Source organism: Actinoallomurus liliacearum, from assembly GCF_039542035.1.
GTDB lineage: Bacteria > Actinomycetota > Actinomycetes > Streptosporangiales > Streptosporangiaceae > Actinoallomurus > Actinoallomurus liliacearum.
Map to the genome: position 1 here is coordinate 341,664 of NZ_BAABHJ010000027.1, position 88,682 is coordinate 430,345.

General features: G+C 71.6%; 79 protein-coding genes and 1 tRNA gene (1 of these 80 only partly in view). 33 read left to right on the forward strand and 47 right to left on the reverse strand.

What is annotated here, in order from left to right:
- A protein-coding gene (locus ABD978_RS33125; protein WP_345363553.1) for a helix-turn-helix transcriptional regulator crosses the window boundary here: on the forward strand, nucleotides 1-183 show its end. The gene continues 651 nt to the left of window position 1, outside the view; 183 of the gene's 834 nt are visible here — the last part of the coding sequence; its start codon lies beyond the left edge, outside the window; its stop codon occupies nucleotides 181-183.
- A gap of 74 nt (nucleotides 184-257) precedes the next feature.
- Nucleotides 258-938 carry a hypothetical protein gene (locus ABD978_RS33130; RefSeq protein ID WP_345363555.1) on the forward strand — a complete coding sequence of 227 codons (681 nt, stop codon included), beginning with the start codon at nucleotides 258-260 and terminating at the stop codon, nucleotides 936-938.
- Here ABD978_RS33130 and ABD978_RS33135 read toward each other — a convergent pair.
- The 7 genes from ABD978_RS33135 to ABD978_RS33165 are packed head-to-tail and all read right to left on the reverse strand — an operon-like array spanning nucleotide 924 to nucleotide 11,281.
- Nucleotides 924-2,924: a beta-galactosidase gene (locus ABD978_RS33135; RefSeq protein WP_345363557.1), complete on the reverse strand. Its 2,001-nt coding sequence runs from the start codon at nucleotides 2,922-2,924 to the stop codon at nucleotides 924-926. The two genes, ABD978_RS33130 and ABD978_RS33135, sit on opposite strands and share 15 nt — an antisense overlap.
- Nucleotides 2,921-4,738 carry an exo-alpha-sialidase gene (locus ABD978_RS33140; protein ID WP_345363559.1) on the reverse strand — a complete coding sequence of 606 codons (1,818 nt, stop codon included), beginning with the start codon at nucleotides 4,736-4,738 and terminating at the stop codon, nucleotides 2,921-2,923. The genes ABD978_RS33135 and ABD978_RS33140 overlap by 4 nt, the downstream gene beginning before the upstream one ends.
- A 17-nt stretch (nucleotides 4,739-4,755) precedes the next feature.
- A complete protein-coding gene (locus tag ABD978_RS33145; protein WP_345363561.1) occupies nucleotides 4,756-5,685 on the reverse strand; it encodes a dihydrodipicolinate synthase family protein in 930 nt (309 codons plus the stop codon).
- Nucleotides 5,682-6,692, reverse strand: coding sequence for an ABC transporter ATP-binding protein (locus tag ABD978_RS33150; protein ID WP_345363563.1), 1,011 nt, complete (start codon nucleotides 6,690-6,692; stop codon nucleotides 5,682-5,684). Before ABD978_RS33150 ends, ABD978_RS33145 begins: the two co-directional genes overlap by 4 nt.
- Nucleotides 6,692-8,671, reverse strand: coding sequence for a dipeptide/oligopeptide/nickel ABC transporter permease/ATP-binding protein (locus tag ABD978_RS33155; protein WP_345363565.1), 1,980 nt, complete (start codon nucleotides 8,669-8,671; stop codon nucleotides 6,692-6,694). The genes ABD978_RS33150 and ABD978_RS33155 overlap by 1 nt, the downstream gene beginning before the upstream one ends.
- Nucleotides 8,671-9,630, reverse strand: coding sequence for an ABC transporter permease (locus ABD978_RS33160; protein WP_345363567.1), 960 nt, complete (start codon nucleotides 9,628-9,630; stop codon nucleotides 8,671-8,673). Before ABD978_RS33160 ends, ABD978_RS33155 begins: the two co-directional genes overlap by 1 nt.
- Before the next feature lie 43 nt (nucleotides 9,631-9,673).
- A complete protein-coding gene (locus ABD978_RS33165) occupies nucleotides 9,674-11,281 on the reverse strand; it encodes an ABC transporter substrate-binding protein (protein WP_345363569.1) in 1,608 nt (535 codons plus the stop codon).
- Nucleotides 11,282-11,424: 143 nt separating this feature from the next.
- Between ABD978_RS33165 and ABD978_RS33170 the strand changes: the two genes are divergently transcribed.
- Complete coding sequence (locus ABD978_RS33170; RefSeq protein WP_345363571.1) at nucleotides 11,425-12,189, forward strand: FadR/GntR family transcriptional regulator; 765 nt, start codon at nucleotides 11,425-11,427, stop codon at nucleotides 12,187-12,189.
- Between the two features lie 15 nt (nucleotides 12,190-12,204).
- Here the strand turns inward: ABD978_RS33170 and ABD978_RS33175 are convergent, their stop codons facing one another.
- A complete protein-coding gene (locus tag ABD978_RS33175) occupies nucleotides 12,205-12,372 on the reverse strand; it encodes a hypothetical protein (RefSeq protein WP_345363573.1) in 168 nt (55 codons plus the stop codon).
- 452 nt (nucleotides 12,373-12,824) lie between these two features.
- Between ABD978_RS33175 and ABD978_RS33180 the strand changes: the two genes are divergently transcribed.
- On the forward strand, nucleotides 12,825-13,229 hold the full coding sequence (locus tag ABD978_RS33180) for a hypothetical protein (RefSeq protein ID WP_345363575.1): 405 nt from the start codon (nucleotides 12,825-12,827) through the stop codon (nucleotides 13,227-13,229).
- A gap of 142 nt (nucleotides 13,230-13,371) precedes the next feature.
- On the opposite strand, the gene ABD978_RS33185 is transcribed toward ABD978_RS33180, so the two are convergent.
- The 9 genes from ABD978_RS33185 to iolC all read right to left on the reverse strand — a co-directional run bounded on the left by ABD978_RS33185 (nucleotide 13,372) and on the right by iolC (nucleotide 22,250).
- Nucleotides 13,372-13,448, reverse strand: a tRNA-Pro gene (locus ABD978_RS33185).
- Between the two features lie 78 nt (nucleotides 13,449-13,526).
- A complete protein-coding gene (locus ABD978_RS33190; protein ID WP_345363577.1) occupies nucleotides 13,527-14,687 on the reverse strand; it encodes a Gfo/Idh/MocA family protein in 1,161 nt (386 codons plus the stop codon).
- A gap of 12 nt (nucleotides 14,688-14,699) precedes the next feature.
- Nucleotides 14,700-15,584: an ATP-binding cassette domain-containing protein gene (locus tag ABD978_RS33195; protein WP_345363579.1), complete on the reverse strand. Its 885-nt coding sequence runs from the start codon at nucleotides 15,582-15,584 to the stop codon at nucleotides 14,700-14,702.
- Nucleotides 15,581-16,636: an ABC transporter permease gene (locus ABD978_RS33200; RefSeq protein WP_345363581.1), complete on the reverse strand. Its 1,056-nt coding sequence runs from the start codon at nucleotides 16,634-16,636 to the stop codon at nucleotides 15,581-15,583. Before ABD978_RS33200 ends, ABD978_RS33195 begins: the two co-directional genes overlap by 4 nt.
- A 28-nt stretch (nucleotides 16,637-16,664) precedes the next feature.
- Nucleotides 16,665-17,657: a sugar ABC transporter substrate-binding protein gene (locus ABD978_RS33205; protein ID WP_345363583.1), complete on the reverse strand. Its 993-nt coding sequence runs from the start codon at nucleotides 17,655-17,657 to the stop codon at nucleotides 16,665-16,667.
- A 15-nt stretch (nucleotides 17,658-17,672) separates the two neighbouring features.
- On the reverse strand, nucleotides 17,673-19,553 hold the full coding sequence (gene iolD / locus ABD978_RS33210; RefSeq protein ID WP_345363585.1) for a 3D-(3,5/4)-trihydroxycyclohexane-1,2-dione acylhydrolase (decyclizing): 1,881 nt from the start codon (nucleotides 19,551-19,553) through the stop codon (nucleotides 17,673-17,675).
- Nucleotides 19,550-20,407, reverse strand: a complete 858-nt coding sequence (gene iolB / locus ABD978_RS33215) for a 5-deoxy-glucuronate isomerase (RefSeq protein ID WP_345363587.1) — start codon at nucleotides 20,405-20,407, stop codon at nucleotides 19,550-19,552. The genes iolD and iolB overlap by 4 nt, the downstream gene beginning before the upstream one ends.
- The gene (locus ABD978_RS33220) at nucleotides 20,404-21,294 is read right to left on the reverse strand and encodes a Cgl0159 family (beta/alpha)8-fold protein (RefSeq protein ID WP_345363589.1); all 891 of its coding nucleotides are present in this window, start codon (nucleotides 21,292-21,294) and stop codon (nucleotides 20,404-20,406) included. Before ABD978_RS33220 ends, iolB begins: the two co-directional genes overlap by 4 nt.
- Complete coding sequence (gene iolC / locus ABD978_RS33225; RefSeq protein ID WP_345363591.1) at nucleotides 21,291-22,250, reverse strand: 5-dehydro-2-deoxygluconokinase; 960 nt, start codon at nucleotides 22,248-22,250, stop codon at nucleotides 21,291-21,293. The genes ABD978_RS33220 and iolC overlap by 4 nt, the downstream gene beginning before the upstream one ends.
- A 166-nt stretch (nucleotides 22,251-22,416) precedes the next feature.
- Between iolC and ABD978_RS33230 the strand changes: the two genes are divergently transcribed.
- The gene (locus ABD978_RS33230; protein WP_345363593.1) at nucleotides 22,417-23,169 is read left to right on the forward strand and encodes a GntR family transcriptional regulator; all 753 of its coding nucleotides are present in this window, start codon (nucleotides 22,417-22,419) and stop codon (nucleotides 23,167-23,169) included.
- Nucleotides 23,170-23,442: 273 nt separating this feature from the next.
- Nucleotides 23,443-24,291, forward strand: coding sequence for a hypothetical protein (locus ABD978_RS33235; protein ID WP_345363595.1), 849 nt, complete (start codon nucleotides 23,443-23,445; stop codon nucleotides 24,289-24,291).
- On the opposite strand, the gene ABD978_RS33240 is transcribed toward ABD978_RS33235, so the two are convergent.
- Nucleotides 24,188-24,787, reverse strand: a complete 600-nt coding sequence (locus tag ABD978_RS33240) for a TetR/AcrR family transcriptional regulator (protein ID WP_345363597.1) — start codon at nucleotides 24,785-24,787, stop codon at nucleotides 24,188-24,190. The two genes, ABD978_RS33235 and ABD978_RS33240, sit on opposite strands and share 104 nt — an antisense overlap.
- Nucleotides 24,788-24,915: 128 nt before the next feature.
- Between ABD978_RS33240 and ABD978_RS33245 the strand changes: the two genes are divergently transcribed.
- From ABD978_RS33245 to ABD978_RS33270, 6 genes are all read left to right on the forward strand, one after another.
- On the forward strand, nucleotides 24,916-25,596 hold the full coding sequence (locus tag ABD978_RS33245) for an SDR family oxidoreductase (protein WP_345363599.1): 681 nt from the start codon (nucleotides 24,916-24,918) through the stop codon (nucleotides 25,594-25,596).
- Between the two features lie 92 nt (nucleotides 25,597-25,688).
- Entirely contained in the window at nucleotides 25,689-26,174 is a 486-nt protein-coding gene (locus tag ABD978_RS33250; protein ID WP_345363601.1) for a hypothetical protein, read from the forward strand.
- Between the two features lie 327 nt (nucleotides 26,175-26,501).
- Nucleotides 26,502-27,263: a trypsin-like serine peptidase gene (locus ABD978_RS33255; RefSeq protein WP_345363603.1), complete on the forward strand. Its 762-nt coding sequence runs from the start codon at nucleotides 26,502-26,504 to the stop codon at nucleotides 27,261-27,263.
- 117 nt (nucleotides 27,264-27,380) lie between these two features.
- Nucleotides 27,381-29,021: a serine/threonine-protein kinase gene (locus ABD978_RS33260; protein WP_345363605.1), complete on the forward strand. Its 1,641-nt coding sequence runs from the start codon at nucleotides 27,381-27,383 to the stop codon at nucleotides 29,019-29,021.
- Between the two features lie 206 nt (nucleotides 29,022-29,227).
- On the forward strand, nucleotides 29,228-29,503 hold the full coding sequence (locus tag ABD978_RS33265) for a hypothetical protein (protein ID WP_345363607.1): 276 nt from the start codon (nucleotides 29,228-29,230) through the stop codon (nucleotides 29,501-29,503).
- Between the two features lie 232 nt (nucleotides 29,504-29,735).
- The gene (locus ABD978_RS33270; RefSeq protein ID WP_345363609.1) at nucleotides 29,736-31,784 is read left to right on the forward strand and encodes an NACHT domain-containing protein; all 2,049 of its coding nucleotides are present in this window, start codon (nucleotides 29,736-29,738) and stop codon (nucleotides 31,782-31,784) included.
- A gap of 109 nt (nucleotides 31,785-31,893) precedes the next feature.
- On the opposite strand, the gene ABD978_RS33275 is transcribed toward ABD978_RS33270, so the two are convergent.
- The gene (locus tag ABD978_RS33275) at nucleotides 31,894-34,158 is read right to left on the reverse strand and encodes a choice-of-anchor Q domain-containing protein (RefSeq protein WP_345363611.1); all 2,265 of its coding nucleotides are present in this window, start codon (nucleotides 34,156-34,158) and stop codon (nucleotides 31,894-31,896) included.
- A gap of 188 nt (nucleotides 34,159-34,346) precedes the next feature.
- The gene (locus ABD978_RS33280) at nucleotides 34,347-34,475 is read right to left on the reverse strand and encodes a hypothetical protein (RefSeq protein WP_345363613.1); all 129 of its coding nucleotides are present in this window, start codon (nucleotides 34,473-34,475) and stop codon (nucleotides 34,347-34,349) included.
- 203 nt (nucleotides 34,476-34,678) lie between these two features.
- Here ABD978_RS33280 and ABD978_RS33285 point away from each other — a divergent pair, with 203 nt between their 5' ends.
- From ABD978_RS33285 to ABD978_RS33300, 4 genes are all read left to right on the forward strand, one after another.
- Entirely contained in the window at nucleotides 34,679-35,344 is a 666-nt protein-coding gene (locus ABD978_RS33285; protein ID WP_345363615.1) for a GntR family transcriptional regulator, read from the forward strand.
- Between the two features lie 66 nt (nucleotides 35,345-35,410).
- Nucleotides 35,411-36,676: an MFS transporter gene (locus ABD978_RS33290; RefSeq protein ID WP_345363617.1), complete on the forward strand. Its 1,266-nt coding sequence runs from the start codon at nucleotides 35,411-35,413 to the stop codon at nucleotides 36,674-36,676.
- A 208-nt stretch (nucleotides 36,677-36,884) separates the two neighbouring features.
- Nucleotides 36,885-37,892 carry a hypothetical protein gene (locus ABD978_RS33295; protein ID WP_345363619.1) on the forward strand — a complete coding sequence of 336 codons (1,008 nt, stop codon included), beginning with the start codon at nucleotides 36,885-36,887 and terminating at the stop codon, nucleotides 37,890-37,892.
- Between the two features lie 284 nt (nucleotides 37,893-38,176).
- Nucleotides 38,177-39,304: a DUF6236 family protein gene (locus tag ABD978_RS33300; protein ID WP_345363621.1), complete on the forward strand. Its 1,128-nt coding sequence runs from the start codon at nucleotides 38,177-38,179 to the stop codon at nucleotides 39,302-39,304.
- Nucleotides 39,305-39,439: 135 nt separating this feature from the next.
- On the opposite strand, the gene ABD978_RS33305 is transcribed toward ABD978_RS33300, so the two are convergent.
- Complete coding sequence (locus tag ABD978_RS33305; RefSeq protein WP_345363623.1) at nucleotides 39,440-39,754, reverse strand: gamma-glutamyltransferase; 315 nt, start codon at nucleotides 39,752-39,754, stop codon at nucleotides 39,440-39,442.
- Nucleotides 39,755-39,845: 91 nt separating this feature from the next.
- On the opposite strand from ABD978_RS33305, the gene ABD978_RS33310 reads away from it, so the two are divergent.
- Nucleotides 39,846-41,819, forward strand: coding sequence for a right-handed parallel beta-helix repeat-containing protein (locus ABD978_RS33310; protein ID WP_345363625.1), 1,974 nt, complete (start codon nucleotides 39,846-39,848; stop codon nucleotides 41,817-41,819).
- 211 nt (nucleotides 41,820-42,030) lie between these two features.
- On the opposite strand, the gene ABD978_RS33315 is transcribed toward ABD978_RS33310, so the two are convergent.
- The gene (locus ABD978_RS33315) at nucleotides 42,031-42,936 is read right to left on the reverse strand and encodes an NADP-dependent oxidoreductase (RefSeq protein ID WP_345363627.1); all 906 of its coding nucleotides are present in this window, start codon (nucleotides 42,934-42,936) and stop codon (nucleotides 42,031-42,033) included.
- A 302-nt stretch (nucleotides 42,937-43,238) separates the two neighbouring features.
- Between ABD978_RS33315 and ABD978_RS33320 the strand changes: the two genes are divergently transcribed.
- Nucleotides 43,239-44,378 carry an NAD(P)/FAD-dependent oxidoreductase gene (locus ABD978_RS33320; protein WP_345363629.1) on the forward strand — a complete coding sequence of 380 codons (1,140 nt, stop codon included), beginning with the start codon at nucleotides 43,239-43,241 and terminating at the stop codon, nucleotides 44,376-44,378.
- 9 nt (nucleotides 44,379-44,387) lie between these two features.
- Here the strand turns inward: ABD978_RS33320 and ABD978_RS33325 are convergent, their stop codons facing one another.
- Entirely contained in the window at nucleotides 44,388-45,020 is a 633-nt protein-coding gene (locus tag ABD978_RS33325; protein WP_345363631.1) for an MBL fold metallo-hydrolase, read from the reverse strand.
- Nucleotides 45,017-46,102 (reverse strand): S-(hydroxymethyl)mycothiol dehydrogenase, encoded by a 1,086-nt coding sequence (locus ABD978_RS33330; RefSeq protein WP_345363632.1) that lies wholly within the window; start codon nucleotides 46,100-46,102, stop codon nucleotides 45,017-45,019. The genes ABD978_RS33325 and ABD978_RS33330 overlap by 4 nt, the downstream gene beginning before the upstream one ends.
- Nucleotides 46,103-46,261: 159 nt before the next feature.
- Between ABD978_RS33330 and ABD978_RS33335 the strand changes: the two genes are divergently transcribed.
- Nucleotides 46,262-46,495 carry a hypothetical protein gene (locus ABD978_RS33335; protein WP_345363634.1) on the forward strand — a complete coding sequence of 78 codons (234 nt, stop codon included), beginning with the start codon at nucleotides 46,262-46,264 and terminating at the stop codon, nucleotides 46,493-46,495.
- A 10-nt stretch (nucleotides 46,496-46,505) separates the two neighbouring features.
- On the opposite strand, the gene ABD978_RS33340 is transcribed toward ABD978_RS33335, so the two are convergent.
- A complete protein-coding gene (locus ABD978_RS33340) occupies nucleotides 46,506-46,982 on the reverse strand; it encodes a hypothetical protein (RefSeq protein WP_345363636.1) in 477 nt (158 codons plus the stop codon).
- A 215-nt stretch (nucleotides 46,983-47,197) separates the two neighbouring features.
- On the opposite strand from ABD978_RS33340, the gene ABD978_RS33345 reads away from it, so the two are divergent.
- Nucleotides 47,198-47,650 carry a hemerythrin domain-containing protein gene (locus ABD978_RS33345; protein WP_345363638.1) on the forward strand — a complete coding sequence of 151 codons (453 nt, stop codon included), beginning with the start codon at nucleotides 47,198-47,200 and terminating at the stop codon, nucleotides 47,648-47,650.
- Between the two features lie 245 nt (nucleotides 47,651-47,895).
- The gene (locus ABD978_RS33350; protein ID WP_345363640.1) at nucleotides 47,896-48,306 is read left to right on the forward strand and encodes an STAS domain-containing protein; all 411 of its coding nucleotides are present in this window, start codon (nucleotides 47,896-47,898) and stop codon (nucleotides 48,304-48,306) included.
- Nucleotides 48,307-48,404: 98 nt separating this feature from the next.
- On the opposite strand, the gene der is transcribed toward ABD978_RS33350, so the two are convergent.
- Both der and cmk read right to left on the reverse strand, forming a co-directional pair.
- Nucleotides 48,405-49,781: a ribosome biogenesis GTPase Der gene (gene der, locus ABD978_RS33355; protein ID WP_345363642.1), complete on the reverse strand. Its 1,377-nt coding sequence runs from the start codon at nucleotides 49,779-49,781 to the stop codon at nucleotides 48,405-48,407.
- Nucleotides 49,778-50,506, reverse strand: a complete 729-nt coding sequence (gene cmk / locus ABD978_RS33360; RefSeq protein WP_345363644.1) for a (d)CMP kinase — start codon at nucleotides 50,504-50,506, stop codon at nucleotides 49,778-49,780. Before cmk ends, der begins: the two co-directional genes overlap by 4 nt.
- A 211-nt stretch (nucleotides 50,507-50,717) precedes the next feature.
- Between cmk and ABD978_RS33365 the strand changes: the two genes are divergently transcribed.
- Both ABD978_RS33365 and ABD978_RS33370 read left to right on the forward strand, forming a co-directional pair.
- Entirely contained in the window at nucleotides 50,718-51,341 is a 624-nt protein-coding gene (locus ABD978_RS33365) for a GntR family transcriptional regulator (RefSeq protein ID WP_345363646.1), read from the forward strand.
- 40 nt (nucleotides 51,342-51,381) lie between these two features.
- Nucleotides 51,382-52,695 (forward strand): MFS transporter, encoded by a 1,314-nt coding sequence (locus ABD978_RS33370; protein ID WP_345363648.1) that lies wholly within the window; start codon nucleotides 51,382-51,384, stop codon nucleotides 52,693-52,695.
- A gap of 58 nt (nucleotides 52,696-52,753) precedes the next feature.
- Here the strand turns inward: ABD978_RS33370 and ABD978_RS33375 are convergent, their stop codons facing one another.
- The 10 genes from ABD978_RS33375 to ABD978_RS33420 form a co-directional block, all read right to left on the reverse strand.
- Complete coding sequence (locus ABD978_RS33375; RefSeq protein ID WP_345363650.1) at nucleotides 52,754-53,836, reverse strand: prephenate dehydrogenase; 1,083 nt, start codon at nucleotides 53,834-53,836, stop codon at nucleotides 52,754-52,756.
- A 151-nt stretch (nucleotides 53,837-53,987) separates the two neighbouring features.
- Nucleotides 53,988-54,356, reverse strand: a complete 369-nt coding sequence (gene aroH, locus ABD978_RS33380) for a chorismate mutase (protein ID WP_345363652.1) — start codon at nucleotides 54,354-54,356, stop codon at nucleotides 53,988-53,990.
- A gap of 39 nt (nucleotides 54,357-54,395) precedes the next feature.
- Nucleotides 54,396-55,133 (reverse strand): pseudouridine synthase, encoded by a 738-nt coding sequence (locus ABD978_RS33385; RefSeq protein ID WP_345363654.1) that lies wholly within the window; start codon nucleotides 55,131-55,133, stop codon nucleotides 54,396-54,398.
- Complete coding sequence (scpB, locus tag ABD978_RS33390; RefSeq protein ID WP_345363656.1) at nucleotides 55,130-55,789, reverse strand: SMC-Scp complex subunit ScpB; 660 nt, start codon at nucleotides 55,787-55,789, stop codon at nucleotides 55,130-55,132. The genes ABD978_RS33385 and scpB overlap by 4 nt, the downstream gene beginning before the upstream one ends.
- Entirely contained in the window at nucleotides 55,782-56,609 is an 828-nt protein-coding gene (locus ABD978_RS33395) for a segregation and condensation protein A (protein ID WP_345363658.1), read from the reverse strand. Before ABD978_RS33395 ends, scpB begins: the two co-directional genes overlap by 8 nt.
- A gap of 177 nt (nucleotides 56,610-56,786) precedes the next feature.
- Complete coding sequence (locus ABD978_RS33400) at nucleotides 56,787-57,608, reverse strand: ParA family protein (RefSeq protein ID WP_425550793.1); 822 nt, start codon at nucleotides 57,606-57,608, stop codon at nucleotides 56,787-56,789.
- 254 nt (nucleotides 57,609-57,862) lie between these two features.
- A complete protein-coding gene (gene xerD, locus ABD978_RS33405) occupies nucleotides 57,863-58,774 on the reverse strand; it encodes a site-specific tyrosine recombinase XerD (RefSeq protein ID WP_345363660.1) in 912 nt (303 codons plus the stop codon).
- A gap of 74 nt (nucleotides 58,775-58,848) precedes the next feature.
- Nucleotides 58,849-59,496, reverse strand: coding sequence for an NUDIX domain-containing protein (locus tag ABD978_RS33410; RefSeq protein WP_345363662.1), 648 nt, complete (start codon nucleotides 59,494-59,496; stop codon nucleotides 58,849-58,851).
- Complete coding sequence (pyrG, locus tag ABD978_RS33415; protein ID WP_345363664.1) at nucleotides 59,493-61,151, reverse strand: CTP synthase; 1,659 nt, start codon at nucleotides 61,149-61,151, stop codon at nucleotides 59,493-59,495. Before pyrG ends, ABD978_RS33410 begins: the two co-directional genes overlap by 4 nt.
- A 125-nt stretch (nucleotides 61,152-61,276) precedes the next feature.
- Nucleotides 61,277-63,373, reverse strand: coding sequence for a coiled-coil domain-containing protein (locus ABD978_RS33420; protein ID WP_345363666.1), 2,097 nt, complete (start codon nucleotides 63,371-63,373; stop codon nucleotides 61,277-61,279).
- 186 nt (nucleotides 63,374-63,559) lie between these two features.
- On the opposite strand from ABD978_RS33420, the gene pip reads away from it, so the two are divergent.
- The 6 genes from pip (at nucleotide 63,560) to ABD978_RS33450 (ending at nucleotide 71,399) form a co-directional block, all read left to right on the forward strand.
- Nucleotides 63,560-64,516 (forward strand): prolyl aminopeptidase, encoded by a 957-nt coding sequence (pip, locus tag ABD978_RS33425; RefSeq protein WP_345363667.1) that lies wholly within the window; start codon nucleotides 63,560-63,562, stop codon nucleotides 64,514-64,516.
- Between the two features lie 58 nt (nucleotides 64,517-64,574).
- Nucleotides 64,575-65,501 (forward strand): arginase family protein, encoded by a 927-nt coding sequence (locus tag ABD978_RS33430; protein ID WP_345363669.1) that lies wholly within the window; start codon nucleotides 64,575-64,577, stop codon nucleotides 65,499-65,501.
- 79 nt (nucleotides 65,502-65,580) lie between these two features.
- The gene (locus ABD978_RS33435) at nucleotides 65,581-66,747 is read left to right on the forward strand and encodes a thiolase family protein (RefSeq protein WP_345363671.1); all 1,167 of its coding nucleotides are present in this window, start codon (nucleotides 65,581-65,583) and stop codon (nucleotides 66,745-66,747) included.
- Entirely contained in the window at nucleotides 66,744-67,139 is a 396-nt protein-coding gene (locus ABD978_RS33440) for a Zn-ribbon domain-containing OB-fold protein (protein ID WP_345363673.1), read from the forward strand. Before ABD978_RS33435 ends, ABD978_RS33440 begins: the two co-directional genes overlap by 4 nt.
- Nucleotides 67,120-68,250 (forward strand): NAD(P)H-dependent flavin oxidoreductase, encoded by a 1,131-nt coding sequence (locus ABD978_RS33445; RefSeq protein ID WP_345363675.1) that lies wholly within the window; start codon nucleotides 67,120-67,122, stop codon nucleotides 68,248-68,250. Before ABD978_RS33440 ends, ABD978_RS33445 begins: the two co-directional genes overlap by 20 nt.
- Nucleotides 68,251-68,432: 182 nt before the next feature.
- A complete protein-coding gene (locus ABD978_RS33450) occupies nucleotides 68,433-71,399 on the forward strand; it encodes a type 1 periplasmic-binding domain-containing protein (RefSeq protein WP_345363677.1) in 2,967 nt (988 codons plus the stop codon).
- Between the two features lie 140 nt (nucleotides 71,400-71,539).
- On the opposite strand, the gene ABD978_RS33455 is transcribed toward ABD978_RS33450, so the two are convergent.
- Nucleotides 71,540-72,592 (reverse strand): SGNH/GDSL hydrolase family protein, encoded by a 1,053-nt coding sequence (locus ABD978_RS33455; RefSeq protein WP_345363679.1) that lies wholly within the window; start codon nucleotides 72,590-72,592, stop codon nucleotides 71,540-71,542.
- A 322-nt stretch (nucleotides 72,593-72,914) separates the two neighbouring features.
- On the opposite strand from ABD978_RS33455, the gene ABD978_RS33460 reads away from it, so the two are divergent.
- Nucleotides 72,915-73,118: a cold-shock protein gene (locus tag ABD978_RS33460; protein WP_252799700.1), complete on the forward strand. Its 204-nt coding sequence runs from the start codon at nucleotides 72,915-72,917 to the stop codon at nucleotides 73,116-73,118.
- A gap of 121 nt (nucleotides 73,119-73,239) precedes the next feature.
- Here ABD978_RS33460 and uvrB read toward each other — a convergent pair whose 3' ends face one another.
- The 3 genes from uvrB to ABD978_RS33475 all read right to left on the reverse strand — a co-directional run bounded on the left by uvrB (nucleotide 73,240) and on the right by ABD978_RS33475 (nucleotide 77,538).
- Complete coding sequence (uvrB, locus tag ABD978_RS33465; protein ID WP_345363681.1) at nucleotides 73,240-75,354, reverse strand: excinuclease ABC subunit UvrB; 2,115 nt, start codon at nucleotides 75,352-75,354, stop codon at nucleotides 73,240-73,242.
- Between the two features lie 142 nt (nucleotides 75,355-75,496).
- Complete coding sequence (locus ABD978_RS33470; RefSeq protein ID WP_345363683.1) at nucleotides 75,497-76,186, reverse strand: response regulator; 690 nt, start codon at nucleotides 76,184-76,186, stop codon at nucleotides 75,497-75,499.
- Between the two features lie 14 nt (nucleotides 76,187-76,200).
- Nucleotides 76,201-77,538: a sensor histidine kinase gene (locus ABD978_RS33475; protein ID WP_345363685.1), complete on the reverse strand. Its 1,338-nt coding sequence runs from the start codon at nucleotides 77,536-77,538 to the stop codon at nucleotides 76,201-76,203.
- Between the two features lie 206 nt (nucleotides 77,539-77,744).
- On the opposite strand from ABD978_RS33475, the gene ABD978_RS33480 reads away from it, so the two are divergent.
- From ABD978_RS33480 to ABD978_RS33490, 3 genes are all read left to right on the forward strand, one after another.
- Entirely contained in the window at nucleotides 77,745-78,434 is a 690-nt protein-coding gene (locus ABD978_RS33480; RefSeq protein WP_345363687.1) for an ABC transporter ATP-binding protein, read from the forward strand.
- Nucleotides 78,435-78,478: 44 nt separating this feature from the next.
- Nucleotides 78,479-80,911 carry an FtsX-like permease family protein gene (locus ABD978_RS33485; RefSeq protein WP_345363689.1) on the forward strand — a complete coding sequence of 811 codons (2,433 nt, stop codon included), beginning with the start codon at nucleotides 78,479-78,481 and terminating at the stop codon, nucleotides 80,909-80,911.
- Between the two features lie 387 nt (nucleotides 80,912-81,298).
- Nucleotides 81,299-82,123, forward strand: coding sequence for a glycerophosphodiester phosphodiesterase (locus tag ABD978_RS33490; RefSeq protein ID WP_345363691.1), 825 nt, complete (start codon nucleotides 81,299-81,301; stop codon nucleotides 82,121-82,123).
- Here the strand turns inward: ABD978_RS33490 and ABD978_RS33495 are convergent.
- The 6 genes from ABD978_RS33495 to ABD978_RS33520 all read right to left on the reverse strand — a co-directional run.
- A complete protein-coding gene (locus ABD978_RS33495; RefSeq protein ID WP_345363693.1) occupies nucleotides 82,113-82,814 on the reverse strand; it encodes a protein phosphatase 2C domain-containing protein in 702 nt (233 codons plus the stop codon). The two genes, ABD978_RS33490 and ABD978_RS33495, sit on opposite strands and share 11 nt — an antisense overlap.
- Before the next feature lie 37 nt (nucleotides 82,815-82,851).
- Nucleotides 82,852-83,463, reverse strand: coding sequence for a dephospho-CoA kinase (gene coaE / locus ABD978_RS33500; RefSeq protein ID WP_345363695.1), 612 nt, complete (start codon nucleotides 83,461-83,463; stop codon nucleotides 82,852-82,854).
- Between the two features lie 14 nt (nucleotides 83,464-83,477).
- Nucleotides 83,478-83,963: a GNAT family N-acetyltransferase gene (locus ABD978_RS33505; protein WP_345363697.1), complete on the reverse strand. Its 486-nt coding sequence runs from the start codon at nucleotides 83,961-83,963 to the stop codon at nucleotides 83,478-83,480.
- A 6-nt stretch (nucleotides 83,964-83,969) separates the two neighbouring features.
- Nucleotides 83,970-85,979, reverse strand: a complete 2,010-nt coding sequence (locus tag ABD978_RS33510) for an endonuclease/exonuclease/phosphatase family protein (RefSeq protein WP_345363699.1) — start codon at nucleotides 85,977-85,979, stop codon at nucleotides 83,970-83,972.
- A gap of 42 nt (nucleotides 85,980-86,021) precedes the next feature.
- A complete protein-coding gene (gene rpsA / locus ABD978_RS33515; protein WP_345363701.1) occupies nucleotides 86,022-87,485 on the reverse strand; it encodes a 30S ribosomal protein S1 in 1,464 nt (487 codons plus the stop codon).
- Nucleotides 87,486-87,692: 207 nt separating this feature from the next.
- Nucleotides 87,693-88,682 (reverse strand): polysaccharide deacetylase family protein (locus ABD978_RS33520; protein ID WP_345363703.1); only part of this gene is annotated, 990 nt, incomplete at its 5' end.

Here is an 88,682-nt window from a genome sequence, read left to right on the forward strand (position 1 = left end):
GCCGAGCGGGAAATCGAGGTCAACGGCCGCGGGCGCAAGGTGATGCGGCATCCTGACGTCGGTGCGATCGCGGTAAATTTCGAAGTGCTCATGCCGCTTCAAGATCCGGATCAGCGGTTGCTGATCTTCCGCGCCGCGGACGATGAGAGCCAGTCGGCATTGGACCGGTTGTGCGCACGGTGATGTCGAACCGCCCATTCGCGCGCTGAGAGCCTTCGGTTCATCCCGCCGGCGTTTCCGCTGGATACCATGCCGCAGTGGGCACAGAACGGGCCAAGAAGGGCCATCATCGGACGAATCCACAAGGTGATGGCGGCTCGGGCGGCGGGGCCGGGGAGTTGCGGCCCCAGAGGCCGGCGCGCGATCTGCTCGACCGGACGCCCGTGCGGCTTCGCGTCGAAGGTGACCTGCTCGTCGGTTACGGCTTCGGCGACCAGCGTGTGACCGTCCCACGGTCGTCGGTGAAGGCGCTGGGCCACTACTACCGGCGGCGGTACCGGAGCGGTCCGAGCGAGGGGCTGGTCCTCCTCGACGGCGAGGACCGTATGCTGCTGCGCGCCAAAGGCGCCTGGAGCGCGGACCTGGTCGCCTTCTGCGGCAGGGCGGGACTGCCCCGGCCGCAGCGCCGGGACGGCGCACGCCTGTGGCGGCGGGCGCCGGGCTACCGGCGGCTGCGGACCTCTCCTCGCGGCGCGGGCCTGGCCGCCGCTGTCATCGTCGTCGTCGTGCTCGCGGTGTCGATGCTCTGCGGGATGGCCGGCCTGTCCCTGATCTGGCTGCTGCCGGCGTCGTTCGGCCCCCTTCGTCTTCTCGTCGGCGGCGTCGCCCTCCTCGGCGGAGTCGTCGTCGGCGCGGCCCTGGGTGGCAAGGCGGTGGCCCGTGCCACCCAGGTGCTGAAGTGGGCGGCGCGCTCGGTGACGCGGTCAGGCCGGGCGTAGCACGGCGACTCCGCGTGGGTCCAGGCGCACCGAGGTGGTCGGCTCCGCTCCGGTCAGCACGTCGCGCATCACCGTCGGCAGGGGCACGTCGGCGGGCTCGGCGCCGTGGTTCAGCACGACGTACCACCGGCCGTCCTCGGTGTCCCGCGCGCGGGCCTGGACGCCGTCGGGCAGGCCGGGCAGGACCGGTTCGACACCGGCCGCCTCACGGACGCGGTCGAGGAGCCCGCGCATGGTCGCCGGGTCGGGCCGGGTGGCGAGGTACCACGCGTCGCCGCGGCCGAAGCGGTGCCGGGTGACGGCGGGCTCCCCCGCGAGCGCGCCGGTCGTGAAGCGCTCGACGGCCTCGGCGCCCTCGAGACGGACCTCCTCGGACCACAGGCTCCCCGACCCCTGGGACAGCCCGACGGAGGCGTCCTCGGCCAGCGGGTGGAACTCCTCGACGGTCAGGCCGAGCATCCGCCGGAACGGCGCCGGGTAGCCGCCCAGGTGGACCCGGTCGCAGGGGTCCACGATGCCCGAGAAGAACGACATGACGAGCGTGCCGCCCTCCTCGACGTACCGCTCCAGGTTGCGCGCGGCGCCCTCGGAGGTCAGATAGAGGTTCGGCACGACGACGAGCCGGTACCCGGACAGGTCAGCGTCCGGGCGTACGACGTCGCAGGCGACGCCGGCGTCGTGGAGCGGGCGGTGGCAGGCCCAGGCGGCCTCGAGGAGGCGCAGGTCGGAGCTGGGGTGGGCCGGGCCCTCGAGCGCCCACCAGCTCGGCCAGTCCAGCACCATCGCCACGTCGGCCCGCGGCGCCCGTGCGCCGGCCAGGCCGCGGGCGGCGGCCAGCTCCCGGCCCAGCTCGCGCACCTCGTCGAAGATCCGGGTCGACGGGCCGCCGTGCGGGACCATCGCGGAGTGGAACTTCTCCGCGCCGCCGCGGGACTGCCGCCACTGGAAGAACATGACCGCGTCGGCGCCGTGCGCGACGGCCTGCCAGCTCCACAGCCGCATCGCGCCGCGCGGCTTGGGGGCGTTGCGGGGCCGCCAGTTCACCGCGCCGGGGGCCTGCTCCATCAGCAGCCACGGCTGCCCGTCGCGCAGTGAGCGCATGACGTCGTAGGAAAAGGCGATCTTGGCCTCGGTGCCGGGGTCGAGCGGATCGGGGTAGGCGTCGTACCCGATGACGTCGACGTGCGGGGCCCAGGCCCACTGGTCGACCGGCCGCAGCGACGGCGGGAAGTTGGTGGTGACCGGCACGTCCGGCGTGACGCGGTTCAGCACCTCCTTCTCGGCCAGGTAGCAGGCGAGCAGTTCGTCCGAGGTGAACCGCGCGTAGTCCAGCTCCTGCGCGGGGTTGGTGAACGGCGCCGGCGAGCGCGGCGGCAGCACCTCCTCGAAGGACCCGTAGCCCTGCGCCCAGAACCGCGTCGACCACGCCTCGTTGAGGCCCTCCACGGAGCCGTACCGGTCCGCGAGCCAGCGCCGGAAGGCCGCCGCCGACACGTCGCAGTGGCAGGGGATGACGTTGCCGTACTCGTTGTTCACGTGCCAGATGGCCAGGGCCGGGTGACCGGCGTAGCGGGCGGCGACCTGCTCGGCCAGGCGTACGGCGTGCTCGCGGTAGACCGGGCTGGAGGGGCAGTAGTGCTGCCGTCCGCCCGGCGAGATCGTCGAGCCGTCCGCTCGTACGGTGAGCATCTCGGGGTGCAGATTGGTGAGCCAGGGCGGCGGCGAGGCCGTCATGGTCGCCAGGCACGCCGCGACGCCACCCGCGGCCAGCCGGTCCAGCACCCGGTCGAGCCAGCCGAAGTCGTACTCCCCCGGCCGCGGCTCGACCGACGCCCAGGAGAAGATCCCGACGCTGACGAGGGAGACGCCGGCCTCCTTCATCAGCCGTACGTCATCGTCCCAGACCTCTTCGGGCCACTGCTCGGGGTTGTAGTCACCGCCGTAGGCGATGCCCACGCGGTCCCGCAGACCGTCGATCCGGTTCATCGGTCGTTCGCGCCTTCCGCGTCGATCCGGTCGAGCGGCAGCCACAGCCGCAGGTCGCGGCGGGCGGTCGCGATCTCCTCGTCCGGGACCGCGCGGGCGAAGACCCGTACGTCCGCGACGGAGCCGTGGAAGCGCTGCGCTCCGTCCAGCCGCTGGCCGACGTCCATGCCGTCGATCGTGAACTGCCTGCCCTCGGTCACCGACCCGCCGGGGTCGGCCACCGAGGTGGCCTGCCCGTCGACGCTGAGCGTGAGCCGTCCCCCGGCGCGTCGCAGGACGACGTCGTGCCACTGGCCGTCGTTGTAAGGCTGCGCGGTGCTCACCATGGCGGTGCCCGAACCGGTCCCGACGGTGCCGATGAGCCGCTTGTTCGCCGGCTCGGCCCGCAGCCAGATCTGTGGCGCGCCGCTGCCGACGCGGTAGGCCCACAGGATCGAGTGCGTGCCGGACGTGTCGCCGTAGCGGATCCGCGCCGACCAGGTGAAGTCGCCGGAGCCGAGGTCCAGGGAGCGGTTCCACGGCACCTGGACGAAGTCGTCCACGCCGTCGAACTCATCGGCCGCGGTCATGCCGCCGCGGACGTAGCCGTCATTGTGGTGGCCGGAGCCGTCCGGGGTGGTCGGGCCGGGCTGCGGCGGCTTGGGCAGGCCCGGCGGAGTGCCGTTGGGCGTCGCGAGGTAGGCGGTGTTGAACCGCGCCCACCGGATCTGCTCGTACGGGCCGGCCTGCCCCGCCTCGTACAGCAGGCCGAGCCGGTCGCCGCCGAGGCTCACGAGGTCGGAGTAGGCGGACGGGCCCCAGTTGATGACCTTGCCGACCTTCTGGAAGTCACGCCCGTTGTCGGCCGAGGTGCGGACCGCCATGACCTCGCGGGTCACCGGGTGGTCGGGCACGGACAGGTAGACGCGCTTGCCGACGCTCAGGACCGAGCCCTGGACCTTGGGCGCGGTGAGCTTCGGGAGGGTGCGGAACGGGTGGTCGAAGGTCAGGCCGCCGTCGCTGCTCGTGGCGGTGTTCCGGTTGCCGGGGTCGGTTCCGGTGTTGTCGCGGGCGTTGACGTAGATCCTGCCGTCGGGGAGCTCGGTCGCGCTGAGCTCACCGGGGCTGACGTCGTTGGTGCGGCGGGTGTCGTCGGCGCCGATCTTCCAGGTGAGGCCGCCGTCGTCGCTGTAGTTGAGGTGGCCGCCCTGCGGCCCGCCCTTCAGCGCGCCGCCGTCGCCCTCGTGGTTGGCCGGGACGATGAGGCGTCCCTTGTGCGGCCCGTGCTGGAGCTGGACGGCGTGGCCGGGCCCGGTGGCGTACCAGGAGTTCCACTCCGGCTTCACGATCTCACCGGTCAGGTCGCGCGCCCCGGACCAGGTCGCGCCGTCGTCGTCGCTGTACTGCACGAACGGGTGGCGGATGGTGTCGTTGTTCCCGGGGTTCCAGGTCGTCATGAGGACGATCCGGCCCGTGCGCCGGTCCACGACCGGGGCCGGGTTGCCGCGGGTGTCGCCGTTGCCGGGCAGGACGACCTGGAGGGGTCCCCAGGTGCGGCCGCCGTCCGTGGAGCGCTTCAGCACCAGGTCGATGTCGCCGGAGTCGCCGCAGCCGTTCACCCGGCCCTCGGCGAAGGCGAGCAGGGTGCCGTCGAGCGCCTGGACGACGGCGGGGATGCGGAAGCAGTAGTAACCGTCGGTGTGCTGGGCGAACAGCACCTGTTCGTCGAACTCCGGCGCCGTCTTCGCCGATGCGGCGCCGGCGGACGCGAGCGGCAGCGCCGCGGCGAGGAGCGCCACGGCCGCGGTACGGCGGGGGAACCTGAGGTGAGCCACGCTGGCCTCCGTACGGGTCAGATGAGGGCGGCTTCGGACAGGAAGGACTTGACCTGGTCGATCTCGGCGCCGTCGAGCGGCACCTGCGGCAGCGCGGTCGTCGGGTGGGCGATGACGCCGCACAGGAACAGCGCCGCCTTGAACGCCCCCAGCGCGGAGGAGCTGCGGCCCATGTGCGGGCCGCCGACGTGCACCAGCCCGAAGAGGCGGAACAGCCGCTCCTGCTCCTCGCGCGCGGCGGTCCAGTCGCCCCGTGCCGCGGCGTCGTACAGGCGCACGTAGCCGTGCGGGTCGACGTTGCCCAGGCCGGGGACGACGCCGTCGGCGCCCATCCACAGCGCGGAGTCGACGGTCAGCTCCGAGCCGGTCAGCACCGCGAAGGACTCCAGACCGCGGTCGCGGCGGCCCAGGATCACCTCCCGCAGCCCGGCGTCGTCGCCGCTGGAGTCCTTCAGCCCGGCGAGCACGCCGTCGGCGGCAAGCTCCAGCAGCACGTTCGCGGTGAGCTTGCTGTGCACGGCCACCGGCAGGTCGTAGGCGTACACCGGGACGTCCGCCACGGCCGCGACCGTCCGGAAGTGCGTGGCGATCTCCGCCGGATGGGTGCGGGCGTAGAAGGGCGCGGTCGCCACCAGGGCGTCGGCGCCGGCCTCGGCCGCCGCCCGCGCGTGGTCGGCGACCCGGGGCGCGGTCATGTCGATGACGCCGGCCAGCACCGGCACCTGCCCCGCGACGTGGCCGACCACGGTGTCCAGCACGGTCCGGCGGTGCCCGTCGGGCAGGAACGCGGCCTCCGACGACGAGCCGAGGACGAACAGCCCGTGCACTCCGCCCTCCAGCAGATGGTCCACCAGCCGGGTCAGCGAGGCGGTGTCCACCTCCCGCTCCGGGGTCAGCGGGGTGCAGACGGGGGGAATGACGCCGGACAGCGGTGCGGCGTTGCTCATGAACGCTCCTGTGCTTGGGTGATGAGTTCGCGGTCGGTCGCGCCGGCGAGGACGGGGTGGTGGCAACGGAAGAAGCCGCCGGCGTCCTCCTCCGGGCCGGGCATCTCGGCGGCGCAGGTCTCGTCGGCCTTCCAGCACCGGGTGCGGAAGGGGCAGCCGGAGGGCGGCCGGGTCGCCGACGGGACCGGGCCGGTCAGCGGGATCGGGTCGATCGGGGACAGCAGGCCCGGCGTGGCGGAGAACAGCGCCCGCGTGTACGGATGCCGGGCCGCGCCCGGCACGGCCTCGGCGGGTGTCTGCTCGACGATCCGGCCGAGGTACATCGTCACGACCCGATCGCTCATCCGCCGCACGGTCTGGATGTCGTGGGAGACGAAGACCATGGCGAGGCCGAACCGCTCCTTCAGGTCCTGCAGCAGGTTGAGGATCTGCGCGCGGACCGAGACGTCGAGCGCGCTGGTCGGCTCGTCGGCGACCAGCAGCCGTGGCCGCAGCGCGAGCGCGCGGGCGATCGCCACCCGCTGCCGCTGCCCGCCGGACAGCTGGGCGGGCAGCCGGTCCGCCGCGCTCGCGGGCAGGCCGACCAGGTCGATGAGCTCGCGGACGCGTTCCTCGCGCTCGTCCGGGGTGCCGACGCGCTGCACGTCGAGCGGGTCGCGGATGATCCGGCGGACCGGCAGGCGGCGGTTCAGGGCCGTGGACGGGTCCTGGAAGACCATGCCGATGCTCGACCCGATGGCCTCGCGGCGGGCGGCGCCGGACATCGACCAGACGTCGCGCCCCTCGAAGGCGACGGTGCCGGCGGTCGGCCGCTGCAGGCCGACCAGCACCCGGGCGAGGGTCGACTTGCCGCAGCCGGACTCGCCGACGACGCCGATCGTCTCACCGGGTCGCACGGTCAGGTCCGCGCCGGTCAGCGCGTACACGCGGTCACGCGTGAACAGGCCGCCGGAGCGCGCCTTGTGCACGACATGGACATCGGTCAGCTCGAGAATCGCCTCGGACATCACGAACCCTCCGGCGGGTCGGCAGGCGCGGTGGCCGCGCCGGCGGCGGACAGGGAGGCCGAGACGTCGGCCGCCGGATGGTGACAGGCCACCACGTGCAGGCGGCCTCGTCCCTCCAGGTGTGGGGTCTCGGCGTGACAGACCTCGGTGGCGGCGGGGCACCGGTCGGCGAACCGGCAGCCGGCCGGGAAGTCCGCGGGCGAGGGCACGACGCCCGGGATCTGGGTGAGGCGCTCCGCGTTGGACTCCAGCGACAGGACCGAGCCCAGCAGGCCGCGCGCGTAGTGGTGGGCGGGATTGCCGACGACGGCCGGGGTCGCCCCCTTCTCCACGATCTGCCCGCCGTACATGACGACCACCCGGTCGGTGACGTCGGCGACCAGGGCGAGGTCGTGGGAGACGAGGATGAGCGCGAAGTCCAGTTCCTCGCGCAGCCGCAGCAGCAGCTCGATCACCTGCGCCTGCACGGTCACGTCCAGCGCCGTCGTCGGCTCGTCCGCGACGATCAGTTTCGGGTCGCGGGAGAGGGCCATCGCGATGAGCACCCGCTGGCGCTGCCCGCCGGACAGCTCGTGCGGGTAGGACGAGAGCGTGCGGGCGGGGTCGAGCCCGACGAGCTCCAGCAGCTCCGCCGGGGTGCGCCGGCCGCCGCGCCGGACGACCTGCTTGAGCTGCGCCCGTACGGTCATCGCCGGGTTCAGCGACGACAGCGCGTCCTGGTAGATCATCGCCATGTCGTGGCCGAGCAGCCGCCGCCGGTCCCCCTTGGACATCGACAGCAGGTCGCGGCCGTCGAAGGTGATCTCGCCGTCCACCCGCGCGCCCTGCGGCTGCAGGCCCATGATCGTCAGTGCGGTCAGGGACTTGCCGCAGCCGGACTCGCCGACCAGGCCGAGCACCTCGCCCGGCCGTACGTCGAAGGAGATGCCGTCCACGATGTCGACGCCGTCGTGGCGGTCGTCGAAGCCGATCCGCAGGTCCTTCACCCGCACGATGGGCTCGCTGTCCAGCAGCGGCCGGGCGCGTTCGGCCAGGCGCCGGCCGGCCTCCATGAGCCCCTTCAGCTCGGTCACCGGGCCGGGTGCCGCCCGCCGCGTGGTGCCCGCGGCCCGCGTCGTCTCCGCCGGCCGCGCGGCCGGCGCGGCCCAGGCGTCGGAGATGCCCTCGGCGAGGACGTTGAGGGCGAGCACCGTGATGAGGATCAGCAGGCCGGGGAAGACGGTGGCCCACCATCCGCCGGTGAGCACCATGTTCCGGCCGTCGGCGATGACGCTGCCCCACGACGGGTCCGGCGGGCGCACGCCCGCGCCGACGAACGACAGGGACGCCTCGAACACGATCGTGTCGGCCACCATCACCGTGCAGAACACCAGGACCGGCGCGGCGCAGTTGACGGCCACGTGCCGGAGCAGGATGTGCGGGGCGCGTGCGCCGATGACCCGCTCGGCCGCGACGTAGTCCTCGCCGTACTGGGCCAGGACGTTCGCCCGTACGACACGGGCCACCGGCGGCATGTAGAGGAACGCGATGGCCAGGACCAGCACCGGGATGCTGCCGCCGAACACCGCCACCAGCACGGCGGCGAGCGCGATGCCGGGGAAGGCCATGACGACGTCGAGCGTGCGCATGATCGCCTCGTCGACGGACCGTCGCGAGGTCGCGGCGACCGCGCCGATCACGGCACCGGCGACCAGCGCGAGGGCGGTCGCGCCGAGCCCGATCACCAGCGACCAGCGCGCGCCGTACAGCAGGCGCGTGAAGATGTCGCGGTTGGCGCTGTCCAGACCCATCCAGTGCGACGCGCTCGGGCCGCCGCCGGCGGCCTCCTGGACGTACGGCGAGTACGGGGCCAAGACCGGGGCGAGCACCGCGGCGAGGATGATGACGACCACGACGGCCAGGGAGATCCAGGACGTCGGGCCGAGGCGCCGGAAGCCGATGCCCGCCCGCGACAGTCGGTTCGCCAGTCCACTGCGCATCAGGCGGCGCTCCTCAGTCGGGGGTTGACCAGCAGGTACAGGACGTCGATGAGGAGGTTGACGACCACGAAGCCGACCGCGATGGTGATCACGACGCCCTGCACGACCGCCGGGTCGCCGTTGCGCACCGCGGTGATCATGAGCTGGCCCATGCCCGGCAACGCGAAGATCGTCTCGATGACGACCGCGCCGCCGAGCAGGTAGCCGACCCGCAGGCCGAGCACGGTCAGCGGGTTGATCAGCGCGTTGCGCAGCACGTTGCGACCGACCACGACGACCGGGGGCAGGCCGCTGCCGATGGCGGTCCGCACGTAGTCCTTGTCGAGTTCCTCGACCATCGACGTGCGGATGATCCGGGTGAGGTAGGCCGCGATGGGCAGCGACAGGGCGAGCGCCGGCAGCGTCAGCGACCGCAGCCAGCCGCTCACGGAGTCGGCCGGGTTGATGTACCCACCGGTCGGGAACCAACCGCGGTCGACCGCCAGGTACTGGATCATCAGCAGCGCCAGCCAGAACGCCGGTGAGGCCACCCCGATCAGCGACACGAGCCGGATGACCTGGTCGGGCCAGCGGTCCCGGAAGATCGCCGCGATGACGCCGAACAGCACCGACAGCACGATCGCGATGACGACGCCGAACAGGGTGAGCTGGAGGGTCAGCGGCAGGGCGGTGGCGATGGAGCTGCGCACCGGCGCCTTGGTGAGCGCGCTGGTCCCCATGTCGCCGCGCAGCAGCTGGCCGACGAACCGCACGTACCGCACGGGAAGCGGGTCGAGCAGGCCGTTGTCCACCTGGAACCGGTGGATCTGCGCCGCGGTCGGGTTGGCTCCCTGGAAGTAGGCGTACTCCGGTTTGTTCTTGGAGAACCGCATGATGAGGAAGACGAACAGGACCACGCCCAGCAGCATGGGTATCAGGATGAGGACGCGGCGCACCAGCATTCTGGCGATCGCTGCCACGGATGCCTCCTGAGGATTCGGATCGGGGTACGGAGGCGGGCGGTCAGAGGCGCTTGGCCTGCAGCAGGTTGACGCCGGGGTACGCCTGCGGGCGGACGCCGGTGAGCTTCTTGGGGTTCCACGCGGTCATCAGCTCGGTGTGCAGGACCGGATAGAGCACGGCCTGCTCGGCGATGACGTCGAGGTACTGGTGCAGCAGCTCGAGCTTCTTGGCGGAGTCCGACTCCCGGGTCGCGCGGTCCATGAGCGCGAACAGCGCCTTGGCGTCCGAGCTCTTGTCCCACTTGGTGTACTTCATCCAGGTGCCGCCGGACGTGTAGTTGTAACGCAGGATCAGGTCGGCGTCGAGGCCGAACTGGTTGGGGTTCGAGGCGGCCGCGACGACCTGGTAGTTCTGCGACTGGTCCATCTTCGTGAACAGCGCGCTGGTGTCCTGCGGCTCGAGCGAGGTCTTGACGCCGATGGCGTTCCAGGAGTTGGCGATCGTCGGCAGGCAGTCGGCGATCCAGCTCACGTTGACCGCCATCAGGTTGACCGACAGGTTCTTCACGCCCGCGGCGGACAGCAGCGACTTGGCCTTGTCCGGGTTGTAGTCGTAGACCGTCTTGGCCGGGGCGTACGCCGGGTTCTCCTTGTTGAGGAAGCTGCTGGCCGGCGTGCCGTGGCCCTTGAGCGCCACGTCGATCATCTTCTTCGTGTCGATGGCGTAGAGCAGCGCCTGGCGCACCCGCACGTCGTCGAACGGCTTCTGGCCGGTGTTGAACATCAGGAACATGTGGTTCATGCCCTTGCCGCCCTCGACGGTCAGCCCCTGCTTGCGGAGCTGGTCGATGTTGGCGTACGGCACGTTGTCGGCGATCTGCGCCTCCGCGCTGCCACCGGAGATCTTCGCGACCCGGGCCGAGGCGTCCACGATCGACAGCCAGTTCATCTTCTTGATCGCCGGCTTGCGGGGGCCGTTGTAGTCGGCGAACGCCTCGAACATGGTGTTGGACTTCGGGTTGTGCGCGGTCATCTTGTACGGGCCCGAGCCGATCGCCTTGCCGTTCTTGGCGGCGTCCCAGGCGCCCGGCTGACCGAAGACGTGCTTCGGCATGATCTTGGCGATGGTCAGCCGCTGCAGCGCGTCCGGGAAGGGGAACTTGAAGACGAGCTCGACCGTGGTCTCGTCGACCTTGCGGACCTCCTTCAGCCACGTGGTGAAGAAGGAGGACACCAGGGTGGAGGGGTCCTGCACGCGGTCGAACGTGAACAGCACGTCGTCCACGGTGACCGGCTGCCCGTCGTGCCACTTGGCGCCCTGCCGCAGCGTGAACTTCCACGAGGTCGCCGAGGTGTCCGCGGGCAGTGCCGTGGCCAGCGCCGGGTACGGCGCGCGGGTGATCGGGTCGGTGTCGACCAGCCCCTCGTAGATGTGGTTGTTGCCGGCCATGGCGAACGCCGACGCGGTCATGGTCGGGTCCCAGGTCTGGTCGTTGCCGTAGCCGATGACCACGGTGGCGAGGTCCTTGTTGCCACCGGAGCCGGACGAGCCGGTCGAGGCGGGGCCACCGCACGCGGAGACCGTGGTGGAGAGGGCGGCCGCAGCGCTCATTATCCCGCTGTAGCGCAGGAAGTCGCGGCGGTTGAAGGCGGATCGAGGAGCGCTCACGGTGTCTCCCGGTGGTGGGCTCGTCAGGTAGGCACGGAATTTCGGAGGCCAAAGGTGGGACGTCCCACGTCCCATCTCTGATAGCGTCGGAGACTAGAAGTCGGTTACGTTTCCCGTCAAGAGCAGATGACCAGGAGATGTCCGTGACATTGCACGACGGCCGCCCCCTCGCCGGGCCCGGAGGGCCGACTCCTGCTCGAGGCCGCCGGCTGAGCCGGGCGTTCGAGGTGCAGGAGGCGGTCAAAGAGCTGATCGTCCGACGCGGGTTGACCGCCGGCGACCCGATGCCGACCGAGTCCGAGCTGATGCAGGAGCTGGACATCGGCCGCAACTCCGTCCGGGAGGCCCTGAAGGCCCTTCAGGCCGTCGGCATCGTCGACATCCGCCACGGCTTCGGCATGTTCGTCGGGCAAATGTCGCTCAACGGCCTGGTCGACGAGCTGGCCTTTCACAGCCGCATCGGGCCGCAGGACGAGCAGAGCCACCTCGCCCACCTGATCGAGATCCGCGAGGTCCTGGAGAACGGCCTGGCCGCGCGCCTGATCGACCGGCACGGCGGTGCGAACCTCGTGGACCTGCTGACCCCCGCCCGCGAGGTGCTCGACCAGATGGACGCCGAGGCGCTCGTCGGCGCGGTCTCACCGGAGACCGACCGGCTCTTCCACGAGCTGCTCTACCGGCCGTTGGGCAATCCGCTGGTCGGCCGGCTCCTCGGCGCCTTCTGGCAGGTCTTCCACCAGCTCAGCGACGAGCTGGGCGCCCCCGACGAGACCCCGGCCTACGTCGCCCGCAAGCACCGCGACATCTACACCGCCGTGGTCGCCCAGGACCGGGACGCCGTCGAGGCGGCAATGGTCGCGCACTTCGCGGGAATCCGCACCCGGCTCGCCCGCCTGCGCAGCGACTGAAGGAGAGGCGCGGCCTCAGGTGATCGTGAGGTGCGGGCTGGTCCAGTAGACGGCGTCCAGGTACGAGGAGGGCACTGCACCGCACACGGGGCTGGTGAGGCTGAGCGGGGCATGCGAGAACGTGACCTGGCCGGTGGAGTTGCTGTAGCTGCCGGTGATCGTCATGTTGAGGGCGGTCAGCACACAGTCCTTGAGCAGGCGGGGAGCCGGTTGACCGTCCCCGGACGTCGCCGGCGCCGGCTTCCTTTCACGAGTGGTCAGAGACACGGGCGCGGAGCCGGCGCCCTGGGCACCATGATGCGGCGGGGGACATGGACGCCGATCCGGGAGAAGCCACAGAAAACAACGAGAAGTGTTGTGACGGTGTCCAAATGCCCTCGTCCCAAGCGCCTGCGGACGACCCGCCAGAGCCGGCTCCCTCACGACGGCGGCATCCGCTGCCATCCGCCATCACCTTCAGCGGGTTACGTGTGCCGGCAATGCCACCGGGGTCGGGAAGCGGGTGGCTGGTCGCACGGATCCGAGGTGAGGGTTCAGTAGCCGCGTGCCAAGCAGGTGACTTTTCGTGTTCATCGAGTGCCTCAGCGTGGGCAGACCTCCGCTTGCAACACCGTATCGAGCAAGAGAGGGACCATATGAAGCTCCTCGTCCGGACCGGGCTCACCGTGGCGGCAGCGGTCACAGTCGCCGCCGTCGCATCCGCCTCCGCATCCGCCGCCGTCGGGACCGAGAACGCCCACGTGGCGGCCGGTACGCACACGGTCGCGGCGAACCCGAAGACGATCAAGCCGGCCGCGTACAACCAGGCGCGGAGCATCCTGGCCAACGCCGGAAGCCAGACGGCGGCCAAGTCGCACATCATCCATGGGAAGGACGAGGTTCCCGTCGGGTACGGAACCAGCCTCCTGGCCGCGGCGCGCGACGAATTCCGGCAGACCGACGCGGGCCTTCCCGCGAAGGACAAGCGGGCCGACATGTCGATTCCGCACTACAACGCGATCCACTCCGCCGCGAACACGATGGGCATCGACCGGTGGTGACGCGGTAAGCGCCGACCCGGTCGGCCTTCACTGGAAGTCGGTGGCCGATCGGCCTCGTCGGCCGGCGAGTGAACCCGGCATGACAGCGAATGGCCCCGAATCAAAGTGATTCGGGGCCATTCCGATGTCTCGCGACATCACCTGGTCGGGACGGCGGGATTTGAACCCACGATCTTCTGACCCCCAGTCAGACGCCTTACCAAGCTAGGCCACGTCCCGGTGCCCGCCGCGAGCGAGCGGAACAACTCTAGCGCAGACGGCGACCGCTTCGCGCATCACGCGCCCGCGGATGGGCGATCACGGCTCGATCCAGGCGGACGCCGCCGCGGACCGCGCCATCGCGTCCAGGACCTCGGCGCTCCGTACGGCGTCCTCCAGGGTCGGCCCGTGCGGAACTGCCTCGTCGATGCTCCGCAGGAACGCGGCGGCCTCGATGACCTTGGTGTCGTCGTAGCTCATCACGATGCCCGCCCCGGGCTGGAACCGCGCGTACTCGCCGTCCCCGGGGCCCGCGGACACGGTCGCCGCGGGCTGGTTCTGATAGTCCCCGCCCGCCGCGACCGTCAGTTCGCCGGCGCGCCGGAAGTCCCAGCCGACCAGCCCCTCGCTCCCCTGCACGACGAAGCCGTAGGTGTTCTGCGCCCCCACCTCGGTGCGCCCCGCCTCGAAGGTGACCCGGACCCCACCGCTCGTCCGCAGCAGGGCGCAGACGTAGTCCTCGTTCTCCACCGCGCCGGTCGGCTGGTCGGGGGTGTCCACGACCGCGTAGTGGCTGCCGCCGGGCGCCGCGAGGGGGCGCCGGGGCAGGAAGACGGCGGTGTCGGCGACGAGCCGTTCGACGTCGCCGAGGAGGAACCGTACGAGGTCGACGCCGTGGGAGCCGAGGTCCCCGAGCGCGCCCGAGCCACCCTGCGCCCGCAGGAACCGCCAGGTGAGCGCGCCGGCGGGGTGCGCGGCGTAGTCGGTGAGGAAGGTGACGCGAGCGTGGGTCGGCGTTCCGATGGCGCCGTCGGCGATCAGGCGCCGGGCGCGGGCGACGGCGGGCAGGTTCCGGTAGTTGAACCCGACGGTCGCCTGGACGCCCGCCCGGGCCACGGCCTCGGCCGCCGCGCGGGCGTCCTCGACGGTCAGGCCGACCGGTTTCTCGATCCACAGGTGCTTGCCCGCCTGGGCCGCCGCCACCGCGATGTCCCGGTGGTACGCGTTCGGCGCGGTGACACTGACCGCCTCGATCTCGGGGTCCTTCAGCAGGGCCGCCCAGTCCGCGTGCACGCGGTCCGGGGCGTACCGGGCGGCGAAGTCCTCGGCCTGGGCCGGGACGGTGTCGGCCACGGCGACCAGGCGCGCCCGGATCCCCAGGTCCGGATAGTGGTGCGGCAGCCGGGCGTACGCGCGGGCGTGCACGTGCCCCATCCACCCGGCGCCGATGACCCCGACGCCCAGTACCCGTTCCCGCAATGTTCCTCCGGTTCAGGAGCCCGGCGGCTCGGGCGGCGCGGCCCGGCCCGACAGCTCGGCGACCTCCTGCTCGAGCTCCTCGGCGACGCGGCCGAGGTCGGCGTCGGCCGCTCCTTCGAGCTCGTGGCTGAGCTGTTCGAGTTCCTCGCCGCCGGCCATCAGGGTCGTCAGGCGTTCGCGGGTGATCTCGTCCTTGGCGTACGTGCCGAGCGGGCGCCCCCGGTTCAGCAGCAGGAACCGGTCGCCGACCGGGTACGCGTGGTGCGGGTTGTGGGTGATGAACACGACGCCGAGCCCCCGCGCCTTGGCCCGCATGATGTAGCGGAGCACGACGCCGGCCTGCTTGACGCCGAGCGCGGCGGTGGGCTCGTCGAGGATGAGCACCTTCGCGCCGAAATAGACGGCGCGGGCGATGGCGACGCACTGGCGTTCGCCGCCCGACAGGGTGCCGATCGGCTGGTCGACGTCGCGCAGGTCGATGCCCATGTTGTGCAGCTCGGTGCGCGTGGTGTCGCGCATGAACCGGATGTCGAGCCGGCTGAGCGGTCCGGCGCCCTTGCGGACCTCCGAGCCGAGGAAGAAGTTGCGCCAGACCGGCATCAGCGGGACAACGGCGAGGTCCTGGTACACGGTCGCGATGCCGCGTTCGAGGGCCTCGCGCGGGGACGCGAGGCGTACGGGCTCGCCCTCGACCTCGTAGGTGCCGGCGTCGGCCTGGTGCATCCCAGAGATGATCTTGATGAGGGTGGACTTGCCGGCGCCGTTGTCGCCCAGCACGCAGGTCACCTCGCCCGCGTCGACCTCCAGCGACACGCCGGTCAACGCGATGATCGTGCCGTACCGCTTCTCGCAGTCGGTGAGCCGCACCAGCGGCGTCCGCGTGGCCGTTTCACTCATCGTGATGCCTCCGTTCGCCGGCGGACCCAGAGGTTGAGGAGGGTGGCGCCGAGCAGCATCGCGCCGAGGAAGAACTTGAACCAGTCGGCGTTCCAGCCCGCGTACACGATGCCCTGGGTGGTCATCCCGAAGATGAACGCGCCGGTGGCGGTGCCGATGGCCGAGCCGTACCCGCCGGTGAGCAGGCACCCGCCGATGACCGCCGCGATGATGTACAGGAACTCGTTGCCGACGCCCTCGCCGGACTGCACGGTGGTGAACGAGAACAGCAGGTTCATGCCGGTGAACCAGGCCAGGAACCCGACGGCCATGAACAGGCCGATCTTCACGCGCCGGACCGGGACGCCGACCGCCCGCGCGCTGGACTCCGCTCCCCCGACCGCGAAGATCCAGTTGCCGACGCGCGTCCGCAGCAGCACCCAGGTGGCGAGCGCGGTGAACAGCAGCCACCACACCACGCTGATCCGCAAGGACAGGCCGCCGATCCGCCACTCGGCGGCGAAGACCTTCTGCGCCGCCCCGAAGCCGTCCATATCCGAGATGTCCGGGCTGGCGACGTTGCCGGTGATCACCTTGGTGATGGCCAGGTTCAGGCCCTGCAGCATGAGGAACGTCGCCAGCGTCACGAGGAAGCTCGGGATCCCGGTCTTCATGACGAGGTAGCCGTTCAGCGCGCCGACGCCCAGCGCCAGCAGCAGCCCCACCGCGATCCCGGCCCACAGGTTCAGCGTCAGCTGGAAGCTCAGCATCGAGGCGACCAGCGCCGAGCTCGTCACGGCCACGCCCGCCGACAGGTCGAACTCGCCGCCGATCATCAGCAGCGCCACCGCGACCGCCGGGATGCCGATCGTCGAGCTGGCGTACAGGATCGTCGCCAGCGCGTCGAGCCCGCGGAACGGCGGGGCCACGGCGAAGAAGAACACGTAGATGACGACCGCGCCGGCCAGCGAGCCGGCCTCGGGCCGCGCCAGCAGCCGGGCGAGCGGCGACCGCCGGGTGAGCCGCTCGTCCGGCGCGGACGGCGGGGCGGCGGCGTCCACTGCCTGACTCATCGGAACCTCCCAGGCTCGGTCGCCATCGCTAGCGGGTGCCGCGCGAGGCGTACTGGGCGACCGCGGCGACGTTGTTCTTGTCGACGAAGTACGGGCCGGTCGGCGTCGCCTGGCCGCCGCCGAGGACGTTGCCGTTGGTCTTGTAGAGCCACAGCGAGTCGACCGCGAGGTAGCCCTGCAGGTACGGCTGCTGGTCGACGGCCCACTCGACGGTGCCGTCCTGGACGGCCTTGACCATGGCCGGGTTCATGTCGAACGCCGCGACCTTGGCCGGGCTGCCCGCGTCCTTGACCGACTGCAGCGCCGTGAGGGCGAACGGCGCGCCCAGCGCGACGACCCGGTCGATGCTCTTGTCCTGCTTGAGCTTGGCGGCGATGGTCGACCGCACGGACGGCATGTTCGTCCCCTGGACGTAGACCTTGTCGGTCTTGCCGGAGAACGTCTTGGCCAGGCCGCCGCAGCGTGCCTCGAGCGAGACCGAGCCCTGCTCGTGCAGGACGCACAGGACGTGCTTGGCCCCCTCGGTGCTCAGCCGCTTGCCCGCGCTCTCCCCCGCGAGGCTCTCGTCGGAGCCGAAGAACTCCAGCGCGCCGACCTTCTGCCAGTCGTCCATGCCGGCGTTCAGCACGACGACCGGGATCCCGCCGCCGGAGGCCTTCTTGACGGTGCCGGCCATCGCGTCGGGGTGCGAGAGGGTCACCGCGATGCCGTCGACCTTGCTGTCGATGGCGTTCTGCACGAGCGTGGCCTGCTTGTCGCCGTCCGGGTCGTTGGAGTAGACGAGCTGCACGTTGTCCTTGGCGGCGGCGGCCTCGGCGCCCTTGCGGACGATGTCCCAGAACGTGTCGCCGGGCGGCTGGTGCGTGACCATGGCGATCTTCATCCGGGGGGTGTTCGCCTTCCCGGCGCCGGTGTCGTTCGCCGACTCCTGTGCCTTCTTGCCGCCGTGGCTGCTGCACGCGGTCAGGGCGAGGGCGAGGCCGGCCAGGAGGATGCCGGCCCGTCTACCTGTTTCGAACATCGCGTCTCTCCGTCCTCACTGTGTCGGGCCGAGGTGGGGGCGTTGCGCGGCCTTGGCGGCCTCGTACTCGGCCCGGGCCTTGCGGGTGCTGTCGAGCGCGGAGACCTCGGCCACCGGAACGTCCCACCAGGCGTCCGAGGAGGGCGCGGGCGCCAGCGGGTCGGTCTCGACGTGGACGACGGTCGTGACCTCCGCGTCCCGCGCGCGTTCGAGCGCGGAGCGGAACTCCGCCGCGGTCGTCGCGCGCAGCACGTCCGCGCCGAGGCTCGCGGCGTTCGCCGCGAGGTCGACGGGCAGGAGCTCGCCGTCGAACAGGCCGGTCTCCGGGTTCCGGTAGCGGTAACTCGTGCCGAACCGCTGGGACCCCAGCGACTCCGACAGCGCGCCGATGGAGGCGAAGCCGTGGTTCTGGACGAGCACGATCGTGAGCTTGATCCGCTCGGCGACCGCCGTGACGATCTCCTGGGCCATCATCAGGTACGACCCGTCTCCGACGAGGACGAACACCTCCCGGTCGGGGTCGGCCATCTTGATCCCCAGCCCGCCGGCGATCTCGTAACCCATGCAGGAGTAGCCGTACTCGACGTGGTACTGGCGCGGGTCCCGGGCCCGCCAGAGCCGGTGCAGGTCGCCGGGCATGCTGCCGGCGGCGTTCACCACGACGTCGCGGGGGCGGGCGGCCTCGTTCACCGCGCCGAGGATCTCGGTCTGCGCCGGCAGCGGCCCGTGCCCGAGGTGGTAGGCCCGGTCGACGACCTGCCGCCAGTCCTCGGCGAGCCGCCGCGCCCGGTCGGCGTACGCGGCGTCGACGCGGTGGCCCGCAAGGGCGTCCGTGAGCGCCCGCAGCCCGGCCCGCGCGTCGGCGACCAGGGAGACGGCGGAGTGCTTCGCGGCGTCGAACGACGCGACGTTCAGGTTGACGAACCGTACGTCCGGGTGGGCGAAGACGGTACGGGACGCGGTGGTGAAGTCGCTGTAGCGGGTGCCGACGCCCAGGACGACGTCGGCCTCGCGGGCGAGGGCGTTCGCGGCCGGCGTGCCCGTGGCGCCGACGCCGCCGACCGCGCAGGGGTGGTCCCACGGCAGCGAGCCCTTGCCCGCCTGCGTCTCGGCGACCGGGATCCCGGTGGCGTCGGCGAACGCGAGCAGATCACCGGCGGCGTCGGAGTAGGTCACGCCACCGCCCGCCACGACCAGCGGCCGGTCGGCCCCGCGCAGCAGCGCGACCGCCCGCTCGAGTTGCGCGGGCTCGGGAACCGGCCGGGGCACGTGCCACACCCGCCGGGCGAACAGCTCCTCCGGCCAGTCGTACGCCTCGGCCTGCACGTCCTGCGGCAGCGCGAGCGTGACCGCGCCGGTCTCGGCCGGGTCGGTGAGCACCCGCGTCGCGGCGAGCAGCGCGGCCGGGAGCTGCTCCGGGCGGTCGATCCGGTCCCAGTATCGCGACACCGGCCGGAACGCGTCGTTGACCGACACGTCGGCGGATCGGGGGTCCTCGAGCTGCTGCAGCACCGGGTCCGCGACGCGGGTGGCGAAGACGTCGCCGGGCAGCAGCAGCACCGGGATCCGGTTGACGGTGGCCAGGGCCGCGCCCGTCACCATGTTGGTCGCGCCCGGTCCGATCGAGGACGTGCACGCGAACGTGGCGAGCCGGTCGCGCATGCGGGCGTAGCCGACGGCGGCGTGCACCATCGCCTGCTCGTTGCGGGCCATGTGGTACGGCAGCTCGGCCTCGCCCGTACGGTGCGCCTCCAGCAGGGCCTGCCCGAGGCCCGCGACGTTGCCGTGCCCGAAGATCCCGAAACAGCCCGCGAAGAACCGCCGCTGCACGCCGTCCCGCTCCGACCACTGGGCGGCCAGGAACCGGACGATCGCCTGTCCTACGGTGAGCCTCATGTCTCCCTCTCAGTCGTCGAGGTGAGGGGAAGCCGGGGGTCGGTCTCCTGGCCCTGCCACGTGTCGCGCACCCAGGCGTGGGCGGGGTCGTCGCAGATCCGCCACGCGCGCTCCGGCGAGGGACCGGCCATCACGTTGAGGTAGTACAGGTCGTAGCCGGGCACCGCCATCGACGGGCCGTGCCAGCCGTGCGGGATCAGCACCGTGTCGCCGGTCCGCACCTCTGCGAGCACGTCGATCGGCCGGTCGGCGGTCCCGTACACCCGCTGGTACGCCATCGCCTCCGACCCGCCGCCCACCTCGAAGTAGTAGATCTCCTCCAGCACGCTCTCGCCGGGGCGGTCCTCGTCGTGCTTGTGCGGCGGGTAGGACGACCAGTTGCCGCCGGGCGTGATCACCTCGCAGGCGATCAGCTTGTCGGCCTCGAACGCCTCCGGCGTGCAGAAGTTGTTCACCTGCCGCGATGCCCGACCCGCCCCGCGCAGCTCGACCGGCACGTCCTCGGCCGGGCCGTACCGCGCGGTGAGGCGGTTCTCGCACCGGGCGGCGGGCAGCGCGAACCGGCCGCGCCCGGTCACCGTCACCGCGGCGTCGCGCGGCACGTAGGCGAAGTCGGTGACCCGGGAGAAGACGTTCCGCCGCCCCCGCAGCTCGAACGTCTCGCCGTCGCAGGAGACGCGGCACGACCCGGACAGCGGCAGCACGAGGGTCTCGAAGGGGCCGGTGTCGAAGGTGTGCGCGCCGTCGAGTTCGAGGACCCGCAGCGCGGAGTACGTCCAGCCGGCGGCCTCCGGGGTGACCTCCAGGGTGTACGGCCGGGCGCCGGTGCCGCCCGCGGGCAGGTAGTGCTTCATCCGAGAACCTCCACGGCCGCGTCGACGGCGCCGGCGACGTCGTCGTCCGGCGGGTACAGCAGGCTGCGGCCGACGATCAGGCCCTTCACGGTCGGCAGCCGCAGGGCGCGGGCCCAGCCGGCCAGCGCGGCGTCGGGGTCGTCGGGCACCTCGCCGCCGAGCAGGAGCGCGGGCAGCGTCGAGGCGGCCATCACGCGCTCCATGTCGTCGACGACCGGGACCTTGAGCCAGGTGTACGCCGACGTCGTCCCGAGCCCCGACGCGATCGCGATCGCCCGGGTCACGGCCTCGGGCGTCAGGACGTTGCGCACCCGGCCGTCGACCCGGTGCGACACGAACGGCTCGACCATCGCCATCAGCCGGCCGGCGGCCAGCTCCGAGACGGCCCGCGCGCAGGACTCCAGCGTGCTTACGGTCGCGGGGTCGGCCTCGTCGATACGCAGCAGCATCTTGCCGCCGTCGAGGCCCTGCTCGGCGATGGCGCGCGCGTCGTACGCGGTGAACCGGTCGTCGATCTCGAACGCCGACCCGGCCAGGCCGCCGCGGTTCATCGAGCCGAGCACGACCTTCTCGTCGAGCACGCCCAGCAGCAGGAGGTCCTCGATGACGTCCGGAGTGCCGAGCACGCCGTCGACGCCGGGACGGCTGAGCGCGAGGCAGAGGCGTTCGAGCAGGTCCCATCGGTCGGCCATGGCCAGCGGCCGGTCGCCCGCGCCGAGGGACCCGCGCGCCGGGTGGTCGGCGGCCACGATCATGAGGCGGCCGTTCGGGCCGAGCGGCGAACCGCGCCGTACGCGCCGCGCCGCCGCCTCGGCGACCGACTCCGGCCGCGCGGCCCGGATCTCGGTCAGCGCCGCGAGCCGTTCGGTGAACGCTTCGGTGATCACTCGCCGCCCTCCATGAGCCCGTCGACCTCGGCGGTGGTCGGCATCGCGGGCGAGCAGGCGAGGCGGGAGGCGACGATCGCGCCCGCGACGTTCGCGAAGCGTACGGTCCGCTCGACGTCCCAGCCCGCGAGCAGGCCGTGGCACAGCGCCCCGCCGAACGCGTCGCCGGCGCCCAGCCCGTTGACGACCTCCACCTCGACCGGCGGCACCTCGACCACGCTCATCCGCCCCGACGCGGAACGGGTCGCCGCCAGCACGCCCTTCGGCCCGCGCTTGACGATCGCCAGCCGTACGCCCCGGGCCAGCAGCGCCTCGGCGGCCGCGTACGGCTCCCGCTCCCCCACGGCGACCGCGCACTCCTCGGCGTTCCCGACCGCGACGGTCACGTGCTCCAGCGCCTCGCCGATTCGGCCGCCCGCCTCCTCCGGCGACGGCCAGAACATCGGCCGGTAGTCCAGGTCGAGCACGGTGTCCCGCCGCCGGGAGCGGGCGGCCAGCGCGGCGAGCGTCGCCGTACGGCTCGGCTCCTCGCACAGGCCCGTGACGGTGGCCCAGAACATCCGGGCCGCGCGAATCGGCGGCAGGTCCAGCTCGTCGGCCTGGATCTGCAGGTCAGGGGCCTTGGGATACCGGTAGAAGTACAGCGGGAAGTCGTCCGGCGGGAAGATCTCACAGAACGCCAGCGGCGTGGGCAGCCCGGGGACGGCCGTGACGAACCGGTCGTCCACGCCGTACTCCCGCAGCGCGGTGTGGACGTACCGGCCGAACGGGTCCGCGCCGGTCCGGGTGATCACCGCGGTGCGGTGGCCGTGCCGCGCCGCCGCGACCGCCACGTTGGTGGGACTGCCGCCGAGGTACTTGCCGAACGTCTCGACGTCCTCCAGACGGACGCCCACCTGCAGGGGGTAGACGTCCACGCTGACCCGGCCCATGGTGATCAGATCGTGCGGACTCACGGAGCGGATCCACCTCCGGCACGCCGGCGTTTCGCCGGTGCGCGGTTCGTTCACCGGCGATCCCAGCCTCGGCAGGGATTGACCGGCTGTCAAGGGTTTGTCCTGACATCAGGAACTATTAGCGTGGAGGGGGACCAGACTTCGGAGGCGATTCCGGAGGTACGGCATGGACCGAGCGGCCGTGCACCGCCCGGCGGTCCGGGTGGACCGCACCAGCCCCGTCCCGCTCTACTTCCAGGTGGCGCAGCAGCTCGAAGCGGCCATCCACGACGGCCGGCTGCCCTCGGGAAGCCGCCTGGCGAACGAGATCCAGCTCGCCGACCGCTACGGCCTGTCCCGGCCGACGATCCGGCAGGCGATCCAGCACCTCGTCGACAAGGGTCTCCTCGTCCGCAAGCGCGGCGTCGGCACCCAGGTCGTCCAGGCGCAGGTGCGCCGCTCGGTCGAGCTGACCAGCCTGTACGACGACCTCCTCGCCGCCGGCCGCAGCCCCGCCACCCGCGTGCTGGAGCTCGGTACGCTGCCCGCCGACGAAGCGGTGGCCCGGGAGCTCGACGTGGCGCCCGGCACGGAGGTGGTGCGGCTGCGGCGGCTGCGGCTGACCGGCGAGGAGCCCCTGGCTCTGCTCACCAACTACCTCCCGGCCGGTCTCGTCGCCCTGACCGCCGACGGCCTGGCCGCACATGGCCTGTACGAGATGCTGCGCGCGGCGGGCGTCAACCTGCGCATCGCCCACCAGACGATCGGGGCCCGGGGCGCCACCGCCGCCGAGGCCCGGCTGCTGGCCGAACGCCGGGGCGTCCCGCTGCTGACCATGACCCGGATCGCGTACGACGACAAGGGCCGCCCGGCCGAGTACGGCAGTCACGTCTACCGCGCCGGCCGCTACTCCTTCACCCTCACCCTCGTCGAACGCTGACCCCACCGAGGTACGAGGCGCCGAGGACGGCCGCATCACGACGCCGGGCAACGCGCGTCGCATGTCGCGGTAGCCCGTGAGACGGCCGGATCGGTGCGGATGTTCGCCGGTTCACCGCATTCGGCCATGGCCCGTAAACCGCCGAACCGACACGGAGCCGATCGATCTAACAATGTGCCGGTCCCGGGCGGGTGGACCGGCAGAGGAAGAGTGCCGGTCCGACCCGGTCCTTCCCGTGAACGGCCGCCGAGGATCGGCGAAAGGAGCCGGACAGTGGACAGTGAAGAGACCACGCCCCGCGGAGGTACCGGCCGCGGCGTGCGGGTGCGCCGGGTACTGAGCCTGGCGCTCTCGGCGGTGGCGGTGGCCGCGGCCGGGGTGGCCGTCGAGGCGTCGGCGGCCGTCGCCGCCCCGTACGGGGCGTACACCTGCAAGACCGGCTTCGTCTGGCGGGAAGCCGTGCCCGGCGACCAGGTGTGCGTATCCCCGGAGGTCCGTGACCGGTCGGCGGAGGAGAACGCGTGGGCCGCGTCCCGGCGGGAGCCGGGCGGCGGGGCCTGGGGTCCGGACACCTGTAAATCCGGTTACGTATGGCGCCTGGTCCGGCCCAACGACCTGGTCTGTGTCCCCCCGGCGAGCCGTGACCAGGCGTACTCGGACAACTATTACTCGCCGTACCGGCTGCTCGCACCCGCGACGGTTCCCCAGGGCACCATCTGGACGACGACCACCCAGAGCCCGTACAACGGCGGCGGCCACATGTTCGCGCGGGCCGGCTCCCTCTGGCCGAACACCGTCGTCCGGTTCTACACGATCTCCCCCGACGGAACCGGGCCGTACGCGGCCGGCAAGCCGTTGCAGGCGAGCGCCGGCGGCGAGATCGCCGGCTCTGACCCGAGAGGCCAGGAGTTCGCCCTCATGGGCTGCCTCGGGCACACGAGGCCTTCGACCGTGATCGCCGTCGAGCAGGCCACCGGCATGGTCACCTACGCGGGACCACCACCGCGTTCATCTGCTACTACTGACGGGCCGACGCGGTGTCACCGGCCGGCAGAAGCGCGCCGAAGACCAGGGCGAAGAAGGACTCGAAGGCGTCGGCCGAACGGTCCGCGCGGGCCCTGATGAGGGAGCCCTCCCAGGCGTTGACGATGAAGCCGGCCGTGGCCCGTGGATCGACACCGGTCCTCAGGGCACCGGCGTCGCGGGCCTCGGCGAGGACGACGGCGATGGCCTCCGTCCACTGCGCGAGGCCCTGACGCACGGCCTCGCGGATGACCTCGCTGTGATCGGCGACCTCCGCTCCGAGGTTGCCGAGCAGGCACCCGCGCGTGAACTCATGCCGCACGACGTCATCGCGGATCGACTCGAAGTGCGCCCGTAGCCGGGTCAGCGGCTCGCCGTGCCCCCCGGCCAGCTCCCGCACGGGGTGCTCCGCGCCGTACCGCTGGAGCGCCACGACGGCGAGCGCCTCCTTGCTGTCGAAGTGGTTGTAGAACGACCCCTTCGGCACGCCCGCGGCGTCGGTGATCACCTTCACGCCGGCCGCGTTGTAGCCCTGGACGTGGAACTGCTCCAGAGCCGCTTCGACGATCTCCTCGCGTACGCCTCGTCTGCCCATCCCGGCCACCTCCGCAGCCAATATGGCCGGTCGTCTCGCGCCTGTCAACCGAGGTGGGACGCGTTTGACACAGCTAAGACGACCGGTCATATTTATCGCATCGGAGAACGACCTGGAAGGAGAAGACCATGAAGATCGAGGGTTCGGTCGCGGTGGTGACCGGGGGAAACCGGGGGTTCGGCCGGGAGCTGGTCGGCCGGCTCATCGAGCGCGGGGCCAAGGTCTACGCCGCCGCCCGGCGGCCCGAGACGGTGGACGTGCCCGGCGCCGTGCCGTTGCGGCTGGACATCACCGATCCGGCGTCGATACGGGAGGCGGCCCGCGTGGCGACGGACGCGACACTGCTGATCAACAACGCCGGCATCTCGACCGGAACGTCCCTGCTCGACGGCGACCTCCAGGACGTCAGGCGCGAGATGGAGACGCACTATCTCGGCACGCTGGCCGTGACCCGGGCGTTCGCGCCGATCATCGAGGCCAACGGCGGAGGCGCCATCCTGAACGTCCTGTCCGTGCTCTCCTGGTGGCACGCCCCGTCCACCGGCGCGTACTCCGCGGCCAAGGCCGCCGAGTGGGCGATGACCAACGCGGTGCGCCAGGAGCTGCGCCCCAAGGGGATCCACGTCGCGGGACTGCACGTCGGTTATATGGACACCGACATGACCTCGAACATCACGGCTCCGAAGTCCGATCCGGCGGCGATCGCCGAGGTCGCGCTCGACGGGCTCGCCGAGGACGCCGCGGAGATCATCGCCGACGAGGTGAGCCGGAACGTCAAGCAGAACCTGGCCGCGCCCATCGTGGCCTGAGGCGGCTTCGGGACGCCCTTCGCCGGTTGACCCGGCGGCACTCCCCCGCGATCATGCCGACTTCGGATATCGGCGGTACGTCTGGAGGAGCCATGACCGTTCATGTGTGCTCGTTGAAGTTCGACGCCGACCGTGACGGCGGCCCGCAGTCCGTCCCGGCCGGCGACTCGTACCACGTCGTCCGCTTTCCGTACGGAGCGGCCGAGTCGTACGACGCCGACAACATGCACGCGCTGACGCGGAACGGCGCCGACCATCCCTTCCCGTCCGATGCGGCGAGCGGGCTGATCTGGCCGGCGCATGAGGCGTGGGGCCGTCTCTACGCGATGATCCAGTGGGAGACCGCGTCCGGCGGCGCGGCGACGGAGTTCCGCGACCAGTTCGTCCGCGACCCCCTCGGAACGGCGGACACCACCTGCACGGAGCACCGGCCGTCCTCGCCAGGGATGCAGTGCTTCGCGAAGACCTGGGCGATCTTCGTGCATCCGGACGTGCCGCTCGGGCTGCGCGTCGCCCACAACGCCGACCGGCCGCTGGACCTCGTGATCGCCGAGTTCAAGCTGGAGTACGACGCCTGACGGAACGGCGAGGGGCGCTCCCGACGGTCAAGAGATGATCAAGGAATCGCCAAGACGGCAAAGTGCGCTATAACTGCCGAGCGTCATCGCATCGGCCCGCCGTTTCCTGCTGACCCCCGCTGCGGCCGAGCCTCTCCCCCCCAACCGCAGAGACTCGAATTGCACACCAATAGAAGAATCGTCCTCACCGTGTCGGCCTGCACGGTCGTCGCGATCGGCTGCGGCCTCGCATTCCGGAGCGGAGGCCACTCGTCGGCGACGGCGGTGGCTCAGAACGTGTCGGCCGGTGGCACCCGGGAAACCGCGTCCTACTGGACGGCCGCGCGAATGAAGGCAGCCACTCCGCTGGACCGGCGAAAGCCGTCACAGGCGCCGTTCCAGACCAGCACCGCGATTCCGCGCGCGGCGACGTTCACCGGGATTCCCACGGTGGGCAGGCTGTTCTCGCATAGTAAAACGGGCGACCATTACTGCACCGCGAGTGTCGTCTACAGCACGAAGCACAACCTCGCCCTCACCGCCGCGCATTGCATCTACAGTTACAACTCGAGCACCAAGACGGGCTACTACCGGGACAAGGTCGCCTTCGTCCCGCAGTACGACGCGGGCAACGCGCCCTACGGCGTCTGGGCCGCCAAGTCCCTCCTCGTGCACAGCGGTTGGAAGGCGCGCGCCGATCCGGACCTCGATTTCGGGTTCGTGACCCTCGCCAAGGACCCGACGAGCGGAAAGAACGTCGCGGACCTCACCGGGTCGAACCGCCTGACCCCGAACACGGCGCTTCCCGAGACCGTGCACGTCGTCGGGTACCCGGCGAGCGGAACGTCGTCGAACGACCGGGCGGTCCAGTGCGACACGACGGCGATCCACCGCTTCAAGTACCAACTCGCCTTCGACTGCGACGGATTCACCGGCGGCACGAGCGGCAGCCCCTGGCTCTGGAAGTACGACCCGGTGAAGCGGCAGGGCAAGGTCATCGGCGTCCTCGGCGGCTATCACTTGGGCGGGGACTCATCCCGGCGGTCGTACTCGTCGCTGCTGGACAAGGACATCGCCGGCCTGCGCGACCAGGCGGAGCGGGCAGGCTGAAGCCGACCACTCGTGGACAACTTCGCGGCTGAATTGTCCACGGACCGGCGAATGGACAATCAGCGCGGTACGAAGGGCAGGTCAGGCGCTTCCGAAAAGCTCAGGAGAGTGGACGTCTTGCCCAGATTCGCGCCCCTCGACCTCGACGATCCGCGCACCGTCGCCGGGTACGTACTGCACGCTCGCCTCGGCGGCGGTGGGATGGGACAGGTCTACCTCTCGTTCAGCCCCGGCGGACGAGCGGTCGCGGTGAAGGTGGTCCGGCCCGAGTTGGCCGACGATCCCGAGTTCCGCCGCCGGTTCCGCCGGGAGGTCGAGGTCGCGCAACAGGTGCACGGCCCATGGACCGCTCCGGTACTGGACGCCGACGCGGACGCGGCGCGCCCCTGGCTCGCCACCGCCTACATCGCCGGACCGACGTTGCAGGAGACGGTCCTGCGGCACGGCCGGCTGCCGCAACCGGTCGTCGCGCGGCTGCTCGCCGGCTGTGCCGAGGCACTGGCCAGTGTGCATGCGGCCGGCCTGGTGCACCGGGATTTCAAGCCCGGGAACGTCCTGCTCGCCGAGGACGGCCCCCGGGTCATCGACTTCGGTATCGCGCGCGCCGCGGACGCGAGCACCCTGACCCGCTCCGGTCTGATGATCGGCACTCCCGCGTTCATGGCTCCCGAGCAGGTCGCGGGACGCGAGGTCACCCCGGCCGCCGATGTGTTCGCCCTCGCGCTCACCGCCTACTACGCCGCCACCGGAGAGAGCGCGTTCGGCGATGGCAACGCGGCCGCCCTGGCGTACCGGATCGTCCACGAGGACCCGGAAGTGCACGCCTGCCCGCCGGATCTGCGTCCGCTGCTGACCCGGTGCCTGGCCAAGGACCCGGTCCGCCGTCCGGCCACCGCCGAGGTCATCGAACAGGCCCGCGCGTTCGCGCCGGAGGAGCGGTTGGAGGCGGGCTCCTGGCTGCCCTCCCCGATCGCCATCACCTTGGCGGGGTACCGTCCGGACACACCGCCGCAGGCCCCTCCGCCCCGATCCACCACAGCGCCGGACGACGACCAGACGGCGACCGCGCCCTCCGTCCCCGCGTCCGCCTCCCGCCCGGCTGCGCCGATCGCTCCCGACGCGACCCTCGGCACGCTCCGACGGGAGGGCACGCCGGGCAGGCCGGTACTGATCGCGGCCGCCGTCGGGATCGCGGTCTTCGCCGTCGGCGTGATCACTCTGGTCACGCTGCCGAAAGTGCACTCCCGTAACGCGACGAAGACCCAGGGCCCACCGGCCGGCCAAGCCGCCGCCCAGACGCCGGGCACCGCGGGACGGCCCACACCGCCGTCATCGTCTCCCACGCCTTACGGCGGGCGGTTCGTTCCGGAGTACAAGGACGTCTCGTTCTCCCTCCCCGGCCACGGGGGCATTTCCGGGGTGTACTTCACCGACAAGGGCCCCAAGGTCACTACGGACACCGTCGAGACGGACGGGTCCGACCTGCAGTACTTCACGGTCAGCGATCCAGAACTCAGGCTTCGGTACGCCAGCGTCGAGATGGCGCCGAGCACCGGTCCGGCGGACGCCGGCGCATGCCAGGACGCCGTCGACCGCGATCCGATCGGCGGGTCCGTCAGCTACCCCAGCCTCAAGGTCGGGGCGGCCTTCTGCCTGATCAACACCATGAGCGACCAGCTCGCGTACATCCGCCTCACCGGCAGGCGCGAAGACCGCCTGACCTGGAGCGCCACCGGCTGGCTGACACAGTCCGGCTAGCCGGCCGCCGACGCGACGTCCGCGAGCACGTCTGCGAGCGGCAGAACCACTGCCGCCTGGGCCACACTTTCCGAACAGCGTGGCGGACGCACGTCCGCCCTGCTGCAATAGGTTCCATCGATCGTCCCGATATAGAGGCCTTTAGGGGGAGCATTTAGGTGGTTTCGCGCCTTAAGCACTGGCTTGCCGGAGGGGCCGGCGTCGCGATGGCCGCCGCAGTGAACGTGACCACCGGGATGTTCACCCAGCACTGGGCCGCGCGATGGTTGGCTCCCACGATCGCGCTCGTCGTGGTCGGCGGTGGCCTGGAGGTGTTACTGCGGAGTTCCGACCGTCCTCCCGTCAGGCAGCGGGTCAGCCGGACCAAGGTCGGAGGTGGTGTGCGCCAGCGGATGTCCGGCGTGGGTGAGCAGTCCGTGATCGACTCCGAGATAGCCCGCGACCTGGATCAGTCGCAGGGCACGAATGGCGATGCCGCGTAACCGACGGCCGGTTCACGTCCACCAGACGGTCAGCGACGTGCATGTGGGCGGGGACGTCCACCAGGTCGTCAACGTGACGCTGGAAACGGAACTGGACACCGCGGCGGCCCTGCTGGCGGCGAGGGTCCGATCCGACCTGGAGACCGAGGTAGGGCGCCAGCAGCTCAGCCGGCCACACCCGATCGCCGTACGGTGGTCGCCCACCGGCCGGCCCGTCCAGGGCCCTGAGACGGTGGTCACCCGACAGCAGACACGGCCGGACGACGACGTCAACCAGATCGCCGAGTTCGTCCGTGGCCTGCCACGGCGGCAGCTCGTGGTGCTGGGCGCGCCCGGATCGGGCAAGAGCGTGCTGGCGCTGCTTCTCGCCCGCGACCTGGCGCGCGACCTTGGATCGGGAGAGCCGGTGCCGGTGCTGCTGCCGTTGTCGTCCTGGCGGCCGGAGATCGGATTGCGCGCCTGGATGGCCGAGCGCATCCTGGCGCTTTGTCCCGATCTCGCGGCCGACCACGGCAGCGGCATGGCGCTGCGGCTGATCGGGCAGGGCCGGATCATGCCGGTGCTCGACGGCCTGGACGAGCTTCCGGCGTCGCTGCGCGCACGCGCCATCGAGGCCATCGACACGGACGTGGCGGACGGCGTGCCGCTGCTGGTGACGTGCCGCGGCACCGAGTATGAACGCACCGTGCTCGCCAGCGGCCAGTACCTCACCCGCGCCGCCGTGGTGGAGCTGGAGCCGGTGGCGGCCGATATCGCGGAGGCCTTCCTGCGTGCGTCGTCCCCGCCGCAGAACGACCGCTGGAGGCCGGTCTGCGAACGGCTGCAGCGCGAACCGGACTCACCGCTGCGCCATGCTCTGTCCAACCCGCTGATGCTGTATCTGGCGCGTACGGCCTACCGGGCGGAGGGCAAGGATCCGGGCGAGCTCCTGGACGAGACCGAGTTCGGCACCGCGGAGGCGATCGAGAGTCACCTGCTGAAGATCTACATACCGACCGTGTACGCGGAGAACGCCCGGCGCCGCTACGGGCCTCGCCAGGCCGGCCGATGGCTGGAATTCATCGCCCGCCAGATGCACGAGCGGGACACGGTCGACTTCACCTGGAGGCAGGTGTTCTTCCCGTTCATACTCTCGCCATTCCTCCTGGCCTGTGGGGGCGCCTTCTGCTGGTTCTTCTCGATGTTGTTCGGACGTGACGCGGGATTGCTGAGCCTTGTCCCCGCCGGTGTGGTGATCACCATCGCCGCGTTCCACGGTCCATGGTGGGACGGTTCCGGCTCGTCCGGTGATCCGAGGTCCGCGCTGCGCCGGCTCGCGATCGTGACCCTGGGAGCGAGTGCCCTCGGCGCCGTGTCGGTCTCCGTGAGCGTGACCTTCTGGCTGCATGCCATGGTGCGCGTCCCGCTGGGGGCTGCGGTGTATCCCGGGATCGTGGCCGGGCTGGGATTCGGTGGCACGATCCTGCTCGGCTCGAACTGGGGTTCCTACATGGTGTCGCACGGATGGTACGGCCTGACCCGTAGGCTGCCCTGGCGGCTCTGGACCTTCGTCGAGGACGCCCACCGGCTCGGTGTGCTGCGCATGGGCGGTTCGGCGTACCGCTTCCGGCACGTTCGCCTGATGGAGCAGTTGAGCGGAGCCACTCGATCGTCCGAGCAGCCGGACGACTCGGACGCCGATGGCACGACGCGGCGGCGGCCCTGGGCGGACATGGTTTTCCCAACAATGGAACTCCTCTTTTTCATCGGACTGTTGATCATCGTGGTCGTTGCCCCCGCCATCATGATGGTGATGCCGGGGGGGTTCAGCGATCTGGAATATCGCTCTGGCGATCGACCCGCCGCGGTGAGCGGGACGATGTGTGACCCGGATAGAAAACCGGGAGACCACCCAATCTGCACAGACCATTCCGTGATCACCTGGACGCTGCCCGCCCGCTCGGCCACCCACACGACCTTCGGCCCAAGCCACCGCATCGGCAATATGCACATGCCGGTCCGGGCCCTCTCCGGCAAGCTGAGGGCCAGTGGGTGCACTGGTGCATCGGTACAGGTCACGATGGTGGTGACGGGAGTACGGCTGCCGCCGTTCGTCATGGGTGCGGGAGAGAAGATCTCCCTCGGGGACCGGGCCAGGCTCCCCGAACACGCCCCCGACGCCGGACCCGTGGAGATCACCTTGCGCAGGCTGGATCAGCGGCCCTGCGCACTCCAGCTCGTTTGGGCCCGCTTTGGCACGATCCCCGATCTGTATGAGCACATCAGGCGGCGGCTGTCCTGACCGGTGCCGAGGCCGTCTGCGTGGACGATCCGGTCTTCGAACGACCAGCGGATCCACACAGCCCGCGCCGCCGGTTCGTGGGCCGGCGGCGCAGAGGCCGCGCACGATGTCAGCGGGTGAACTCGTACGGTCCGATGTCGACGCCACGGCCGACGGGGCGGGCGACGCCGTCGAGGTCGTCGGCCGGTGCGCCCGTCGTGGTTCCGGCGTCGACGCAGGGGCTGGCCGCCGTCAGGTGGTAGTCGCCCGTGCCGTCCGCCGTGTAACGCACGAGGCGGGGATCGGCGTCGAGCGTTCCGGAGGTGTTCGGCGGCGTGAACTCCTTGCTGTTGTCGAGCCCGTACCTGCCCTTGTGGTTGTCGAAGAAGAGGTTGTTCCGGTACTGGTTGTGCGGGCCGTTCGCGTCATCGCGCACGTTGATGCCGTACATCGCGTTGTCGCGCACGATGTTGTTCGTGATCACGAAGTGGTCCGCGGTCGAGTCGCCGCCCGTGATGTAGATCCCGTGGTTCGCGTTGGCGAACGACAGGTTGTTCGCGATCGTGGCACCCTTCGCGTTGTGGTTGAAGCGGATGCCGCTGCCCGACGTCTGCGACACGATGTTGTTCTGGACGACGTCCGCGCCGCCGGACGGGTAGATGCCGTGGACGTACTCGCAGGCGGTCGGATAGGGGCCGACGTGGTCGACACGGTTGCCGAGGAAGGCGTTGTCGGAGGCCGACGCGTCGTCGCCGATGGCCTGCCCGCCGGGGCTGCCGTCACAGTCCTTCGACGCGAGGTGCGTCAGCACGTCGTGCACGTGGTTTCGCTGGATCACGTTGTGCCGGCCCCAGATGAGGACGCCGCTCCACGCGCCTCCCGCACCGCTGATGTCGAACCCGGTGACGCGTACGTAGTCCCCTCTGCTCTCGAAAGGGAAGGCGGAGGTCTTCGGGGCGATGACCGCCTTCCCCGGGTGCTCGGCCTCGAACGTCAGGTATCCGCCCGCGTGCCCGCTCTTCGTGGTGCTGACGGACTCGGCGTAGGTGCCGTCGGCGACGTGCACCGTGGCTCCGGTGCCGCCCACCGTCAGCCGGTCCGCGGCGTGCTGGATCGTGGCCCACGGGTGGGCCCGCGTGCCGTCTCCCTTCGCGTCGTCGCCGTCGGGGGCGACGTAGTACTGGTTCCCGGTGGCCTTGGGAACGTCCGGAGTGGCGGCGGACGAGTTCTCCGCGGGCGACGGGGTCCCGGCGGGCGGTGACGCCGGGGGCGAGTCCGTGCCGGAGGAGGAGTCCTGGCCGGACGACGGATCCGTGCCGGACTGCGTGCCGGATGGCGGCTCGGTGCCCGGTATGGGCGATGCGGGCTGCGACGGCGGCTCGGCCTTCGGCCGCGTCACCGTCGACGAGTTCGTCATCGCCTGGTGGAACGCCCGGCCCTGGGCGGTGACCTGGCCGGCGCCCGTGACCAGGCCGAATCCTCCGTGGTCGGTGGCGGTGTAGATCATCGCTCCGGCCGGCGCGGGACGGAGGCCGCGCATCCGGTCGATCGCCTTGGTCGTCCACGACGCGAGGTAGTCGGCGTTCCCCGCCGTATAGACGGGGCCGGCGGCGCTGGAGTCGGCGTTCCACTCGGTGATGAAGTACGGCAGTTGCTTGCCGATCTTCCCTTGGACGGTCATCTCGACATCGGTGACGTGCGTCTGCCAGTTGGCGAGATGGCCCTCGCAGGTCTGTTTCCAGCCGGAGTCCCCGGCGGTGCCGCAGACGTACTCGTGCCAGGACAGGAAGTCCGGCTCGGGCATCGCGCCGGCGACGAAGGCGCCGATGTACTTCACGTAGTCGTGGTCGACCCGCCAGGAGGCCGGCCCGACGTAGCGGTACGCGGCCTTCGGATAGCGGCTCTTCAGAGCCGGCACGACCGTGTTCCAGGCCACCGTGTAGTCGGCGGCCGGTACGTCGGTGCCGGGCAGATCCGGCTCGTTTCCGAACTCCAGGTGGGCGGTGCCGTCGCCGAACACCTGGTGGATCAGGTCGAGCAGGTGCAGGTCGGTCTTCTTCACGTCGTCGGCGGTCCGGCCGGAGCCGGGCCCGCGCAGGATCAGCATCGGTGTCGCACCGATGTCCCGTACGGCGCGCATGGCCGACAGCAGCTGGTCGTCACCGACCGGCGCGCCGTTCTTCGAGAAACGATCGCGCAGCGGCACCCGTACGATCGGCACGCCCCAGGAGCGGAACAGCTCACGGGTGGCCGGCCGGGTGACCATCGCGTCGCCGGGGCCGAAGAACGACATGTTGACGCCGAAGAGTGGATCGGCGGTGGTCGGCGTCGTGGTGCCGCGGGCGGTGGGCACCACCGTCGAGGCGACGGCGACCAGGAGCGCGAGAGCGAGCATGAGGCGGATGCCGAGTCGACGCGATGCGCCAGGGGACGGTCCGGACATGAGAGGCCTCCTCATCGGGGGAATCGACGGCCGCTCGGCGGTGGGCGCGGAGCGGCCGACAGGGATCGGGGTCGGTGCGTTCGTGCCGGGCCCGCCCGGTGCGGGACGCGCACCGGGCGGGGTCCAGGCCGATGGGGGGCTCAGCCGCAGGCGATGGATCGTGCGATCCCGCCGGTCGAGGCCAGGGCTGCGGTGAGGGCGGCCAGGAACGCCTTCCGCCAGGAGGACGTTTGGACGGCCGGCACGGTGCGCGCGCTTCGAACGGCCATGGGGTCTCCTCTCCAGGAGCGCGGATCGCGCTCCACCCGGGGTCGGACACCCACAGGTTCAACCGGAGAGGACCGCCGGAACAGGGTTCCGCGTTGATCTTTCGATTGTTGGTTTGGTGGATTGTTCGGCGCGATGTTCTCGCAGGTCAGTCGCACTTACTCGGATAGATACAAGCTTGCATCCATGGTGCTACCCTTCTCGTATGTCCGGCCCCGCGAAGCGTCCGTCCGCCGCTCACACCGCGTACACGGTGACCAAGGAGCTGATCCTGTCCGGTGAGCTACCGGGCGGCAGCCTCATCAGTGAGGGAGAGATCGCCGAGCGGGTGTCCGTGAGCAGGACCCCGGTACGGGAGGCCTTCCTGCGGCTGGAGTCGGAGGAACTGCTGGCGCTTCATCCCAAGCGCGGCGCGGTTGTCGTGCCGGTGCCGCCGGGAGAGGCGGCGGACGTGCTGGAGCTGCGCCTGGCGCTCGAGCGGTCCGCGGCGGAGCGCATCGCACGTACCGGCCTACCGGACGAGCATCACGGGAAGATGCGGGGCCTGCTGGCGCGTCAGCGCGCTCTCGCCGAGGTGGCGGACGTCGACGGATTCGCCGACGCGGACGAATCGTTTCACCGGTGCATCGTCGAAGCGTCCGGAAACCGGCTGGCCGGCCGTTTCTACGCCACTCTGGGAGACCGTCAGCGGCGGATGAGCATCTTCGCCCTGCGCCCGCGGCCGGAGCGGCTGTCCCTGCTCGCCGACGAGCATGAGGCCCTGCTGGAGCTCCTCCGTGCCGGCGACAGCACGGCCTTCGCCTCGACCCTGCTCGGTCATCTCACCGCGACGCACGGCCGGCCGCACCCGGCCGTCCGCGACGCCGACTGAAACCCCCGACGGTCACGCGCGCCCTCACCGTACCCATCACCCAGTACGCGAAAGTCTGTCTTCCCCATGCTCGAAAGCCGGCAAGCCGCCCGACCGTCTGCCACCGCGTCCCGGCCGGACTCCTGGCGGATCGTCGCCGCGGCGATGTTCGTCTGTGGCTGGGGCGGCAACCAGTTCACCCCGCTCCTGCTGATGTACCGCCGGCTGGGCGGCTACTCCGCGCTCAGCGTCGACGCCTTCCTCGGCGCGTACGTCGTCGGGCTCGTGCCGGGACTCCTGCTGGCCGGGCCGGTCTCGGACCGGCGCGGGCGACGCCCCGTGCTCGTGGCCGGCACCGTCGCCTCGGCCGTCGCGAGCCTGGTGCTCTGCTTCGGCGGCCAGAGCGCCTGGGCCATCTACGCGGGCCGGCTGATCACCGGCGTCGCGGTCGGCATCGCCATGGCGGTGGGCAGCAGTTGGGTGAAGGAGCTGTCGACCGAGTCGGACAGTGGACTGGCCGCACGCCGCGCCGCACTGTGCCAGACGGCGGGATTCGGACTCGGCGCGGGTGTCGCGGGCGTGGTCGCCCAGTGGGGTCCGTGGCCCATGGTGACCCCGTACGCCGCCCACATTCTCCTCACCGTGGCGATCCCCGCGCTGCTCCTGCGGGTGCCGGAGACCCGGCCGCCGCTCCCGGACGCAACGGGTTCGCTCCGAGGGCTTCTCGCGGGCTTGGTGGCCGACCTTCGCGTCCCCGCACCGGCCCGCAGGCGGTTCCGGCTGGTGGTGCTGCCGATGGCACCGTGGGTGTTCGGCGCGGCCGGACTGGCGTACGCGGTCATGCCGCAGCTCGTCGGCTCGCGCGTGGGGCACTGGGGACTCGCGTACGCGACCGGGCTCACCGTGCTGACCCTGGGCATGGGCGCGGCCGCGCAGCCCGTGGCCAAGAGACTGCAGGGCGGAGCGAGGAACCGCACCGGGCGGGCTCCCGTGGCGGCGATGACGGTGATGGTCCTCGGCGCGACGCTGTGCGCGGCGAACGCGGTGCTGCTGTCGCCCTGGCTCGCAGCCGTCACCGCGGCGATCCTTGGCGCCGGCTACGGCGTCGCGGTGGTCTCCGGGCTGCTGGACATCCAGCGCATGGCCGGCGCGGACGACCTGGCCGGCCTCACGGGCGTCTACTACACGCTCGCCTACGCGGGCTTCCTGCTGCCGACCGTCCTGGCCACCCTGTCGACCTGGCTCTCCTACCCGGTCATGCTGACCGCGGTGGCCGCCGCGGCCCTGATCTGCCTCGTCCTCGTCGTCACCGGCACCCGCGTCACGGCGCCAACGCCCCCGACGCAAAGCTGAGCGTCTCGCCGGCGCTGTTCAAAACCCATTGCTTCGGAAGGAGCTGGGCGTGTTTCGGTGCCTATTCAAAATCGTGGCGAGCGAAACCGACGACTCCGTTTTTCCTGATCTGCTCCGACCAACTCCGACGATCGGCCGCATGTGGTCATTGTGCGTGGTTGCCGCCATGAGCGGTGCGGGTCCTTCAGCACCGCCTAGTGTTGCCCGCATGCCTTTGACTCGACGCAGTGTCTTGTTCGGTTCGGCCGCCTTTGCGTTCGGCCTGGCGACAACCTCATGCGGCCGTGCCGGTTCCCCCAGTACACATGCCGGCTCTCCCGGAAAGAGTCTCGGCTCCCCCAGCACAGACCCCAGCGCGCCCATCGGTGAAGAGGTCGTCGGCGCCCTGCGGGGCCTGGCGAAGGAAGTCGGGCGGGAGACCTTTCAATCGGTGGAGGTGTCCACCGATCCGCGGTTCGACAGGACGCTGAACGCCGACCTTCTGATGGTCGATGGCAGCGTGCAGACATTCACCTACAACCACAGCTGGAAGAAGGGTGACTACGACGCGAAATCCGAGTTCACATCACCGGCGTCGGCCCGTATCGACGAACTGCCGCTGGAACACCTACAGGCCTACCTCAATGTCCTGCGAGGGGAGGCTCACGACATCACCTTCAAAGTCGACTACGTCGGGAGAGTCCAGGTGACGGCACTCGTGAACACGGACGAGGTGGGGCTCAAGCTGGACGGGACAGGGACCGTTCCCCATTGTGATCCCGATAAGGTGGCCGGAGTCAAGTCGGCCGTCGCCGAGATGGTTGCCGTCTACGGCCGCGCGGCCGAACGGGTCGGTTCCTTCAACGGTTTCGTCCATATGGACGCCAATGTCGCCGGCTGCCGTGCACCGGTGCGCATCGTCCGGCGTCAGAAGGAGGCGGCGCAGGCCGACATCGTCCAGGACAAGTTGTTCAGCCGGAGCGAACTGTTCGATCCGCGCGGCTTCGATCCGACGATGGCCGTCACCCGCAAGGCGACCATCGCCAAGGAGGCCGGTGTCAAGGGAGAGGTCTGGGACTGGGAGTACCGGCGACCACCGAAGGGCGGCGAGCCACTGGTCTCGTACGGCATCGGACCGAAGGGCTCGAGCACCCGGGTCTGGCTCGACGAGAAAGGGAAGATCACCGCGATAGTCGCCGGGGAATGCAAGAGCGACAGTGGTTGGTGTCCGGAATGAACCGGAACCATCATTGACGCCGCCAGCGACGTACCAGACCCGACGAATCGGTCATCGCCCCGTCAACGTGACCACAACGGCGGCAGTGTCACCGCGAAGCCGAACGCGGGCGAGGGGTGGTTGCCGTGACCGCGAGCGGTACTTCTATGACGCTGATGAGGTCGCCGGCTTCCACGCCGACTTTCGGCAGATGATGTCGCGTTCATGTCGTTGACCCCGGCAGAAGGATGCGAACTTGCGCATAGTAGGTGCGGCCGCGTCCATCGACGATGATAATGAAGAACATGTCGACGAATACGCTGTACTACCCGTGGATGCACTTCCAGGATGAGGGTTGGCTTAAGCTAGCGCTGCTGACATGGGACTCCATGGCACGGGTACGGGCGCGTGACGTCGACGACCGGGATAGCGACACGGTCCGCCAGGTCATACAAGAAACGAACTTCCTCAAAGAGATCACGCCGAGCCACCGCGACCTCGAAGAAGTGAACGCCGCATTCATGGAAATCTTCGAGATAGCCGGCGACCAAATCGCCACGCGATTCCGTCATGATCAGGCAGACTGGGCCAAAGAGTATGCCGCTTACGAGCCTCCCGTCAGCCAGCGTCCCCGTTCGCCACGGAACGATCTGACGTGGATCTATTGCGGTCCGGCGGGCCCCAAGGTTGCTTACGTCCTTCAAGAGCAGTTGTTGATGCGTGGAATGGCGGTTTACCATCAGGGATCCTGGCTGGGCATGCGACCAAAGCTGGCGTCAATTTACCTCGCCGCTCTAGCAGACGCGATCGCGCGCCATAACCGGATCTCACCCGTTACCGATGACGTACGCGTTCATCATGCGGTCGGTGCGGTGGATCGATTGGCTGAGCTAATGCTCAACGATGACCACAAAGCAAGTGCGCTGCAGAATCCGCGCGAAGCCTACATTCACCTGGCATTGAACGCGGTGATCGTACCTAAACAGCTGACACACATTCCGGTCCAGAAGATCATAAGGTTTCGCAATGATCACGCAGCTGAACTAGCGGCCTTTCACGAGCATGTCGCGGGGCTCGCGGATGAGTTGCTCGAGATCGCCGAGGTGGAGAACTTGGACATCGCGCAGGCACATCTACAATCAATCTTTCAAAAGAGCACCAAGCCTCAACTGGATGATCTGCGGCGGGCGTTGCGAACTTTCGGTATTGACTCTGTAGTGGGAAGTCTTGGGCTGAAGTTCGACGCCCAAGCCGCAGCAGGGACGTTCCTCGGAGGACTCGCGGCCGCGAGCGGTCACCTGACTGTCGCCGGGGCTTCGATAGGCGTCACAATCGTTCCCTACCTAGCAGGAAAGTACAAGGGTTACCGAGAAGCGCGTCGAACTTCGCCGGTGGCGTACCTACTCGCGGTTGATCGGAAACTCACCGACTGATCCGGGCCCTACGGAACTGAAGAGCGGCCGAGCCGTTCTCCTGCGGACAAACGGCCATTCCTGACCTAGTGCGATGCAAGGCTAGGATCATCCTCAAGACGCAATTTTCACGCGGTCACGCGGCTTCGAGGGCGCCTACTCGGCGTGGGTCCACAGCCGTTCCCGGCCCGCCCAGGCGAGGAACTCCCGCAGCACCTCGGGCGCGAAGCCGGCCTCCAGCAGGTTGCCCGGCTCCCAGCCGCGCTCGGGCGAATGCGGGCGGGCGCCGAACCGCGGCGCCCGCACGGACTCCTCGATCGTCATACCGAAGTCCAGCAGGTTCACCACGTTCTGCAGCACGCAGGCGACCAGCGACACGGACGGCGACCCGGAGACCAACACCGGCCCGCCGTCCCGCAGGACGATGTTCGGGGCCAGGTGAACGCAGGCCCGCTCCCCCGGCTGCGGCAACCCCTATGATCATCTTCGCCAAGATCATCTTCGGGGGTCTGACGAGCGAGCTCCGATCGTAGGGGCTGGTCAGAATCGAAGAGGAGCAGGGATGGGCAGAAACAGGGCTGCCGCATGGGCGGCCTTCGCAGCGACGATTCTGACGGTGGCCGGCGCGACGCCGGCGAAGGCCGCCGCGGCCGAATCCGCGACCTATCCGACGACGCCACCCGCCGCGGTCTGTGGCAGCTCGTCGTTGAACGGTCCGGCGACCGCGCCCGCCGGCGCGGTCGTGGTCCCGGCAGGTGACAACAGCGGCGTGGACTTCCGGCTGGCGAACACCACGTACTACTTCCAAGCCGGTACGCACACGCTGGGCACCGACCCGTACGCCCAAATCATGCCCGGTAACGGTTCGACGTTCCTCGGCGCGCCCGGCGCGGTGCTGGACGGGCAGAAGCTGAACCACTACGCGTTCACCCAGCAGGCGACCGGCGTCACGATCCGATACCTGACGATCACCGGTTTCACCGCGCCGCACGATCAGGGCGTGGTCAACCACGACTCCGGCGACGGCTGGGTCGTGGAACACAACACGATCCGCGACAACACCGGCGCGGGGCTGATGGCCGGCGCCAAGAACGAGATCCGCGGTAACTGCCTGAAGGACAACGGTCAGTACGGCCTGAACGCCTACAAGACCGGCAACACCATCACCGACCTGGTCGTGGACGGCAACGAGTTCACCGGCAACAACACCGACGACTGGGAGCACCAGCAGCCCGGGTGCGGATGCACCGGCGGGATGAAGTTCTGGGCGGTGAACGGCGCCGACGTGACCGGCAACTGGATCCACGGCAACCATGGGCCAGGGATATGGGCCGACACCAACGACAACGACTTTCTCATCGAGGGCAACCTCATCGAGAGCAACGACTCGCATGCGATCTTCTACGAGATCAGCTACAACGTGGTGATCCGGAACAACACCCTGCGTGACAACGCCTGGCCCGCCGGTTCCGAAAAGGCGGCGAAGGGCGACCCGTTCCCGGTCGGCGCGATCTACCTGTCCGAGGCCGACGGTGAGCCGCGCCTGCCCGCACGCACCGGCAAGATCGAGGTCACCGGCAACCTGCTGGACAACAATTGGGGCGGAATCACCGCCTGGGCGAACGCCGACCGCTTCTGCAACAGCCCGGCCTCGACGACCGGCGACTGCACGTCGATCGTCGGTCCGAGCAACACCTCACAGTGCTCCGCGCCCGCCATCGCCGACGAACCGCTCTACACCGACTGCCGATGGTGGACGAAGAACGTCGACGTCCACCACAACACCTTCGACTTCGACCCCGCCGAGGTGAATGGCGGCTGCCCGACCCAGTACTGCGGGCACATGGGCCTGCTGTCCAACTGGGGTACGTACCCGGACTGGTCTCCGTACAAGGGCGACGTGATCCAGAAGTCGATCGTCCACGAGTCGAACAATTCCTGGCACGACAACACCTACACCGGGCCGTGGCAGTTCAAGGTCACCGACATGGGCAATCTGATCTCGCCCGCGCTATGGGTCGCGCCGCAGTACGGACAGGACGCCGGCAGCACGTTCGATGGCGTGACGCCCACTCCGCCGGCCATCGTCGAGCAGGACTTCGAGTCCAGCTCCGTTTCTCCGTACACGCCGTGGTACAGCGCGAGCGTCACTCACCAGACCGGTGACGCACACGGCGGCTCGGGTTCGCTGCAGATGACGACCGACCAGGCGTCCGGAAGCGCGATCCAGCTCGACAACTACCCCGGCTACACGGGTGTGGTCGCCGGCACGAGCTATCGGGCGTCGCTGTGGTACAAGGAGGCCGTGGCCACCATGCCGGCCGTCACGTGGAACGTGCGCTGGCGCGATGAGTCCGGCACCGTGCTGCGTACCGACCCGGTGACCCTGGCCCGGGAGACCACCTGGACCGAGGCGGCCGGCACGTTCACCGCACCAGCGGGCGCCACCCGCGTCGACTGGACCTTTACGTGGAACGCGAGCCAAACCGGGCCCGCGTTCCAGATCGACGACCTGGCAATGCGTCCGGCACCGTAGGTGTCGCGGCCGAGTCGCGAGTCAAAGGGCTCGCATATCCACTGAAGTAGAACCTCGGAGCCCGGATCACGAAGATGGGTGTCATGTGGGCGAAGAGGCGGCGGACCCGGGCGGTGCGGATCGTGACAGGAAGCGGTTTCGCGCCGGCCGACCGTGGAGTGGTGGCGAAGAGCCGGCGTCGTACCATTCCGCGAACGATCAAGGGCGTGCCTCAGAAGGTCACGGTGATCTTTCCGGCCAGGCCGCCTTGGCGGAAGCGTTCGTGTGCGGCCTGGATTTCGTGGAGGCCGAAGGTGGAGTGCACACGCAGCCGCAGTGAGCCGCGGTCTACGAGCTTGGTGAGCTCGTTCAGTCCCGCGCCGTCCTCGCGCACCTGGTTGACGGTGGTGCGGACACCGCGTGCGGACAGGTCGGGGGCCGGGCCGGCCTGGGTGGCGATCGACGCGTACCGGCCACCGTCGGCCACCGCCTCGGTCACGAAGGCCCCGAAGGTGTCGAAGACCGCGTCATAGCCGCGGTCCTGAAGAGTGCGGTGGTCAGTGGTGACGAGGTCGGCGCCGCGGTCGTAGGCGAAGGTGGCCTGCGCGTCCCGGGAGACCAGGGCGTCGACTTTGACTCCTCGTGCTCGGGCGATCTGCAGTGCCAATCCTCCGACCGCACCGGCGGCGCCGGCGATCAGCAGCCGCTCTCCGGCGGCCACCGCGAGCCAGTCCAGCGTCTGCCAGGCCGTCAGGCCGGGAAGTGGCAGGGTGGCGGCCTCGATCAGGCTGACCGCCTGCGGCGCGACGGCTACCGCCTGCGCCGGAAGCGCGACCAGATCGGACCAGGTACCCCGAGTGGAGCCGAGTTGATGCGACATCGCGATGACGCGTTCCCCGGCGCGCAGGCCGCTGCTGCCGCCGTCGACCACGATGCCGGCCAGGTCCCAACCGAGCGTCATCGGCAGCGGTGGCGTTCCCTCGCCGATGGCTCCCTCCCGCGTCTTGTCGTCAACGGGATTGATGCTGGTCGCAACGGTCCGGATCAATACCTCCCCGGGTCCCGGTTCAGGATCGGGGGCCTCGACGAGGGTGAGAACGTCGGGTGTGCCGAACCGGTCGATCTGTATGGCGCGCACGAAGAGCCCTTCAAACGACTACTGCTGACCCGCGCTGCAACGCTTGCGACAATCACCAGATTCCGCCGCCGCCTCGGCAGGCCGGCTCGCGACCTCACAGGTCACGATGACACCGGCGGGGGTTCGGCGGTCATACGGCCTCGACGGCGCCCACCCGGCGCACTAACACGCAGGCGACCAGCGACACGGACCGCGACCCGGAGGACGATGTTCGGGGCGACGTAGACGCAGGCCCGCCCCGGCGGGCGAGGTATGACGGCTGGAGGTCGGGGACGGTGTCGGAGGAGGGGAGCGGGTGGAGCATGCTTCGGTACGCGGTGATCGGCGGCGGGATCGTGGGAGCGGCCCTGGCGGATCGGCTGGCCGGGGAGGGGGCTTCGGTGACCCTCCTGGAGCAGGACCGGCCCGGCCGGGCGACCAGCAGGTGGAGCCTCGCCTGGCTCAACGCCGCCGCCAAGACTCCGGAGGCCTACCACCGGCTCAACGCCGACGGCATGCGCGCCTGGGCGCGGCTGGCCGCGGAACTGGACGGCGCCGCCTGGCACCGGCCGGTCGGGAACCTGCAGGTCGCCGACGCCGCGCGACGGGAGCAGGTCGAGGCCACGGTGGCCCGGGCGCGCGCGTGGGGGTACGCGGCACGCCTGGTCGACCGGGACGAGGCGGCCGGGATCGAACCCACGCTACGTCTGCCGGACGCGCCGGCGCAGGACCTGTCCCTCGCCTGGTTCCCGGAGGAGGGCTACCTGCTGACCGAGCCGCTGGTGGAGCGGCTGGTGGCGCGAGCCCGCCGGCACGGGGCCCGGGTGCGCACCGGCGACGCCGGGCGGGTCACCGAAATCGAGCGCTCCGGCGGGCGGGTCGCGGCGGTGCGCACCGCCGCGGGTGAACCCGTTCCCGCCGACGTCGTCGTCTGCTGCGCCGGGCGCTGGACCTCACGGGTCGCCGCGATGGCGGGGCTCCGCGTCCCGCTGGTCGATCCGGAGCCGCCGGGCTCGACAGCGCCGGGGTTCGTGGTGCGGGTCGGCCCGGTCGAGCACCCGCCGACGCGGGTCCTGCACACGCCCCGCGTGCACCTGCGCCCGCACGGCCCGGACACGGTGCACCTGGAGGCCGGGGACGTCACGGCCGACCTTCACACGCCCGACGCCGTTCAGCGGGAGCTGGCGGACACCCTCCTGGACCGGGCCCGGCTCGTCGTGCCGAGCCTCCGCGAGGCACGCGTCCAGGAGTACCGGGTGTGCGTGCGGCCGATGCCGGCCGACGGGATGCCGGTGGTGGGGGCGGTCGGAGCCGCCCCCGGCCTGTACGTCGTGGTGACGCACAGCGGCGTCACCCTCGCCGCGCGCCTCGCCGAACTCGCGGCCCGGGAGCTGCTGGAGGAGGTCCGGCTGCCGGAGCTGGAGCCCTACCGGAACGAGCGCTTCGCCGAGCAGGTCGGCTGAGCATCGCGGTCAGTGGCCGCGGGCGATCCACTCCTCCAGGTGCGGGGACTCCGCGCCGATCGTCGTGTCGTCGCCGTGACCGGTGTGGACGACCGTCTCCGGCGACAGGGTCAGCAGACGGCCGCGGATCGAGTCGATGATGGTCGGGAAGTCGGAGAACGACCGGCCGGTCGCGCCCGGGCCGCCCTGGAACAGGGTGTCGCCGGAGAACACCGCGCCCAGGGCCGGGGCGTGCAGGCAGACCGCGCCGGGGCTGTGGCCCGGCGTGTGCAGGACGGTCAGCTCGACGTCGGCGACCCGGATCGTCTCCCCGTCGGCCAGGTCCGCGTCGGGCGCGCGGTCGGGATGGGTGAGATCCCAGAGCGGCCGGTCGGCCGGGTGCAGCAGGATCGGTGCTCCGGTGCGGGCGGCCAGGGCCGGGGCCGCGTCGACGTGGTCGTCGTGGGCGTGGGTGCAGACGATGGCGACCAGGCGGCGGTCGCCGACCGCCTCGGCGATCGCGTCGGCGTCGTGCGCCGCGTCGATGACCAGGGCCTCGGCGTCGTCGCCGATGATCCAGACGTTGTTGTCGACGTCCCAGGTGCCGCCGTCGAGCGAGAAGGTGCCCGAGGTGACGAGGTGGTCGAGGCGCGCGGTGGTCACAGCGTCACCACCGAACGCAGGACGTCGCCCCGCCCCATGCGCTCGAAGGCGCCCTCGACGTCGTCCAGCGGGATCGTCTCGGAGACGAAGGCGTCCAGGTCGAGCCGGCCCTGGAGGTACAGGTCGATCAGCATCGGGAAGTCCCGCGAGGGCAGGCAGTCGCCGTACCAGGAGGACTTCAGCGCGCCGCCGCGCCCGAACACGTCCAGGAGCGGCAGCTCGAGGCGCATCTCGGGCGTCGGGACGCCGACGAGGACGACCGTGCCGGCCAGGTCGCGCGCGTAGAAGGCCTGCTCGTACGTCTCGGGGCGGCCGACGGCGTCGATGACGACGTCGGCGCCGAAGCCGCCGGTCAGGTCGCGGATGGCCGCGACGGCGTCCGCGTCGCGGGAGTTGACGGTGTGCGTGGCCCCGAGCTTCTTGGCCTGGTCGAGCTTCCGGTCGTCCAGGTCCACGGCGATGATCTTCGCGGCACCGGCCAGCCGGGCGCCCGCGACGGCCGCGTTCCCCACGCCGCCGCAGCCGATCACGGCGACCGAGTCGCCGCGGCCCACTCCCCCGGTGTTGATCGCGGCGCCGAGACCCGCCATCACGCCACAGCCGAGCAGCCCCGCCGCGGCCGGTGCGGCGGCCGGGTCGACCTTCGTGCACTGGCCCGCGGCGACCAGGGTCTTGTCGGCGAACGCGCCGATGCCCAGGGCGGGTGAGAGCTCGGTACCGTCGGTCAGGGTCATCTTCTGCGCGGCGTTGTGCGTGTTGAAGCAGTACCACGGGCGGCCGCGCAGGCAGGCCCGGCACTGGCCGCAGACCGCGCGCCAGTTGAGGATGACGAAGTCACCGGGCGCGACATCGGTGACGCCCGCGCCGACCGACTCCACGATGCCCGCGGCCTCGTGGCCGAGCAGGAACGGGAACTCGTCGTTGATCCCGCCTTCGCGGTAGTGCAGGTCCGTGTGGCAGACCCCGCAGGCCTGCACCTTCACGACCGCCTCACCGGGGCCCGGGTCGGGCACGAGGATCGTCGTCGTCTCCACCGGTGCGCCTTTGGCCCGGGCGATGACTCCGCGTACTTCCTGTGCCATGCGTGCGTGTCCTTCCGGTACGGGGCCTGGTGCGGCCCGGTCGGCCTCGGGGGCTGTGCGCCGATCGTACGCGCGCCCGCCCCTCTTCCGGGCAGAGGGTTCCGCTGGCTGGAACGCCGTTGCCGGGGTGTCTGGTGATTTCAGGGGTAATGGGGTGGCATGACCCATCACCAGCGACACGGCAGCGACGAGGATCTCGTCGAGGAGCAGGGCGTCAACGCGGACCCGGCCACCGACGAGGAGACCGACACGGCTCCTGGCCACGGCACTCCCGGCAAGGCCGCACCGCCCGAGCCCGTCGACCTGCTCGCCGCGGAACCGGACCGCCGGGTCGGCCTCCCGGAGCAGCTACCCGGCTATCCGGGTCAGCAGCGATCGGTCGAGACGAGCTGACCCCCGGCCGTCACGGGCCGAAGATCGCCTCGGCGGTCTCGGTACGCAGTCCCTCCACGGTGTCGGCCTGACGGCGAGCGCGGGCGAGGAGCTCGTCGAGCTCCTCGGCGCTCAGCCGGTCATCGTGCTCGGCGACCGCCCGGAGCGTACGCCATCCCGAGGCCTTGCCCTCGATGCCGAGCCGCATGATCTCCAGCTCCAGCAGGTCGCTCAGCGGCGACCGGCCGGTCAGGTGCCCATTCGGCTTCAACCGCCCGATCTTCTCGGCGATCCAGCCCGCGCAGACCTTGTACTGCTGCGCCGACACGCCGAGGGCCCGCATGATCCGCAACAGCGCCGCACGGTCCTCGGCGATCTCCTCGGCGAGTTGCCGGAACATCACCCCGCTCTTCTTTCCCTTGTGCGCGCCGGCGCCCCGGCGGGCGAGCTCGACACCGGCGGTGGCGCCGGCCAGGTGATCGTTGAGATAGATGCCCAGAAGGTCCATGCCGGGTCTTGTGCCACGTGAACGGCCGTTTCATGCGTCCGCCGCCCGGGGCTCGCCGCCGCATGAGACGTCACGGGCCGCCCCTGCGGACACCGGCGGCGCTCACCCGGCGGCGCTCACCCGGCGGCACGGGGCGGTGACGCAGCAGGATTGAGCGGCGCTCGGTGGGTAAGGAGGGGGTCACTCACCGGCACGGAAACGAAGAGGAAGAGCGCATGGCCGACGTCGTCGAACTCATCACGCAGGATCACCGCACGTTGGAGGAGCTGTTCGACGAGCTGCAGAAGGACACCGAGCGACGCCCCGAGCTGCTCGACAAAGTGGCGGCGCTGCTGACCGCGCACTCGCGCGCCGAGGAGGAGCGGGTCTATCCGGTGGTGGCGAAGGACGCCGGGGAACGGGACGAGGCGGAGCACGGGACCGAGGAGCACCACGAGGCCGAGGACATGCTCGAGCGACTCCGCGCGATGCCTCCGGAGGGCAGGGAGTTCGAGGAGAGGCTCAAGGAGTTCATCGACGCGGTCAAGCATCATGTCGAGGAGGAGGAGAGCGACATCCTCCCCGCGCTCCGCGAGGCGGTCTCCGCCGAGCGCCTCCAGGAACTCGGCGCCGCCTTCGCCGAGCGTCGCCGGGAGGAGCTGACCGGCACCACGGCCGCTCGACGATGAACGAGGACGAGTTGGTCAAAGCGGTCGACGAGAAGCGCCAGGCCACCGCGCACAGCGATCACGGAGTCACCGGGAGCCGCCTACGGGAGGAACTCCGGACATAACCGCAGGTCAGTGGCTATTGAGGATTTTCTGCCCTCAAACCGGGTACATGGCTAGTCCCGACACAACGGCGCTGACTGCCGGTCAACCTGTCAGTTGGTGGCGTCGTCCCCGTTCCCGGCCAGCCGTGAGGTGGAATCTCGATGCGACATCTGTCCACGGTCGATCTCAAGGTGGAGCAGGTCTCCGGAGTGACCATCGTCCATTTCCCGCAAGAGGTCGACGCGGTCAACGCCGCGGCGATCCGGGAGCGCGTACTCCGGCTCCTCAACAACGGGGTGACGGAGATGCTCCTGGACCTGACCGGCACGAGGTTCCTCGACTCGGCGGGCGTCCACATCATCGTGCGGGCCCACGGCCGCAGCACCGCCCTGCGCGTTCCCCTGTCCGCCGCGATTCCGGAGGAGGGCACCGTACGGCGGGTCTTCGAGCTGACGGGGCTGTCGCGGCTCGTTCCGACCACCATCGGCCTGCCCCGCTCGGCGGGCCCGGCGGCGTCCCGGTCGTGCTCGACCGCCAGGGCCCGCGGACGCGGCCGTAAGCCGCGGCGGTGACCCGGCCGCCGGTCCCGGCCGGCCCGCCCCGGCCGGGACCGGCGGCCGGGGGCGGTGCGCCGCCCGAGCGGGCGGCCCGGGTCACTTCCGCCGGCGCCTCACTTCCGCGGACGCTTCTCCCGGATCTTCATGCTGATCTCGATCGGAGTGCCTTCGAAGCCGAAGTCCTCCCGCAGCCGCCGCTCGACGAAGCGGCGGTAGCCGACCTCCAGGAACCCGCTCGTGAACAGCACGAACTTCGGCGGCTGCACACTCGCCTGCGTGGCGAACAGGATCTTCGGCTGCTTGCCGCCGCGTACGGGGTGCGGCCGGGCGGCGACCAGGTCGGACATGAAGGAGTTGAGCCGGGCCGTCGGCACCCGCTCGCCCCAGCCCGCCAGCGCCGTGTCGATGGCCGGGACCAGCTTCTCCACGTGCCGGCCCGTACGAGCCGAGATGTTGACGCGCGGGGCCCAGCGGGCGTGGTGCAACTGCCGGTCGATCTCGCGGTCGAGGAAGTGCCGGCGCTCCTCGTCCACCAGGTCCCACTTGTTGTACGCCAGGACGAGCGCGCGGCCGGACTCGATCACCATGGAGATGATCCGCAGATCCTGCTCCGTGAGCGGCTCGCTGGCGTCCACGAGCACGACCGCGACCTCGGACCGCTCCAGCGCCGAGCGAGTGCGCAGTGTCGCGTAGAAGTCGGCGCCCTGGGACTCGCGGGCGCGGCGGCGGATGCCGGCGGTGTCGATGAACCGCCAGGTCTCGCCGCCCAGCTCGATGAGCTCGTCGACCGGGTCGCGGGTCGTGCCGGCGACCGAGTCGACGACGACGCGGTTCTCTCCCGCCAGCTTGTTGAGCAGGCTGGACTTGCCGACGTTCGGCCGGCCGAGCAGCGCGATGCGCCGCGGGCCGCCTGCGGCGCCGTACGTCTCCGGCGGCGCCTCCTCGGGCAGTGCCTCCAGAACGGCGTCGAGCAGGTCGCCGCTCCCCCGCCCGTGCAGGGCGGAGACGGGCAGCGGCTCGCCGAGGCCGAGCGACCACAGGACGGTCGCGTCCGCCTCGGCCCGGGCGTCGTCGACCTTGTTGGCGGCCAGGATGACCGGTTTCTTGGCCCGCCGCAGGACGTCGGCGACGGCCTCGTCGGTGTCGGTGGAGCCGACCGTGGCGTCCACGACGAACAGGACCGCGTCGGCGGCGTCGACGGCTAGCCGCGCCTGGTCGGCGACGGCGGCCGCGAGGCCCTCGGCGTTCGGCTCCCAGCCGCCCGTGTCGACGACGGTGAAGCGCCGTCCGCTCCAGGCGGCGTCGTACGCCACCCGGTCCCGGGTCACACCGGGAACGTCCTCCACGACCGCCTCACGGCGGCCCAGGATGCGGTTGACCAGCGTGGACTTGCCGACATTCGGCCGGCCGACGACGGCCACGACCGGCGGCGGCGCGACGTCGTGCTCGACGGCGACGTCGATCGCCTCGGCGTGCTGGAATTCACTCACTCGTCTCGCTCCTCGTGCGGCGGCTCACCCGTACGGGAGCGCGCCTGTGACGCCGAATCGCCGTCGGCGGCGGCGAGGTGCTTACGCGCGATGCGCAGCACCTCCTCGATGACCTCGTCGAGGCCGAGGCTGGTGGTGTCGACCTCGACCGCGTCCGCCGCCTGCGCGAGCGGGTCGACCTTGCGGGTGGAGTCGAGGCGGTCGCGGCGGGCCAGATCGGCCTGGGTCGCGGTGATCGTGACCCCGGTGAGCTCGGCGTTGCGGCGCTGCGCCCGCGCCTCGGCACTCGCGGTCAGGTAGATCTTGACCTGGGCGTCGGGGGCGACGACGTTGCCGATGTCGCGGCCCTCCACGACGATGCCGCCCGCACCGATGATCTCCCGCTGCAGGGCGACGAGACGCTCACGGACGGCGGGTACGGCGGCGACGGCGCTGACCGCACCGGTGACCTCCGAGCCCCGGATCGGGCCGGACACGTCGACGCCGTCGACCGTGATCGTCGGCGCGTCCGGGTCCGTACCGGAGGCCAGCACGGGCTCGGCGGCCCGGGCCGCGACCGCGGCGGGGTCCTCGACCGGGACGCCCTCGCGCAGCATCCACCAGGTCATGGCGCGGTACATCGCGCCCGTGTCGAGATAGCGCAGCCCGAGGGCGCGCGCCACGCCTTTGGAGACGCTGGACTTACCCGACCCGGAGGGACCGTCCATGGCGATGACGAGCGTCACGTTCGCTTCCTTATCTGCCTTTTTCGCATAACCGACCGGCCAACGTCTGAGGCTACCGGTCTCGGGCCCCCGTCGTGGCCGCCCGGCCCACTCGCGACGGCCCGGCGGCCGCCGCGTTCCCATCGCATACGGCCGCACGCGCGCCGGGCACCGGGTGGGGCCTCGCCCCGGACAGGGGCCCCTGCGAGCTTGTATGTAACATAGATACAAGATGACCTCAGCCACCTCCCGGGCCTACGACCACGTCAAGCAGGCCATCCTCGACCGCGCTTACCCGGGTGGCGCGCTGCTCAGCGAGGGTGAGATCGCGTCCGCGGTCGGGGTGTCCCGTACGCCCGTGCGCGAGGCGCTGCTCCGCCTGGAGACCGAGGGGCTGGTCCGGCTCTATCCCAAGCGCGGCGCGCTGGTGCTGCCGGTCTCCGCCCAGGAGATCTCCGACGTCTTCGAGACCCGCGAGCTCGTGGAGACCTTCGCCGCCGGCAAGGCGACCCTCGGCCCGGACCGGATCGACGAGCTGGCCGGGTGGCTCGAGGCGATGCGCACCCACGCCGCCGGCGGGGACGCCCGGGAATTCGCGCGCGCGGACCGTTGTTTCCACCGAACAATGGTCGCTGCGGCGGGTAACGAGATCATTACCCAGCTCTACGACGCGCTGCGCGACCGTCAGCTGCGCATGGCGCGGTTGACGGCCGACGATCCGGACCGTACGGCGACCGCGATCCAGGACCACGCCGAGATCCTCGAGGCCGTGCGAACCGGCGACCGCGAGCGGATCCGCGCCGCGGTCCACCGTCACCTCCACACCGCGGTGACGGCCTTGCGCGGGCACGCGTGAGCGCCATATCGATCAAGGCACCACCGAAAGGCTCCCCCCGTTGAAACCCGCGGTTCTGACCGTCCCCGCCGAAGCGTCCGCACCGCGGCCTCCCTCCCACCCGCTCGGCGGACGCCGCGCCTGGACCGTCTGGGGCGTCGCCGCGCTGGCCTACCTGATCGCCTTCTTTCACCGGACCAGCCTCGGCGTCGCCTCGCTCGCCGCCCAGCAGCGCTTCGGCGTCGGCGCGACCGCGCTGTCGATGTTCGTGATCCTGCAGCTCGGCGTGTACCTGGTGATGCAGATCCCGGGCGGGCTGATGGCCGACCGGTTCGGACCACGCCGCATGATCGGCGCGGCCCTCGTCATCATGGCGCTCGGTGAGGCGGTGTTCGCGTTCGCGAGCTCGATGCCGCTGGCGATCACCGGCCGGGTGCTGGTCGGACTGGGCGACGCGATGACGTTCCTCAACCTCATCCGCCTGATCGCCGCCTGGTTCCCCCGCCGTCGGTTCGCGTTGCTCACCGCGATGACCGCGATGATCGGGTCGCTCGGCCAGGTCGTCGGCACGGTGCCGCTGTCCGCCGGGCTGCACGCGTACGGGTGGACGAAGACGTTCCTCGGGATCTCGGTGATCAGTGCCGCGATGGCGGTCGTCGTGTGGCTGTGGGTGCGCAACCACCCGGGCGCTCCCGTGGAACGCTCCATCTCCCTCTCCGAGTCCGGCGCGGAATCGAAGAAGGGCTCGGCGCTGGCCGACATCCGGGCGGTGTTCGGCACGCGCGGCACCCGCACGGGTCTGTGGACGCACTTCACCCTGTCGTCGTTCACCGTGCTGGCCACCCTGTGGGGCTACCCCTACCTGGTCAAGGGGCTCGGCATGGCGCCCGGAGCGGCCCGGCTCATCCTCACGCTCGGCGCGGCGACGCCCATGGTGGCCGCCCCGCTCCTCGGCTGGTTCGCCGGCCGCCGTCCCGACCTGCGCGGCCGGTTGATCATCTCGACCGTCATCACTCTCGCGGTCGCCTGGCTCGTCGCGATCACCTGGCCGGGCGGTCACCTGCCCGTTCCGCTGGCCCTGCTCCTCTTCCTGATCAACGCGGTCGGCAGCGCGGCCTCCATGCTCGCGTTCGACCTCGCGCGGGACGCGAACCCACCGGAGCGCGGCGGCCTCGCCTCGGGCATCGTCAACCTCGGCGGGTTCTCCCTGACCATCACCGGTCTGCTGACCGCCGGGGTCCTGCTGGACGCCACCGGCGGCGGTGGCTACGGCCCCGTCGCGTTCCAGGTGGCGTTCATCCCGATCACCGGCCTGGTCGTGATCGGCGCCATCCGCGTGACCCTGCTCCTGCGCCGGTCACGGCACAGCCGCTAGGGGTGTCCCACTGACCGGCGGCCTGGGCCGCCGGGTCGGGGGCAGCGCGGGGCGCCGGTCAGCCGGGAACGGACCAGCCGCGGGCCCGGAGCTCCTCGGCGAGCCGCTCGGCCGCCGCGGGATCGACGCTCAGCTCGACCACACCGACCGGACGGCCCGGCGAGTGCTCGATCGTGACGTCCTCGATGTTCACCCCGGCGACGCCCGCCGCCTGGAACAGCAGCGCCAGCTCACCGGGCCGGTCGGGGATGAGAACGGAGACGACGGTGTACGCGCCCGGCCGCCCGCCGTGCTTGCCGGGCAGCCGCCTGCGGCCCGCCCCACCGCGCTCCAGCAGGTCGGAGACGCCCGGCCCGGCCCCTTCGCGCAGCGCGGCGGCCACGGCCGTGAGGTCGGCGGCGACCTCGTCGATCACCTCCGCCACCGGCAGGGCGTTCGACCCGAGGATGCCGATCCACAGCTCCGGGTCGCCGGCCGCGATGCGGGTCACGTCGCGTACACCCTGGCCGGCGAGGCCGAGCGCGACCTTCGGTGCGCGCCGCAGACGGGCGGCGACCGCGGCGGACACGACGTGCGGCGCGTGGGAGACCAGCGCGACGGCCTGGTCGTGCTCCTCGGCGTCCACGACGACGGTCTGCGCCCCGCACTCCCGCGCCAGGGCCGTCACGGTCTCGACGGCGGCCGGGTCGGTGCCGTCCGTCGGGCACAGCGCCCACGGCCGGCCGAGGAACAGGTCGGCCCGCGCGGCGGCGGGCCCGGACCGCTCGCTGCCGGCCAGCGGGTGCCCGGCGACGTAGCAGGCCAGGTCGCAGCCCAGCTCGGCGGCCTCCCGCAGGGGCCGGGCCTTGACGCTCGCCACGTCCGTGTAGAAGCGGGCCAGGTTCCGTTTCTGCGCGTCCAGGAGGGTGGCCGCGACCGCCGCGGGAGGGACCGCCAGGACCGCCACGTCGGCCGGTCCGTCACCGTCGCGCAGCGGCGTCCCGGCGCCGAGCTCGGCCGCCAGGCGTACGGAGGCCGGGTCGCGGTCGGCGAGCGACACGTCGACGCCGCGCTCCCGCAGCGCGAGGGCCACGGACGTGCCGATCAGTCCGGTACCGATAACGACGATCCGCCGCAATCCGCCGATCAGTCTCACCTCCACACGAGCTACCAGCGTATCGACTCCGCCGCCCGCCCGACCCGGTGATCAAGCACGTCGAGGCGTCCCCCGCCCGCCTCCGGGAACCCCGGAGGCGCGGAGTACGCCTCGCCGTGACACGCCGATCCCGGCCCGGTCCGCCGGGAGCCGAGCGCTATTGGACGATGTCGAGCCGCAGGGCCACGGCCCCGCGCAGGTAGACGTGCTGGATCTCCGAGCGCGGCCGGTCCGTCTCGACGTAGGCCATCAGCCGGATCACGCGCGGCAGCGCGTGCGGTACGTCGATCTCGGTCGCGCACAGCAGCGGGACCTCGTTGAACCCCAACTTGCGCGCCGCCAGCGCCGGGAACTCCGCGGTGAGGTCCGGGGTGGCGGTGAAGATGACGCTGATGACGTCGTCGGTCGTCAGGGAGTTCCGGGTCATCACCTCGGCGACCAGCTCGCCCGTCGCCTCGAGGATCTGATCCCGGTCGTTGTCGTCGATCTGCGTGGCACCGCGTACCGCACGTACTGCTCGTCCCATGAAACCTCTCTCGAAATCCGCGCCGGTGAACGGTACGCGCTACAGCTCGACGGCGGCGTACAGCTCGCCGATCTCCTTGGTGGTCAGCGCGCGGATCGTGCCGGACTTGAGCCGACCGAGCTTGATCGGGCCGAACTCCGTTCGCGCCAGCTGCTGGACCGGGTAGCCGACCTCCGCCAGCAGACGCCGGACGATGTGCTTGCGCCCCTCGTGGAGCGTCACCTCGACCAGTACGCGCTTGCCGACCTGGTCGAAGATCCGGAACGCGTCCGCCTTGGCGAACCCGTCCGCGAGCTCGACGCCCTTCTTCAGCTTGCGGCCGAGGTCGCGCTCGATCGGGCCGTGCACCTCGGCGAGGTAGGTCTTGCTGACGCCGTACCGCGGGTGCATCAGCCGGTTGGCCAGCTCCCCGTCGTTGGTGAGCAGGATCAGGCCCTCGGTGTCGGTGTCGAGCCGTCCGACGTGGTAGAGACGCTCGGGAACGTCCCCGACGTACTCGGCGAGGGTCTTACGCCCGCGCGGGTCCGACATCGTGCTGACGATGCCCCTGGGCTTGTTCAGGGCGTAGTACCGCAGCTCGGTGCGGGTCGGGATCCGCTTGCCGTCGACGTGGATCACGGCGGTCTCCGGATCGACGCGAGCGCCGAACCACGTCACCTTCTCACCGTCCACGCTGACCCGGCCCGCGGCGATCAGGTCCTCACAGGCGCGCCGGCTGGCGATGCCCGCGTCGGCGAGCACCTTCTGGAGTCGCACGCCCTCATTCGTCTGGTTCACTGCTGGAGTTCCTCTATGCCTTCCACGTCGTCAGGTAGGTACGGGGCGAGATCGGGCAGCTCCTCCAGGCTGTTGAGACCCAGCCGCTCGAGGAAGTAACCGGTCGTACGGTAGAGCACCGCCTGGTGCTCCGGGTCGTGGCCGGCCTCCTCGATGAGGCCCCGCAGGGTCAGCGTGCGGATCACACCGTCGCTGTTGACCCCGCGGATGGCCGAGACCCGTGCCCGGCTCACCGGCTGGCGGTACGCGACCACGGCGAGCGTCTCCAGTGCGGCCTGGGTCAGGCGGGCCTGCTGGCCGTCCCGGACGAACCGCTCGACGAGCGGCGCGCAGACGTCACGCGTGTAGAAGCGCCATCCACCGGCGATCTCTCTCAGGTCGAACCCGCGTTCCTGGGCGGTGTATTCCGCCGCCAGCTCGCGTAGTGTCGCGGCGACCTCGTGGCGGGGCCGTTCGAGGATCTGGGCGAGCGTGACCTCGGGCACCGGCTCGTCGACGACCAGCAGGATCGCCTCCAGCCCCGCCCGCAGCGACGGCTCGGCCTGCTGCGGGTCCTCGCCGTACGGCTCCGCCGGGTCCTGAGTCCCGTCGTACGGGATCTCGTCGTGCGGCCCGCCCGGCGTCGTCTCGGGCTCGTGGGGCGGCGTGTCAGTCATCGTCGTCGGACTCCGTCGGTCGGCCGGTGTAGTCGTCGCCGACCTTGATCTCACCGTCGGCGGCTCCGGTCCACGTGACGTGCAGCTCGCCGAGAGGCTCGTCCTGCTCGAAGGCGACGGCCTTCTCACGGTAGAGCTCCAGGAGGGCCAGGAACCGGGCGACGACCTCGAAAGTGCCCGCGCAGTCGGCGGTCAGGACCTGGAAGGTCGCGCGCTCCAGCTTACGCAACCGCTCCACGAGGATGCTCGCCTGCTCCCGCACACTGGCCTGAGGCGCGTACATGTGCTCGATGGACACGGTCGGCGGGCGCTTCGGCGCGAGGGTACGGGCGGCCAGGCCCGCGAACGCCTCCGGACCCAGGCCGAGCAGCACCTCGGGCAGCAGGTTGGCGAACTTCGGCTCCATCGGGACCATGCGCGGGAAGCGCCGCGACTCGGCCGCGATCCGCCCGGCGAACAGCCCGGCGATCTCCTTGTAGGCGCGGTACTGCAGGAGCCGCGCGAACAGCAGGTCGCGGGCCTCGAGCAGCGCCAGGTCCTCTTCGTCCTCGACCTCGCCGGACGGGAGGAGCCGGGCTGCCTTGAGGTCCAGGAGCGTGGCGGCGACGAGCAGGAAGTGGCTGGCCTGGTCCAGGTCCCAGTCGCGGCCGTGCGACCGGATGTAGGCGATGAACTCGTCGGTGACCTTGTGCAGCGACACCTCGGTGATGTCGAGCTTGTGCTTGGAGATCAACCCGAGCAGCAGGTCGAACGGCCCCTCGAAGTTGTCCAGGTGGACCCGGAAACCACCGTCCTGCTCTTCGGTCGCCGGCTCGTCCACCTCGTCAACGGTAGTCGAGGTCACGGACTCCCCCGCGACGCCGTCGCGGCGCGTGCGGCTCGGGACGGGGCACCTCGACGACCGGCCGCGGGCGGTCGACGGCCGCGGCCGAGCGGTTCCTCCGGCGGGCGGCCGCGCGGGAGTGAGCGCCCGGGCGGGCGGCCGCGGAGGACGGCGTCACTCGGCGTGCTGCCACCTCTGCAGCACCTCCTTGGCCAGCTCCCGGTAGGCGTTCGCGCCCATGGACGACGGGTCGAACCGGGTGATGGGCTCGCCGACGACCGTCGCGTCCGGGAATCGGACCGTGCGGTTGATGACCGTGTGGAAGACCTTCTCGCCGAACGCCTCCACGATCCGGCCGAGCACCTCGCGGGTGTGCAGGGTGCGCGAGTCGTACATGGTGGCCAGGAAGCCGTCGATGCTCAGCTCGGGGTTGAGCCGGGCCTTGACCTTCTCGATCGTCTCCATGAGCAGCGCGACGCCGCGCATGGCGAAGTACTCGCACTCCAGGGGCACGAGGACGCCCTCGCTGGCGGCGAGCGCGTTGACGGTCAGCAGGCCGAGCGACGGCTGACAGTCGATCATGATGTAGTCGTAGTCGTCGGTGACCGGCTTGAGCAGGCCGCCGAGGATGTACTCCCGGCCGACCTCGTGGACGAGCTGGACCTCCGCGCCGGACAGGTCGATGTTGCTGGGCAGCAGGTCCATGCCCTCGACGCTGGTCGGCAGGATGACCTCTTCGGTCTCCACGCCCTGCTCCATGAGCAGGTTGTAGATCGTCAGGTCGAGCTGGCGCGGGTCGCCCTTGCCCAGGCCGACCGACAGCGCCCCCTGCGGGTCGAAGTCGACGAGCAGCACCCGGCGGCCCTGCTCCGCGAGTGAGGCACCGAGGTTGATCGTGGTCGTCGTCTTGCCGACGCCGCCCTTCTGGTTGCAGACCGAGACGATCCGGGCCGGCCCGTGCTCCTGCAGCGGCGGCGGATCGGGGAATGACGGAATGGGACGCTGCGTAGGGCCGAGTGGCGCTGCGTCACGCGGATCGGTCGCGATGGCGGTCGAGAGCGCCAACTCCGAACGTGCTCTCTCGTGCTCGCTGGGTTCAGTCACCAGCTCCTCGAACCTCCCCGGCGGCTGTGGTTTGCCGTAGATGGGGACTCTAGGGCCTGTCAATCAGGGCGGCAAGGCGGCGCACCGCGAACGCCGCCGTGTCGCGGACCTGCGGGACGCCGTCGAACGCCGCCCTTTCGGCCTGCTCACGCCAGTGCGCGCGGATGCGCCGACGCATAGACCTCGCGGAGCCGGTCGACGGTGACCAGGGTGTAGACCTGGGTCGTGGTCACTGACGCGTGGCCCAGCAACTCCTGCACCACCCTAACGTCGGCGCCGCCGTCGAGCAGGTGGGTCGCGAAAGAATGCCGCAGCGTGTGCGGGGAGACGTCCCTCAGCCCGGCGCGGCCCGCCGCCGACCGCAGCGTCGACCAGGCGCTCTGGCGCGACAGCCGTCCGCCACGGGCGTTGAGGAACAGCGCGGGTCCGCCCTGGCCCCGGACGTTGAGCGTCGGCCGGGCCCGTACGAGGTAGGCCTCCAGGGCCTCACGGGCGTACCGGCCGACCGGGACGACGCGGTCCTTGTCGCCCTTGCCGCGCAGCAGGACCACGGCGTCGTCCAGGTCGACGTCGTCCACGGCCAGGCCGACCGCCTCGGAGATGCGGGCGCCGGTGCCGTACAGCAACTCGAGCAGCGCGCGGTCGCGCATCCCCCGCGGCGTGTCCGACGGGCCGGCCGCCGCGAGGAGCCGCTCGACCTCCGCGATGCCGATGGCCTTCGGCAGCCGGCGCGGCGGCACGGGCGGCCGGACGTCCCGTGCCGGGTCGGCCGCCGACATGCCCTCGCGCACCGCGAACCGGTGCAGGCCGCGCACGGCGACGACGGCGCGGGCCGCGGAGCCGGCCGCGAGCGGCGGGTGCGCCTCGTCGCCCTCCCGCAGCGCCGCCAGGAAGGACACGACGTCGTCCTCCCCGACCTGGCCGATCGCCGTACGGCCGCGGGCGGTCAGGGCGTCGACGTAGCGGCGCAGGTCACGCCGGTATGAGCTCAACGTGTTGGCGGCCAGGCCGCGCTCGACCGCGAGATGGTCGAGGTAGGCCCGGACCTGCGCCTGCAACGATCGTCCGACCTCTTCACCGGCGGCGGATATCAGCGCGGCACCTCATCCCGACGAGTCGTGGCGGACGCGGGTCACCACTCGGGGGCGTCGGGTGCGCGTAGGTCGCGGAAGCCCGTGGCCCGGGCGGCGTAGACCGACAAGATACCCATGACGGCGAGGGGATTGTGGACCTGTCCCCGGCGTACCGCGGCGACCGCCTCGTCGAGGGGCACCCACGCGACCGGCATGTCCGCCTCCTCGTGGACCCGCTCGAAGTCGTTCTCCCCCTCGGGGATCTCGCTGAGCCCACGGGCGAGGAAGAGCCGCGTCCGCTCGTTCGTCATGCCCGGTGACGTGCACGCGTCCAGGAGCGTGTGCCACTCGCGGGCGCGGTAGCCGGCCTCCTCGGCCAGCTCGCGCTCCGCCGTGCGCCACAGCGGCTCGCCCTCGACGTCGCGCAGCCCGGCCGGCGGCTCCCACAGCAGGTACCCGACGGGGTGGCGGTACTGCCGCAGCAGCAGGATCCGCTCCTTCTCGTCCAGGCAGATCACGCCCACGGATCCCGGGTGCACGACGATGTCGCGCTCGACCACCTCGGAGTCGTCGCCCTTCGGCATCCGGACCCGGTCGGTGCGCACCTCGATGATCGCGCCTGTGAACCGTGACTCGCCGCCCACGGTCTCCCAGCGGCACGGCTCGTCGGCGACGCCGCCGTCCGCGCCGGTCGCACCGCCGGTCACCGGTCCGCCGCCTCGCCGAGCGCGGCCGCGACGAGGCCGGCGAACAGCGGGTGCGCCCGGGTCGGCCGGGACCGGAACTCCGGGTGGGCCTGGGTGGCGACGTAGAACGGGTGCCGGTCGCGCGGCAGCTCGGCGTACTCCACGAGGCGCCCGTCCGGGGAGAGGCCGGAGAAGACGACCCCCGCCGCCGTCAGCTCCTCGCGGTAGGCGTTGTTGACCTCGTAGCGGTGCCGGTGGCGCTCCTCGACCTTGGCCGCGCCGTACAGCCCGCGGACCAGCGAGCCCTCGGCGAGGTCGGCCGGGTACAGGCCGAGCCGCATCGTGCCGCCCATGTCGCGTTCGCCGGCGACGACGTCGACCTGGTCGGCCATCGTGGCGATCACCGGGTCGGCGGCCTTCTCGTCGAACTCGGCGCTGTTGGCGCCGTCGATGCCGGCCAGGGAGCGCGCCGCCTCGATGACCATGCACTGCAGGCCGAGGCAGATGCCCAGCGTGGGGATGCGGTTCTCGCGGGCGTAGCGGGCGGCCGCGACCTTGCCCTCGATGCCGCGCACGCCGAAGCCGCCGGGGATCAGGACGCCGTCGACGCCGCCGAGCTCGCGCGCCGCGCCCTGCGGCGTCTCGCAGTCGTCGCTCTTGACCCAGCGGATCTTCACCCGGGTGTCGTTGGCGAACCCGCCGTGCCGCAGCGCCTCGGTCACCGACAGGTACGCGTCGGGCAGGTCGATGTACTTGCCGACCAGCGCGATCGTGACCTCATGGGCGGGGTGGTGGACGCGGTGCAGCAGGTCGTCCCACTGCTTCCAGTCCACGTCGCGGAACGGCAGGCCGAGACGGCGCACGACGTACGCGTCGAGGCCCTCGGTGTGCAGGACCTTGGGGATGTCGTAGATGCTGGGCGCGTCGACCGCCGAGACCACGGCGTCGGCGTCCACGTCGCACATCAGACTGATCTTGTTCTTCAGCCCCTGGGTGATCGGCCGGTCCGAGCGGCACACGATCGCGTCGGGCTGGATGCCGATGCTGCGCAGCGCGGCGACCGAGTGCTGCGTCGGCTTGGTCTTCAGCTCGCCGGACGGGCCGATGTACGGCAGCAGCGAGACGTGCAGGAAGAAGCAGTTGTCCCGGCCGATCTCGTGCCGGATCTGGCGCACGGCCTCCAGGAACGGCAGCGACTCGATATCGCCGACCGTGCCGCCGACCTCGGTGATGACCACGTCGATGTCGGGCCCGGCCATGCCGCGGATCCGGTCCTTGATCTCGTTGGTGATGTGCGGGATCACCTGCACGGTGTCGCCGAGGTACTCCCCGCGCCGCTCCTTGGCGATCACGTTGGAGTAGACCTGGCCGGTGGTGACGTTGGCCGAGCCGTGCAGCTCCGTGTCGAGGAACCGCTCGTAGTGGCCGACGTCGAGGTCGGTCTCGGCCCCGTCGTCTGTGACGAAGACCTCACCGTGCTGGAACGGGTTCATCGTCCCGGGGTCGACGTTGAGGTAGGGGTCGAGCTTCTGCATGGTGACGCGCAGACCGCGAAGGGTCAGCAGCCGCCCGAGGCTGGAGGCCGTCAGGCCTTTGCCGAGGCTCGAGGCGACACCGCCGGTGACGAAGAGATGCTTGGTGGCCCGGACGGACCCACCAATGACTGCCGAAGGCAAGAAAGACGCTCCCGTGGTCGTTGTCGCGGCGTTCACCGGCGTGGCGAACAACCGAATGTCCACGGGCCACCAGGATAACAGGCGACTCTCCTGGTGGCGTCCGCCGATCCGGCGTCGAAGAGACGTCAGCGGTAGCCGGTCGCGTAGCTCCCGGTGGTGTTCGGCGTGCCGCCCTGGATCTGGCCGCTGAGCTCGTCGATGATCTTCCGGGCCTGGTCGGCGGCGGTGCGCGCCTGGTCCCGCTCGGTGGAGAGGGCGGCCAGGGCGTCGCGCTGCTGGGTGACGGCCTCGGCGAGCTGGTCGACCCACTCCTCGCGTTCCTTCAGCTTCTGGGCGAGGGCGTCGCGCTCGGTGGCCGCCTGCCGGGCCGACGCGAGGGCCTGGTCGCGGTCGGAGGTGGCCTGCCGGGCGGACACGAGGGCCTGGTCGCGTTCGCGGGCGGCGTCATCGGCGCGACGCTGGGCCTGGTCACGGTCGCGCACGGCGTCCTCGGCGCGGCGCTGGGTCTGAGCCAGCTCCGACTGGGCCCGCGCCTGTCCCCGCTCGGCGAGATCCCGGCCGCTCTCGGCCTTGGTCGCCTGGTCCACCGCCCGGCGGCGCTCGACGTCGAGCTCCTGGGCGCGGCGGCGGGCGTCCTCGGCCTCCTTCGCCGACGCCGCCGCCGTCTGCTGCAGGGTCAGTGCCGCCGCCTCGAGCTCGGCGACCTTGGCCCGCAGGCCGGCCACCTCGATCTGCGCGGCCTCCAGGGTCTGGGACAGCTCGGCCGCGTGCTTGGAGATACGGTCGCGCTCGCCCTCGACGGCCTTGCGCACCGTCTGGGCCTCACCGGCGGAGCGGTGCGCCTCGTCGCGGTCCTCGCGCATCTGGTCGCGTTCGGTGAACGCCTGCCGGGCGGTGGCCTCCGCCTGCTCGGCCATCGCCCTGGCCTGGTCGGCGACCGCCTGAGCCTGTTCGGCGCCGGCCCGCGCCTGGTCGCGCTCGGTGAACGCCTGCCGCATCGCGGCCTCGGCCTGTTCGGTGGAGACCCGCAGCCGCTCGACCTCCTGCCAGGCCGACCCGGCCTCGCGCTGGGCGGCCTCCCGCTCGGCCATGAGCTGGCGCACGGCGGCCTCGGCCTGCTCGGCGCGCTGCTCGGCCTGGCGCGCCTGCGCCATGGCCTGGTCGGTCTCCTGGCGGGCGGTGACGGTCTCCCGCTGCGCCTGGTCACGCTCGGTCAGGGCCTGGCGCATCGCGGCCTCGGACTGCTCGGCCTGGGCGCGCGCCCGCAGCCCCTCCTGCCAGGCGGTCTGCGCCTCCTGCTGAGCCGTGTCCCGCTCGGAGATCGCCTGCCGCATCGCGGCCTCGGACTGCTCGACGCGCTGGCCCATCTCCTCGACCTGGCCGCGCATCCGGTCGACCTCCTGCAGGGCGGCGGCCGCGTCCTGCTTGGCGGCCTCCCGCTCGGCCATGAGGCCACGGGCGGTGGCCTCGGCCTGCTCCTTGGCCTGCCGCTCACCGAGCGTCTCCTGCTGCGCGGCGTCGCGCTCGGCCATGAGGCCACGGGCGGTGGCCTCGGCCTGCTCCTTGAGCTGCCGCTCACCGAGCGTCTCCTGCTGCGCGGCCTCGCGTTCGACCATCAGCTGCCGCGCCGCCGCCTCGGCGGCCTCCTTGGCCTGCCGCTCGGCCTGGGTCTCCTGCCGCGCCGCCGCGGTCTCCTGCCGGGCGCCGGCGGTCTCCTGCCGGGCGGCCGCGGCCTCCTGCTGCGCGGACTCACGCTCGGCCATCATCTGGCGGACGGCGGCCTCGGCCTGCTCGGCGCGCTGTTCCATCTGGTCGTGCGAGGCGCGGATGCGCTCGACCTCCTGCAGCGCGGAGGCGGCGTCCTGTTTCGCGGACTCGCGCTCGGCCAGCATCTGGCGCGCGGTGGCCTGCGCCTGCTGCACCTGGGTGCGCAGCCGCTCCACCTCCTGCCAGGCGGACGCGGCCTCCTGCTTGGCCGACTCGTGCTCGGCGCGCACGGCGGCGATCTGCGTCGCGGCGTCCTGCTTGGCCTCGGTGACCTTCTGCTCGCCCTGCGCGAGTGCGCCGGCGAGCATGTCGGCCATCTGCCTCAGCCGGTCGACCACCTCGGCCGGTTGGTCGGTGTCGTCAGGACGCGCCGGTGGGTTGGTGTTGTTCGGCGCCCACGACGACCCGGCGCCCTCCGCGGCATAGGAACCGCCCGAACCGTTGAGATCGCTCACATAGGGAACTCTAAGGGCGTCTCACCAAGCTGTCTGCCATGTCACGCAAGGTGTGGCGCATAACTCGTGATGATTTCGAGATCTACGCGAATCGATGCGTCACCCGTGACCAGCGGTTACGCACCGTGAGGCGGTTCGCGGTCACTCTGTGCGGTCGTCGGCGTGTCGGATGCGAGAATTCCCACCATGAGGACGCTCTACCCGCCGATCGAGCCGTACGACTCCGGACTGCTCGACGTCGGCGACGACGATCAGATCTACTGGGAGGTCTGCGGCAACCCCGACGGCAAGCCCGCGGTGATGCTGCACGGCGGGCCGGGCGGCGGCTGCACGCCGGGGCACCGGCGGCAGTTCGACCCGGAGGCGTACCGCATCGTGCTGTTCGACCAGCGCAACTGCGGGCGCAGCCGGCCGCACGCGAGCGACCCCGCCGTCTCCCTGGAGCACAACACCACCGCGAACCTCGTCGCCGACCTCGAGCGGCTCCGCGAGCACCTGGGCATCGACCGGTGGCTGGTGTTCGGCGGCTCCTGGGGAAGCGCGCTGGCGCTGGCCTACGCCGAGACGCATCCGGACCGGGTGACCGAGCTGGTCCTGCGGGGGATCTTCACGCTGCGGCCGTTCGAGCTGTACTGGTACTACCAGGAGGGCGCCTCGCTGCTCTTCCCCGACCTGTGGGAGAAGTACGTCGCCCCGATCCCCGAGGACGAGCGGGACGACCTGATCGCCGCGTTCGCCGCGCGGCTGAACGACCCCGACCCGGACGTACGGATCCCGGCGGCGCGGGCGTGGAGCGTCTGGGAGGGCTCGACGATCACACTGCGTCCCGACCCGGAGATCATCGCGCAGCAGGACGACCCCGACTACGCGGTGGCGTTCGCCCGGATCGAGAACCACTACTTCGTCAACGACGGTTTCTTCGAGGACGGGCAGCTCATCCGGGACGTCGACAAGATCCGGCACATCCCGGCCGTGATCGTGCAGGGCCGCTACGACATCGCGACCCCGGCGGCGACCGCGTGGGACCTGCACAAGGCCTGGCCGGAGGCGGACTTCCACCTCGTCGACGACGCGGGACACGCCTACAGCGAGCCGGGCATCCTGCACCACCTCATCGAGGCCACCGACCGCTTCGCCCGTTGACGCGGCGGATCGATCGCCGCCAGGATGGCACCACCGTAACGACTTAGGTGGTGTGCCCATGGCCCTCGTTCAGCGGTCGATCGCCGTACTGGACGCTCCGTCGAACCTCGGGCTCCGGCCGCCGCGCGAGGGCCACGAGCCCGGGGTCCGCGGCCTCGCGGCCGCGTTGCGCGGGCACGGCGTCGTCGACCGGCTCGGCGCGGCCGACGCGGGCCGGGTCGAGCCCCCGCCGTACTCCTTCGCCGCCGAGCCGGTCACCGGCTTCCTGAACGGACCGGCGATCGCGGAGTTCTCCGTGCGGCTCGCGGACCGCGTCGGGGACCTCCTCGACGCGAGACGGTTCCCGCTCGTGCTGGGCGGCGACTGCGGCATCGCGCTGGGGCCGGCCCTGGCGCTGCGGCGGCGCGGCTCGTACGGGTTCGTCTACCTCGACGGGCACGACGACTACTCCCCGCTGCGCGACCCGGCGAGCCGGCACGGCCGGTTCACCGCCGGGGGCACGGCGCTCGCGCTCGTCACCGGGCACGGCCCGGCCGCGCTGACCGACATCGAGGGCCTCGGTCCGTACATCGCCGAGGAGCACGCCGCGCACATCGGCGTGCAGTACGAGCCGGAGGACCTCGAGCTGTTCGACCACGAGCCGTTCCGCACCTCGCCGATCCACCGGTACCCGATCGAGTACGTCCGCGAGCACGGCGCCGCGGCGGCCGCCGAGGCCGCGCGCCGGGACCTGGCGGCGGCGCCCGTCGAGGGTCACTGGATCCACATCGACGCGGACGTGCTGGACAAGAGCGTGATGTCGGCGGTCGACTCCCCCAACCCGGACGGCCTGTCTCTCCCGGAGTTCACCGAGGTCCTGGCGACCCTTCTCGGCGACCCGCGCGCGGTCGGCATGCACGTGGGCATCTACGACCCGGAGCTCGACCCGTCGGGCGAGGCGGGCGGCGCCCTGGTCGACGCCCTCGTCACCGCGCTCACGCGCTGAACGCCTCTCCCCATAACCGAACATGATTCGGTACGGTGGGAGGCGAACGCGCACGAGAGTGAGGCGGCGACGGTGAGCCATGGCTGAGACCGCGATCGCCGGGCTGGGCATGACCGAGCTCGGCAAGGTGTACGGCCACAGTCCGCGCCGCCTGGCGGCGCAGGCCGTGCGGGCGGCGGCGGCCGACGCCGGACTGGCCCTCACCGACCTGGACGGCCTGATCGTCGCGCCGGGCATGTCGGGCGGTCCCGGCGTGGAGCTGGCCCGCACGCTCGGCCTGCGCGACCTCCGGCTGCTCACGACGATGAACGCGTTCGGCGCCTCCGCCGGCGCGATGGTGGCCTACGCCACGTCGATGATCTCTGCGGGCTCGGCGAGCGCCGTCGCCTGCGTGTTCGCCGACGCGCCGCTGCGGCCCGAACGCCCGGCGGGCGCGGCGTACGACCGGACCGCGCCCGAGTGGCACGGCCTGGACGGCCTCCGCGCGGCCCTCGGGTTCCGCAGCGTCAACGCCTACTACGCGCTGGCCGCCCGGCGGCACATGGCCCGCTACGGCACGACCAGCGAGCAGTTCGGCGCGATCGCGGTCGGTACGCGAGCCTGGGCGACCGGCAATCCCCTCGCCCAGATGCGCGAGCCGATCTCGCTGCGCGACCACCAGGAGTCCCGCTGGGTCGTCGAGCCGCTGCACCTCCTCGACTGCTGCCTCGTCTCCAACGGCGGCGTCGCGGTCATCGTCACCGGCGCCGAGCGCGCCCGCGACCTCGCGCGGCCACCGGTGTACGTCTGGGGCTGGGGGCAGGGCCATCCCGGGCACCGGCTGGAACGCGGCAGTGAGTTCGGGCTGACGACCGGCGCCGCGATCTCCGGCCCGGCGGCGATGAAGATGGCCGGCGTCACCACCGGCGACATCACCATGTGCCAGCTGTACGACTGCTACACCTACACCGTGCTGGTGTCCCTGGAGGACTACGGCTTCTGCGCCAAGGGCGAGGGCGGCCCGTTCGCCGCGAGCGGCACGCTCGGCCCCGGCGGGGCGCTGCCGACCAACACCGGCGGCGGGCAGCTGTCCGCGTACTACATGTGGGGGATGACGCCGCTGTCGGAGGCGGTCATCCAGGCCCGCGGCGACGGCGGCGAGCGCCAGGCGGCCCGTAACGACCTGATCCTGGTCAGCGGCAACGGCGGCATCATCGACCACCACTCGACCCTGATCGTCGGCCCGCACCCGAAGGGGCATCGATGAACGTGGACGGCGTCGTGCGGCGGGACGCCCGCTCCGGTCCGTTCTTCGACGGCGCGGCGCGGGACCGGCTGATGATCCGCCGCTGCGCGCCCTGCGACCGCTGGTACGCCCCGGACGCCGGCGGCTGCCCCGAGTGCGGCGCCGAGGAGCTCGACTGGGCGGAGGCCAGCGGCCGGGCGGTCCTCGTGTCCTGGGCGGTCGCGCACCTGCGCGGTGGCGACCCCGCGCCGCTGGCGCTGGTCGAGCTCGCCGAGGGACCGTGGATGTACGGGCGGCTGCACGGGGTCACCGCCCCGCGCGAGGGGCTGCCGCTGCGTGCGCGCTTCGTCCATCCGGACGAGGGCGAGAGCCATCCCGTTTTCGAGGAGGACCGTGAAGACCGAGGTCTGTGACAGGTTCGGGATCGAGTTCCCGCTGTTCGCCTTCAGCCATTGCCGTGACGTCGTCGCGGCGGTCACGAACGCGGGCGGCTTCGGCGTGCTCGGCGCGGTCGCCTACAGTCCCGACCGCCTCGAGGAGGAGCTGCGCTGGATCGACGAGCACGTCGGCGGCCGCCCGTACGGCGTCGACGTCCTCGTCCCCGGCAAGATCGCCAAGGAGGCGGCGGACGGCCGCGGCTCGCTGCTGTCCGCGGTCCCGCCGGAACACTGGGACTTCCTGAAGGGGCTGTTCGAGAAGTACGGCGTCCCGGCGCCGCCACCGGAGGCGCGCAGCGACCCGCGGGTCGACGGCGTGGGACGGCAGGTGACGCAGCAGGGCGCGACCGAGCTGATCGACGTGGCGCTGGCCCATCCGATCCGGCTGATCGCCAGCGCGCTCGGCCCGCCCCCTCCGATCATGGTCGAGCGGGCCCGCGCCGCCGGAGTGCCCGTGGCGGCGCTGGTCGGCACGGTCGAGCACGCCCGGCGCCAGGTCGAGGCCGGGGTCGACCTCATCGTGGCGCAGGGCGGTGAGGCCGGCGGCCACACCGGCGAGATCTCCACGATGGTGTTGGTCCCGGAGGTCGTCGACGCCGTCGCGCCGCTCCCGGTCCTCGCCGCGGGCGGCATCGCGACCGGGCGGCAGATGGCGGCCGCGCTGGCCCTGGGCGCGTCGGGCGTCTGGTGCGGCTCGGTCTGGCTGACGACTGAGGAGGCCGAGACCCTGCCCGCGGTCAAGGCCAAGATGCTCGCCGCCACGTCCCGGGACACCGTCCGCTCACGGTCGCGCACGGGCAAGCCGGCCCGGCAGCTCCGGTCTGCCTGGACCGACGAGTGGGACTCCGCGGACAGCCCCGGCCCGCTGCCGATGCCCCTGCAGATGATCGTCGCCGAGGGCGCGATGGCGCCCATCGGCAAGGCCGCCGAGGCCGGCAACGAGGGCGCCCGGGAGCTGGCCAACTACTTCGTCGGCCAGGTCGTCGGGCTGATGAACACCGTCAAGCCCGCGCGTCAGGTCGTCTACGACATGATCGAGGAGTTCGCCGACGCCCTCGAGCGGCTCAACCGCATCACCGGCGAGTGAAGGCCCCGCTCCGCGCCGGTCCGGGACCGGGCCGGCGCGGAGCCCATCAATCGGGCATGTCCCCATCCCGGGTTGTGGTCGGGACGCATCCCCAGGTGACGTGAAAACGCCAGATCCGCCTCGTACGCTGCATTCACGACGGTCCGTCACCGTCGTACGGTGCGATTTCGCGGGGGTGCGGCGTGAGTGTCCCGGAACCCGCCGAGCCGGTCGGCGAGGACGTCCTCAGCACCCAGGTCGGCCGCGAGCTCCTCGAGCTGCTGGACGAGCGCACCACGGCCCATCCGTGGCGGCTCGGCGGCCAGGCGTTCCCGCTGATGGTGCTGGAGGCGGCCGACCCGGGTGTGGACGCCGGCGCGTACATCGACGCCCTGGCCCAGGCCGCCGCCGCGGCGGACATCCCGCACATCGTCCTGTCGCCTCCGGACGCCCCGGAGGGCGCCGCCGGCCCCGGAGATCGGGGGGCCGCGATCCCCGGTGGGACGCCGCCGGAGACCGCCGTCGGTCGCGACGGCCAGGGTGGCGCGGCTCCCGGCGGGACGCCGCCGGAGGTCACCCTGCTCGACTCGCTGACCAAGCCCGGCGCGTGGCCCGGGGACCGCCCCGCAGCCGGCCGCTACCGGTTCCCCCGGTCCGACCTCGTGCGGTCCCTCGAAGAGGCGGTCAGGAGCGCCGCCGCCAAGAACCGGACGCAGCCGTCCTCGACCACGCCCGCCGAGGAGTGGTACGACGCGGCCGTCCTGCTGCCGTGGACCCGCCGGCCGCTGACCGCGCCGGTGTGGTGGTCGACCGTCATCGTGCTGGTCGCCGCGATCTTCGGCGGCGTCGCCCAGGGCGTCGCCGACCAGACGCGCGTCGGCACCCTGCTGGCCATGTGCGTCGCCCTGCTGGCGGCCGTCGCGCTCGCCGCCGGCCTGATGAACCGCAGGATCTGGCTGCCCGTCCTGTCCCGCGTCGGGTTCGGCACGCGGTACCGCTGGCTGGCCGCCTCGTCGTTCTTCGCCGTGCAGGGCAGCCGCGGGTTCGGCGGCCGGCTGAAGTCCCAGCTCGGTCACGTCCACCAGGCCCTCGCCGCCGGATCGCCCGCCTCGGCGGAGTCCTGGCTGCAGACGAAGACCTTCGCGTTCCTGGAGGACCTGCGCGCCCGGCACCGCCGGCTCTCCCCCACCCTCCGGGGGTTCAAGCGGCCCGCCCCGTCCGTGATCTTCCTGAAGGACATCACCCGCCGGAACGGCGGCGTCGGGCTGCTGCTGGCCATGAGCGACGTGCGCAGCCGCCGCAGCGAACTGCACCCCCTCCTCGTCGTGGCCTCCGTCGACCACGGCCACCGCGCCGACATCGACGACCTGCCCGGCGCCCGCGGCGTCCAGGGCTCGCTGTCCCCACGGGGCCGTTACGAACAGTGGATCGAGTCGCTGGCCCGCGCCCAGGGGCCGAGTGCCCAGGTCGCCCTGCCGTGGCTGCTGCGGCTGCCCATCGCCGCCGGCAGCCCGACCCGGGCGGCGCCCCCGGCGCTCAAGCCCCGGACCCGGCCGCGCTGGACCTGGCTGTGGTCGGGCCGGTCGCTGCTGGCCCTCCTCGCCGCCCTCGCCGTCGGCGGGTCGTACCTGCACGCCCAGCTCGCCTCCACCCACTGCAGCGTGCACGCGCTGTTCTTCGCCAACACCGACACCCAGCTGCGGACCGACGCGGCGGGCAGCCGCGAGTGCGTCGGCATCGCCACCAAGGGCGTCCGCTTCGAACGGGACCCTCTCAGCACGGCGCTGGGCGGCACGAGCGTCCGGCCCGACGCCGCCCACACCGCGGGTCAGATCACCCTCGCCGACCTGGAGAACCGCATCGCGGCGGAGAACGCCTGGGTGCTGGGCACCCACCGGCCGTACGTGACGATCCTGTACGTCGGGATGATGACGTCGGCCGACGGCCAGGAGAGCAGCGCGGTGAGCACGATCCGCCAGCTGGCCGGCGCGTACCTCGCGCAGCGCGGCAACAACCGGGCCCAGGCCGGCGGCGGCGACAACCCGCTGAAGATCCGGCTGCTCGCCGTGAACGCCGGGCAGGACATGGCCTTCTCGAAGATCGCCGCGGACCGCATCCTGGCGATGGCCCGGCGGGACCGCACGGTCGTCGGCGTGGTCGGCCTGGGCCGCAACACCGCCGAGTCCCAGAAGGCCATCCGCCGGCTCAACGCCGCCGGCCTCGCGGTGGTCGACCCGGTCAACTCCTCCGACACCCTCCGCGCGCTCCCGCAGTTCTACGGCCTGGCCGCCACCGACAACGACGAGGCCGTGGTCGCCCGCAAGGCCCTGGGGAGCCGGCGCGCCGGCCGCACGCTGGTCGTCTACCGCTCCCCCGGCTCGGAGGGCAGCGACTACGGCGCGGAGCTCGCCGAGGACGCGCGGCGGGCGCTGGCGCTCGGGCCGTCCTCGACCATGCTGCGCTACGACGGCATCGACGACATCGGCGCCAAGGTACGGGCGGCGTGCCGTGGATCGACGGGAGACCCCTACGCCCTGGTGTACTTCGCCGGACGTACCGAGGACCTCGGCGGCCTGATCAACGCGCTCCGCGACGGCGGCTGCGCCGACCGCGAGCTGACCGTGCTCGGCGGGGACGAGGTGTCGCGGTCGCGGTTCGGCACCGGCCGCACCGACGTGCTGCTGCCCCGGTCGATGACCGTCTACTACACGACGTTCACCTACCTGCCGAACCTCCTGGCGGGGGGCCGGGACACCGACAACCCGTTCTTCGTCCTCGCCCGGAACGAGCTCGGGATCGGCCCGGCGGATCGCACGGCCCTGCTGGCGGACGGACAGATGATCATGGCGTACGACTCGGCGTCCGCGCTGGCGCGCGCGGCGGAGAACGCCTTCGGGACCCTGGACCTGGCCGCGCACGGCGTGTCCCGTGCCCCGGGCAGCGCGTCCGTCACCTCGGGCTCGGTCCTGCTGACCCTGCCGAACCTCAGCTACCAGGGAGCCACCGGCCTGATCGACTTCACCCGCGACCAGCACGTCACCGGCGGCTCCGGCCGCCGGGCGCTCACCCTGGTCAAGGTGACCGGGCGGGACCTCGGAGCGACGCCCACCGCCGTCTGCGGCCAACTGGCCGGCGGCACACCGGCCCCCGGCCTGACACCCTGCCGGTAGACCGGCTCGCGCACGCCGGGGCGTCTCCGGTCCGCGGCCGGGAGAAGGCCCGTCACCGGCGGGGAGAGAGCCCGTCAGCCGCCGGAAGAGAGCCCGTCACCGGCCGGGAGAGAGCCCGTCCGCCGCCGGGGGCGGGTCCGTCAGCGGCGGTACTGGTACACCGGCCGGGCCGGGCCGGACTGGATCTGCCGGTCGATGAGCTGCGCGAAGGCGCCGTAACCGAGCTGGTTCGGGTGGAAGCTGCGGGGTTCGGCCGCCAGCGCCCCGAAGTCGATCTTGAGCGGGTTCAGGTACGGCTGCGCCGTCCCGAGCTCGTGCCCGTCGAACGCGGCGTACCCGTCGGCGAACTCCACGGTGCCCGGCCGGCCGGCCGCCGCCAGTCCCCCGTCGGCACGCCGGGCCGCATCGGCGATGACGTCGTCGAGGGCGCGGACGACGCCGTTGAGGTAGACCTGGTCGGCGACGCCGATGTTGTCCACCGAGCGGCCGGGGCGTACGGGGAACGGCCGGGGATAGCCCAGCACGACGATCCGCGCGTTCGGCGCCCGCCGCCCGATCTGCTCGAACACCGAAGCCAGTCCGGCGGGCAGGGCGGCCGTCCGGGCCCGGATGCCGGCGTCCTGGTCACGGCAGGCCGACGACCACGGAAGCCGCACGACACACCGGGTGACGATCTCAGAGAAGCCGATGTCGTTGCCGCCGATGGTGAGCGTCACCAGGCTGGTGTCCGGTCGCAGGCGTTCGACCTGGGCCGGCTCGCCGTACCGGCCGCCGTGCAGGACGTCGTCGATCCGCGCGCCGCTGCAGGCCCACAGCGTTCCGCCGAGGGCGAACCGGAAGCCCCGCAGCACGGTCGAGAAGTACGAGCCCTGGGAGCGGTGACAGTCCTGGGCTCCGCCGCCGGCGTACCCGTGGTCGGCGGTGAGATCCCAGGTGCCCTCCCCCGAGGAGTAGGAGTCGCCGAGGGCGACGTAGCCGCCACGCAGGGCGGCCTGCAACCCGGTCAGCCGGGTCGGCGGAGGGACGAACCGGATGCGCGGGATCCCGCAGCCGGAGCCGAAGAGCCGGCACTGCCCGGTCACGGCCAACGGAACGACCAGCGCGCCGATCAGGACCGCGACGACCGCCGGGACCAGGACGAGCAGGCCACGGCGGGTACGGATGCTTCTCCCCAGTGCCGCGAGCGCGACCATGCACCACCTCCGCCCCGAGATCATGATCTCATCTCCCCGCGCCGGGAGCGAGCCGTGAACTCCGCCGCGAGGGGCCTCCGGGGCGGCGCGATGATCAGCACGCTTGCCGGGGTACCGGGGAGGGGATAGCATCCGAGGTGTTGCAGTCGTAGTTTCCTCGTACGTGTTAAGTTCGACTTGAACGCCCGCGGGAAGTTTTGACGGCGGGCGTTTTCGCTTCTCCGGGATAGTTTTCGCGGACGTAAGCAAAGGTCCGTAACGCAGCCCCGGAACGCCGACCCGGCGTCTCGGTGAGGCTCCCAAGAAGGAGAGAAGAAAGAAAGTGGCAGAAGGTACCGTCAAGTGGTTCAACGCCGACAAGGGCTTCGGATTCATCGCTCCTGACGGCGGCGGCCCGGACGTTTTCGTGCACTACTCGGCGATCACCTCCTCGGGCTTCCGTAGCCTGGAGGAGAACCAGCGAGTCAGCTTCCAGACGACCCAGGGCCCGAAGGGCCCGCAGGCGGAGGACGTGACCCCGCTCTAAGGCTTAGAAGTGCCTCACCGGGCCCGCACCGATCATCGGTGCGGGCCCGGTGTTCTTTCGGCCCGCGATGCGGGCCTGATGCCCTTTCGGCCCGCGGTGCGGGCCGGGCCGGAGGGCGCGGTTACCGGACGCCGGCCTCCTTCATGTCGCGCAGCTCGCGCTTCAGCTCCTTGATCTCGTCGCGGAGCCGGGCCGCCATCTCGAACTGCAGCTCCTCCGCCGCGTGGTGCATCTGCTGCGTCATCTGGTCGATGAGGGCCTCCATCTCCTCGCGCGGCCGCTCGCCCACGAGGTCGGCGGCGTGCCGGCCGGCCCGCTGTTTGGAGGACAGGCCCGGCACCGGGGCCTTGCCCCGGCTCTGCTGCCGCCCGGCACCGCCGATCAGCTCCTCGGTGTCGGCGTCCTCACGGGCCAGCATGTCGAGGATGTCGGCGATCTTCTTGCGCAGCGCCGTCGGCTCGATGCCGTTCGCCTCGTTGTAGGCCGTCTGCTTGGCGCGCCGCCGGTTGGTCTCGTCGATCGCCCGCTCCATCGACGGAGTCACCTTGTCGGCGTACATGTGGACCTGGCCGGAGACGTTTCGCGCGGCACGGCCGATCGTCTGGATCAGCGAGGTCTCCGAGCGGAGGAACCCCTCCTTGTCGGCATCGAGGATGCTGACCAGCGACACCTCCGGCAGGTCGAGGCCCTCGCGGAGCAGGTTGATGCCGACCAGGACGTCGAACTCCCCCAGCCGCAGCTCGCGCAGCAGCTCGACCCGGCGCAGCGTGTCGACCTCGCTGTGGAGGTAGCGCACCCGGATGCCGAGCTCCAGGAGATAGTCGGTGAGGTCCTCGGCCATCTTCTTGGTCAGCGTGGTGACCAGCACCCGCTCGTCGCGCTCGGCGCGCTGGCGGATCTCGTGGACCAGGTCGTCGATCTGCCCCTTGGTCGGCTTGATGACCACCTCGGGGTCGACCAGGCCGGTCGGGCGGATCACCTGCTCGACCACGTCGCCCTTGACCCGGCCCAGCTCGTACGGACCGGGCGTCGCCGACAGGTACACCGTCTGCCCGATGCGCTCCAGGAACTCCTCCCACTTCAGCGGGCGGTTGTCCATCGCGCTCGGCAGCCGGAACCCGTGGTCCACCAGCGTGCGCTTGCGCGACATGTCGCCTTCGTACATCGCGCCGATCTGCGGCGTGGTCTGGTGCGACTCGTCGATGACGAGGAGGAAGTCCTCCGGGAAGTAGTCGAGGAGGGTGTTGGGCGCGGTGCCGGGACCACGGCCGTCGATGTGCCGGGAGTAGTTCTCGATGCCGGAGCAGGTGCCGACCTGCCGCATCATCTCGATGTCGTACGTGGTGCGCATCCGCAGCCGCTGGGCCTCCAGCAGTTTGCCCTGCCGCTCCATCTCGGCGAGCCGCTGCTCCAGCTCCGTCTCGATGCCGTTGATGGCGCGCTCCATGCGCTCCGGGCCCGCGACGTAGTGCGAGGCCGGGAAGATGTACAGCTCCTCGTCCTCGGTGATCACCTCACCGGTCAGCGGGTGCAGCGTGGCGAGCTTCTCGATCTCGTCGCCGAACATCTCGATGCGGATGGCGAGCTCTTCGTACTGCGGGATGATCTCGATCGTGTCGCCGCGCACCCGGAACGTGCCGCGGGTGAACGCCAGGTCGTTACGGGCGTACTGCATCGCGACGAGCCGGCGCAGCAGCTCGTCCCGTTCGATCTCGTCGCCGACGCGCAGCCGCACCATGCGGTCGACGTACTCCTGCGGGGTGCCCAGGCCGTAGATGCAGGACACCGACGCGACCACGATCGTGTCGCGGCGGGTCAGCAGCGAGTTGGTCGCCGAGTGCCGCAGCCGCTCCACCTCGTCGTTGATCGAGGAGTCCTTCTCGATGTAGGTGTCGGTCTGCGGGACGTACGCCTCGGGCTGGTAGTAGTCGTAGTAGGAGACGAAGTACTCGACGGCGTTGTTCGGCAGCATCTCGCGCAGCTCGTTGGCGAACTGCGCGGCGAGCGTCTTGTTCGGCTGCATGACGAGCGTCGGGCGCTGCACCTTCTCGATCAGCCAGGCGACCGTCGCGGTCTTGCCGGTGCCGGTCGCGCCCAGGAGCACCGAGTCCTTGTCGCCGCGATCGACGCGCCGCTCCAGCTCGGCGATCGCGCCCGGCTGGTCACCGGACGGGGTCATCTCGGTGACGACCTCGAAGGGCGCCACCTTCCGCTGAAGATCGGTGACAGGCCGCACGATGCTCCTCCGCTTACTGCGCTCGCTGGCCGCCTCGGCGGCTCCTGGATCGGGCGGGCCGACGGCCACGGTCCCCGGTATGAGATTCAACCTACGCTCCGGCACCGACATTCCGCGCCGCGATCGGCCGGCCCCCAGGAGGTCAGGTCTCCCCGCCGCCGGCTCCGCCCGGGACGATGAGGCCCGTCTCGTAGGCGACGACGATCGCCTGGGCGCGGTCGCGCAGGCCGAGTTTGGACAGGATCCGCGTCACGTGGGTCTTCACGGTGGCGTCGCTGACCTGGAGCCTGCCGGCGAGCTCGGCGTTGCTCAGCCCGCGCGCCAGCAGCCGGAGCACGTCGAGCTCTCGGGGGGTGAGCGTCGACAGGTCGCGGTGCAGGGTCGCGGCCTGGCCGTCGTGGCGGGCGAACCGCTCGATGAGCCGGCGGGTGATGCTCGGGGCGAGCAGCGCGTCGCCGGAGCGCACCAGCCGCACCGCGGCGACCAGGTGCTCGGGCGAGACGTCCTTGAGGAGGAACCCGCTGGCGCCCGCGCTGAGCGCGGCGTAGACGTACCGGTCGAGGTCGAAGGTCGTCAGGATGATGACGCGCGGCACGTACGGTCCGGCGGACAGGATGCGCCGCGTGGCCTCCAGGCCGTCGACCTCGGGCATCCGGATGTCCATGAGCACGACGTCGGGCCGGGTCCTGCGGACCTCGTCGACGGCCTTCACGCCGTCGGCGGCCTCCCCGACAACGTCGATCCCCTCGGCGGCCAGGATCATCGCGAACCCGGTACGGACGAGGGCCTGATCATCGGCGATGACCACCCGCAGCGGTTCCCGCTCGCTCATGCGCCCTCCTACATTCACTGCTCCCCCAGGGGGATCAGGGCGCACACCCGGTAGCCGCCGGCCGGGAGCTCACCGGCCTCGAGCGTGCCCCGGTACACGGCGAGCCGTTCGCGCAGGCCGATCAGTCCCCGGCCACTGCCGGAACGCGCCGCCGGGGTACGCGTGCCGCCGGTGTCGGTGACCTCCACGCGCAGCTCGTCCGGAGCGTACGCGACCGTGATCCGCACGCGGGCGCCGGCGGCGTGCTTGACGGTGTTGGTCAGCGCCTCCTGGATCACGCGGTACGCCGCCAGGTCGACGCCCGCGGGCAGCGGCACCGCGGAGCCGGTCACGGTCAGTTCGACGGGCACACCGGACTCGCGGACCCGGCCGGTGAGCGCCGCCACCTGGTCGAGGCCCGGCGGTGGCGCGAGGTCGTCGGGCGCCTTCTGATCGGGGTCGTCGACGTTCAGGGTGAGCAGGCCCATGACGTGGCGCAGCTCGGTCATCGCGGCGCGCCCGCCGGACTCGACGGCCAGCAGCGCCTGCTCCGCCCGCTCGGGCGCCGTGCTCATCACCTTGCGGGCGGCCCCGGCCTGCACGACCATCATGCTGACATTGTGGGTGACCACGTCGTGCAGCTCCTGCGCGATCCGGGAACGCTCCAGCTCCACCGCGTGCCGTGTGGCGGCCTCCTTCTCCGCCTCCAGGCTCCGTACGCGCTGTTTCCAGGTGTGGATGGCGTTGGCCGCCAGCCCGAACGGGATCAGCAGCAGGAACGTGGCCAGGCCGGGCCTGAGGGCGGGCACGGCCGCGTCGTGGTCGGCCGCGACCAGCGCGGCGCCCGCCAGCGCGCTCGTCATCGCGAGGGCGCGGTACGGGCTGTACACCACGGCGCTGTAGGCCGCGATGACGAAGGCCGTGAACGTGAACCAGGGGTCGAAGCCCGGGCTCTGGTGATAGGCCAGCATCGCGCCGGTCACCACCCAGAAGGCCGCGAGGGGGAACCGCCGCCGCGCCACCAGCGGCGCCGCGGCCAGAACGGCCAGGATGAGCTGCCCGAACGAGGCCGCGGCGAAGTGGTGGGCGAGCTGACCGCCGCCGAGTGGCGCGACCGGCCGGGGCGGAACGGGCGGCCGGTCCGGGGGCATCGGGAAGGGGACCACCGGAACCGGTCTCCCGTCCACGGTGCTGGAGACGGCCTCGGAGTCGCCCCAGCTCAGCGCGTCGTTCAGCGTGCCCACGGTCAGCACGAGAGCGAGGATCGCGTCGGCCGCCCACGCCCAGCGGGACTGGGCCGGCGGCGGGCTCGTGACACGCCGCAGCGCGGCGATCCCGGCGTGCCATCGGGCGGTGATCTCTGCTCCGTACACGTGCCCAAGTGTCGCAAGCGCTCCCCGGCTCCTACATCCGTCCGGATGACGAGCGGCTCCCTACAGGGACGTACATCGCAGTGATGACGCGCCGCCCTGGTCCACCCGGCGGCGGACCGGAGTTCGTCACCGCTGCCGACGCGCCCGGCGCGGGGCCGCTCCTAGCGTCGGGTCCGCCCTGAACCGACCCCATACATGGAGGACCCGTGACCGCGCCGATCATCGAGATCCGCGACGTGAGCAAGAGATACGAGGCGGGACGGCCCGCCCTGGACGGCGTGACCCTGGAGGTGGGCGCCGGTGAGGCCCTGGCCGTGCTCGGCCGGTCGGGCAGCGGCAAGTCGACCCTGCTCAACCTGATCGCCGGGCTGGACCGACCCAGCGAGGGCGCCGTCACCGTGGACGGCCGCCGCGTCGACGGCCTGAGCGAGGCCGCCTCGGCCAGGTACCGACGGGACCGCATCGGCATGATCTTCCAGTTCTTCAACCTCCTGGACGACCTGACCGTGGAGGGCAACGTCCTGCTGCCCGCCCAGCTGGCGGGAACCGCGCGGGAGCGGGCCCGCGCCCGGGCGGCCGAACTGCTGGAGCAGCTCGGCATCGCCCGGCACGCCCGCGCGTACCCCGGCCGGCTGTCCGGTGGAGAACGCCAGCGTGTCGCGGTCGCCCGTGCCCTGATGAACCGGCCCCCGCTCCTGCTGGCCGACGAACCGACCGGCGCGCTGGACAGCGCGTCCGCGGCGAACGTACGGGAACTGCTGGTCGAGCTGAACCGCGACGGTCAGACGATCGTGCTCGTCACCCATGACACCGCGCTGGCCGCCTCGTGCGCCACCCGGACGATCGGGCTGGTCGACGGCAGGATCGCCCGTGACGTACGGGCGGCGGCTCGATGAGCGCCCGGCGAGAGGGCGGTACAGCCCGCACCGGACGGCGACCCGTGCCGACGGGGAGCGCGCCGGGCAGCGGTGATGCGGCCCGCGTCGGGCGGCGACCCGTGCGGGCCGGGAGCGCGCTGGGCAGGGTGGTGCGCGCCGGTGTGGGGCGGCGGCGCGTCCAGACCGTCGTGATGGTCCTGACCACGATGCTGGCGGTCGCCGCGTCCGTCCTGGCCCTCGGTCTCCTCGTCGCGTCGCAGGCGCCGTTCGACCACGCCTTCGCCCGCCAGCGGGGCGCGCACCTCACCGCCCAGTTCGACGGCGCGAAGGTCACCCCCGCGCGGCTGACGGCCACCGCCCACCTTTCGGGAGTGACGGCCGCCGCCGGGCCGTTCCCCGTCCGCTCGCTGCGGCCGCGTATCCAGGGCGCGGAGGCGGCGATGCTGCCGACCGACCGGCTGCCACCGATGACGATCGTCGGCCGCGCCGATCCCGGCGGGCCGGTCGACCGGGTGGACGTCACCGCCGGCCGGTGGGTCTCCGGCCCCGGGGAGATCGTGCTGAGCGACGACGGCCCGCGGTCCGGCGTCGGCGACCGGCTGGACTTCCCCGACCTGCCGGGGGACCCGACGCTGACCGTGGTGGGACTGGCCCGGTCGGTCGGTGCGAGCGCCGAAGCGTGGGTGTCGCCTGCGCGGCTCACGGCGCCGAACGCGCCCGGCACCGGGGCCGCCTACCAGATGCTCTACCGCTTCACCGACTCCGCCACCGACGCCCAGATCACCGCGGACCGCGCCACGGTCGCCGCCGCCGTGCCCCCGGGGTCGATGACCGGAGCGGCGTCCTATCTGAAGGTCAAGCTGGCCGCGAGCCGCGAGTCGGCGACGTTCGTGCCGTTCGTGGCCGCCTTCGGCGTGCTCGGCCTGTGCATGTCGATTCTGATCATCGGCACCGTGGTCAGCGGCACGGTCGGCGCCGCCACCCGGCGCATCGGCGTGCTGAAGTCCCTCGGGTTCACGCCCGCGCAGGTCGTGCGGGCCTACGTGGCGCAGGCCCTGCTCCCCGCGACCGCCGGCAGCGTCCTGGGCGTCGTGCTCGGCGGCCTGCTGTCGGTGCCCGTGCTGGCCCAGGCGGAGAGCGCCTACGGCACCGGGGCGCTCACCGTCGCCCCGTGGATCGACGTCGCGGTACCCGTGGCAGCCCTGATCGCCGTCGCCGCGACGGCGCTGGTGCCGGCACTGCGCGCCGGACGGCTGCGGACCGTCGAGGCGATCGCGGTCGGGCGTACCCCGCGCGCCGGCCGCGGCCGTACGGTCCAGCACCTGCTCGGCCGCCTGCCCCTGCCGCGCCCGGTGAGCCTCGGTCTGGCCATGCCGTTCGCCCGGCCCGCGCGGTCGGCGACGATGGTCGTGGCCGTGGCCTTCGGCACCATCGGGGTGACCTTCGGAATCGGCCTCGCCCTGTCGCTGAACGCCATCGAGGACGGCCTCGACCGCCGGGCCCCCGGCGCGGTCGAGGTCCATGCCTTCGGCCCGCCCGCCCGGGGAATGCCCCAGCCGCAGAAGCCGGCCGACCCGGACGCCATCGCCGCGAGGATCAGCGCCCAGCCGGGGACGCGGAGGTTCTTCCGGACCGGACAGGTCCAGGTCGGCGTCGCCGGGCTCGCGGGCGCCACCACGGTGATCACCTATACCGGGGACTCGTCCTGGGGGTCGTACCAGATGGTCGCCGGCTCCTGGTTCAGCGGCCCCGGCCAGGCGGTCGTTCCCTCCGGCTTCCTTCGGGCCACCGGGACGCGCCTCGGCGGCACGGTCACCCTGACGGCCAACGGCCGTACGGCGCCCGTGCGGATCGTCGGCGAGGCCCTCGACCTGCGCGACGAGGGGATGGTCATCCTGACCGACGCCGCGTCCATCGCCGGCCTGGACGCCGCCGCGCTGCCGGAGTCGGTCACGTTCGCCGTCGACCTGCGACCGGGCGTCGGCGCGCACGCGTACCTCGACTCCCTCAACGCGGCCCTGCGGCCGCTGGGCGTCACCGCCCGGCCCAACTCCGGTGAGGTGAGCGGCACGGTCGTCGCCATGGACACGCTGGCCGCGACGCTCGCCCTCATGCTGGTCGCCGTCGCCGGGCTCGGCGTGCTCAACACGGTCGTGCTCGACACCCGGGAGCGCGTCCACGACCTGTGCGTGCTCAAGGCACTGGGGATGTCACCGCGGCAGACGATCAGCATGGTCCTCACGTCCGTCGCCGGGATCGGCCTGGTCGCCGGCGTGCTGGGCGTCCCGCTCGGCGTCGTCCTGCACGATCAGGTGCTGCCGGTCATGGGCCGGGCGGCGGGCACCCGCTTCCCCCCGGCGGACATCGCGGTGTACGGCGCGCCGGTGCTGATCCCGCTCGTCCTGGGCGGACTGGTCATCGCGACGGCGGGGGCCTTCGTCCCGGCCGGCTGGGCCGCCCGGACCCGTACCGCCACCGCCCTGCGCACCGAATGACCGTGGCGGCGCGTCCGCCTCGCGGCTCTTGAGCGCCGTGGCCGCCGCCCGGCGCGAGCCCGCACGGGTGGCCTCCCGCTCTCTCTGGGGGGAGCGGGAGGCGCGGTGCCGCGCCGAGCCTCGGCCGACGTCACCGACGCGGTGCCGCGCCGGGCTTCGGTCGGCGTTACCGACACGGTGCCGCGCCGGGCTTCGGTCGGCGTTACCGACACGGTGCCGCGCCGGGCTTCGGTCGGCGTTACCGACACGGTGCCGCGCCGGGCTTCGGTCGGCGTTACCGAATGTCAATATGAGCGTCATGTCTGGCTTACACACTGCTCTCCGCCCGGCAGTCCGGTCGGAGCACCGTCATAGCCGAGCCCCCGCCCCCGGCCGTGAAGGACTCCCATGCCCCTGCGCCTCGCCGCCGTCACGCTCGCCTCCGCCCTCCCCCTCGCGCTCACCGGTACCGCCTCCGCCGCCACCACGGTGATGGACGTCGGGCACCGGGGCGCGTCCGCGTACGCGCCGGAGAACACCCTCGCGGCCTTCCAGCAGGCCAAGACCAGGCACGCGGACTACTTCGAGCTCGACGTCCAGCAGACCAAGGACCACCAGCTGATCGTCATGCACGACGAGACGCTCAGCCGCACCACGAACGCCGAGAAGATCTACCCGCACGGCTCGCCGTGGCGGATCCGCGACTACACCCTCAAGCAGATCAAACGGCTCGACGCCGGATCGTGGTTCTCCGCCAAGTACAAGGGCGAGCGGGTGCCGACCCTGGACGAGACGCTGCGCGCCATGGAGGGCAAGGGGATGAAGCTCCTCTTGGAGATCAAGAACCCCTCCCTGTACCCCGGCATGACGAGCCGGATCGCCGCCGAACTGCGCACCGAACCGTACTGGCTGCGCCCGGGCCGGCTGATCGTGCAGAGCTTCGAGTGGTCGTACCTCAAGTCCTTCCACAAGCTGCTGCCGTCCGTGCCGCTCGGCGTCATCGGCAAGCCGACGACGGCCCAGCTGCCCGCCGTCGCCAAGTACGCCCGGTACGTCAACCCGAAGTACACCACCGTCACCAAGAGCTACGTCAGCGGCGTGAAGAAGCGCCACCTCAAGGTCTTCGTGTGGGTGGTCAACGACCGCACGACGATGCGCCGGATGATCGGCGACGGGGTGAACGGCATCATCACCAACCACCCCGACACGCTCCGCTCGGTCCTCAAGGGGTAGCGAACTCGCAGAAGGCCACGGTGGCGTCGTCGTGCGGCTTGTTGCGGGGCCAGCGCCGCCCGTCCGGGTCGGTGCGCTCGGCCTCGCGGACCTGCTCGATCAGCGCCGCGGGCCCCCGCTCGGCCAGGGTGGTCAGGGTCTGCGGCCAGTCGGTCAGCCCGAACTGGTCGACCAGCCGGGTGGCGCCGTCGGTGAGCAGCGCCGCCCGGCGCAGACCCGCGATCGGCACGCTCCCGACGCGCGCCCGCTCGGCCACGCGCGGGTCGGCCGCGGCGAACCCGCTGCCGTCGGCGGTGAGCGCGGTGACCCGCCCGTCCCGGTCGAGCAGCAGCGTGGAGTCCGACAGCACCAGGTAGTCCGCCGCCCGGTCCCGGGCGCGCAGCGCGACGACCGTCGTGGCGGGGGTCCAGGGATGGGAGAGGTCGCAGCGGCCGCCGTGCGCGTCCGCCGTCTCCGCGATCGCCTGGGCCAGGGCCGTGGCCGGGCTCACCCTGTGGTCGAGGAGGCCGGCGAGCAGCCGGGTCGCGAGCTGCCCGACGTACCAGGGACGACCGTGCACGCACCCGGTCTCCACGCTCATGTCGATACTCATGCCGTCCAGCACGACGGCGGCGCCGAGCGCGGTGGCGACGAAGTCCTCGTTCGGCCGGGCGGGACTGCCCTGGTCGGTCGCCCAGGTGATCCGCATCATCGCGCGACACCCCTTTCAGTCGCCCGGATGAGCCGCGTCATCGGGCGCCGCCCAGGTCGGCGCGCCGTTTGAGCTCCGCCCACAGCTCGTCGACCTGTTCGGCGAGCCGCTCCAGTGAGCCGGAGTTGTCGATGACCCGGTCGGCGATCTCCAGCCGCCGCTCCCGGGTGGCCTGCGCGGCGATGCGGGCCCGCGCGTCCGCCTCGGTCATGCCGCGCCGTTCGGTCAGCCGCCGCACCTGCTCCTCGACGGGCGCGTCGACGACGACCACGAGGTCGTACATGCCCGCCAGGCCGTTCTCAGCGATCAGCGGCACGTCGTAGACGACGATCGCGTCCGGCGGCGCCTGCTCGACGAGCTCGCGCATCCGCTCGCCGACGCGCGGGTGGACGATCGCGTTGAGGCGCGCCCGCCGCTCCTCGTCGGCGAACACGATCGACCCGAGCCGCTCTCGGTCCAGCGATCCGTCCGGGCGCAGCACCTCATCGCCGAACTCCGCGACGACCTCGGCCAGGCCCGGCGTGCCCGGCTCGACGACCTCACGCGCCGCGGCGTCGGCGTCGACGACCACCGCGCCGTGCTCCGCCAGCCGCCGGGACACCTCGCTCTTGCCCGACCCGATCCCTCCGGTCAACCCCACACTCAGCACGACCGCGAGCGTACTCACTCCCCCGGCGCGGCCGCCACGAGGGACTTGCGCATGTGCACGAGCGTCAGGTGGTCGGCGACCCGCTCCCGGTGGGTCTCGGCGTACCCGAGCCGGCGGTACAGCCGCAGGTCGGTCTCGCTGAGGTGCCCGGTGAACAGCACGCAGGAGTCGGCCCGCCCGGCCACCTCCGCCTCCAGCGCCCGCATCAGCGCCTCGCCGATCCCCCGCCCCTGCAGGTCGGGCGCGACGACGAGCCGCCCGACCAGGCAGGTGCGCTCGTTGAACCGGCCGCGTACGGAGCCGACGAGCCGGGACCCCACGCTCGCCTTGAGGACCAGCGACTCGGCGATCATCTTCCGGATCTGGTCGAGGGACTCGACCAGCGGCGGCAGGAACGGATCACCGTGCAGCTGCGCCTCGGTGACGTACGCGGCGCGCTGCACGGTGAGGATCTCCCCGGCGTCGGCGACGTCGGCGCGCTCGATCCGGGCCTCTTCCACGGGCGGTCAGCCCACCACGCGGACGGTCGCGGCCACCGGGTAGTGGTCCGAGGCCTTCCGGGAGGAGTCGACCGCGCTGCTGTCGAAGCCGAGGTCGTCGCTGCCCAGGATCCAGTCGGCGCGCGCGCCGCCCGTCGTGGTCGGCGGAGGCGAGTCGATCGGGCTGCGCAGCCCGGTCTGGCTCATCAGCCGGCTCAGCTCCGGGGTGCCCGGGCCCGCGCCCATGTCCCCGGCGATGACCGTACGCGGCGCGCCGCTCCACACCTGCAGCAGCTTCACGATCTCGGTCAGCCGGCTCTGGGTGCGGTCGGCGCCCTGCTGGAGCTGGACGGACCACACGTCGGCGGTGCTCCCGCCGCCGACGTCGACCCGGGCCCAGACGTATCCCGGCGCCTGCGGGCCGGCGCCCACCGGCAGCCGCCCGGTACCGGTGGCCTTGACCCGCAGCCGGGTCAGCACCGCGTTGCCGTCCTGGTGGTCGGCCGCCGGCCCCCACACGAGACGCATCTTCAGCCGCCGCGCCAGCCAGGACGCCACGTCCGCGGTGCCCGACATCGGGCGGCCCCGGCCGACCTCCTGCAGCGCCACGACGTCGGCGTGCTGCGCCTCGATCGCGCGGGCGACCGCCTCGGGGTCCAGCCGTCCCCCGTCTCCCACGGCGTCGTGGACGTTGTACGAGACGAGGCGGAACGTCCCCGGCAGCGCCGCCGCCCGCGTCACCGAGGGCGCGGTCACCGCGTAGATCACCGGGACGACCACGAGGACCAGCGCGCCCGCGCCCGCGCCGAGCGCGCGGACCGCCGAACGGACCGGCAGCGGGCCACCGCGCGCCGCGGCGATCGCCGACAGCAGGCCCAGCGCGATGCCCGCCAGGCCCGGGAGGACCTTGTTCGGCAGCGGCAGCGGGTGGGTGTAGTGCAGTTGGTAGGGAAGGATCACGACCAGGACGCCCAGCCCGCCGAGGGCCGCGCCCAGGTCGATGCGCCACGCCCGGCCCCCGGTGTCGGAGACCTTGACGTTCGGCGGCGGGCCGCCCCGCTCGGCGGGCCGGCCGCGGTATCCGCCGCGCCGCAGCGGCACCCGTGAGGCGACCGCCAGCAGCCACGCCGACAGCACCTGCCCGATCACGACCACGGCGATCGCCGCCGCGCCGGTCAGGCCGTACCGGCCGGTGACCGCCCCGGCGCCCACGCCGAGGAGCGTGCCGCCGAACACGCACACCCCGCCGGGCACGGCCGCCACGGCCAGACCCGAGGACAGGAACGCCAGGGCCAGCGCCTGACCGACCAGGACGACCGTCCCGGCGACGGCCAGGGGCAGGCCGCCGCTGGAGGACGCGAACGCCGGGCTGGACAGCACGAGGATCTGCAGGGCCAGGAACGGCCCCAGCGCCGCGGCGCCGAGCGCGTCACGCCAGCCGATCACCGGAGCCTCGACCGGCGGTGTGCGCAGCCAGCGCGCCAGCGCGGCGGCGCCGCCGGCGACGACCAGCAGGGTGACGATCCAGGCCGCGACGCCCGAACGCGCGGGCGGGTCCCAGGTGCCGAAGGCGAGCCGCAGCGCGGTGTCGCCGGTGAGCCCGGCGGTCGCCGCGACCGCGAACCCGGTGCCGGACAGGCCGCGCGCCGCCTCGTACAGCGCCGTGACGGCGAGCATCCCGAACACGGCGCCCGCGAAGGCCGGCCACAGCGCCGGTGAGAACGCCTGCATGGCGAGCCGGACGAGCAGCAGCCCGCCGATCGCGACGGCCGCCAGGCCGCGCGGCCCGGCGACCGCGCGGACGCCGGGCGCGAGGAAGCCCGCGAGGCAGGCCACCAGGATCACCAGCGTGGCGGTGACCGCCCCGCCGCTCTCGGTGTAGTGCCCGAACGCGGGGAACGCCGCCCGCAGCACCTCCGCGAGCACCGCCAGGGTGATCGCGATCAGCGAGATCCGCGACAGTTCCTGGGGAACGACCGGGGGCCCCGCCGTAGCGACGGGACCCCCAGATCGGACGCGTGAGTCAGAATCGACCATATCGGTGGTCTTCTACTCCTCGCCGGTATGCGGTTGTTTGTCCTACTCCTGGCCGCCGGACAGCTTCTCGCGAAGCGCCGCGAGGGCCTCGTCGGAGGCGAGAGCGCCGCCCGTGTCGCCGCCCTGCGACTCCTCGGTCGCGTAGGACTGCGGACCGGCCGCCTCGGCCTCGGCCCGACGGGCCTCCTCGACCTGCCGCTTGTGGGCGTCGAAGCGGGACCGGGCCTCGGCGTACTGCCGCTCCCAGGCCTCGCGCTGCTCGTCGTAGCCCTCGAGCCAGTCGCCGGTCTCCGAGTCGAAGCCCTCGGGGTACTTGTAGTTCCCCTGCTCGTCGTACTCGGCGGGCATGCCGTAGAGCGTCGGGTCGAACTCCTCGTCGGTGAACGTCCCGCCGGTCTCGTTGGCCTGCTTCAGCGAGAGGCTGATGCGGCGCCGGTCGAGGTCGATGTCGATGATCTTGACGAAGATCTCGTCGCCGACCTGCACGACCTGCTCGGGGATCTCCACGTGGCGCTCGGCCAGCTCGGAGATGTGCACCAGACCCTCGATGCCCTCCTCGACCCGCACGAACGCGCCGAACGGCACCAGCTTGGTGACCCGGCCCGGAACGACCTGGCCGATCTGGTGGGTGCGGGCGAACTGCTGCCAGGGGTCCTCCTGCGTCGCCTTGAGCGACAGCGAGACCCGCTCGCGCTCCATGTCGACGTCGAGGACCTCGACCGTGACCTCCTGGCCGACCTCGACGACCTCGGAGGGGTGGTCGATGTGCTTCCAGGACAGCTCGGACACGTGGACCAGACCGTCCACGCCGCCGAGGTCGACGAACGCACCGAAGTTGACGATGCTGGAAACGACGCCCTTGCGGACCTGGCCCTTCTGGAGGGTGTTGAGGAAGGTCTGGCGGACCTCGCTCTGCGTCTGCTCGAGCCAGGCACGGCGGGACAGGACCACGTTGTTGCGGTTCTTGTCCAGCTCGATGATCTTGGCTTCGAGCTCACGGCCGACGTACGGCTGGAGGTCGCGGACCCGGCGCATCTCCACCAGCGATGCCGGCAGGAAGCCGCGCAGGCCGATGTCGAGGATGAGGCCGCCCTTGACGACCTCGATGACGGTACCGGTGACGATGCCGTCCTCGTCCTTGATCTTCTCGATCGTGCCCCAGGCGCGCTCGTACTGGGCGCGCTTCTTGGACAGGATCAGGCGACCTTCCTTGTCCTCCTTCTGGAGGACGAGGGCCTCGACGTGGTCTCCGACCTTGACGACCTCGTTCGGGTCGACATCGTGCTTGATCGAGAGCTCACGCGAGGGGATGACACCCTCGGTCTTGTAGCCGATGTCGAGCAAGACCTCGTCTCGATCGACCTTGACGACAGTGCCTTCGACAATGTCGCCGTCGTTGAAGTACTTGATGGTCTCGTCGATCGCCGCGAGGAAGGCTTCCTCGGACCCGATGTCATTGACCGCTACCTGCGGGGTACTCGAGGTGGCCTCGGTGCTGCTCGTCATGTGTGGGATGGCTCCGGATACGGACATGCGTAGTTGCCTGTGCTGCGCGGAGGGCCAGTTATCCGTCCCTGCCGATGAACCGGCGGCGTGACCATACCGATGTCGACGTGACCGAGCGCGAGCCTGCTCTGTCCGAGGCGCGCGCAGGCCCACAGCGCAGCGATCAGAATATGGGACGCCGACCGGTACGGTCAATCTCTTGCATGATCAGTACGGGCACGCGCGGGCGCGAAAGCCCTCGGCGAGGTAGATCATCTTAGCCTGCGGGAAGGCCACCGTGGCCGGATCTCCGTCGGACGTGTAGCGCTTGTCCGGGTGCTGGGCCAGCCAGTCGAGCCAGGCGATCGAGCAGAACCGCCGGCAATCGTCCTGGCGAACCCTGCCGTCATCGCGGATCCGCGGGATCTGCCGAGGATCATAGTCCTTCTCGAACGGCGAGTCGGCCGGACGCCAACCCGCCAGGAACATTCCCTGGAAGTCCCACCGGGCTCCGGCGGCCGCCCCGTGATCGGCCCACGACAGGCGCGCCGGGGCGCCGAAAGGAAACGCGAACGTCACCGGCGGGATACCCGTCGCACCCGTGATCATCTTCTGGTCGGTGCCGATCTCCTTCGCCACGGCACCGTGTCCCATCCCGGTCAGATCCGGATGGTGGGTCGTGTGGTTGGCGACCTCGAAGCCGTGCTGGGCCAGCCAGCGCATCGCGGCCGCCGCCCGGTCCCCCAGCGCGAACGGGTCCGCGTTCACGAAGAACGTCGCGACCGGGCGGAACCCCGGATTCTCCCGGGCCACCCGCTCGATCACCCCGACCGCGGTGTCCGGCTCCGGGGCGCCCGCGGCGTCGAACGCCAGATGTGTCGGCGAGCCGTCGTCGAAGGTCAGTACGACCGGATGCCGGCCCGCCGGGACGTTCATCGTCCCCGTGACGAACTCCGCGGCCGTCACCGGCACGTACCCCTCCCGCGCCAGCCGGGTGAACTCCGCGTACAACTGCGCCGGCGTACGGTCCAGCGACACCTTGGGCTTGGCCAGCACCCGGTGGACCATCAGGATCGGGACCTGGCCGAGCTCGTTGGCGCCCGCGGCGCGCGCCGCCGCGGCCGCCTTCGCCGGGTCGAAGCCCGACGGGGACGGTGCGGCCGTCCGCGCCGGAGCGACCGCCCGCCGGCCGCGCCCGGTCCCCCGCGCCGTCGTCCC

Bases quoted from the DNA above. Each gene is read 5' to 3' on its own strand.
- ABD978_RS33255 (WP_345363603.1), top strand. From the start codon at position 26,502: ATGAAGGCAGCCACTCCGCTGGACCGGCGAAAGCCGTCACAGGCGCCG.
- ABD978_RS33495 (WP_345363693.1), bottom strand. From the start codon at position 82,814: ATGATGCGGATCACCTGGGCGACCGACCAGGGCAGTCCCGCCCGGCCG.
- ABD978_RS33435 (WP_345363671.1), top strand. From the start codon at position 65,581: ATGGCTGAGACCGCGATCGCCGGGCTGGGCATGACCGAGCTCGGCAAG.
- ABD978_RS33265 (WP_345363607.1), top strand. From the start codon at position 29,228: ATGGCCGCCGCAGTGAACGTGACCACCGGGATGTTCACCCAGCACTGG.
- ABD978_RS33240 (WP_345363597.1), bottom strand. From the start codon at position 24,787: ATGGGCAGACGAGGCGTACGCGAGGAGATCGTCGAAGCGGCTCTGGAG.
- ABD978_RS33320 (WP_345363629.1), top strand. From the start codon at position 43,239: ATGCTTCGGTACGCGGTGATCGGCGGCGGGATCGTGGGAGCGGCCCTG.
- aroH (WP_345363652.1), bottom strand. From the start codon at position 54,356: ATGGGACGAGCAGTACGTGCGGTACGCGGTGCCACGCAGATCGACGAC.
- ABD978_RS33290 (WP_345363617.1), top strand. From the start codon at position 35,411: ATGCTCGAAAGCCGGCAAGCCGCCCGACCGTCTGCCACCGCGTCCCGG.
- ABD978_RS33150 (WP_345363563.1), bottom strand. From the start codon at position 6,692: ATGTCCGAGGCGATTCTCGAGCTGACCGATGTCCATGTCGTGCACAAG.
- ABD978_RS33330 (WP_345363632.1), bottom strand. From the start codon at position 46,102: ATGGCACAGGAAGTACGCGGAGTCATCGCCCGGGCCAAAGGCGCACCG.
- ABD978_RS33510 (WP_345363699.1), bottom strand. From the start codon at position 85,979: ATGGTCGATTCTGACTCACGCGTCCGATCTGGGGGTCCCGTCGCTACG.
- ABD978_RS33245 (WP_345363599.1), top strand. From the start codon at position 24,916: ATGAAGATCGAGGGTTCGGTCGCGGTGGTGACCGGGGGAAACCGGGGG.
- ABD978_RS33205 (WP_345363583.1), bottom strand. From the start codon at position 17,657: ATGTTCGAAACAGGTAGACGGGCCGGCATCCTCCTGGCCGGCCTCGCC.
- ABD978_RS33365 (WP_345363646.1), top strand. From the start codon at position 50,718: ATGACCTCAGCCACCTCCCGGGCCTACGACCACGTCAAGCAGGCCATC.
- ABD978_RS33250 (WP_345363601.1), top strand. From the start codon at position 25,689: ATGACCGTTCATGTGTGCTCGTTGAAGTTCGACGCCGACCGTGACGGC.
- ABD978_RS33335 (WP_345363634.1), top strand. From the start codon at position 46,262: ATGACCCATCACCAGCGACACGGCAGCGACGAGGATCTCGTCGAGGAG.
- ABD978_RS33145 (WP_345363561.1), bottom strand. From the start codon at position 5,685: ATGAGCAACGCCGCACCGCTGTCCGGCGTCATTCCCCCCGTCTGCACC.
- ABD978_RS33275 (WP_345363611.1), bottom strand. From the start codon at position 34,158: ATGCTCGCTCTCGCGCTCCTGGTCGCCGTCGCCTCGACGGTGGTGCCC.
- ABD978_RS33200 (WP_345363581.1), bottom strand. From the start codon at position 16,636: ATGAGTCAGGCAGTGGACGCCGCCGCCCCGCCGTCCGCGCCGGACGAG.
- ABD978_RS33135 (WP_345363557.1), bottom strand. From the start codon at position 2,924: ATGAACCGGATCGACGGTCTGCGGGACCGCGTGGGCATCGCCTACGGC.
- ABD978_RS33285 (WP_345363615.1), top strand. From the start codon at position 34,679: ATGTCCGGCCCCGCGAAGCGTCCGTCCGCCGCTCACACCGCGTACACG.
- ABD978_RS33295 (WP_345363619.1), top strand. From the start codon at position 36,885: ATGCCTTTGACTCGACGCAGTGTCTTGTTCGGTTCGGCCGCCTTTGCG.
- iolB (WP_345363587.1), bottom strand. From the start codon at position 20,407: ATGAAGCACTACCTGCCCGCGGGCGGCACCGGCGCCCGGCCGTACACC.
- scpB (WP_345363656.1), bottom strand. From the start codon at position 55,789: ATGACTGACACGCCGCCCCACGAGCCCGAGACGACGCCGGGCGGGCCG.
- ABD978_RS33280 (WP_345363613.1), bottom strand. From the start codon at position 34,475: ATGGCCGTTCGAAGCGCGCGCACCGTGCCGGCCGTCCAAACGTCCTCC.
- ABD978_RS33195 (WP_345363579.1), bottom strand. From the start codon at position 15,584: ATGAGTGAAACGGCCACGCGGACGCCGCTGGTGCGGCTCACCGACTGC.
- ABD978_RS33350 (WP_345363640.1), top strand. From the start codon at position 47,896: ATGCGACATCTGTCCACGGTCGATCTCAAGGTGGAGCAGGTCTCCGGA.
- pip (WP_345363667.1), top strand. From the start codon at position 63,560: ATGAGGACGCTCTACCCGCCGATCGAGCCGTACGACTCCGGACTGCTC.
- ABD978_RS33230 (WP_345363593.1), top strand. From the start codon at position 22,417: ATGGACCGAGCGGCCGTGCACCGCCCGGCGGTCCGGGTGGACCGCACC.
- ABD978_RS33340 (WP_345363636.1), bottom strand. From the start codon at position 46,982: ATGGACCTTCTGGGCATCTATCTCAACGATCACCTGGCCGGCGCCACC.
- ABD978_RS33470 (WP_345363683.1), bottom strand. From the start codon at position 76,186: ATGAGCGAGCGGGAACCGCTGCGGGTGGTCATCGCCGATGATCAGGCC.
- rpsA (WP_345363701.1), bottom strand. From the start codon at position 87,485: ATGACGAGCAGCACCGAGGCCACCTCGAGTACCCCGCAGGTAGCGGTC.
- ABD978_RS33455 (WP_345363679.1), bottom strand. From the start codon at position 72,592: ATGGTCGCGCTCGCGGCACTGGGGAGAAGCATCCGTACCCGCCGTGGC.
- ABD978_RS33430 (WP_345363669.1), top strand. From the start codon at position 64,575: ATGGCCCTCGTTCAGCGGTCGATCGCCGTACTGGACGCTCCGTCGAAC.
- ABD978_RS33345 (WP_345363638.1), top strand. From the start codon at position 47,198: ATGGCCGACGTCGTCGAACTCATCACGCAGGATCACCGCACGTTGGAG.
- ABD978_RS33155 (WP_345363565.1), bottom strand. From the start codon at position 8,671: ATGCGCAGTGGACTGGCGAACCGACTGTCGCGGGCGGGCATCGGCTTC.
- ABD978_RS33310 (WP_345363625.1), top strand. From the start codon at position 39,846: ATGGGCAGAAACAGGGCTGCCGCATGGGCGGCCTTCGCAGCGACGATT.
- iolD (WP_345363585.1), bottom strand. From the start codon at position 19,553: ATGAGGCTCACCGTAGGACAGGCGATCGTCCGGTTCCTGGCCGCCCAG.
- ABD978_RS33440 (WP_345363673.1), top strand. From the start codon at position 66,744: ATGAACGTGGACGGCGTCGTGCGGCGGGACGCCCGCTCCGGTCCGTTC.
- ABD978_RS33180 (WP_345363575.1), top strand. From the start codon at position 12,825: ATGAAGCTCCTCGTCCGGACCGGGCTCACCGTGGCGGCAGCGGTCACA.
- ABD978_RS33490 (WP_345363691.1), top strand. From the start codon at position 81,299: ATGCCCCTGCGCCTCGCCGCCGTCACGCTCGCCTCCGCCCTCCCCCTC.
- ABD978_RS33300 (WP_345363621.1), top strand. From the start codon at position 38,177: ATGTCGACGAATACGCTGTACTACCCGTGGATGCACTTCCAGGATGAG.